Here is a 111,758-nt window from a genome sequence, read left to right as displayed (position 1 = left end):
CAAGCTAGTGATGGAAGCAAGGACGGAAGGAATTTCACTCAACGCATTGATAAACCAGAAGCTTGCCTCCGCCTAGACCGCCCCAACATGCAATCGATGGGCACGGGAGTGCATAATTGATTGCATGACTCGACTTTTTGGAACCGATGGCGTTCGCGGCCTCGCGAACAAGAAGCTGACCCCAATTCTGGCCTTGCAACTAGGCCAGGCCGCTGCAGAGGTATTTACCGCCAAGCGCGAATCCTATGAGCGCCAGCCGCTGGCCATTATTGGCCGCGACCCGCGTGTTTCTGGCGAGATGCTGGATGCAGCGATTGCGTCCGGGCTGGCTTCCCGCGGCGTGGACGTGGTGCGCGTGGGCGTGCTGCCGACGCCGGCGATTGCCTACTTGACGGATGATTATGGCGCGGATCTCGGCGTGATGATTTCCGCTTCCCACAACCCGATGCCAGACAACGGCATCAAGTTCTTCTCCGCAGGCGGTAAGAAGCTGCCGGACGAGGTAGAAGATCAGATTCAGGCCACCATGGAAAACCTCACCGAGGATGGCCCGACTGGCACCAAGCTGGGCCGCATCATCTCGGAGGCCCCAGACGGACGTGAGCGCTACCTCAACCACTTGAAGGAAGTGGTCTCCACCGACCTCAGCGGCATCAAGGTGGTCGTAGACACCGCCAATGGTGCGGCCTCCAAGGTTGCTCCGATCGCCTACGAGGCGGCTGGTGCAGAGGTTATTGCTATCCACAACAAGCCGAATGCCTTCAATATCAATGAGGACTGCGGTTCGACACACATTGAAAAGGCACAGGCAGCCGTCGTCGAGCATGGCGCCGATCTGGGCCTGGCCCACGATGGCGACGCAGACCGTTGCCTGGCTGTGGATGCCGAGGGCAATGTTGTGGACGGTGACCAGATTATGGCACTGCTGGCCGTAGGCATGAAGGAAGATAATGACCTGCGCTACAACACTCTGGTAGCAACCGTCATGTCTAACCTGGGCCTGAAGCTAGCCATGCAGGAACAAGGCATCGAGGTGCGCCACACCGCAGTAGGCGACCGCTACGTACTGGAAGAGCTTAACCGCGGCGATTTCTCCTTGGGTGGCGAGCAGTCTGGTCACGTCGTGCTGCCAGATGATTGTACGACTGGCGACGGCACGCTTACTGGCCTGTCCATCATGGCGCGCATGGCCAAGTCCGGAAAGTCCCTAAAGGAATTGGCATCGGTAATGACCGTGCTGCCACAGGTGCTCATTAACGTGCCGGTTTCTGATAAGGGCGTCATCATGGACGCCCCCGAGGTACAAGAAGCCATTGCTCAGGCCGAGGAAGAACTCGGCGAAACCGGCCGTGTTCTGTTGCGCCCCTCCGGCACTGAGGAGGTTTTCCGCGTCATGGTGGAGTCCGCCGATAAGGAGCAGGCACGCAAGGTTGCCGGGAGGCTTTCCGCCATCGTTTCCTCTGTCTAGCGCAACCGCCGGGTGCGGAAGAATTTTTGGCATCCTAGGGAACCATTTGGTGCAATCCTCAGTCCAATGAAGGTGAGAACTTTTACCGCATATGGATTTGGGGGAATACACCAGTGTCTGAGGTTTTTCTTCGCCCCTCGGAGGCGATGTCCGCACTACGGCAGGTCGTAGCCGATAACGACGAACAACGCGATGCCCACCAGGCCGAGGTGCCGGATTTTCCGGTGGCCGCGGCTGGACGCAACTTTGGCGGCCACGGTGAGCGCATTCGTGATGTCTTGGCGCGCATCCATGAGCGCGGCGGTCGGAGGTTGGATAATCTATCCGCCACCGCCCATGCCGCTCATGAACAGGTGCGCGCCTTTGCTGATTTTGATGAGTCCTTCGGCAGCTCCTTTGCGCGCGGCGGGGAGGCGGACAGCAAGTGAGTACGCTGACAAAATCCCTGCTGGGGGACTATTCCAACGCGATTTCCCAATTCCAGTTCGCATGCTTGGGAAGCTACTCGGGCCCCAGCATGCCGATGAACCTACTGGGGGAGCTAGTCGGTGCGGTGGACGGCATCGCACCCGAAAACCTGGTGAAAAACACCGTTGCGGCCGTAGGCGGTAACCGCCCGAAGGGAGGCGGTGCTGGATTAGCGGGCTATTTGCAGCAAGATGATTCCGAGGTTGCTCAAGGCGCTATGCGCGAGCACCTGTGCGGCGTGCAGGAAGATTTCGACATTGACCGCCAGGATGCTGCCCATCTCACCAGTTCGGCGGAGCAGTGCTCGGGAGCTATTGCCGACGTCGTCGATGTCTCCGACACCGCCCTTACTGAGCTCATCTCTGCGGTCATCCCACTGCTGAATATCTTGTCCATGGTGGCCACCAAGCACCCGCTGGCCAGGTTTATCATCCCGATTCTTTCCACCATCGGCGGGCGCGTTATCGAAGAGACGAATCACAATATCGCTAGCACCTGCCGCGACCGCGATGATGCGATTGAGTCCTGCTATAACGAATTTGAATCGCGCTGCGAATGCGTCTGTGAGCGCCCAATGCCGGAAGAATGCCCGACGCCGGCTAAACCTACAGATAATGCCTGTCCCGAACCGGTAGAACAATGCCCGGAGACTCCTACTCCCACTAAGCCGATGCCGAAAGAAGAATGCCCACCTCCGCCGTCGCAGCCAGCCGAGCCGGCCCAGGTGGAGTGTCCGCCAGAGCCAACGCCTATGCCGGAGCCCGACTCAAAGCAAGAATCCAGCCAGACCACTTCCACGCCGCCACAGCCGACGCCTCCTTCGCCACCACCAGTTCCGCCAAGGGAATGCCCCGAGCCCGAGCCGGAGCAATCATCCAAGACGGAAGTGCACACGGAGACCACCGCAGAACACGGCGCGGGCTGCCACTGCAATGAATGCACCGAGCAATCATTTACCGAGCGTCCATCGCAGTCCCAGCGCGAAGTAGAGATCACCAGGCCGGCACAGGCGGAGATCATTCCGCCGCAGGAGCCGCCAGAACAGCCACAGCAAGAAGAAGAGCCGTGCCCGGAACCTGAACCTCAGCCAGAGCCGAAACCTAAGCCAGACATGGATACAGAACCCGCTTCTGAATCGGGCGCAAGCGAGGAAACGCTCTGCCCTGAAAATACCGCGGAAAGTACCGAAGAATGTGTGGAAACGCCCCAGACCAGCACGGATGGCTGTGAAATTGAATCCTCCTGCAGTGGCAGTCTCGGCCTGGTAGGGGCCGGAATTGCTTTGGTAGGCGTGGGCCTCATTGTGGAAGGCGCCGCGCAGTGCCTGGAGCACATGTCCGAGGCGGATTGCCCAGTGCAAGAGCCCGAACCCGAGCCATGCCCCGAACCCGAGCCAGAACCAGAACCTGATCCCTGCCCGGAACCTGAGCCCGAACCCGAACCCGAGCCATGCCCCGAACCCGAGCCAGCTGGTGATGATGGCGTTATGGTGCCACCTCCTGAGCTGTCTCAGGTAGAGGAGCCAACGCCGCCACCAGAGAAGGTGGCACACCTCCAGGCGGCCGGTCCAGCAGAGGCACCGTCACCAGCCCCGGCTCCTGAACCAGCACCGGCACCGGAACCGGCCCCGGCACCGCAGCCGGCTCCAGAAGAAGCACCGGCACCGGACCCAGCGCCGCAGCAGGAGGCGGCACCCGCGCCAGAAGAACCAACCATTAAGGCACGAAAGGCAGGTCAGTGGTAATGAATAACGACTTCGCAGAATTTGCGCAGGGCTTTCGGGAAAGGACGGCTAAACGCCTGCTGGAATTTGAAAAAACGCTGGCGAAAGCGCAAGACGAGCTAGAAAAGTCCGCGGATAAAGCCATGCAGGAGGCGCGAAGGGAGAAGGGGCAGGTGGGGCGTCGGCAAGCGGCGGCGATGCCAAGGCCACGATATGGAGCTGCCCCGGCGCGCTCACGGAACGCGTCGGGGCAGGTGCAATCTGTGCTGCGGCGGGGTTAATACCTTAGGCGTCGCGGGTGACGCCGGCGCGCTCGGCCAAGTCCTCGCCTACGAGGCTTTGGACCTTCTTGGCGCTCGCCTTTGGATCCGCAAAGGCGTCATAGGTGGAATCGCCATTGAGGGTGGCCAGCAGGAAGCCGGTGACCAAGCCGCGGGCGATTTCGGTGGGGCCGGATTGGAAGGCGGCGGTGCCGATGGCCAGCTTGCGCAGGCGATCTTCGGTAAAGCCGGCGTGGCTGCCCTTATCGATGGCGCGGAAGCAGACCGGGCCATTCCAGTTATGGGCCAGCTTGGCGGGGTTGCCGGCATTGAAAATGTCTTCCTGGCCGGCGCCAATGACCAAGCCCGGGGTAGTAATGCGGCGGGCTGCCTGCACCGCAGATGGCGCGGTGACGGAAGGGTAAATGGCGGCGACGGCGGCGACCTTCTGGTTATCTAAGGCGCCGAGCACGGCTGTGCCACCGCCCATGCCGTGGCCAATCATGCCGAGCTTGCCCGGGGAGACCGTAATATTGCCAGCGCCAAGCTTTACCCCAGCGGCAATCTGCAGCGCGGATTCCATATCCGCGGCCAAGTTGCGGTGGTTGGGGAAGGGGCCGGTTTCGGAATCGGGGGCTACCACGACGATGCCCCAGCTGGCCAGGTGGCGCAGGGTGGCGTGGTAATCCTTAATCTTGTGCATCCAGTCATGGCCAAAGGCCACGGCGGGCAGGCTTTGGCCCTCCGCGGGGGTATAAACCTTGCCGGTGATTCCGGCATAGTCAAGGTCGCCAACCAAAACTCGGTTGCGACCGCGCTTCGACAACGTTGCTAGATGTTTATTCAAATTCGCAGACACGCATTCCAGGATAGATGAAGATCACCTGTCAGGCGGGAAAGGGTGCGGGTTTATCTGAGAAATGTCTGCGCAGTATGCAGCCGAGCCACGGGTGTGGTGGAAAGGCTTTCCTAAGCCCCTCCTAACTTGCGCGCCTGTGCGCAGGGGAGTGCAATGTGTGGGCAACTACATACTCTATTTTCTGGGAAGGCGGGCTGCGGTACATGACTACCGGCGTCGTTGATGTGGAAGAACTTTCTACTCGTTATGGGATGGAGGTAAAGACCGAGGTCATTGACCGCGTGGCACATGCCTCCGATGCCTCGCATTACCTGTACACCCCCAAGGCAGTCATCGAGGCCCGCTCGGCTGAGCACGTGGCCGCCATCTTCCGCGCGGGCCGGCAGCAGAATGTTCCGGTCACCCTGCGCTCCGGCGGTACCTCCCTTGCCGGCCAGGCTTCTGGCGATGGCTACCTAGTGGATGTGCGCAAGCACTTCCGCGGCATCGAGGTGCTGGATGAGGGCAAGCGCGTGCGCGTCCAGCCCGGCGCGACGGTGCGCCAGGTCAACGCCCGCCTGGGCCTGCGCAATCGCAAGCTTGGCCCGGATCCGGCCAGTGAATCTGCCTGCACCATCGGTGGCGTGGTGGCCAATAACTCCTCCGGTATGGCCTGCGGTACCGAGCTCAATACGTATAACACTCTGGAATCGCTAACGTTTGTGCTGCCTACCGGCACCGTGATCAATACCGCCGATCCGGATGCGGACCGGCAGTTCCAAGAGCAGGAACCGGAGCTGGTGGAAACACTCACCCGCCTGCAGCGCCGCGTGCGCGATAACCAGGAGTCCGTGGATATTATCCGCCGCCACTTCCAGCTGAAAAACACGATGGGCTATGGACTCAATTCCTTCCTAGATTTTGATAGCCCGGTCAAGCTCTTTGAGCACCTGCTCATCGGCTCGGAGGGAACCCTGGCCTTCATCGCTGAGGCGGTATTCCGCACCGTGCCCATTTCCAAGCTGACCACCACCACGGTGGCTGTATTTGATGACCTCACCGCTGCCACCAAGTCCCTGCCGGCCCTGCTAGATACCGGGGCGGCCACCCTGGAGCTGATGGACTCTGCCTCGATCCGCGTAGGCCAAGGCTTTGACAAGATCCCGCAGGCCATCACCGGTTTCGATGTGGATAAGCAGGCCGCGCTGCTCATTGAGTACCACGCCGACGCGGAAGAAGAACTGCGGGAGAAGGAGGGCAAGGGCTCGCAGCTTCTGCGCGAGCTGCCGCTGCAATCGCCAGCCGCCTTCTCGGCCGATACCGCTTCGCGCAATACCGCATGGAGCTTCCGCAAGGGCCTGTATGCCCAGGTAGCTGAGGCGCGCCCGTCCGGTACAACCGCGCTTTTGGAAGACATCGTCGTGCCCGTGGGGGATTTGGCTGATACCTGCTCTTCCCTGCAGGAACTCTTTGCCCGCTATGGCTATGACGACGCCGTAATCTTCGGCCACGCCAAGGACGGCAATATCCACTTCCTGCTCACGGACCGCTTTGAAGGCGATGACGCCATCGGCCGGTATAACGACTTCAACGAGGGCATGGTGGACGTGGTTATCTCGGCCGAGGGCAACCTCAAGGCCGAGCACGGCACCGGCCGCGCCATGGCGCCATATGTACGCCGCCAGTATGGCGACGAACTCTACGCGGTCATGCAAGAACTCAAGCGGGCCTGCGATCCCACCAATACGATGAACCCGGGCGTCATCTTGGACGATGACCCCGATGCGCACATCAAAAACATCAAGCTCAACCCCACCGTGGAAGAGGAAGTGGACCGCTGCGTGGAGTGCGGCTACTGCGAGCCGGTCTGCCCATCGCGCGATCTCACCCTTACCCCACGCCAACGCATCGTCGTGCGCCGCGCCCGCAAGCGCGCGGAAGAAGCCGGCGATAGCCAGCTAGTAGCCGAGCTGGATGAGGCCTATGAATACATGGGCATCGAGACCTGCGCGGTGGATTCCATGTGCCGCACCGCCTGCCCGGTAGGTATCGATACCGGCAAGTTCATCAAGCGCCTGCGCCGCGAGGAGGCCCAACCAGCGCAGCAGAAGCTGTGGGGCGCTGCCGCCAAGAATTGGCAGGTCGTTAGCCAAGGAGCCGGGCTGGCGCTGACCGGCGCGCACCTACTGCCCACTGAGCTGGTCAAGAAGGTCACCGACGTGGGCCGCAGCCTCATCGGCACCGATAACTTGCCGCAGTACCAGCCGGAGCTGGGCAAGGGCGGCAAGTCCCGTGGCCGCTTGGCCGGGCGCGTGGGTGACCGCTACGCGCAGACCACCGGAATTTACCTGCCTGCCTGCGTGAACACCATGTTTGGCCCGCAGGGTGGTGGCAAGGGCACTACCGATTCCTTCGTGGCTCTCTTGGAGCGCGCCGGGGTAGCGCTGGAGGTTCCGGAGGGCATCGACAAGCTCTGCTGTGGCACCCCATGGGCGTCTAAGGGCATGCAGGCCGGCCACGATGCGATGGAGCAGCGCGTGCGCGATATCGTCATGGAGGCCACCGATGGTGCGCGCCTGCCGGTCATCGTGGACGCCAGCAGCTGCACCGCCGGGTTTAAGGACATGCTGGAGTCCGTGGGCATTACCGTTCTTGATGCCATTAGCTTTACGGCCGATACCCTCCTGCCGCAGCTTGCGGTCAAGAACCCCGCGGCTTCCGTGACCGTGCACCCCACCTGCTCTGCCTTCCAGCTGGGCATGATGGAAGACGTGGAGAAGGTAGCCCGCGCCGCCGCGGCCGAGGTACACATTCCCACTGACTGGAATTGCTGCGGCTATGCCGGCGATCGCGGCATGCTGCATCCGGAGCTAACCGACGCCGCAACGCGCGCCGAAGCCGCGCAAGTCAAGGAAATCGGGGCGCAGTATCACGCCTCGACCAACCGCACCTGCGAGCTCGGCCTGACCCGTGCTACCGGCGAGGATTATCACCACATTCTGGAACTTTTGGAGCAGGCGACGCGCTAGTTTTCCCAGCGCACTAGCGGGTGGGGCACTATGCCCCGCTTGCCGACGCCCCGCCCGCCTAGAGGTTTCTTCCCCGTGCTGTAAAATCAGCAACCATGTGTGGAATTGTTGGATATATTGGTCACGCTGGTGGTGACCGTGATTACTTCGCCCTCGACGTAGTCTTGGAAGGGCTGCGCCGTTTGGAATACCGCGGCTATGACTCCGCTGGCGTAGCAATGTACGCCGATGGGGACATCAGCTGGCGCAAGAAGGCCGGTAAGGTCGCTGCGCTGGATGCTGAGATTGAGGCCCGCCCGTTGCCAGACTCTGTGCTGGGCATTGGCCATACCCGCTGGGCTACCCATGGTGGCCCTACCGACCTGAATGCGCACCCGCACGTGGTCGATGGCGGCAAGCTGGCCGTGGTGCACAACGGCATCATTGAGAACTTCGCCGAGCTCAAGTCCGAGCTTTTGAACAAGGGCTACAACTTCGTTTCCGAGACCGACACTGAGGTTGCCGCTACGTTGCTGGGCGATGTCTTCCACAACGAGGCCGCTGGTGACCTCACCAAGGCGATGCAGCTGACCTGCTCCCGCCTGGAGGGCGCATTCACCCTGCTGGCCATCCACGCCGAGCAGGCCGATCGCATTGTTGCCGCGCGCCGTGACTCGCCGCTGGTTATCGGCCTGGGCGAGGGCGAGAACTTCCTCGGCTCCGACGTATCCGGCTTCATCGATTACACCAAGTCCGCCGTGGAGATGGACAACGACCAGGTCGTGACCATCACCGCCGACGAGGTAGAAATCACCGATTATGCGGGCAACCCTGCACAGGGCAAGCCTTTTGAAATCAAGTGGGATGCCGCCGCTGCCGAAAAGGGTGGCTTCGATTCCTTCATGGAAAAGGAAATCCACGACCAGCCCGCCGCTGTGCGCGATACCCTGCTCGGCCGCTTCGATGAACAGGGCCAGCTGACCCTCGATGATCTGCGCATCGATGAGACCGTTTTGAAGTCCATCGACAAGATCATCGTCATCGCTTGCGGTACCGCCGCCTACGCCGGCCACGTGGCACGCTATGCCATCGAGCACTGGTGCCGCATTCCTACCGAGGTCGAGCTCGCCCACGAGTTCCGTTACCGCGATCCGATCGTGAACGAAAAGACCTTGGTCGTCGCACTGTCCCAGTCCGGCGAGACCATGGATACTCTGATGGCCGTGCGCCACGCCCGCCAGCAGGGCGCCAAGGTTATTGCCATCTGCAATACCCAGGGCTCGTCCATCCCGCGCGAATCCGATGCCGCGCTCTACACCCACGCCGGTCCGGAAATCGCTGTGGCCTCCACCAAGGCCTTCCTGGCACAGATCACCGCCACCTACCTGCTTGGCCTCTACCTGGCCCAGCTGCGCGGCAACATGTTCGCCGATGAAATCCAGAGCGTTCTGGCTGAGCTGCGCCACATGCCGGACAAGGTCCAAAACGTCATCGACGAAGAGGACCAGGTGGCCAACCTGGCCAACTCCATGAAGGATGCGGAATCCGTGCTCTTCTTGGGCCGCCACGTTGGCTTCCCTGTAGCTCTTGAAGGTGCGCTCAAGCTCAAGGAGATCGCCTACCTGCACGCCGAGGGCTTTGCCGCCGGCGAGCTCAAGCACGGCCCGATTGCACTGATTGAGGAAGGCCAGCCGGTCTTCGTCATCGTGCCGTCCCCGCGCGGCCGCGACTCCCTGCACTCCAAGGTTGTCTCCAATATCCAGGAGATCCGCGCCCGCGGTGCCATCACCATCGTGATTGCGGAAGAGGGCGATACCGCCGTCGAGGATTACGCTAACCACGTCATCCGCATCCCGAAGGCGCCGACCCTGATGCAGCCGCTGCTGGCCACCGTGCCGCTGCAGATCTTTGCCGCCCATGTAGCAAAGTCCAAGGGTTTCGACGTGGACCAGCCGCGTAACCTGGCCAAGTCCGTGACCGTGGAGTAATCCACGCCGAACGGTACTAGTTAAGCCCCCCTTACTTGCCGCGTTTCTTGCGTGGGAGGTAAGGGGGTTTTGGCATTTCATTGAAGCTTGAATCTGTTATGCTATTGGGAGCAATTGTTGTCGGTGAAAGGAGTAGGCAGTGCTCATCCGTCGTGTTTTTGCGTAAAACACTAAAGGAAGAACGGATTTAAGCATGCCTATTTTATTGAACGACCTTTCCCTAGTATGGCCCGATGGCACAACCTGCTTCAGTGGCCTAAACGGTGCCTTTTCTGGCCCTTTAACTGCGCTGATTGGGGATAATGGTGCAGGAAAGACAACTCTGTTAAACGTCATCCTTGGCAAAATCTTGCCTACTGCTGGAACGGTGGAAAAGCCGGAATCGATAGCGTACCTGCCACAAGACCTTGCTTGGAATGAAAATGATGTAGTAGCAGACATCTTCGGTGTCACCCAAGTGCTCACGGCGATTTCCGCAGTCGAAGCCGGTGAGTATGAACCAGAACTCTATGAGTTAATTGGGGAGCAATGGGACGTCGGTGAGCGCATTGCCGCTGCCCTTTCCGCCGCCGGATTGGATATCCCGTTGGACCACCCTATCAAAAGCCTCTCTGGAGGTGAAGCGGTCCGCGTCGCTTTGGTAGCGGTGTTCTTGTCCGAGCCGGATTTCATTATCCTCGATGAACCGACCAATAACCTCGACGGAACTGCTAAGAAGCATCTGAAAGATATGTTGGTAAATGCCGCGGCGCCGGTGCTAGTGGTAAGCCATGACAAAGACCTGTTGGATGTAGTTTCCGAGGTAGCGGAATTAAGGGATGGGAACCTACGCTTCTTCCAAGGCAACTATTCCGACTACCTAGCCACGATTAATGCAGAACAGGAAGTAGCTCAAAAAGCAGTATCTACCGCCAAGGCGACTTATAAGCAGCAACTCCGCGAACAACAAGCAATGCAAACACGAATTGCGCGTGATGCGCGCCGTGGAAAGAAGTTCGCGGAGTCGAAGCGCAAACCAGGCATGACGATGAAGCTTGATAAGCAGCGATCCGAAAAGACGGCATCACGCAGAGCGCAAATCCATTCAGGCGCAGTTGAAGCGGCCCAACGCTCTTTAGCTCGAGCTGAGCGAAACATACGAGATGATGATTCGGTCTATATCGAGCTGCCACAAACTGAGCTGCCGGAAGGAAAGCGGGTTATTTCGATTCCTGGGCTGACGATTGTCGGCCCAGAACGGGTGCGCTTGTCAGGACCAAATGGAAGTGGCAAGACCACGCTCTTAAACCGAATTAACTCCGGTGAGGCGGGCTACGTGATCGGCAGCTCGGGGTATTTGCGTCAACGAATTGGTTTAGATCCTTCTCTAAGCGTATGGGACGTGGTTACCAACGCGAATCCACGAGAGGATCCGCAGTTCATCCGTGATCAGCTAGCTCAGTTGTTGTTTCAATCTGACTCGGTTCATGCGTTGACAGGGACCCTCTCGGGAGGCGAAAGATTTAGGGCGGAATTCGCCAGAGTGCTCTTAGCGGATCCGGCGCCGCAATTGCTAATGCTCGATGAGCCGACTAACAACATCGATATTTCAACTGTTGATTGGTTGGTCTCAGTCTTGGAAAACTATCGGGGCGCATTGCTAGTGGTGAGCCATGATGAAGATTTCTGCTCGCGGATCAAACTTACGAGGCAAGTTTCTATAGAGGACATTGGATGAGCCGACTCCAAGGTGGAGGTATCGCGAGTCAGTGCGCCACACCCCGCCCGAATTCTGCACATCGGTGAGCAGTGGCACAATGGTGGGCATGCTGAAAACCACGATTGATCTCTCCGCCATTGCGCACAACGTCCGCCTCATCAAGGAAAAGGTGGGTCCGGAGGTCAAGCTGATGTGCGTGGTCAAGGCCGATGCCTACGGGCACGGCGCGGCCAAGGTTGTGCCGGTGATGACGCGCGCCGGCGCGGATTGCTTTGGCGTGGCCACCTTGCGGGAGGCGGTGGACCTGCGCCGCGCGGGCGTGGATGCGCCCATCGTGGCGTGGATTTGGCAAACAGATGAAATCCTCGAAGAAGCCTTGGCCAATGGAATCGAGGTAGCGGTCAACTCCCTTGAGCAGGCGCATAAGCTGGTCAAGGCCGATTTTCCTGCCGAGGTATACGTCAAGGTGGAAACCGGCATGCACCGCTCCGGTGTGGACGAAGGGGATTGGGCAGAGACCTTTAAGGTGTTGCGCGATGCCCCACACATCAAGGTGCTCGGGCTCATGTCCCACTTTGCGTGCGCCGATGAGCCGGATAATCCGCACAATGACGCGCAAGAGGAGGCGTTCCGCACGGCCCTGCAACTCGCGCGTGAGATTGGTTTGGAATGCCCAATCAATCACCTGGCCAATTCGCCCGCAGTGCTGACGCGTCCTTCCTCCTATTTCGAGCAGGTGCGCGTAGGCGCCGCTTGCTATGGCTTGGAGCCCATTGAAGGACGCGAACACGGCTTGCGCCCGGCCATGACCTGGTCCGGGCAGATTTTTAACGTCAAGCCCATTAAACCGGGGGAGGGCACGTGCTACGGATTGACCTGGAAGGCGGATAAGTCGGGATTTTTGGCCACAGTGGACTGTGGTTATGCCGATGGCCTGCCGCGTGGCTATCAGGGCGACCTGCACGTGGGCATTGGTGGGCACCTCTACCCGCAGGTAGGAAGAATCTGCATGGATCAGATTGTGGTGGACTTAGGTGAGAACCCGCATGGCGTGGACACGGGGCAAGACGCCGTGATCTTTGGCAACGGGGGAGTATCGGCCACGGATCTCGCCGCGGCAGCAGGCACCATTAACTATGAGGTGGTGTGCCTGCCCGATGGCCGCACCGAACGCGAATATATAGGAGAAGAAAATGCGCAATAGCTTTCCCGAATCCGGCAGCCGCGACCTATCCACGGTGGAAGACACCTATGCCTTTGGTGAAGAGCTAGGTGCGGCGCTTGAAGCCGGCGATGTAGTGATCCTGGATGGGCCGTTGGGGGCTGGAAAGACGACGCTGACGCAGGGCGTCGCCAAGGGCATGCAGGTTAAAGGCCGCGTTACCTCGCCAACCTTCGTTATCGCCCGCGTGCACCGCTCTACTGTGGGTGGGCCAGACCTTGTGCACGTGGATGCCTACCGCCTGCTCGATGAAGGCGGTGCTAATTCCGGGGACCCGCTAGGGGAGCTCGACGCGCTGGATCTGGACACGGAGCTAGAGGACGCCGTGGTTATTGCCGAATGGGGCGGGGGACTCGTGGAACAGATTGCGGAGCGCTACCTATTTATCAGCATCGACCGTGAGCCGGTGGACTATGCCGGCGCAGAAGAGGATGTTCGCCGCTTCACATGGTCTTGGAAAAGTGGTGCATAGTACATCGTTCCGCCTTATAGGGGGTTAAGTGATGAATATCCCAGAAAGCAAACTTGATCCGGGTATAACCACTACGTAATTCTATTAAGGTGTTGAATTTTCTCGCCTCAAGTCCTTTGCTATCTCTCTTCGTCATCATGGCGGTGGGTCTAGCGATTGGCAAGATCAAGATCTTCGGCATCTCTCTCGGTGCCGCGGCTGCGATGTTTGTGGCACTGGGTCTATCTACTGCTAATCCGGATATCCAAATTCCGCCGCTGGTCTATCAATTTGGCCTGGCGATCTTCGTTTATGCCATTGGCCTTAGCTTCGGGCCTTCCTTCGTCCGCGAGTTTAAAACCCGCGGCTGGAAGCTCACCGTCTTCATGCTGGGCATGTTGGTTGTTTTGGTCGCCGTTGGCTATGGCCTCATCCGTGGCTTTGGCCTGAGCGTGCCAGAAGCCGTCGGCATGTTCGCCGGTTCGCTCTCCTCCACGCCGGGTATGGCTGCCGTGGTGGAAATGGTGGGCGATTCCACCCCGGTCGTCGGTTACTCCTTGGCCTACCCAGGCGCGGTTATTGGCGCGATTCTCGTCGCCGCCATTGGCGCCAAGGTTGTCAAAGCCAACCATGAGGAAGATGCCCGCGCAGAGGGCATGATTCCCGCCGAGCTCGTAGCCAAAGGCGTGCGCCTGACCAAGAACTTCAATGACACCGCTGGTCATATCTACCGCGTTACTGGCCAGACCGTTGTGGCTACTCGTATCATCTCTGACGAGGAGCGCCACCGCCTCGCCGTCCCAGAAATGCCACTGTGCGAGGGTGAAGCATATCTGCTCAACGGCTCCGAAGAGGCCGTCGATAAGGCCATTGAGGTCTTGGGTGAAGAACACCCAGTGGAGCTGACCGAGGACGCTGGGCTTAAATACACCCGCGTTACCGTGTCCAACCCGGAGATTGCCGGTAAATCCGTCCGCGAGATCAAGGCCCTCGACCACGGCTTTATCATCGCTCGTATCCGTAAGGGCGATAAGGACCTCGTGCCGCACCCGGACACTGTGCTCAACTACTCCGACCGCGTTCGCGTGGTGACTAGCCCGAGCCGCTTGCCATACGTGCGCAAGTACCTCGGTGACTCTGAGGCCGCGTTGGGTAATGCGGACCTGCTGTCCATGGCCATCGGCCTGTCCTTGGGTATGCTGCTCGGCCTCATTCCGATTCCGATGCCGGGCGGTTCCACCCTGCAGCTGGGCTTCGGTGGCGGGCCCGTGGTCGTCGGCCTGCTCTTGGGCTACCTTAACCGTACCGGCCCGTTGAACTGGCAGATGCCATTCCACACCCGTGAGACCTTGTCCAATATGGGCCTTACCTTGTTCCTGGCCGGCGTGGGCACCTCGGCCGGCGCCTCCTTCCGCGATGCCCTGACGGATCCGTCCTCCCTGACCATCATGGGCGTGGGCCTTATCATCACCTTGGTCTCCGCCATCTTGATCGGCGTCATCGGCATGCTGGTGCTCAAGCTGAAGTGGGACGAGGCTATGGGCTGTGCGGCCGGCATGACCACCAACCCGGCAGTCTTTGCCTATATTCGTGACCAAACCGGCACCGAGCTAGCCGGCCGCGGATGGGCCACGGTCTATCCCACCACAATTATCGGCAAGATTATTGCCTCGCAGGTGTTGCTCTTGCTGTTGCTATAGCGGCAATATCGCGCGTTAATTACTCACCCACAGGGTCGCCCGCCTACACTGGCAGGCACTACCCTGTGGGTTTTGTGTTGCGGTGAACCAGGTAGCATCGGTTGCCAGAACTACCGCCGCCCGCCTGAAACTTAAACATTTTTCAAGGAGCCATACTCACCCCATGACTAAATTCGCTCGCAACCTCACCGCCGCCATCATCGCCATCTTTATCGTTGTCATGATGGTTCTTCTTGCCTCCTCCACGCTGCGCGAGGAAAACCACTTGGAGGGAAACCTCACCTCCACGCTGTCCAAGGCGCCAAATAACTTGGAGGTCATGACCGTCATGCCCACCGATGTCTATGGCGAGGAGTACCCCGCCATTGGTTTCATCTGCCCGGGCATGCGCGAAGATAAGGTTAAAGAGGCACAGATCGATACCGAGAACATCACCTTTGAAGGTGGTGCGGTGCCGGAAGGCAAGAGCTACGCGGTAGCCATTTCCCAGAGCGCTAAGCCCTTCATCGAAGAGCTGGATCCGGAAAAGGTCGAGGTGTGCGAGATGATTGACATGCAGATCAAGGCCATGGAGCAGCAGGGCCAGAGCCTTGATGGCGGCGTGCCCATGATCCAGGGCACCCAGCCGCTGGGCTTCCAGCGCGAGGATGGCACCTGGAAGATGGTTGCCTAATGCGCGTCCTCGCGATCGACACGGCCACCACCGCCCTGATTACCGGGGTAGTGGATACCGTCACCGGGCAGACCACCGAGCGCGTGTTGGAGGATACCCGCGCGCATAATGAGCTGCTCATTCCTACCATCACCGAGGTCCTCGCAGAGGCGGGCATGGAGTATTCCGACCTCGATGCGGTGGTCACCGGCGTGGGCCCGGGTCCATTTACCGGGTTGCGCGTGGGTATGGCGACGGCCTCCGCGCTTGCCGACGCCCTTTCTATCCCCCTCCACGGCATCTGCACCCACGATGCCATCGCGGCCGCAGCCGAGCTCGACGTAGATCCTGTCGCCGCGGCCGAGGAAGCGACCGCCTTGGTAGCTACTGACGCCCGCCGCAAAGAGATCTACTGGGCCACTTACCGCGCTACCGACTCCGGTGTGCAGCGCATTTCTGGCCCCGCGGTGACGAAACCGGCCGAACTCGAGGTGGAACTTGCGTCCACCGCCGAGGTCATCATCCCGGACCGCCTTGCTGAGCAACTCCCCGAGAAGCTCGCCGCCCTGCCGCACCGCGCGGCCCATCCGAGTGCGACGGCCCTCGTTGCCGCGGCCGACCTCGAGGCAGAACCGGCTCCCGTCGTGCCGCTGTACCTACGCCGCCCGGATGCGGTCCCGCCGAAGCAGCAACAGCTTTCTGCCGCCATCCCGAAGGTCGAGCTGTGAAGCTACGCGAGCTAACCCCGGCCGATGCACCTCGGTGCGCCGAGCTGGAAGAGGTCCTTTTCCCAGGCGAAACTCCGTGGTCCAGCCGGATCTTCCGGGAAGAAATGGCCCAGCCCTTCAACTTCTATTTCGGGGTGGAAGGCGCGATCGAGGAACCGGAGCCCGTAAAGCTTTTGGGCTATGCGGGCATCGGCATGATGGGCCCAGCCGCGGACCCGGAGTTTGAAATCCACACCATCGGCGTCGACCCCGCCGCACAGCGCCGCGGCATCGCGCGGATGATGATGGACAATATCTGCCATATCGCGGATCTCAAGGATGCCCCGGTCTTCCTCGAGGTTCGCGTGGGCAATGATCCCGCTATTGGCCTGTATGAGCGCTACGGCTTTGCCAAGCAGGGGATCCGCAAGAACTATTACCAACCTTCCGGGGCGGATGCGCACGTGATGGTGCGCCCGCGCCAGTCCGAGCGCCCAGAAGATTAAGGAGCAGTCATGAAGATCATGGGCATCGAGTCCTCCTGCGATGAAACCGGCGTGGGCATCGTCGATCTGCGCGAGGACGGTCACATGGACATCATCGCTAACGCCGTTGCTTCCTCCATGGAGCAGCACGCGCGTTTCGGTGGCGTCGTCCCGGAAATCGCCTCCCGTGCCCACCTTGAGGCCATGCCGCAGGTGATGCAGTCGGCGCTGAATGAGGCGGGCATCGAAAAGCCGGATGCCATCGCCGCCACCGTGGGGCCGGGTCTAGCCGGTGCTTTGCTGGTGGGAGCCTCGGCCGCCAAGGCCTATGCCGCGGCTTGGGGTGTGCCTTTCTACGGCGTCAATCACCTAGGTGGCCACGTTGCTGTGGCCAACCTGGAAGGCGAAGAGCTGCCGCACTCGGTGGCCCTCTTGGTCTCGGGCGGGCATACGCAGCTGTTGGAAGTAGAGGCCGTCGGCAAGCCCATGCGCGAGCTTGGCTCTACGCTTGACGACGCCGCCGGTGAAGCCTACGACAAAGTCTCCCGCCTCCTCGGTTTGGGCTACCCGGGCGGCCCGGTGATCGATAAGCTCGCTGCCCGCGGCGAAGCCACCATCGATTTCCCGCGCGGCATGTCTCGCGCCGAGGATCTGCGCGGCCCGCACCGCCACGACTTCTCCTTCTCCGGGCTCAAGACTTCCGTAGCCCGCTACGTGGAGCGCGCCGAAAAGGCAGGGGAGATCATCAGCGTGGAAGATGTCTGCGCCAGCTTCCAAGAAGCCGTGGCCGATGTCCTGACAGCCAAGGCCGTGCGTGCCTGCGAGGACACCGGCGCCCGGGTGCTGCTATTGGGAGGCGGCGTGGCCGCTAATTCCCGCCTGCGCGAGCTGGCCGCCGAGCGCTGCGCCGCCGCTGGAGTAGAGCTGCGCGTTCCGCGCTTTTCCCTGTGCACCGATAACGGCGTGATGATCGCGGCCATCGGCGCGCAACTCATCCACGAAGGCGCCCAGCCCTCTGGCCTCGGCGTAGGCACCGATACCCAGCTGGATGTAGAAGAGCCGCAGTTAACCTAAAGTTCTTCTCGCTCGCGCTGCAGGCGGGGCAGGGGGCCGGTACTCTAAAGAGCGTTCATGCCCTCTTGGCTTTCTGAAGGAGCTTTCTCTCATGACCGTCGGTTTCCTTGTCAACCCTGATCTCACCCGCCGCAAGCTCGAGTTCGAGCTGGAGCACGCCAACCAGTTCCTGGGCGGCACCACCGAGGACCGCGTCTCCGTTGTTTTCCAGGAAGACGGCACCACCTACGCCGCGCTCTACAATCCCGAAGCCAAGGCCGAAGGCGCCGAGCCGAACCCGGTAGCCTCCCTGGCGCGCAACGCGGCTGCCACCGGCAATGCCGCCTTCCTGCAGGACCCCATCCGCTCCATCTGCGGCCCGGTCATTTTCGTTGACGCCGAGGGCGAAGACACCACTATCGATGCCGTCATCGAATCCGTGGAACAGGGCATTCGCGCAGTGAAGAACTACCGCGAAGACAATCCGGACGAGTACACCCTCTGGCGCGCGGCCGTTATCAACTCCGATAAGAGCCTTTAAGCCAAGCCCTCACAGGTAGGGTTCAAGCGCTTTTCGCGCGCCCGTAATACGGTGTTCACATTCTTATGGTGTTCTAGGGAGCCGTACCGCTTCTTCTAAGACTCCAAAGGTGAAAACTGTATGCTCCGTTCGTCGCGTTTCGTCGCCTCCTTCGCCACCGCCCTCGCCGTGGGTGGCGCTGCCGCCGTCGTGCCCGCCACCCCGGCGCTGGCCGCTGACTCGCCCATCTACCGCACCATCCTGCAGCCGGGCGAGGATGAATCCCAGGTCATGGTCACCTGGCGCACGAAGTCCAAGGCAGACGAGGTCCTCGAGATCACCGGCCCAGAAGGCACCACCACCTTCCAGGCCGACGAGCGCGATTATGGCGCATTGCTGTACAAGTCCCAGTTCGCCACCGCTACCAACCTGCAGCCGGATACCGAGTACTCCTACCGCGTCGGCTCCGAAGAAGGCGGCTGGTCCGAGCCAGAGACCTTCAACACTGGCTCCAATGGCGATGACTGGTCCTTCCTTACCGTCGCTGACCCGCAGATCGGCGTGGACCTCAAGGTGGATGACCAGGCTGAACAGTGGCGCAAGACCATCGGCCACGCGGCCTCCCACGTGCCGAATGCCAGCATGATCTGGTCGCTGGGTGACCAGGTGGAGGGTTGGGGTGCGCAGGTACCGCAGTACGATGCATACTTCTCCGCCCCGGAGATTCGTCACATCCCCACCAACACGGTCCCGGGCAATCACGAGACTTATAACCTCACCATGAAGCATCATGATGAGCATTTCTCCAACCCGCACCAGGCGGACGATATCCGCGACCACTACTTCGAACGCAATAACGTGCTCTTCATCGGCCTAGACTCCAATGCTTCTTCCGACGCCGATATCGCCCGCCACGAGCAGTTCCTGCGCGAGGCCATCGAATCCCGCGGCGCGGATAATGACTGGATCGTCGTTGGTATGCACCACGGCCCGTACTCCCAGGGCTCGCATCACTTTGATAAGGACGTCACCAACCTGCGCGAGAAGCTCACCCCGGTGCTGTCTGAACTCAATGTCGATGCCGTGCTCTCCGGCCACGACCACATCTACACCCGCAGCCACTTGATGAAGAACAATAAGCCGGTCCTGCCGGAAGAAAAACCGCAGCGCGGCGACGTTCTCGAGCCCAAGGATGGCGAGGCGCTGTACCTGACCACCACCACCGCGGGCGGCGGCAAGTACTACGACTTCACCGACGTGAATAACAAAAAGCACAAGGGCGCGCGCATGGAGACCATCGATCCAAAGCTTGCCCACGAATCCACCGCCATGTGGCGCCAGGACTACACCGAGGACTACATGCGCGTGGACGTCTCCGATAACAAGCTCACCTTTACCACCTTCAACGAAGGCGATAACACGCTGGTGGACAAGGTTTCCCTCAAGAAGAAGGACCGCGGGGCTGCGCCTGCCGACGACGCCACCAACCCCGCCGACTCCACCGAGTCCACCGACCCAGACACCCCAGAGGCGCCTAAGGATCCGGAGGGCGGCAGCTCCCTGAGTTCCAGCGATATTTTCGGCGGGCTCAGCTCGAAGAAGTAACTAGCATCGCGCCTGGGTGTGGCGGGTGTGGCTAGCGCTCCGTATGGCGCAGCCACGCCAATACGGCCTTGACCCGCCGGTTGGAATCCTCGGGCCGAAACCCGAGCTTCATAAACACATTGGAGACATGCTTGCTTACCGCTCCGGCGGTAAGAACGAGCGTGTCTTCAATTTCTTTATTGCTCAATCCTTGAGCCATCAGCCCCAGCACCTCCCGCTCGCGGGTGGTGAGCTGGGCTAAACCAGTACGCCGCGCCGACAGTAACGCTGTGACCACCTCGGGGTCCACCACGGTGCCGCCGCGGGCGACCTCGTCTAGCGTGCGCACGAATTCTTCCACGTCAGAAACGCGTTCCTTAAGCAGATACCCGAATCCGCCGTGTTCCAAGAGACGGTCGAGGTAGCTTGCCGCTACGTATTGGCTCAACACCACCACCGGTTGGGTGGGATTGGCCGCTCGCAGGTCGTGCACGGCGCGCAGGCCATCGTCGGTCATGGACGGTGGCATGCGCACATCGCTGATAATCAGGTCAAAATCTTCCTGCCGGGCAATAGCGCGCAGTTCTTCGGCATCCGCGGCCGCCGTAACGCTATGCCCCAAGGCGCTAAGTAGCTGCTCGAGCCCCGCGCGCAGCAGCGCGGAATCTTCCGCCAGTAGTAGTTTCATTCCGCCTCCTTTAGCGGTAATTCGACCTGCAGCCGGCCACCGAGTTCACCCGCAGCCGCGTCATGAGCTGCGGCAAAGCTCACCGTGCCGCCCAGTGCGGCGGCGCGTTCGCGCAGCCCGGCGAGACCGGTGCCCGTCCCAGCTAGCTCCTTGTCCGTGGGGTCGAGGTCAGCTCCGGGGCCGGGGCAGGGACCCGTGCCATTATCAACGATGCCTAGGCGCAACGTCTGCCCGAAAGCAACCGTTACTATCGCCTGGGTAGCCGCGCCGTGCTTGGAAGCATTAGTAAGCGCCTCGGCCACCGCGTGGTAAGCCAGCAGGGCAGTGGTTTCATCCACTGAGCGTTCGGCGCCTTCGACGTGTAGTTCGGTCTCCAGCCCGGAGTGGGCGAGGAGTTCGTCGAGGGCGGGGATTAATCCGGCGTCGAAAAGCACCTGCGGGGCAATGCCGCGCACCGTCGCCCGCAGGGAGGCCAAGGCCAATGAGGCATTATGTTCCGCATCGGCCAGGGCCGGTTGTGCCTCGGGAGGGGCCTGCAATTTCGCCGCGGCCAAGTTGAGCTTGAGCGCGGTGAGGTACTGCTGTGGACCATCGTGCAGTTCGCGCTCGATGCGGCGGCGCTCGCCGGAGAAGGCATCGATAAGCGTGGAACGCGAGGCCGCCAACTCCTCGGCCGAAGGGCTCAACGCCAGCCGGGTTAGCGAGGTAGAGGCCAAGACCAACAAGCGGTTGAGCCCCACCAATAAAGCCACCAGCAACGCCGCGGTGAGCCAGCAGGTAAAGAAAATCAGCGGCCGGTTGGAGGTAGACCACTCGCCAAAGGAGAATTCGGTCTTTGGCACGAATGGCGCAATGACCAGCACACCCGCTGTAAAGCCCAAGGCTGTCCACGCGGCAAAGCAGGCAGCCGAAAGCAATAGCTGCACAATAAGGTGATAAAATTGCTGCCAATCAAACCAGCGGCCCGCACGCCGGGGTGGGATCTCCACGCCCATCCACTGCGCACCCAACCGGCCGACAAATTCCGCGGCGCGTCCCACCAACGGAATCCACGGCAGCATCAGCACCGAAACCACCAACGCCGGGATAAATAGCGCGCCAAGGACGAGGCTCCACGCGCAGGCTTTGAGGGTTCGCATAACCCATGAGCCTAGCCGCCTTACCCAGTGAGGGGCAGTAGAGCTAGCTCTACCATTTTCTGGGCGGCCCACTCCATGTCTTTCTTCTGCGCGGCCGAGTGGAATCAAAGGCATGTTAAAAGCAGATAACCTCAGCAAGCGCTACGGCCGCCGCACCGTGCTCAATCGCGTGAATGTGTCCATCGCCCCAGGCGAATTCGTCGCCATCATGGGGCCTTCCGGCAGCGGGAAAACCACGCTGTTGAACCTGCTATCCGGGCTAGATAAGCCCACCTCCGGCCGAGTCAACGCGCCGGGGCGCAAGCAGCGTGCATTTGTATTCCAAGACTATAATCTCCTGGAATCCCTCAACGCGCAGCGCAATGCCACCTTGACCGCGCGCTTTTCCGGCCGGCGCCCTACACGCGGCCAGGTGGCAGAGGTCTTTGATTCGCTTGGCCTTGCTGGTTTAGAGCGCCGCCTACCCGCACAGCTTTCTGGCGGGCAGCAGCAACGCGTGGCCGTCGCCCGGGCACTGCTGGCTCAGGCGCCCTATATCTTCGCTGACGAGCCTACGGGCGCGCTTGACGACGCCACCGCATCCACCGTCCTTTCCCACCTGCGCGCCGCCGCCCGCGATGGCGCCAGTGTGGTCATGGTGACTCACTCTCACCTCGCCGCTGAGGCGGCCGACCGGATCATTTCCTTAGAGGAGGTGGCCCATGCTGGTGTGGCTTAAGGACTTACAGTCCAATTGGCTATCGTGGCTGGCCGTGGCGCTGACCCTGGTGGTGTCTTCCACCTCGTGCACCCTGGCGCTGGCCATGCTGGTGGCTTCCTCCGGGGCCGAAGAAGACCCCGCCGGCCCGCTGGGTGGCACGGTGTTGGGAATGGCCCTGTGCGTGGTGGTATTGGTGACGCTATCGCAGATGCGCCTTATCATTGCCGAGCGCGAGCCGGTCTACCGCTCCTGGCGCATGGTGGGCATGCCCGGCTGGATGATCCTCGCTTTTATCCTGGGCCAAGTCGCAGTGGTCAGCGCGGGCGCCGGGCTACTCGGCGTGCTGCCTGCCCGCCCGCTGCTTGCCCCGTGCGTGCGCGCCCTGCGCAGCGATGGCATCCCCATGCCGGACATTGACATCACCGGCCAGGTCGTAGTCATTGCGGTAGCCGTCTGCACGTCCGCGGCGCTAGTCGGTGCGCTGCCTCCGCTGCGCCGCGTATTCCGGCCGCGCGCCGCCGCACACCCGGCGTGGCTCACGGTGAAATTCCTGCTTGCAGCCGCGGCCATTGGCGGCACAACATACGGGTGCCTGCAGATTGATGACCCTGGAGACCTGCTCTCGGCCGAGATGGGCTTGGTCATCCTCGTCGCTCTCGTCTTACCTTGGCTCATGCCCGGTATCGACCAATGGACCCGTCCGGCCGGTATCGCTGGGGCCAACGTGCGCGTGCGTCGGTACTTTTCCACCCCACACATCGTGCCGTGGGTGCTCATCGGCGGCTTTATTGTCGCCGTCGGCTCGGGCCTGCGCTTTGCAAACGACGCAGGCGCCGGCGGCACCTTGTCCTCGTGGCAGGTCTTCGTCGCCCTTTTAGGGCCTGTCTTTGCTCCCAGCATCGTGGGCGCTGTGCTTACCTCGCTGCTGATGCACGGGCGCATCGCGGCCGATATCCGCGGCCTTACCCTAGCCGGCGCCACCCCCTCGGCCTGGGCCCGCGTGCAAGTGGGGGAGGCGGCGTGCCTCACCCTGACCGCGGCCGGCGTGGTCTGGGCGCTGTGCTTGGCGACGCTCCTCCCACTCCACCACCTGCTCACCCCGCAGGCTTCCTTTGGCCGAACGCTGATAGAGGAGTTGTGGTGGCCGTCCTTCGCCGTAATCTTTGGTGCCATGTTTATCGCACTGGGCGTCGTCAAGCTGGCGCTTGCCGGATTCGTGCGCGCCGGGCAACGGGAGCGCTGAGGGGATCGCTGAGGGCGTAAAAATGTGGGCCGAGCCATTGTTGAGGGTTAGCAGTCACGAGGGTAGAGTGCTAATCAGGTTGTTTGACCCACAGTTGTTCACCCGCGACGACGGCTGTGCTGGACATCCACAACCGGCACGCGCGCGCCATACCGGTGCGCATACGAACACTACGGAGGAAACATCATGGCAAACATCAAGCCTCTCGAGGACCGCGTCCTCGTACAGATCGTAGAAGCTGAAACCACCACCGCTTCCGGCCTGGTCATCCCAGATTCCGCCAAGGAAAAGCCACAGGAAGCCACCGTCGTTGCAGTAGGCCCAGGCCGCACCAACGACAAGGGTGAGGCCACCCCGGTAGGCGTCAACGAAGGCGATACCGTGGTCTTTTCCAAGTACGGCGGCACCGAGCTGAAGTACAACGGCGAGGAGTACCTGCTGCTGTCCTCCCGTGACCTGCTCGCCGTCATCGAGAAGTAGGCCCACTTATGGCAAAGCTCATTGCATTCGACCAAGAAGCCCGCGAGGGAATCCAGCGCGGCGTCGATACGCTGGCTGATGCCGTCAAGGTCACCCTCGGCCCGCGCGGCCGCAACGTCGTGCTGTCCAAGGCCTTCGGTGGCCCCACCGTCACCAATGACGGCGTGACCATCGCCCGCGATATCGACATCGAGGAGCCCTTCGAAAACCTCGGCGCGCAGCTGGTCAAGTCCGTTGCTGTCAAGACTAATGACACCGCAGGTGACGGCACCACCACCGCTACCTTGCTGGCCCAGGCGCTCATCTTCGAAGGCCTGCGCAACGTCGCGGCCGGCGCCAACCCAGTCGAGCTTAACCGCGGCATCGCAGCAGCGGCCGAAAAGGCCGTCGAGGAGCTCAAGGCCCGCGCCACCGCGGTCAACTCCTCCTCTGAAATCGCGCAGGTAGCTACCGTCTCCTCCCGCGACCCGGAGGTTGGCGAGATGGTTGCCGGTGCCATGGACAAGGTGGGCAAGGACGGTGTGGTCACCGTCGAGGAATCCCAGACCATCGACTCCGCAGTTGACGTCACCGAGGGCATTTCCTTTGACAAGGGCTACCTTTCCCCGTACTTCGCTACGGAAGAAGAGACCTACCACGCCGTGCTGGACGACGCCGCAGTATTGCTCGTCCGCAACAAGATCTCCTCCCTGCCGGACTTCCTGCCGCTGCTGGAGAAGATCGCCGAGACCAACCGCCCGACCCTCATCATTGCGGAAGACGTCGAGGGCGAGCCGCTGCAGGCGCTCGTCGTCAACTCCATCCGCAAGGTGCTCAAGGTCGCTGCCGTTAAGGCCCCGTACTTTGGCGAGCGCCGCAAGGGATTCATGGATGACCTGGCCGTCGTTACCGGTGCCACCGTCATCGACCCAGAGGTGGGCGTCAACCTCAACGAGGCTGGCCTCGACGTGCTCGGTTCCGCTCGCCGCGTGACCATCACCAAGGATGACACCGTCATCGTCGATGGCGGCGGCACCGCTGAAGCAGTAGAGGAGCGCCGCGAGCATATTCGCCGCGACATCGAGCGCACCGATTCCACCTGGGATAAGGAAAAGCTCGAGGAGCGCCTGGCTAAGCTCTCCGGCGGCGTGGCCGTCATCCGCGTCGGTGCGGCTACCGAGACCGAGGTCAACGAGCGCAAGCTGCGCGTCGAAGACGCCATCAACGCGGCCCGCGCGGCCGTCGAAGAGGGCGTCATCGCCGGCGGCGGCTCCGTGCTGGTCCAGATTTCCAAGGAACTCGAGTCCTTCGCCGAGGGCTTTGAGGGTGAGGCTAAGGTCGGCGTTCTCGCCGTCGCCCGCGCCCTGACCCGCCCGGCGTTCTGGATCGCCGAAAACGCTGGCCTCGACGGCGCCGTCGTCGTCTCCCGCGTCGCCGAGATGTCCAACGGTGAGGGCTTCAACGCCAATACTCTCGAGTACGGCAACCTCATTGATAACGGCATTATCGACCCGGTGAAGGTCACCCACTCCGCCGTGGTCAACGCCACCTCCGTGGCCCGCATGGTTCTTACCACCGAGGCCTCCGTGGTGGAAAAGCCACAGGAAGAACAGCCTGCTGACGCCGGCCACGGCCACCAGCACTAAACCTTCCCAACATCGCCCGCCCCGCTTGCCGCGCGGCGGGTTTTGTTGTGCCTAGACTAGGCCCGTGGAATACATCAAGGTCACCGGCGCACGCGAAAACAACCTGCGCGATATCTCTCTGTCCATCCCCAAGCGCCAGTTCACCGTCTTTACCGGTGTATCCGGCTCCGGCAAATCCTCCCTGGTCTTCGACACCATTGCAGCGGAGTCCCAGCGGCTTATCAACGAGACCTATCCCGGCTTCGTGCAGGGGTTTATGCCTGCGTTGGCCCGGCCGGACGTCGATAAGCTAGAGCATCTTACGGCCGCCATCGTGGTGGGCCAGGAGCCCATGGCAGCCTCCTCGCGCTCCACCTTTGGCACCGCCACCGATATCACTGCCATGTTGCGCGTGCTGTACTCGCGTATGGCCACCCCGCGCGCCGGCGGCCCGGCGGCCTACTCCTTTAATGTGCCCTCCGCTTCCGGCCAGGGCGCCATCGAGGTCAACGGCACCAAGGAGGTGCGCCGTTTCGAGCGCACCGGCGGCATGTGCCCCGAATGCGAGGGCACCGGCCGCGTCTCCGATATTGATCTGTCGTGCCTAGTCGATGAGGAGCTTTCGCTTGCCGACGGCGCCATTATCTACCCCGGCATGAAGCCCGACTCTTGGATGTGGCGTGCCTACGCCGAATCCGGCCTCTACCCGGCCGACATTCCCGTCCGCGAGTTTACGGCTGAGCAAAAAGAGGCCCTCTACTATACCGAGACCAAAACCAAGGTCGGCGGGGTCAACATGAGCTACATGGGCCTGGCCACGCGCCTGCGCAAAAACGTGCTCAGCAAACCGGTAGAAAGCCTGCAAAAGCACATGCGGGCCTTTGTCGAGCGCGCCGTCGTCTTCGTCGCCTGCCCCGACTGCCATGGCACGCGCCTGGCCCGACACGCCCGCGAATCCTATATCGAGGACGCTTCCATCGCGGACCTGTGCGAGATGGAGCTTACTGACCTGCGCGGCTGGCTCGTGGACGTTTCCCTGCCGGCCGCGCAGCCCCTGCTCGATTCCATTGCCGCGGCCGTGGACAATGCCATCGAGCTCGGCCTGGGCTACCTCACCCTCGCCCGCGCGGCCGGTACGCTTTCTGGCGGCGAGGCCCAGCGCACCCGCATGGTTCGCCACTTGGGCTCCGCGCTTTCCGACGTCACCTATGTCTTCGACGAGCCCACCGCCGGCCTGCACCCGAGCGACTGCGAGCGTATTAATAGCCTCTTGCTGCGGCTGCGCGATAAGGGCAATACCGTGCTCGTGGTAGAGCACAATCCTTCTAACATCGTGGCGGCCGATAACGTGGTGGATCTTGGCCCTGGCGCCGGCCGGGACGGCGGCCGCATTACCTTCAGCGGCACCCCCGCCCAGCTGCGCGCGGCCGATACCACCACGGCCCGGCATATGTCGGGGCCCGTTACGTTAAAGGACAACGTGCGTACACCTACCGGGACTTTCGCGGTCCGCGGCGCCCAACGCAATAACCTGCGCGGAATCGACGTCGATTTTCCCGAAGGCGTCTTGATCGTCATCACCGGCGTCGCCGGTTCCGGCAAATCCTCGCTCACGGCCGAGATCCCGGCCGCGGTAGGGGAGCGCTTGCTCAGCATCGGCCAAGCCCCCATCAAAGGCTCGCGCCGCTCCAATCCCGCGACCTACACCGGCGCTCTCGACCCCATCCGCAAGACCTTCGCCAAAGCCAATGGCGTAAAGCCCGCCCTCTTTTCCGCCAATTCCGAAGGCGCGTGCCCCAAGTGCAACGGTGCGGGCGTGGTCTACGTGGAGCTGGGCGTGATGAGCGGGGTAGACGTCACGTGCGAGATCTGCCAAGGCCGCCGCTTTTCGGCCGATGTGCTGGCCTATACCTTGGGCGGGCGCACCATTGCGGATGTCTTCGAGCTCTCGGCCGCCCAAGCCGCGGATTTCCTGCGGGAGGTCAAAGTCCCGGCCGCGGCGAAAATCTGCGATACCTTGTGCACCGTCGGCCTGGGGTATCTCACCCTAGGCCAGCCGCTGTCCACCTTGTCCGGCGGCGAGCGCCAGCGCCTCAAGCTCGCAGCGCACCTGAGCGATAAGAAGTCCACCGCTGATGTACTGGTTCTCGATGAGCCCACGACCGGCCTGCACCCGGCAGATACCGCCCGGATTCTGACGCTGCTGGATGAGCTGGTGGACTCCGGGCACACCGTCATCTGCATCGACCACAATCTGGCCGTTCTCGCGCATGCGGATCACGCCATCGACTTGGGCCCCGGCGCCGGTTCGGCCGGCGGCCAGCTGGTCTTTAGCGGCACCCCGGCCGACCTAGCCGAGCAGCAAGACTCGGTGACGGGGCGCTTTCTTGCCGACGCCCTCGTCTCCCCCTAACCTTCTGCCTTAAGCGTTGACCGGCGCGGCGGCGCGGCGGCGCTGGCGCAGCGCAACGACGCGCTCGGATTCGCTCATTCCGCCCCAGACGCCGTAGGGCTCGGCGGATTGCAGGGCATGCTCGCGGCACAGATCAATGACCGGGCAGGAATTGCAGATGGCCTTGGCGCGGTTCTCGCGCTGGGCGCGGGCACGGCCACGCTCGCCATCTGGGTGATAAAACACGTCCGAGTTTTCTCCGCGGCAGGCGCCTTGTAGCTGCCAATCCCACAGGTCAGCGGTGGGACCGGGAAGCAAATGAGGCTGAGACACGTTACTTAGCTCCTTTGTAAGGGCGAGAATTCTTGTGTTGCTTCCGCAGCGTTACGGAAAGCAACCTCACGTAGTGTTTCGCGCGTGGGTTAACGATGGGTTACCTATTTTTGACTTTTAGGTATTCTTCCCTTGATCTCCCCTCCGGTACCACGGTTTACCAGCGGAAACGACAAAGGTTAACGGTTTGTGAATTTTCTTCCGCTCGGGTTGCGCACGCGCTGGGGCCGCGCGTTGCCTTTGCATAATCTTCCCGTGTGCCAATATGGTTAGTTACCGGTCTAAAACATGTCAGAGGGTGCATACGTGAGTGATAAGGAACAGGAGCTAGCGGATCTCGTCCCGCATGCCGTCGACGGCAGCCGTCGAGCGCTGCAAAAAGTCCTGCGGCTCATTCACCCGCAGGTGCTGCGCTACTGCCGCGCCCGCATCGGTGGCGGCCGTCAACCCACCGCGGAGGATGTAGCCCAAGAGATCTGTCTTGCAGTGGCCACCTCTATTGGCTCCTACGAGGACAAGGGCCGTCCGTTTATGGCCTATGTCTACGGCATTGCGTTCAACAAGGTCACCGATGCCCACCGCGCCATGGGGCGCGATAAGTCCACCCCTACCGAAGAAATTCCAGAAGACTCCGCGCGTGACGCCACCCCTGAAGAGTGGGCATTGGAGGCCGACGGTAGTAACAGAATGCGCGCCTTGCTCGATACGTTAAGTGACAAGGCGAAAAACATCGTTATTCTGCGCGTGTTCAACGGTTTGTCGGCAGAAGAAACCGCGGAAATTGTGGGTTCCACCCCAGGTGCGGTTCGTGTCGCACAACACCGAGCACTCGCTCAATTGCGAAAGACCCTCCAAGCCGCCCAGGAAACTGCGCGCTAAGGGCCTAGCGGCCGACTCTTACAGCAGATATTTCATATCAGAAAGGAAGGGGGAGAGACACCATCATGGCACCGAAGCATCACGGCGATAATGACGGCCTTGCAGACCAGCTCCAGCCCTTGGTAGATGATGATGCATTCCTCACCGAGCTTTCGAAGGGGACTAACCCTTCCGACAGCCAGGACGACCTGGCGGAGCTGCTGCTGGAGTTAAAGGGGGACGTCGATAAGCAGATGCCTCCAGCCCCGCTGGTAGAAGGCGCCGACGCTGAGCCTGAGGTCATCGACCTAGGCCAGGCCCGCAAGCGCCGCCGCGGCGGCCCGTTCGTACATGGACTCATCGGTGCGGCGGCCGCAACCCTAGTTATCGCTGGAGCCGGTGGTGCGATGTTGCACGCCGGAACCCTTGATAAGGGCGATAAGACCCGCAACGTGGAGCTGGCCGGCACGTTGGAAGAGATGGAATCTCGCGCGGCCGAAGGCGATATTGAAGGCGCTCGCGAACTGATGAAGGACGCCCGCGCCAAGCTGGATGAGGCCGAAGGCAAAGAAGAAAAGGCCATCGCCGCCAACCGCGAGGCGGAACAAAAGCGCTCTGCGCAACCGAAGCCCACCCCGCACACCGTGACGGAGACCACCACCGAAACCGTTGCGGAAGAGGCTTCGCAACCGGAACAGCAGCCGGAGCAGGTCACCGTGACCGAAACTCAATACGCCACCGAAACCGTGGTGGTCACGGAACAAGGACAGCCAAACCCGCAGCCCAACCCCAACGTTGAGGACGCGCCGACGACCACCATCGAGTTGGGTCAGCAGCAGTAGAAGCTAGCGGCCCTCTAGGCCATCCAAGTAACCCAAGGCGTAGTCCCAAGGCACGTAGCGGGAGGGATCTGGCTCGGCTCCTGGCTCATGCACCGGTGCTAGCTCGCCTTCAAGGGTGGCGCGCATATTGGCGGCCATAATGTCCCACTCATAAAAGTGGTTTTCCTGGCAATCCTCGCACAAGAAGAAGATGCCGTCGATGCCGCGCGGGCCGAGGATGGACGCAAATTTCTGCACCAGCGCGAGGTCGTGAATGATGGCGATCCGGTCGTCGTCGGTAAGCGGCATGACCTGCTCGTCCTCCTCCAGGAAGGAGGCGGGGTCATTCGGATCATCGGCGAAAGGATCGCGGGGCATATTGGCGAAGAAGTTCACGCCTGCGAGCCTATTGAACTTACCCTCCCGAGGCAATTTACCCCCTGCCCAAATGGTGTCGTCGGCCGGCAACGCACTACAGTTGGGTTAGCCGCTAAACCTGTTAAGGAGAGACCTCGATGAGCGAGAACCGTATTCATACTGGTGGAGATGACCCGAACAAGGTAGCCCTGCGCGGCCTGACCTTTGATGATGTGCTCCTTTTGCCCGCCGAATCCAATATCGTGCCCTCCGAGGTCGATACTGGCGCGCAATTTACCCGCAATATCCGCCTCGGCGTTCCGCTTGCCTCGGCCGCCATGGATACCGTGACTGAGGCCCGCATGGCCATTGCCATGGCCCGCCAGGGTGGTATCGGCGTGCTGCACCGCAACCTGTCCACCGAGGACCAGGCCGAGCAGGTAGAGATTGTGAAGCGCTCCGAGTCCGGCATGGTCACCGACCCCATCACTGCCCGCCCGGATATGACCATCGGGGAAGTAGACGCGTTGTGCGCCCGCTTCCGCATCTCTGGCCTGCCGGTGGTAGACGAGGATGGCACCCTGGTGGGCATTTGCACCAACCGCGATATGCGCTTCGAGCCTGACTTTGACCGCAAGGTCAGCGAGGTCATGACGGCCATGCCTCTCGTCGTTGCGCGCGAGGGCGTATCCAAGAAGGAAGCCCTCGAACTGCTCTCGGCCAATAAGGTGGAAAAGCTGCCCATCGTCGATGCGAACAATAAGCTCACCGGTCTGATTACCGTCAAGGACTTTGTCAAGACCGAGCAGTACCCTAACGCGTCCAAGGACTCGGCCGGGCGACTGTTGGTTGCGGCCGGCATCGGTACCGGCGAAGAGTCCTACCAGCGCGCCGCCGCGCTTGTCGACGCCGGCGTGGACGCCCTCGTCGTCGACTCCGCCCACGCCCACAACAACCGCGTGCTGGAAATGGTCTCCCGCGTGCAGAAGGATTTCGGCTCCAAGGTCGATGTCATCGGCGGTAACCTCGCCACCCGCGAGGCCGCCCAGGCAATGATCGATGCCGGCGCCGACGCTATCAAGGTCGGCATCGGCCCGGGCTCCATTTGCACCACCCGCGTCGTCGCCGGTGTGGGCGCGCCGCAGATTACGGCCCTGATGGAGGCCGCCGCAGTAGCTGGCCCGGCCGGTGTGCCGGTTATCGGCGATGGTGGCATGCAGTACTCCGGCGACGTCGCCAAGGCCCTGGCGGCCGGCGCCGATACCGTCATGCTGGGCTCCATGTTTGCCGGCACCACCGAAGCCCCCGGCGATATCGTGGTCTACCAGGGCAAGCAGTACAAGCGCTACCGCGGCATGGGCTCCATGGGCGCCATGCAGGGCCGTGGCCTCTCTGGTGAGAAGCGTTCCTATTCCAAGGACCGCTACTTCCAGGCCGATGTCCGCAGCGAAGACAAGCTGGTTCCGGAAGGCGTCGAGGGTCGCGTGCCCTTCCGTGGCGATATCGATGCCATCGTGCACCAGATTATTGGCGGTCTGCGCGCTTCCATGGGCTATACGGGCTCCGCCACCCTGGCCGAGCTAAAGACCAAGCGCTTCGTCCAAATTACCGCCGCGGGCCTGAAGGAATCCCACCCGCACCACCTGCAGCAAATCGCAGAAGCACCAAACTACCGCTAGGAATATCATGCGTGAATACGCCGAAATTGGCATCGGCCGCGAGGCCCGCCGCACCTTTGATCTAGAGCAACTATCCATCGTGCCGCAGCGCCGCACCCGTTCCTCCAAGGACGTGGACACCACCTGGCACATCGACGCCTATACCTTCGACATCCCCTTCGTGTCCCACCCCACCGATGCGCTCGCCACCCCTGAGTTCATCATCGAGATGGGCAAGCAAGGTGGCCTCGGCGTCATCAATGCCGAGGGCCTGTGGGGCCGCCACAAGGACCTCGAGGGAGCTTTAGCCCGCATTTACTCGCAGCCGGGTGATAACTCCATCATCCAAGAATTGCACGCTGCACCGCTTGACGACGCCCTCCTTACCGAACGCATCTCCCAAGTCCGCGACTCCGGAGTTACCGTCGCTGTGCGCGTTTCTCCGCAGAATGCGCGAGAGATGGCCCCAAAGGTCATCGCGGCCGGTGCAGAATTGCTATTTATCCAGGGCACCTTGGTGTCGGCCGAGCACGTGGCTACCGGCGGTGAACCGCTGAACCTCAAGGAGTTCATTGGCTCCCTTGACGTTCCCGTCATCGCCGGCGGAGTTACCGACTACACCACTGCGCTACACCTGATGCGCACCGGTGCGGCCGGCGTCATCGTTGGCGCAGGCGTGACCACTAACGCCGAGACCGTAGGCATCGACTCGGCCATGGGCACCGCGATTGCCGACGCCGCCGCAGCCCGCCGCGACTACCTCGACGAGACCGGCGGCCGCTATGTACACATCATCGCCGATACCGAGTTTGAAAACTCCGGCAATATTGCCAAGGCTTTTGCCTGCGGCGCTGACGGTGTTGCTCTCGGCCCACTGCTTGCCCAGGCCCGCGAGGCCGGCGGCAAGGGCTGGTACTGGCCTGCCACGGCCGGCCACCCGCGTTTCCCACGCGGCTTCGTTCAGTTCTCCGGGGCCGATACCGACTTGGACGTCGATTTCCTCACCACCGGTACCCCGGCCGAAGCCACAGAAGAATCGGCCGCCCCGTCGCTGGAAACCGTGCTGCACGGTCCCTCCAGCGAGCCCTTTGGCCGCACCAACCTGGTCGGCGCGCTGCGCCGTTCCATGGCCAAGTGTGGCTACACCGACCTGAAGTCCTTCCAGAAGGTCGAACTCGCCGTTCGCTACTAATCCGCGCGAGAGTCCTGACGCGGCTGTGCCTTCTTGGCGCAGCCGCGTTTCTTTGTCTCAGGGCTTCCTTCGTCGCCGAACAGATACCAGTTGGCGAGGTAGGAGAGTGGTTTAGGAAACCAATTGCCAGCCGCCCTCACGCCTCCACGTGGTCTTGTCCGTCGTTGGCCGCCATTGCCCTGAGTTGTGGACTGGGCACACGCGTACTCCCGAGGGATTGAGCTCTACAACCTTCTCTTCGCCGCTCGCGCGTAGAACCACCGAATTTTGCGCTACTTCTGGATGCCCCACGCGCTCTGCCTGCTGCGTGCCGCACAATGGAACCCACTCATCCCACTCGCTTCCAAAGATTTCCGCGGCCGGAAGTGTTACCTGTTGCGGGCCTTGTTCATCCAGCGCAGACGCCACCTCGGCCGTAGTTGGGGTGGCGTCACAACCGCACAACAACAGGCTCGCGGCGAGCACAATAGCCAAGCGCTTCATAAGCTATCAGTTTAGTGGGTTAGACTATGGGGCGTGACTAAGCCAAATACTACCCCGCGCCCCGTCCTCGTTGTGGACTTTGGCGCTCAGTACGCGCAGCTTATTGCCCGCCGCGTGCGCGAGGCCAAGATTTACTCCGAGGTTGTCCCCAACTCCGCTTCTGTAGAGGAAATCAAAGCTAAAGACCCCGCCGCGCTTATTCTGACGGGCGGTCCGTCTTCCGTTTATGCCGACGGCGCCCCGGCCCTGAAGCCGGAGCTGCTTGAGCTCGGCATTCCCGTCTTCGGCATCTGCTACGGCTTCCAGGCCATGAACCATGCGCTTGGTGGCACCGTGTCGTCGACTGGCGAGCGTGAGTACGGCCGTACCGATATGAATGTTAAGGGCGGCGTACTTCACGAAGGCCTGGAGGCTACCCACAAGGTGTGGATGTCTCACGGCGATGCCGTATCTGCCGCTCCTGAAGGTTTTGAGGTTACGGCCACGTCGGCCGGTGCTCCGGTTGCAGCGATGGAGTGCCTAGACAAGAAGATGGCTGGCGTGCAGTACCACCCTGAGGTACAGCACTCGCCGCACGGCCAGGAGGTGCTTACCCGCTTCCTTACTGAGGTTGCTGGCCTAGAGCAGAACTGGACGGCCGATAATATCGCCGAGCAGCTCATCGCGGATGTCCGCGCGCAGGTGGGCGAGGAAGGCCGCGCTATTTGCGCCCTGTCCGGCGGTGTAGATTCCGCTGTAGCGGCCGCACTGGTGCAGCGTGCCATTGGAGATCGCCTCACCTGTGTCTTTGTTGACCACGGCTTGCTGCGTGCCGGCGAGCGCGAGCAGGTAGAAAAGGACTTTGTCGCCTCCACCGGCGCGAAGCTGGTGACTGCGGATGAGCGCGCTGCCTTCCTGGAAAAGCTGGCAGGAGTTAGCGACCCAGAAGCCAAGCGCAAGGCCATCGGCGCGGAGTTTATCCGTTCCTTTGAGCGCGCGGTTGCAGGCGTGCTTGACGACGCCCCCGCAGGCTCCACCATCGACTACCTCGTCCAAGGCACTCTGTACCCGGACGTTGTCGAGTCTGGCGGCGGCGATGGCACGGCGAATATTAAGTCTCACCACAATGTCGGCGGTCTGCCAGATGACGTGGAGTTCAAGCTGGTCGAGCCGCTGCGCCTGCTGTTTAAGGACGAGGTTCGCGCCGTCGGCCGCGAGCTGGGCTTGCCAGAAGAGATCGTTAGCCGCCAGCCATTCCCTGGCCCGGGCTTGGGTATCCGCATCATCGGTGAGGTAACCGAGGAGCGCTTGGAGACGCTACGCGAGGCAGACCTTATTGCTCGCACCGAGCTGACCAATGCCGGCCTAGATGACCAGATTTGGCAGTGCCCGGTAGTACTGCTGGCCGATGTCCGCTCCGTTGGCGTGCAGGGCGACGGCCGTACCTATGGCCACCCGATTGTGCTGCGCCCGGTGTCCTCGGAAGACGCCATGACCGCAGACTGGACCCGTTTGCCTTACGAGGTGCTGGAGAAGATTTCTACCCGCATCACCAACGAGGTGAAGGACGTCAACCGCGTGGTCTTGGACTGCACCTCCAAGCCACCGGGAACCATCGAGTGGGAGTAAAACGGCATGCGTAGAAGGCGCTCAGTCTAGTGCTGAGCGCCTTTTCGCTCGTTTTGGCGCCGGCGCTTACTCGCGTGGGGTAAACGGTGGCCGCCACACAATGCGCCCGCCCACCCGCTCGAGGCGGCCGCGTCGAGGTGGGGCGTTGGGGTCATCGTCGTTGACGCCATTATGGTAAGCGCAGCACATGACCAGGTTTTTCATATTCGTCTCCCCGCCATTGCTCCACGCTTTAAGGTGGTGGACTTGGGAGAGGTCGGCCGGCTGGTTGCAGCCCGGCCAGGCGCAGCGTGGGTTTTCTGCGGCGGCCATAATGCGCTGCTTGTCATTGGCCACGCGCGCCGTGCGGTAGAGATTGACTGGACCTTCTTCGGGGTGCACGAGCGTGACGTAGCCGGTTTCTTTGTCGCCAGCAAAGCCGACGTCGTTGAGCACGCGGCGCAGATATTCGGTGCCGGTGATGGTGGCGCCATTGGTCAGATCGAGCTCGATATCATTGCCGCGGCCGTCGCGGATGCGGATGAATTTGTCTAACGGCACGATGGCATTGGTCACCACTTCTGCCCGCGCGGCCGCAGCTTGGTCAAAGAAGATCTTTTCTACCGCCTCGAGCGATTGCTTTCCGGTCGCGGCCAGTGCGGCGTTGAGATCCGCGATGAAACTAGAGGTTCCGGTGATGGCAAGCGTCCAGAAGTCATTGGGGCGTCGGTAAGTGCGCACGCCTGGGGCTACGGTGTTGTCCTTCATTTCGCGCAAGCGCCGTCGGGCGTGTTTAAGGATGTGGCTCATTGAGCTGGTCATCGCGCAGCATTCCGCGCGCAGCTGCCAGGCCTGCTTTTTGCTGGGCGCGCGGTTAACAATGCGTTCTAGGGCGGTAAGGGTGGCGATGGAGTGGGTGTTGCGGCGGGCGTCGGCAATAGCGCGGCGCTGCAGGCGCGTAAATTTGGTGCGGCCGAAGTAGCTTTCGCACAAAAGCAGCAGATCGGCGGCGATGGCATCGGGCGCGCCGCGGTCCATGAGCTCGGACCCGGACATGCCTTGGCACCCGGCGATGATATCCATGCCAGGGCCCAAGGCGGTGAGGTAGGTCTCGAGTGCGTTCATGCCTGCAACGCTACGGCGCGCACCTACACCAGCGCACGGCCGGCGCAACCGCTACGGCCGATTCTGTGGATAACCCGGCCCGCATACCCGCCATGGGTCGGAAAAGCTGTGGATAACCCCGAAAAGTGTCGTTTAGATTAGGCAAACGCGAGCCGGCGCGTGCCATCTACATGGGGGAAGACGAAAAAGCTCAGCCCAAAGACCACTAGCCACACCAGCCCGGCGCCCCACGCAGGCAGGGCCACGATGGGCGCGAGCATCACCATAAGCCACAGAATCATCAGTGGCACGAGCTGTGCGATGGTAGGAACTAGAGCGACATTGCGCTTGTCGGCATAAGCGCGCATCGCACGGCGGTAGGGGTGGGCAAAGACGAGGACGAAGGCCGCCACGAGGCATACGAGCGCCCCAACCAGTGCGGCAAAGATATGCGCGCGGCTAGCCAAGAGTGCCACGGCTGCACCGATGAGGATGGACGAGCCCAAGCGCACCCATGGCGGAGTAGGGATGGGGGTGGTGTGCTCGCGCATGGCGCCGTAGGCAGCGTTGAAGTTCATGCCGCTAAGGCTACCATTCGAACATACACTTGCATGTGTCCGGGTGAGGGTTCATACTATTCGGGTGAGTCAAACGAGCGTTCGCCTAGAGAAAGCGGTGGCCGGGCTAAGTAGGTCGGACCGCGTGGCGATGCTGCGTACCCGCATGCGCGCTATGGAGCGCGGCCCGGAAGAAGAGCTGGTAGATACGCTCCCTGGCCTGGCGCGCTTGCTTCCCGCAGGTGGGCTGGCGCGCCGGCAGGTGGTGCACTGTGTGAACTGCCCGGCGCTGGTGGTGGAGCTTATCTGTCATCTCACCGCCCGCGGCGGGTATGTGGGAGTGGTGGGGTGGCCGGATTTGCTACTCGCACAAGTGGCCGAGGAGGGTGCTATCGAACGCGTGGTAACCGTGCCGGATCCGGGCCTGGATTCCTGGATGGTGGCGGGAGTATTGGCGGAAGGGTTGGACCTCGTCATCCACCATGGGCCGCCCGGCGAGGTAAGCCCCACCAAGGCTCGGCCGGTGCTGGCAAAAGTGCGCGGCGGGCGCGCGGCGGTGCTTACGGTGGGCACGCGCCTGCCCGGCACGGCGGTGGGGATAGGGGCGCGGGTGAGTGCCTATCGGGGCGTCGGCAAGGGCAGCGGGCGCATTCGCGGCGTGGACATGGACGTGGAGGTGACCTCGAAGCAGGGGGCCTCGCGCGGGGTGCTCACGGTGGGTGAGCGCCGCCGGTTGGAGGCCGTATGAGGGTAGCGGCCGTGTGGTTTCCGGATTGGCCCATCCAGGCCGCCGGCGGGCAGAGCCCTATGGTTATTGCGCGCAATCACTCGGTGGCGGTGTGCGATAGGAGGGCGCGCCGGGCGGGTGTTCGGCGCGGGATGCGCCTGCGCCAGGCCCAAGCGCTGTGCCCCGAGGCCGCAGTGGTGGAGGCCAATCCGGACCGGGATGGCGCGGCGTTTGCGGAGGTCGCGGCCGGCTTAGATGCGGTGGCGTCCTCGGTGGAGGTGTTGCGCCCAGGCCTGGCGATTGTGGATGCGGGCGCGGCTCTGCACTACCACGGGGAGAAAGCACTAGAGATGCTTGTCGACGCCTCTTCGTACGCCGGCTTCGACTCCACCCTCGGCGTTGCCGATGAGATTGCCACGGCCGTTATCGCAGCCCGGCACCGTGGTGTGGGCGCAGTGGTGCCGGAGGGCGGCTCGCGGGAGTTTTTGGCCACCCAGCCCGTAGGTGTGCTGGCGGCCGATGAGGCCTTGGGCTTTGAGGCGGGGTTTATCGCACAGCTGGACAAGCTAGGCGTGCGGCGTCTGGGCGACTTAGCCGCGCTGCCGTTTAAGCAGGTAGCCATCCGGTTTGGCGAGCCTGGCCGGCGCGCCCACGAACTGGCCCAGGCCCGTGCGGATAGGCGCGTGGCCCCAGAGCTGGCGCGCCCGGATCTGGCGGTGGAAATGGAAGAGCGCATCGAGCGCGTGGACGCGGCGGCCTTCGCGGCCCGCCAACTCGCGGCCCGGCTGCATGCCCGCTTGGAAGAGGCCGGCAAGGTGTGCCTGCGGCTGCGCGTGGTGGCGGAGTTTGGCACCGGTGAGGAGCTGGCGCGGGTATGGCGCACGCAGGAGGCGCTGACGGAGCAGGCCACCGCGGACCGTGTACGCTGGCAGCTCGATGGTTGGCTTACGCGCGCTACTGGTGAGGGCGCGGCCATTAGCCGCCTGGCGCTGGAGCCGGTGGAGGTTGCCGCCCCGTCCGCCACCGGCCTGTGGGGCGGGGAAGGATCGCAGGAGCAGGTCAAGCGCGTGATTGCCCGCGTGCAATCGCAGCTGGGGGTGGACCGCGTGCTGCAGCCGCGGGCGGTGGGCGGCCGTGGGGTAGCTGAGCGCATCGAGTACGTGCCCTATGGCGAGCAGCGCGATGCCCCGCCGGACGGCGAGTGGCCCGGCCGCATTCCCGCGCCCCTGCCCGCGCGGCTGGGCGGTGGGCCGAATCACCCGGCCGCGCGCATTCGGCTTATCGACGCCGCCGGGCGCCCCGTCTTCGTCACCGCCGAGGCCCTCCTGTCTGGGGCGCCGGTGGCCTTGAGCTGGGGTGCGCATCGTTTCCGCGTGCTGGGCTGGGCCGGGCCGTGGCCGGTGGATACGCAGTGGTGGACCGATACCCCGCAGCATGTGGCGCGCCTGCAGGCGGTGGGGCAAGCCGAGCACGAAGAGCATCAGCGGGCCTGGCTCTTGGTATGGTCCGGCGGCCGCTGGCGAGTTGAGGCGACCTATTAATCGCGAATATCGACCACGAGGCGGGTGGGGTTATCGAGAACCTGCACGGAATAAGGTTTGCGAGAGGTCATGCCGATGACAAATTGGCAGCGGCCCTCGTAGGTACCGCCATTGACCACCTGGGTGACGACTCCCTCTACGGGGGCATCCACCACGCCGATGTGGGGATCGTCCTTCCCCGCCTCGAAGGGGTAGACCACGCCGTCGATATTGACATTGAGTGCGGTCTCGCCGGAGTGGTCAATAGTCTTGCCAGAACCCTGCTGCGTGGGCGTGTCGGCATAGTCTACGAACCAGCCGGGAGAGCCGCTGCCGTCGAGTTCAAAGACAACGCGTTCAAAACCCTCGTGCTGGCCGATGCGCACGTTAGTCACCGTGAGCTCGGAGGGGGCCTGCGGCCGGAGGGTTTTCATTTCCATATTGGCCTGGCCTAGTGGATTGAGCCGGGAGTTATCCGCAGATGCAGCCATGGTGGTGCGGTCCGTCTCTTGGGCGGCGCAGCCGCTGAGGGAAGCAGCGACGAGGAGTGTTGCGGCGAGACGGACTTTTAGCATGCCCCCTAGGTTATAGTTTCGGCCGTGAACTGTATAGCCGAGGGGGTATTTCGTGGCCGAATTGTGGCCAAGGGTGTGAGCTGAAATGCAGAAAGGTTAGGCTTAGGTATATGACCGAGTTCTGTTCAGATATCCAGGTAGAGCCGCTGCCAGGCACGGCGAAGAAGGAATCCGTCTATGTGCTTTTTGAGTGGCCGGGCGGATGGTCGCGAGACGTGCTCGATGGCGATACCTTTGGGCCGGAGCTCACGGCGCAGCTCAAGGCCAAGCTGAAGGGCGTGGCGGGGCTGCAGCTTATCCGCCGACCGGGCCGCGACGGCCGCCAGGTAGGCAAGATGCACCGCTGCTACCTGGTGTGGGCCGAGCGGGGAGTGATGGAACTCGTGCTGCTGACGGGGCCGGAGAAAATCCTCGATCTGGATCTGACAGGACCTAGACGCAATGGAGGCGGCGCAGTGGAAACACCGCTGGTTTTGGTGTGTACGCACGCGAAGCGCGATACCTGCTGTGCGGTCAAGGGGCGGCCGTTGGCCGCGGAGCTGGTGGAGGATTACCCGGATATGGTCTGGGAGACCTCGCACACGAAGGGACACCGGTTCGCGCCATCGGTCATGCTCATGCCGTGGGGCTATTCCTTTGGACGAATGAATAAAGAAGCCGCCGCGCAGATGATTGCGGCGGCGGCGCGGGGAAAGTATTTTTACCCGGTAAATCGCGGGCGCGGTATTTTCGGCCCGCGCGGCCAGGTGGCGGAGTTGGCGGTGGCCCGAGCGCTTATCGACGCCGGCGAGGAGCTCTCCTACGGCCAGCTCACCGCCACTGATAGCGGCGAGGTCAGCCACATTGACGGCCGGCGCTGGCGCGTGACGCTCGAGGAGCGCGAGGTAGAAGGTGTGGTTTCTTCGTGTGGTGACGCCCCGAAGACGGGCCAAGCCATCGTAGCGACCGGCGTGGAGCCGGTCGCGGGGAGGGGCGGCGTCGGCAAGCGGGGGCTAGCGGCGCATGACCTTGGAAGAAAGCCAGTTGCCGAGGAACTGGGCGGCCTGCACCAGCACGATGATGATGAGCGTAGCCACGACGGTGACTTCCCACTCGAAGGCGCGGTAGCCGTAGACGATGGCAAAGTCGCCCAAGCCGCCGCCGCCGACGTAGCCGGCCATAGCGGACATGTCCACGATGGCGATGAACAGGAAGGTGTAGCCCAGGATCAGCGGGCCGAGGGCCTCCGGAACGATGACGGAGGTAATGATCTTCCACGGCGAGGCACCCATGGAGCGGGCGGCCTCGATAACACCGGGATCGATGGCCACGAGGTTTTGCTCCACCACGCGGGCCACGGAGAAGGTTGCGGCGATCACCATGACGAAGGTGGCCGGGCCGCGGCCGATGGAGCCGCCCATTACAGCGACGGTCAACGGCTGGGCAAAGGCCAGCAAAATGATGAACGGGATGGGACGGACGAAGTTCACCAGCAGGTTGACAATGACGTAGACAAACCGGTTCTGCAGGATGCCGCCTGTGCGGGTGGTGTAGAGCAGCATGCCCAGGCCAAGGCCGAGGATGCCGGAGATGATGAGGGTGGTCGAGACCATGATGAGGGTATCGACGATGGCCTCGGCTAGTGAAGGGCCGAGGCGGTCCCAGTTGGCTTGGGCGAGGTTGGTGACGGTCATCGTGCAATCTCCTCAATCTGGGTGGTGGTAGAAAGCGTGCGGTAGAACTCTTCGATGGCGTTATTATCGCCGCTAAGCCGCACGGTCAGCTTGCCAAAGGAATGCTGCTGCAACGTGGTGATACCGCCGTGGACAACGGCGATGGACACGCCGGCCTCCTTGAGCCGAGCGGCGGCGGTGAAGAAGCCGGATTCCTCGGTGAGGTTGATGGTAAACAGGCGGCCTTCGTGCGCAAGCAGGTCGTCGGTTTCGACGACGTCGGGTTCGTTGCGCAGCGAGGTGGCCACGAACTTGGCGGCCACGGAGGTCTGCGGGTTGGAGAAGACCTCGTAGACGCTGCCTTGCTCTACTACGCGGCCGTTTTCCATCACGGCGACCTTATCGGCGATGGAGCGAACGACTTCCATCTCGTGGGTAATAACCACGATGGTGATGCCGAATTCCTTGTTCACCCGGCGCAGCAGGTCGAGGACTTCCTGCGTGGTGGTGGGGTCGAGGGCGGAAGTGGCTTCGTCGGCAAGCAGCAGCGAAGGATTGGTGGCCAGCGCACGGGCAATGCCAACGCGCTGCTTCTGGCCGCCGGAAAGCTGCTCCGGGTAGCTCTTGCCTTTGTCTCCCAGACCGACGAAGTCCAGCAGTTCTTGCACGCGCTGGGCGCGCTCCTGCTTGCCGACGCCCTGCAGCTGCAGCGGGTATTCAATATTGCCGGCCGCGGTGCGCGAGCTCATCAGGTTGAACTGCTGGAAGATCATACCGATATTGCGGCGAATGCCACGCAGCTTCCGCTCGGACATGCCAACGATATTGGTCTCGTCGAGCAACAGCTCGCCGGCGGACGGGGTGTCCAAGCCGTTGATCATGCGCACGAGGGTGGACTTGCCGGCGCCGGAATAGCCAATGATGCCGACGATTTCGCCAGGCTCGATGGTCATGGAGACATGGTCGAGCGCCTTAATTCGCGCCTTTTTCTGCTTAAAGATCTTGGTGATCTCGCGGAACTCAATGCGGGTGCCGCGGTGGGTGGAATCTGCCACGTGTTTGCGTCCTTAGCTAGGAAAGTGCCAAACCCCGCCGGGGTCTCCGGCGGGGTAAAAGCAAGGGTGATTAGTCCAGATCTGCTTCGAGCTTATCCAGGATCTTCTGCAGATCCTCCTGGCTGCGCTCCACCTCGACGGAGGTGCCGGCAGAGTCTTCGTCAACGCCCTCCTGGACGGCGTCGCTGTGCCATAGCTCGGCGAGCTTCTTGATGTCCTCGTTATCGGCATCTTCCTCGCGAACGGCGAAGACATTGATGTACGGCTCTGCCTCTTCAGAGTTCGGGTCGTCCTGGAAGATGGCGGTGGCTGGGTCGATGCCGGCGCGCTCCAGGAAGGAGTTATTGATAATCGCCGGGGTGCCCTCGCCGTGTGCGGACGTGGTCTGTGCCGCGTCTACCGGGGTGACCTTGACCTTGGACTTCTTCTCATCGATGTCCAGGGGGGTGGGCTCCAGGTTGTCCTTGTCCTTGAGGGTGAGAAGGCCGGCCTGGACCAGCACGTTGATGGCGCGAGCCTGGTTGGTGGAGTCATTCGGGATGGCGACCTCTTCGCCCTCGATGCCGTCGAGGGAGTCGTGGTCCTTCCAGAACAGTGCCAGCGGCACGATCTCGGTAGCCACGATAGGCACCAGGTTGGTGCCATTGCCGTGGTTATACTCCGCCAAGAACTTCAGGTGCTGGAAGTTATTGGTGTCCAGCTCGCCCTGGTCCAGGGCCTGGTTCGGGGTGTTGTAATCCGCGAAAGGCTGGATATCGATGTCATAGCCCGCGTTCTTTGCTTCCTGCTCGAACGCTACCCAAGCCTTCTTTGCGTCATCGGTGGTGCCGACTTTGATGGTCTTGGAGTCATCGGAGTCGGAAGAGCATGCCACCAGGCTGGTGGCGGCGATGGACACGGCGGCGGTAGCAGCTACTACGCGACGGATCTGCATGGGGAATCCCCTTCTTGTAGGAGTTGAAATAATTTGTCTGTGTAGCAACTTAGCAATCAGCGAACCGCTTTGTCTATTGTGGGCATCACGTCCCACCGGCTTGTCTAGAACAATGATTCGACATTACGCTTGCTGGAGTGGAATTTAATGGCGGAAGGGCATTGTCATGGTCGCGGGTGGAGCGCATCCTCTCTGGCCGCGAATCTGCTGCGCCCGTGCCGATGGATCACCTTCCCGGACCAACGGCTCCTGCCCAGCACGGCCATTCCACCGTGCCCTTTGCGGAGCTGCATGCGGTAAGTTCCTATAGCTTTCTTGACGGCGCCGCTGAGCCGGAGGAACTGGTAGCACGGGCTGCGGAGCTGGGCCTTGAGGGGTTGGCCATCGTGGACCGCGATGGTTTTTATGGGCTCATGAAATTCGCCGAAGCCGCTGCTAAAGCCGGTCTTCCGGCCGTATATGGTGCGGAGCTATCGCTCGCGGAGGCCCCGGTGACCGTGCTGGCACGCACCCCGGAGGGCTATCGCCGCCTGTCGTGCCTCATTGCGCGCGCCCGGATGGAAGCGGGGGAGAAGGATCGCGTAGCTTATCCGCCCTTGGATGAGGTGGCACGCGAACTGGAAGGGGAGTGCTTCTTCCTAGTGGGGCCGGAAGCGTTAGCAGAAATCGATAATCTGCTCGAAAGAATAAAAATAGACAGCATAGTTCTCGAATATTCGTGCAGCATGTCCCCCGAGGATGCGGATCAACACCGTTTCCTGGATAAATACAATAACCTGCGGGCCATCGCAACCGCACGGCCCGCGGCCGCGACCCGCGACCAAGCTCGGCTTGCTGCTGCCAAGCGTGCCCTGGCCCGGCGCGAATCCCTCGCGGCCGCCGCGCCGCACGCCCACCCCATGGGTGCTGGCTGGCTGCGATCCGGCGAGCAGATGGCGCAACTCTTGCCGGATCGGCCGGAGCTCATCGCCGAAACCGTGGCGCTCGCCCGCGAGTGTTCCTTTACCTGGGATGCGCTTGCCCCGAACCTGCCGCACTTTCCCGTTCCGGAGGGGCATACCGAGATGAGCTGGCTAGAACGCGAGGTGTGGCGCCGTGCCAAGGACCGCTATGCCTCGCGCCCAGCCGAGATTAAGCAGGCGGCGAAGAAGCAGATTAAGCATGAGCTGGGCGTCATCAAGCAGCTAGGCTTTCCGGGCTACTTCCTAATCGTGTGCGACCTGGTGGATTTTTGCCGGCGTGAGAATATTTTGTGCCAGGGGCGAGGTTCGGCCGCTAACTCCGCCGTGTGCTTCGCGCTGGGCATTACCAACGCTGAGCCTATTTCCGCGCAGCTGCTCTTCGAGCGTTTTCTTTCCCCGGACCGCGATGGCCCGCCCGATATTGATATCGATATCGAGTCCGGCCGCCGTGAGGAGGTAATCCAGTATGTCTATCGCACTCACGGCCGTGATCGAGCCGCGCAGGTGGCCAATGTCATTACCTATCGCCGCAAGGGGGCTACCCGCGATGCCGCCCGCGCGCTAGGTTACCCGCAGGGATCGGCCGATGCGTGGTCGAAGGGTGCCTCCGAACCGCCTGCTGAGGTCTCATCTTTGGCCGAGCAATTCCTCGGACAGCCCCGCCACCTAGGAATCCACTCCGGCGGCATGGTGCTGTGTGATCGGCCCATCGCGGACGTCGTGCCGATGGAATGGGCGCGCATGGAAAACCGTTCCGTGCTGCAATGGGATAAGGACGATTGTGCGGCCGCCGGCCTAGTGAAATTCGACCTTTTGGGCCTTGGCATGTTGGAGGCGCTGCACCACATGATTGACGCCGTGCGCGCCACCACCGGCCGCGAGGTGCACTTGTGGGAGCTCGACCTCGCCGAGCCGGAAGTCTATGACATGCTCTGCCGCGCCGATGCGGTGGGCGTCTTCCAAGTGGAATCCCGCGCGCAGCTAGCCACGTTGCCGCGCCTGAAGCCGCGCCGTTTCTTTGACCTAGTGGTCGAAGTCGCGCTCATTCGCCCCGGCCCCATCCAGGGCGGGTCCGTGCACCCTTACCTGCGTCGTCGCGATGGCCTAGAGGAGGTAACCTATGACCATCCCGTGCTGGAAAAATCCCTGGGGAAGACCCTGGGCATTCCGCTCTTCCAGGAGCAACTGATGCAGATCGCGGTCGACGCCGCCGGGTTCTCCGGCGCCGAGGCCGATGATCTGCGCCGCGCCATGGGCTCGAAGCGATCCCCGGAAAAGATGGACGCGCTGCGCAGTCGTTTCTATGCGGGTTTGCACGAAACCAATGGCATCGAGGGCGATGTGGCCGATAAGCTCTGGACCAAAATCGTGGCCTTCGCCGCCTATGGCTTCCCCGAATCGCACTCGCAGTCCTTTGCCTCGCTGGTGTATTTTTCCGCGTGGTTTAAATACCACTACCCGGCGGAGTTTTGCGTGGGCCTGCTGCGCGCACAGCCGATGGGTTTCTATTCCCCGCAGTCACTCATCCAGGATGCCCGGCGCCATGGCGTGCGGGTGCTGCCGGTAAGTATTAATGACTCCGGCGCCCAGGCTCGCGCGACGGGACCTGCCGAGATTCGCTTGGGCCTTAACCTCATCAAAGGGCTGGGGGAGTCCGCCGCCGAGCGTGTGGAGGCGGCCGCGCCTTTTGCTAGCGTGTCCGATCTTTCGCGCCGGGCGGACCTCAGCGTGGAGCAGGTGGAGGCGCTGGCCACGGCCGGGGCGTTGGAGTGCCTTGGGCTGGACCGTCGCCAAGCGTTGTGGCAGGCCGGAGTTGCCGCCACCGAGCGCGAGGGCATGCTGCCCGGCACCTCCGCCCTGGCCTCGCCGCACCTGCCCGGCATGTCTGCTTTTGAGCTTATGGCTACCGACGTCGCCGCCACCGGCGTGACCTATAACCAGCAGCCGATGGAGCTGGTGCGTGCCTCGCTTGCCGACGTCCTCCCTGCCTCCCAGCTCCCCCATGTCCCCGATGGCACCCGCGTGCGCATCGCCGGCATTATCACTCACCGCCAGCGCCCGCGTACAGCGTCTGGCCTGACCTTTTTGGGTGTGGAGGATGAAACCGGCCTGATGAATGTGATGGTTTCACCCGGATTGTGGTCGCGGCATAAAGTTCTGGCCCGCACCGCCCGTGCGATGATCATCCGCGGCATCGTGCAAAATGCCACTGGTGCGGTGAGCGTGGTCGCGGATAAGCTAGAGCCGCTGGACTTTGGCGAATTCCTCTCCCGCGGCTCCCGCGACTTCCGCTAGTTGCCGCCGCTGCGCAGCTCGTCCGCGTTAAGTTTATTGGCCAATTCCTTGGCTACCGCAAATGGGATCCATAGCAGCTGGATGTAGATGAGCTTGGCAAAGAAGATGGCGATATTAGTCCCAGAGGTCGCTGCCTCCGCTGTGACCTGCTCTGTGCCGAAGACTTGCAGGCCAAATGCGGTGGCACCAGCGACAAGGAAGAGCACTATTGCTGTAATTAAAGCGGTCTTGAGACCCTTCTCGCGGGCGTCGGTATGCAGACGCAGCTCGTATTCATCCATCTTTGTGGTGGGAACGTCGAGGTGCCGGATGGACTGACGCAACCACGTGGTGCAGATAGTCGCCGCAATGCCGGCAATTGGCCATAGCAAGTTAGACAAGCCGAGCGCGAAGAAGTGTAGGGCCGCCGCCATGATGGCCAGGCCGAGAAAAATATCGCCGGCCAGGACAAGGCGCTTGCGGCGAGAAACGGAGGCGGGAATCGTGTTAGCCATTAGGAATTCTTCCTGTAGATTTCAGTGGACATGGGGGAAAATTCCTGGCGAGAAAAAATAGCCTCCACGGGGAGGTCAAAAACCTCACAAACGCGGAAGGCTAAGTCCAGGCTGGGGGAGTGGTCGCCGCGCTCAAGTGCACCGACGGTCTGGGGGTTGACATCGATGGCCTCGGCCAACTGCGCGCGCGACATGTCCCGCTCGGCGCGCAGCACACGAACCCGGTTATAAATGGGTGCGGAGGGCTTCTTCTTTGGGGACATAAATCAAAGTATTGCATAAACCCAACACGCTGGCAAGGGTCGTTACTCGACGCCGAAGATATCTCCCGGCTGGCAGTCCAGTGCCGCGCACAGTGCTGCCAGGGTGCTAAAGCGTACGGCTTTGGCGCGATTATTCTTCAATACGGAGAGGTTAACTGGGGTGATTCCTACTTCTCTAGCGAGCGCCGCGCCGGTAATGTCGCGCTCTTGCATAATCCGGTCGAGGTGGCAGACTACTTGGGATTCTTGTGTCTCAGACAAGGCCGTCGACCTCCTCTTCTAGCTTGCAGCCGCGCTTGATGGCGGTCGAGAAGAGCTGCAAGGTACAGACGAAGAGGTAGGGCAGGGCGAGCTCGCCAAGGGACGTTCCGTCCTGGCTGGCCCACCAGTCGATTCCTAGCTGTGAGGAAGCCCAGTTGTTGCCCATTCCTTCGAGTGGGAAGCGTCCAATAAACCAGACGAGAATCCCGATGGTCATTCCATTGAGGAAGCGAATATTTTTCGTAGTGAAGACCTGCCCGCGAAGCATTGGCTTGACCAAACGGTAGGCAAAGAACGCGATAATTAAGATGGCCGCAATCTTGGCGACGAGCGCCGCAGTGAGCATCCAGAATGGCCCGCCGTCGAGGTTGTGTTTGCTTAGGCCTTCTGGGATGGCTGCGCTCAGTGCGGTGGAAAAGCGTCCGGTGGCAAGCTCACGCAGGTAGGTAGGGCCGAGGATGACGATGGTAAGGAGGCAGATGCCGGCCGCTGTGTTAATTTCGCGGCGCTCGGCCTTGGAGGTGGGTTGTGGGGTGGTCATGACAATCCTTTCCGCCGATTGTTTATCGACTCTCGATGTTGTCGTAATTCGATAATATCGATTAACGATAAGTGAGGCAAGGGTATGGCCCGATTGATACTGTCAATAACTATGAGCGAAGAAATGAATCCCGTCTCGCCACGCCTGGTGACCTCGCGTTATATCCACCACCTGAGCTGGATGATTGTCCTCGCGGCGGCCGCCGGTGCGGCAGGTTTCTGGTGGACCCCGTGGTTCTACTGGGCGGCCGGGCTTTTCGTCGCCCTTTTCTTCTGGCTGCTCTGGCTCATCCCCGCCCAGGTGCGCAACATGGGCTGGCTCGAGACCGACGATGAGCTGCTTATCACTCGCGGCAAGCTCTGGCATTCCTTCACCGTCGTGCCCTACGGCCGCATCCAATTCGTGGACGTGACCTCCGGGCCCATCGACCGCGCCCTCGGGCTAAAAAAGCTGCAGCTCCACACGGCCTCGGCCAGCACGGACGCCACCATTAAGGGCTTGGAAGCCCCGCTTGCCGACGCCCTCCGTACCCGCCTTGCCCACCAAGCCCGCGAACGGATGAGCGGCCTATGAGCGACCAGTCCAGCACCCAACCAAGCTTCCGCCGCGTCCACCGCCTCACCCCGCTGCTGCGCCTATGGTCAGTGATCCTGGCCCTCATCGCGGCCTTCGCCCTCAACGTCAACCTGGAAGCCCTACGCGATATCTTTGCCTTCATCACTGACGAGCACCGCGGTGAGGCCCTGCGCGATACCGCCTTTGCGATCGCCGGGTTCGTTGCGGTCTGCGCGGTCGTGTGGCTCGCCTCCGGCCTATGGTGGCGCCGCATGGGCTACCAACTCGGCGGGGACGAGCTCTCCCTGCGCCGCGGACTCTTTTCCACCCAACTGCGCACCGCGCGCTATGACCGCACCCAGGCCGTCGACGTCGTCGAACCCGTCATCGCACGCCTTTTCCGGCTAGCGGCCGTGCGCGTGGAAACCGCCGGCGGCCAATCATCCGTCATCGAAATCGCGTACCTCAAAAAGGCTGACGCCGAAGCCCTGCGCGAGGACATCCTCGCCCGCGTCCACGGCGCTCCTGCACCGGCCGCCACCTCCGCCGACACTGACACGACCGCCGTCGACGCAACCAGCGCCCACACGCCCGCCGCACCGGCCGAAGAACCGGCCCTCGTGCCCGAAATCCCCATTGCCCGCTCCCTTATGGCGGCCGCGCTGCGCACCTCCACGCTTTTCCTCGTCGGCTTCCTCATCGTCGTCGTGGTCACCCGGCTGCCGCTGTCGACCGCGCTGCCCATCCTCGTCGGCGCGATCCCCAACGCCTGGAACGTGCTCGATTCCTCCTGGCGCTACACCGCCCGCACCGACGGCGAGGTCCTCAACATCACCTACGGCCTGGCCGATCGCCGCCGCCAAAGCATCCGCCTCGACCGCATCCACGCCGTGCAAATTACCCAGCCCTTCCTCTGGCGGCCGCTGGGCTGGTACGAGGTGAGGGTGTCGGTGGCGGGGTATGGGGCGTCGGCAAGCGGCAAGGCTTCTGGCTCCACTCGCATCCTGCCGGTGGGCACCCTCGCCCAAGCCCGGCAATTCCTCCCGGCCGACGCCGCACCCACCTACGCCTCGCCGGCCCGCGCCAAGTGGGTCTCCCCGCTGGACTACCGCCAGCAAACCGTCGCGCTCACCGGCGACTACGTCATCGTGCGCAACGGCCGGCTCAACCGCCGCGTCAAGGCCATCCACACCTCCCATATCCAGGAGCTAACCTACCGCCGCGGGCCGATTTCCCAGGCGCTCGGCCTAGCCACCGTCAACCTCGACCTAGTTCAAGGGCCCGTGCGCATGGCCGCGCGCAACCTCACGCTTGCCGACGCCACCGCACTCCTTGCCCGCCTGCGCTCCCGCCAACTGCCAGGGCTTAAACCGCCCCGTTAAAGCCCAGCTGGCGCCACGCCTCGAATACGGCCGTCGACGCCGAATTCGACAGGTTCATCGAGCGCCTGGCCGGCACCATCGGAATGCGCACGCGGTCCGTCACGCGCGGATGGTTAATATGCTCCTCCGGCAGGCCAGTCGGCTCCGTGCCGAAGAGAAGGACATCGCCTTCCTGGTATTCGATATCCGTAAACCACTTATCCGTATGCGTGGTAAACGCGAAGACGCGCGCCCCCGGCAGCGCATCCATGCAGGCCTGAAAATCCTTGTGAATCTGCACATCGGCCAGATCGTGATAATCCAGTCCGGCGCGCTTTAAGTGCTTATCGTCGAAATTGAAACCCAGCGGCTCAATCAGGTGCAGGCTCGCGCCCGTCACCGCGGCCGTGCGGATGGCGTTGCCCGTATTAGTAGGAATGACCGGGTTATCAAAGACAATGTGCAGCTGGCTCATGCCTTCAGTCTAGGATGGTGGCTATGAGCGCTACCAAACTAGATGGCACACTGTACCGCGACGAGATTTTCGCCGACCTCGCCCAGCGCGTGGCCGCACTGAAGGACAAGGGGATTACGCCCGGCCTCGCCACCGTCTTGGTCGGCGAAGACCCTGGCTCCCAGTCCTATGTGAAGATGAAGCACCGCGACTGCGAAAAACTCGGCATCAATTCCATCCGCAAGGACCTGCCGGCCGACATCACGCAGGAAGAACTCGAGGCCGTTATCGATGAGCTCAACGCCGATGACGCCTGCACCGGCTACATCGTCCAGCTCCCGCTGCCCAAGCACTTGGATGAAAACGCCATCCTCGAGCGCATCGACCCCGAAAAGGACGCCGACGGCCTGCACCCGGTCAACCTGGGCAAGCTGGTGCTCAACGAGGACGCGCCCCTGCCCTGTACCCCGAACGGCTGCCTGCACCTGCTGCGCCGCTTCGGCGTTGAGCTTGACGGCGCCAAGACCGTGGTCATCGGCCGCGGCGTGACCGTGGGCCGTCCCATCGGCCTGATGCTTACCCGCCGTAGCGAGAACTCCACCGTCACCCTCTGCCACACCGGTACCAAGGACCTGGCCGCCGAGACCCGCGAGGCCGACATCGTCATCGCCGCCGCCGGCCAGCCCCACATGCTCACTGCGGACATGATTAAGGAAGGCGCCGCGCTTCTCGACGTCGGAGTCTCCCGCGTCGACGGCAAGCTCACCGGTGACATCCACCCAGACTGCTGGGACAAGGCCGGATTCGTCTCGCCGAACCCGGGCGGCGTCGGCCCGCTGACCCGTGCCTTCTTGGTGCGCAATATCGTCGAGCGCGCGGAAAAGTTGGCGTGAATCTAGATAACCCGCACGACGCCGAGCTCGCGCCCTCCCCGCTGCCGCCCGCCGCGCAGTGGGCGGCTATCGGCATCTTCGTGGCCGGTGTGGTCGTCTCCGGCGGTTACGCGGTCTTCGAGTACTGGCGCCGAGCCACGTTCCTCCTTGGACTCGCTCTGCTGTGGCTCACTGTGGTACGCCTGACTTGTGATTCCAGCCGCGTTGGCGTGCTGGCAGTGCGTTCGCGTCGCTTCGATGCCTGCTTTACCGGCCTACTCGGCGCCGTGATGGCCTTTCTGGCCTTCTCCGTGGATTCGCTCGGCAGCTAGTTATCCACAGTCTTTTGTAGAGCTTTCACCTATCTCGGCCTTAGAGGGTGTCGTTCGGGAGATTATCCACAGGCTGCCGCCCGTCACCGCGCGCCGAGTTGCGCGGCCGGTTTAGGCTCAGGGCCATGATTTCGACCTACCTGACAGCCGTGAATTCCCCGATGGTGCTCATCGAGGAGTGCGTTGGGCTGTCGGTAGAAAAGCTCGTCGATAAGGGCTTTAGCGATCGCGAGGCCGCCGAGTTTGCCCGCCTTGCCGACACCTACTTCGGCCGCACTTCCTTTCGCGCCAAGCAGCGCGCCGCCCGCCGCACCACACTGCCGCTTGACGCGCTAAAAATCATCGAGCACTATGCCCAGAAGATGAAAACCCAGCGCGCGGCCTGGGCGCTGCGCGAGGAACTATGCGCTCTGCGCGTTGCTACCAGCGAGATTGAAAAGCGCGCCCGCCGCCTGGTGCGCGAGGAGCGCACCACCAAGCGCTCTGAGGGCGTGCGCCTGATCCGCCGCCGCGATGACCTGTGGACGCTGACCATTACCGCCGAGTCCGAACTGGTGGCAGAGATTAATCACCATGTCTCCACCGTCGCCGATGCCCGCCGCGTCTTTTCCCAGGGTGCCGCCGCCTCCACAATCACCACCAACGTGGTCCTCACCCTCAATGAGATGGTCAAGGTCATCCACGGCGAGGACGTCACCTTGCAGCTGACCAATGGCGCGCAGATTACCGGTGCAGACCTTGTTCGCCGCGCGCTTTCCGACGTCGGCCTTATCACCCTCATCCATCCTGTCACCGGCCCCGTAAACCTCTATCAAGCACGGCGCTTAGCAACATGGAAGCAACGCCAGATGGCGATGGCGGAAACCCCTGTGTGCCCGTGGCCCGATTGCCATACGCCAGCGGATGAATGCCAAGTCCACCACCTCACCCCGTGGCTGCTCGGTGGGGACACGAATCCCGAGAACCTCACCATGGCCTGCAAGTATCACAACGGGGTCAATGATGATGACCCTAATGCGCCGCCACGCCGCGGTCGGCTCGAGCGCCGCCCCGGCGAAGGTATCGTCTGGCGCCCACCCTGGGCCACACCGCCCGAAGACGGCTGAGCCCCGTCCCGCCGCGTCAAGCCATAACCCCAGCGCAGCGTGCCGCACCGCTTATAGCTAGTGCGCGCTGCGCAGCTTCGGCGATCGTAGATGCAGTGAGCCTTTAAATCGAGTACTCGGTGGGATCGCCCGCCGCAGAATCGATGCTCGGGTCCGGTTGGGAAAGGGTGAGGAAGTTGCGCAAGATGCGATCCATCTGGCGTGACTCGGTAAGAAAAGCGTCGTGGCCTACCGGGGAGACAACCTTCGCCATCGCCAGCAGGTTGCCGAGGTTGCGCGAGATGTGTTCCTGCTGGTGGTACGGGTACAAGATGTCCGTGTCAACGCCGACGACCATGGTCGGTACCTCGGATGAGCCCAGCGCGCGGTTAAGGCCGCCGCGGCCGCGGCCGATATCGTGGCGGTTGAGCGCCTCGGTGAGGGTGACGTAGGAGCCGGCATCGAAGCGATCGGCCAGCTTGGTGCCCTGATAGTCCAGGTAGGAGTTGACGGCAAAGCGCTCATTGCGGCGGCGGTAGGACCCGAGCGGGTCCTCGCCGGCTTGGGCTTGGACGCCGAAGCGCTCGTCGATTTCCTGCTCGCCGCGATACGTCAGGTGTGCAATGCGACGCGCGGCCGCCAGCCCCTCGCGCGGGCGCTGCGCAGAGGCGTAGTAGTCGCCGCCATGCCAGAAAGAATCTTGCTCGATGGCTGCGATCTGCGCCGACTGGATGCCAATCTGCCAGGCGGAAGCGCGGGCCGATACGGCAATGACGCAGGCCGCATCAACGGCCTCGGGGTGCATCAGCGTCCACTCCAGCGTGCGCGCGCCGCCCATCGAACCGCCAATGATGGCGTGGACGTGGGTGATGCCGAGCTCGCGGAGCGCGGCACGCTCGGCCGAGACAAGGTCGCGCACCGAAAGCGCGGGGAAGCGCGAGCCCCAGGCGCGGCCGTCGTCTGGGTGCGGGGAGGCGGGGCCGGTGGAGCCGGCGCATCCGCCCAGCGCATTGGTGGCGATAACGCACCACTTCGTCGTGTCTAGCGCCTTGCCAGGGCCAACCAGATCGGCCCACCATTCGGCTACATTCGAATCACCGGTCAGGGCGTGTTCGATCACAATGACGTTATTGCGGCCGTGAGGATCGCCGAGGAGGCGGCCGAAGCGGTGGTAGGCAATGTGGGCGTCGGCAAGCGTGGCGCCGGCTTCGGTGTGAAAGTTGCCGATGCTAACTAGCTTCATGCCAACGCGTTAAAACCCAGGTCGAGATCCGCGATGATGTCATCGATGTGCTCGATGCCCACGGATAGGCGGATGGTGGACTGGGTGATGCCGGCCGCTGCCAGTGCAGGCTCGTCGGACTGCGAGTGCGTGGTGGTCGCCGGGTGCACGGCCAGGGAGCGGGTATCGCCGATATTGGCGAGGTTGGAGTGGAGCTTGAGGGCGTCGATAAACGCCCAGGCTTCTTCGCGGCCGCCATCGATATCGAAAGAGAACACGGAACCGGTATAGGCATAGCCGAGCTTTTCCTTGGTGGCCTTGTACGGCGAAGAATCCAGGCCGGCGTAGTTGACCTTGGTGACCTTGGCGTGGCCTTCCAGGTATTCGGCGACGGCCTGGGCGTTGGCATTGTGCTTTTCGACGCGCAGCCCCACCGTCTCTATTCCGTTCAGCGTCAGCCAGGCGTTGAAGGGGGAGATGGCGGCGCCGGTATCGCGCAGCAGGCCGGCGCGGGCCTTGAGCGCGAAGGCTGGGGCGCCGAGATCGGCGTATTTCAGGCCGTGGTAGGCCTCATCTGGAGTGACGAAGTAGGGGAAGACGGGCTCGCCGTTGCGGGTGACGGTCCAGTCGAAGGAGCCGCCGTCGATAATCGCGCCGGCCATGGCTGAGCCATTGCCGGTGTAGAACTTGGTGGTGGAGACCACGACGATATCCGCGCCGAGGTCCAGCGGCCGGGCGAGGGCGGCGGTGGCGATGGTGTTGTCCACGATGAGCGGAACCTGGTTATTGTGGGCGACCTCGGCGATGGCCGGGATATCGAGGACATCGGCCACGGGGTTGCCGAAGGTCTCGCCGTAGAAGGCCTTGGTATTCGGCTGGACGGCATCCTGCCAGGATTGCGGGTCATCCGGGTTCTCGACGAGGGTGACGTCGATGCCTAGGCGCTTGAGCGTGACGGTAAAGAGGGTGGAGGTGCCACCGTAGAGGCGCGGGGAAGTCACGATGTGGTCGCCGGCCGAGGCGAGGTTCAAAATGGCCGCGGTTTCGGCGGCCTGGCCGGAAGCGAAGGCAACGGCCGCGACACCGCCCTCGAGGGAAGCGAGGCGTTCTTCCAGCGCGTCCTGGGTGGGGTTGGTCAGGCGGGTGTAAATGGGGCCGGCGTCGGAAAGATTGAAGCGGTTGGCCGCGTGCTCGGCGTCGTTAAAGACGTAGGAAGTGGTCTGGTAAATCGGCACGTTGCGGGCGTTGTGGTGCCCGTCGAGGTTTTGGCCCGCGTGTACGGAGCGGGTAGCGAAGGACCAGTCGGAATTGGAGTTATCGTATTTCGTCGTCATGCTTGGCAAGACTAGACCAAGCGGTATGTCTTGCGAACGGGTTTGGTGAAACCCGCTGGCAGGAGCGAGAATAAAAATAGACCAAGCGGTCAGTTGGGTTAGGGGTGGGGGTGGTGATTTTTGTGGCTATCGGTGGGGTGGTGGCTCTCGTTGTTGCCGCGGGAGATTCGTGTAATGAGTGCAACGACGCCGACGGCCACGACGATGAAAAGAAGAATGAGTGCGAGTTCCCAGATGTCAATAGACATGTATTACCTTTCTTTTATGGCCTTTGAGGTGACGGTATCACTCGCGTAAGGCGGCCGCGACCGCGGTGAGGCTCGTGCGCAGCTCGGTGTCGCTGAGGTGGCCGAAGCCGAGTACGACGCCATCTTCGGCGTCGGCGCCGCCCCAATAGTCGCGCAGCGGGGTGAGCTTAATGCCGCGGGCGGCGGCGCGGGGGACCACGGCTGGGTCGCACAGCAATACCGCGTGAAGGCCACCGTGGATGGGGAGGAGTTGCGCGCCATCGATGGTGCCGAGCGTTTCGGCTACGAGGTTGCGGCGGCGTTTGTAGGTGCGGCGCATGCGGCCGGTGTGGCGTCGTAAAGCGCCGCTTGAAAGGTAGTGGGCGAGCGCGGCCTGGGGAATGGAACCGACGGGTTGGCCGAAGACCTCGCGCACGTGGTCCACGGCCGGGCGCAGGCGCGGTGGAACGACGAGGTAGCCGCAGGCAATCGAGGGGGAGATGACCGAGGAGAAGGTACCCAGCAGCACGGTGTGCTCCGGGGCGAGTGCGGCCAGGGCGGGCAGCGGCTGGCCGACGTAGCGCAGTTCGGAGTCGAAGTCATCCTCGATAAGCAGGGCGTCGTGTGTGCGGGCCCATTCGACGAGTTCGGCGCGCCGGGCTGCGGGCAGCGAGCCGCCGTAGGGGTATTGGTGGCTGGGGGTGACGATGAGGGCGTCGAGATCGGCCGTGGGGACGGTGACGCCTTCGGGGCCGGTGGGGATTTCCACCAACGTGTGGCCGAGGGCGTGGGGCACCCGGCGCAGGCTGGGGTAGCCGGGGGATTCCACGCCCACGCGCAGCTGGCGGCCCAGGGCGCGCAGGAGCACGGAGAGGCCGTCGCGGGCGCCGGCCGTGATCAGCACGCAGGCCGGGTCCACGGTGAGCCCGCGCATGTGGCGCAGGTGGGCGGCGACCTCGCGGGGCAGATCGCCGGAAGGGTCGACGGCCGCTGCACGCCACGCGGCCCTCCATTCAGGGGTGAGGATGCCGGCGGTGTCGGGCAGGCCGGGGGTCAGTGGCACGAGTTCGGGCTCGGCGGCCGGTGCGGGGGCCTGCTCCGGCCGTGGGGCACGCGCGTGGGGGAGCAGCGGGTTGATGACGGTGCCGGAACCAACCTCGGCGGTGAGGTAGCCCTCGGCCGTGAGTTGGTCGTAGGCGGTGACCACGCTGCCTCGGGAAATGCCGAGCTGCGAAGCCAAGTGGCGGGTCGAAGGAACGCGTTCGCCGGGCAGGAGGACGCCGGCAGCGACCTGGGCGCGTAGGGCGGCGGCGATTTGCACGGGCAGCGGCCGCGTATCAGAAGGATCGAGGCGAAGAGGCACGGGCCCATCATAAGTGGTCTAATCCAACACGCTGAAAATGGCTCTTGTCTTGTACCACTTGTGTGGGCCACTATGGCACCTATGACTGAACAGGTAAATGAACAAGGACGCGCTACCACGCGCGTGAAGCGAGGACTGGCCGATATGTTGAAGGGCGGCGTCATCATGGACGTCGTCACGCCGGAGCAGGCGCGCATTGCGGAGGACGCGGGCGCGTCGGCCGTGATGGCGCTGGAGCGCGTGCCGGCCGATATCCGCGCGCAGGGCGGCGTGGCCCGCATGTCTGACCCGGAGCTTATCGAGGGCATCGTCGAGGCCGTCGACATCCCCGTCATGGCCAAGGCCCGTATCGGCCACTTTGTGGAGGCGCAGATCCTGGGCGAGCTGGGTGTGGACTTTATCGACGAGTCCGAGGTGCTCAGCCCGGCCGATTACGTCAACCACATCAATAAGTGGGATTTCGACGTGCCGTTCGTGTGCGGTGCGACCAACCTGGGCGAGGCGCTGCGCCGTATCACCGAGGGCGCGGCCATGATTCGCTCCAAGGGCGAGGCCGGCACCGGCGATGTCTCCGAGGCCGTGAAGCACCTGCGCACCATTAAGGCCGAGATCGCGCGCCTGCGCCACCTGGATCGAGACGAGCTTTATGTCGCGGCCAAGGAGCTGCAGGCGCCGTACGATTTGGTCGCAGAGGTTGCGGAGACCGGCAAGCTCCCGGTTGTGCTCTTCGTTGCCGGTGGCGTGGCCACGCCTGCCGACGCCGCCCTCGTCCGCCAGATGGGCGCCGAAGGCGTCTTCGTGGGCTCCGGCATCTTCAAGTCCGGCAATCCAGCAGCGCGCGCGGAGGCCATCGTGAAGGCCGCTACGCTTTACGACGACCCCGCAGAACTCGCCAAGCTTTCCCGCGGCCTCGGCGAGGCCATGGTGGGCATTAACGTCAACGACGTGCCCGCACCGCACCGCCTGGCCGAGCGCGGATGGTAGCCACCATTGGGGTGCTGGCGCTGCAGGGCGGCGTCGAGGAGCACCTGCGCATTCTCGATAGCCTCGGTGTGGCTACTCGCCGGGTGCGGGTGCCGCGCGACCTGGAAGGGCTCGACGGGCTGGTGATTCCGGGCGGCGAGTCGAGTGTCATCGACAAGCTGGCGCGCAGCTTCGGGCTGGCCGAGCCGCTGCGCGACGCCGCGGCTGCAGGCCTGCCGGTGCTCGCGACCTGCGCTGGGCTCATCTACTGCGCCCGCGAGCTCGATAACCCCGCGCCGGGGCAGCAAACCCTGGGGCTGCTGGACGTGACTGTACGCCGCAATGCCTTTGGCAACCAGCGCTTTTCCGAGGAACGTACCGTGCCGGTCGCGATGGGGGAGGACACGCTCGACATTGAGGCGAGCTTTATCCGTGCGCCCATCGTTACCCGCGTTGGCGACGGCGTCGAGATCATCGCGACGGTGCCGAGAGAAGGCGGTGACGCGGTGGTCGGCGTGCGACAGGGCCGCGTGACGGCGCTGAGCTTCCACCCAGAAGAAAATGGCGACGCTCGCGTGCACGCCGCCTGGCTCGATAGTTTCTAAATCTGCGCGCACGCTAAAGCCGCCCCGCAGCGAAGCAATGAACGCTGCGGGGCGGCTTTTACCTGGGAAGAATTACTTCTTCAGGCCGTCGATGATCTCGTTGAACTTTGCTACTGGGCGCATGACGGCAGAGGTCTTCTCGTCATTTGGCCAGTAGTAGCCGCCGAGGTCGGCGGGGTTGCCCTGGGCGTCGACAAGCGCCTGGGCAATCTCGTCTGCCTGGGAGGACAGCTGGGAGGCTACGTCCTTGAAGGCGGCGGCGAGATCGGCATCATCAGTCTGGTTAGCCAGCTCTTCGGCCCAGAAGGTGGCTAGGAAGAAGTGGGAACCGCGGTTGTCGATTTCGCCCACCTTGCGGGACGGGGACTTGCCCTCATTGAGCAGGCGCTCGGTGGCCTTGTCCAAGGTAGCGGCCAAGACGCCGGCCTTCTCGTTGCCGTTGGTCTGCTTCTCGTGGCGGAAGGACTCAGCCAGGGCCAGGAACTCGCCGAGGGAATCCCAGCGCAGGTGGTTTTCTTCTTCTACCTGCTGGACGTGCTTCGGGGCGGAGCCACCGGCACCGGTCTCGAAGAGGCCGCCACCGGCCATGAGTGGAACCACAGACAGCATCTTGGCGGAAGTGCCCAGCTCGAGGATGGGGAAGAGGTCCGTGTTGTAGTCACGCAGTACGTTGCCGGTAACAGAGATGGTGTCCTCGCCGCGGCGGATGCGTTCGATGGAGGTCTTGGTAGCGGTGACCGGATCCTCGATGGAGATGTCTAGGCCCTCGGTGTCGTGGTCCTTAAGGTACTTCTCCACCAGGGACTTGATATTGCGGTCGTGGCCGCGCTCCGGGTCGAGCCAGAAGATGGTCTTCATGCCGGACAGGCGAGCGCGGTTGACGGCGAGCTTGACCCAGTCCTGGATCGGGGCGTCCTTGGTCTGGCAGGCGCGCCAGATATCGCCTTCCTCCACGTCGTGGGAGATGAGAACCTCGCCCTGGGAGTTGCGAACCTCAACGGTGCCCGCAGCCGGGATCTTGAAGGTCTTGTTGTGGGAGCCGTACTCCTCGGCCTTCTGTGCCATGAGGCCAACGTTCGGCACGGTACCCATGGTGGTCGGGTCGAAGGCGCCGTTTTCCTTGCAGTCCTCGATAACAGCCTGGTAGACGCCGGCGTAGGAGGAATCCGGGATGACGGCGAGGGTGTCCTGCTCCTCGTCGTTCTTATTCCACATGTGGCCGGAGGTGCGGATCATGGCAGGCATGGAGGCGTCAATAATGACGTCGGAAGGCACGTGCAGATTGGTGATGCCCTTGTGGGAGTTGACCATGGCGAGGTCGGGGCCGTCGGAAAGCGCGGCGTCGAAAGCGGCCTTGATTTCTTCGCCGTTGTCCAGGTTCTTCAAGCCCTCGTAGATAGCGCCCAGGCCGTTCTCGCCGTTGAGGCCGGCTGCCAGCAGCTCCTCGCCGTACTTGTCATATACATCGGCGAAGAAGGCGCGGACGACGTGGCCAAAGAGGATGGGGTCAGAGACCTTCATCATGGTCGCCTTCAGGTGGGTGGAGAAGAGTACGCCCTCTTCCTTGGCGCGCTTGACCTGTGCGAGGAGGAACTCATCCAGGGCCTTGGCGGACATGAAGGTGCCGTCGATGACCTCACCCTTGAGAACCGGCAGCTCCGGCAGCAGGGTCTGCTCGCCATCGGCGGTCTTGAGGACGATGGACAGGGTGTCCTCGTTCTCCAGAATGACGGACTTCTCATTGTGGCGGAAGTCGTTGTCTGCCATGGTGGCAACGTTGGTCTTGGAGTCCTTGGACCACTCGCCCATGCGGTGCGGGTGCTTCTTTACAAAGTTCTTCACGGCCTCCGGCGCGCGGCGGTCGGAGTTGCCCTCACGCAGCACCGGGTTAACAGCGGAGCCCTTAACGGAATCGTAGCGGGCCGCGATGTCCTTTTCTTCCTCGGTGGAAGGATTATCCGGGTAATCAGGCAGGTCGTAGCCGGCGGCCTGCAGCTCGGCGATGGCCTTCTTCAGCTGCACCAGGGAAGCGGAAATATTCGGCAGCTTGATGATATTTGCTTCCGGAGTCTTGGCCATCTTGCCCAGTTCTGCCAGGGCGTCTTCGACCTTCTGTTCCTCGGTGAGGCGCTCTGGGAACTGCGCGGCGATGCGGGCGGCCAGCGAGATATCGCGGGTTTCCACGTCGATGCCAGCGGTGGAAGCGAAGGCCTCCACGATGGGCTTGAGGGAGTAGGTCGCCAGCAGCGGCGCCTCATCGGTACGGGTCCACGTAATCTTTGCCATGATTCTCCTAATTAACGTTGGAAAATTGTTCAAGTGCCCAGATTACCGATTTTGTGGGCCGCATGTGGGCCAGTTTGCGGAAAGTGATCCCCCATTTGCCGCCCCTTGAAAAGGGTTGCGTGGCCGCTGTCACCCATGCGCGGGAGGGGTGGAGATATTCACGAGCCCCCGCTACGGGCATGCTGTAGGCGTGCACTGGGTGTACCCTCACTCTCCATGAAAATCATCGATGAGCTAAGCCCGCGCAGCGCACACGAACACCGCATTCGCCGCCGTCCGCTGCCGTTGCAAACGGAGATTACCGCCCGCCGCCGCGCCATCGTCATGGTGGCCATGGCCCTGGGCGCGTTTGCCATCGGCACGACGGAATTTGTGTCCATGGGCCTGCTGCCGCTCATCGCGGATGATTTTGGTATTTCGGAAGAAAACGCCTCCACGCTCATCACCATCTATGCGATGGGCGTGGTGGTAGGCGCCCCGCTGATTGCGGCTTTTACTGGCAAGCTCCCGCGCCGCCGCCTGATCTTGCTGCTCATCGGCTTCCTCGTGGTGGGTAACCTCCTTTCGGTCTTGGCGCCGAATTACGCCATTCTTATGATTGCGCGCTTCATCGCGGGCATGCCGCACGGCGCTTATTTCTCCGTGGCCAACCTTTCTGCCGCATCCATGGCGCCCCCAGGCGGCCGCGGCAAGGCCATGGCTTATGTGGGCATGGGCCTGGCCATCGCCACGGTTATTGGTGTACCGGCCGCCCAAGCCCTCGGCTCCGCACTGGGCTGGCAGGCGGCCTACCTGGTGGTCGTGGCCTTGGGCATCGTCACCGCCATTGCGTTGTTCTTCCTGATGCCGCACATGACGGAGATGAAACAGACCGATATCCGCACGGAGTTTGGGGCGTTCAAAAATAGTCAGGTGTGGTTCACCGTCATCATGGGCGTGGTGGGCTTTGGCGGCATGTTCTCCGTCTATACCTATATTTCTTGGACCATGACCGAGGTCGCCGGCATGGACCAGAACCTCATATGGGTCGTGCTCATGGCCTATGGCATCGGCATGACCATCGGCAATGCCTTCGGCGGCTGGTTGGCGGACCGCAACCTGGAGTTCGGCATCATCTTTGCCTTGGCCTGCCTGATTGTGATTTTGACCGCCTTTTATTTCCTCTCCGGACACGCCATCCTAGCCACGATTTGCTTTGGCTGCGTGGCCTTTATGGGTTCCACGCTGGTGCCTTCTTTGCAGCTGCGGTTGGTGCATGTGGCTGGCGACGCCCAGACTTTGGCCGCAGCTCTCAACCAGTCCGCGCTCAACATTGCGAATGCGGCCGGTGCGACCATTGGCGGCGCCGTCGTGGGTGCCGGCTTGGGCTACTCCGCCCCGGCGCTGGCCGGTGCGGCCCTAGCGGCTGCGGGTTGCCTGGTGTGGGCTGCGACGATGTGGGATAAAAAGCGCCTTGCTCGCCGCGTCTAGGCGGACCGATATGCTGTTGGCATGACCCTTACCATCGCGAGCGTAAACGTCAATGGAATCCGCGCTGCGTGCAAGCAGCGCAATGAAAATAACCCTGGAATGAATGCTTGGCTAGAGGAGACTCCGGCCGAAATCGTGCTCATGCAGGAGGTGCGCGCAACCCCGGAGCAGGCCGAAAAGGCCTTGGCACCAGCCCTAGAGGCGGGCTGGCATTTGGCTCTTGCCGACGCCGCCGCAAAGGGCCGCGCCGGCGTGGGTATCCTGTCTCGCACTCCGCTTGCCGACGTCGAAGTGGGCTTCGGCTCCTTTACCGACGCCGGCCGCTGGATTGCCGCCACCACCCGCGATATTCGCGTCGCCTCTCTGTACCTGCCCTCTGGCGATACCGGTTCGCCGAAGCTGGATGAAAAGTACCGCTTCTTGGACGAGTTCCAAGAGGTGCTAGCGGAGAACGCCGCGCGGACGAACTCCGATGGCAGCCCGGCCGACATGGTGATCGGCGGCGATTGGAATATCTGCCACCGCGCCCAGGACCTGAAGAATAATAAGGCGAATGAAAAGAAGGCTGGCCACCTGCCGGAAGAACGCGCCTTTATGGACCACGTCTTTGGTGCGTTCCCGGATGCTGAGCCGCAGGAAAAGAAGAACCTGGGGCAGTGGCAGGGAGTGGTGGAGTACGCCGGCGGCGAGCCGTGGGCCCCAACCACAAAGCCGCAGTGGTTTGACGTAGCCCGCCGCCTCCATCCGGATGAAGACGGTCCGTATACCTGGTGGACCTACCGCGGCCAGGCCTTTAATAACAACGCCGGGTGGCGCATCGATTATCAGGCGGCTACCCGTCCTATGCTGGAGCGCGCGCAGCGCACCTGGGTGGATAAGGCTCCTACCGTGGAGCAGCGCTGGTCCGACCATTCCCCACTATTGGTGGAGTACAGCTGATGACGCCACTATTTAGCGTCCTTTACGTAGTCGGCATTACGGCCGAGTCCATGACCGCCGCCTTGTCCGCCGGCCGTCAAAAGCTCGATCTTTTCGGCGTCACCATGATTGCTTCCATGACTGCGCTAGGCGGCGGTACGGTGCGCGATATGATCCTCGATGACCCTCCATTTACCTGGGTAGAACACCCCATCTACTTGGTAATCGTCATCGTGGCGGCCGTGGTGACGGTGGGCATGTCCTTCCTCATGCACTACTTCCGCCACCTCTTCCTCATCTTGGATGCGCTGGGCCTCGCGGTCTTTTCGGTGCTCGGCACCCAAATCGCGGTCCACTTGGGGCACGGGTTCATTATTGTCTCGGTCTCTGCGGTGATTTCCGGCGTCTTTGGCGGCGTGCTGCGTGACCTGCTTTCGGATCGTATCCCGCTGGTGTTTTCCGGCGAGTATTATGCCGCCATCTCGCTGCTGGCCGCGGCGCTTTTTATGGCGCTCTACCACGGCGGTCTGGCCGAAGAACCGGCCGCTATCATTACCGCCTCCGTGTGCTTTATCGCCCGCTTGGCCGCGATCTACTTCAAGAAGGGATTGCCCGTCTTTGAGTATCGCGATGCCGAGCAGCAGATGGATCCGCGCCTGCGTTTGTCCGCGCGCATCGTGCGCGATGGCGCCCGCAAGGCCAAGCGCAAGGCGGGCGCGGCCACGCGCTATGCCAGCCCCATCACGCGCCCGCTGACCCGGCCGCTGAGCCGTCCACTGGGGCGCACGTTTAAGAACAAGTCACGAGAGTTTTCTAACGCGGCGGAGGGCACCGACTACAGCGATATTTCGAGCAATCGCATCGCGCGTAGCCCGAAGCGGCAGTCGATTACCCGGCCGAGTGGCCGGCACTCGCCAGGAGCGAGGGGAGTAGACGTGGAGCAGCAGTGGAGCTTTAATAAGGGGGACGTCGGCAAGCGTAAAGCCCCCAAGCACAAGCAGTAGTGCTACTATGGGTAGGTCAAAAAAATCAGTAATCTGCAACGGAGAAAGTTCATGGCTCGCGCAATTATTTCCTTCGTCCTCGGCGCTGTAATCCTCGGCCTGAGCATCTGGTGGTGGACCGTTGTTGGTCCGTCCTTCGCTTTCCTCGGCCCTATCGTGCTCATGGGCGTGGGCGGCGCGCTGATGGTATCCGGTTGGGCCATCCTGATGGACGTGGTTAGCCCCACCTCCCGCAAGCTCTAAAATCCTTGCGCCGCATTCCCTCTGTCCCTCGGGCAGGGGGAATTTTTCGATCCGGTAGGGGAAATGCTGGGGGAAGGATGTGAACCGCGCGCTGTAGCTAGGGGGTAGGATAAAGCACCATGACTGCAGACAATTCCACCGTTTCCCGCGTCCTGTCCGGTATCCAACCCACCGCTGATTCCTATCACCTGGGTAATTACCTGGGAGCGCTCAAGCAGTGGATTGACCTGCAGGACGGCTATGATGCCTTCTACTTCATCCCTGACCTGCACGCGATAACCGTAGAGCAAAACCCGGAGGAGCTGCGCAACCGCACCATCGCAGGTGCCGCACAGCTCATCGCCCTGGGCATTGATCCGGAAAAATCCACGCTCTTCGTGCAGTCGCACGTGCCCGCCCACGCGGAGCTGACCTGGGTTTTGCAGTGCCTCACCGGCTTTGGCGAGGCCTCCCGTATGACCCAGTTCAAGGATAAGTCCGCCAAGCAGGGCTCGGATCGCACCTCCGTGGGCCTATTTACCTACCCGATCCTCATGGCCGCAGATATTTTGCTGTACTCGCCGGATTATGTGCCGGTGGGTGAGGACCAGCGCCAGCACCTGGAGCTGACCCGCAACTTGGCCGAGCGCTTCAACAATAAGTACGGCGAGACCTTCAAGGTACCGGAGCCGTTCATCCCGGAGGGTGCGGCCAAGATTTATGACCTGCAGGAGCCGACCTCCAAGATGTCCAAGTCTGGCGCCAACCCCAAGGGTTTGGTCAATCTCTTGGACGCACCGAAGACCTCAGCCAAGCGCATTAAATCCGCCGTGACGGATGACTTGGGCTCGGTGGCCTTTGACCGCGAAAATCAGCCGGGCGTGTCCAACCTATTGGTCATCCAGTCCGCGCTGACCGGTGAATCTATCGATTCCCTAGTGGAGAAGTACGCCGACCAAGGCTATGGCCACCTCAAGGTCGATACCGCAGATGCGCTGCAGGAATTTACCACTCCGCTCAAGGCGCGCTTTGATGAGCTGATGGCGGACCGCGGCGAGCTCGAGCGCATCCTGGCTCAGGGTGCGGAGACGGCGCAGGAGATTGCCCAGCCGCTTGTCGACGACGTCTATAAGAAAGTCGGCTTCCTTCCTCGCCTGCGCAAGTAGCATGGGGGCTGCTTCCCCCGTGCTCCACCCCACAAAGGGACAACAGGGCATTTGCCAGTTACTCTAGGTGGGATAAAAATTTTGTGAGCAAGAAGGGAAGCACGTGCCAACCACCACGCAATCCTCCTCGAAGAAGACGGACCACTACGGCATCGAACGCGCCAATGCCGACGATCCCGGTGCGGTAGATAAGATTCGCTCCAAGTCCAGGTTCGTTGATCACCTCATGCGCATGAACGAGCGCTACGGTGCCGAAGGCGGCAACCAGTTTGCCGCCGGCATCACCTATTATTCGGTGCTCTCCATCTTCCCGCTTGCCATGCTGATCGTGGCCACCGTCGCCGCCGTCTTGGCTAACCGCGAGGACCTGCTCAATGATCTGCAATCCCATATCACCAGTTCTATCGATGGCGATATGGGCGATACGGTTAACAAAATCCTCGATACCGCCATTGACCAACGCGGCGCCATGTTCGGTATCGGTGGTTTGACCACCCTGTGGTCCGGCCTGGGATGGATGAATAACCTGCGCATCGGTATCTCGGCGATGTGGGGTATCGATGCCAACGAGGGCGGTTCCTTCTTGAAGAAGAAGTTGTCTGACCTGGTGGGCCTCATTGGCCTTATCGTGGCGTTCCTCATCGCCTTTGGCGTGACCGCCGCCGGTTCCTCCGGCCTCACCCAAAAGATTTTTGAGCGCGTAGGAATCGAGTCCTTCTCGGGCATGGACTTGGTGATTTTCTTTGTCGGCTTGGCTGTGGGCCTCGTGGCGAACTTCATCGTTATGTGGTGGCTGATTATGATCCTGCCGCGCACCAAGGTGCCGAAGAAGTCTGGCCTTATCGGCGCGGCCATCGGCGCTGTAGCCTTTGAGGTGCTCAAGCAGCTGTCTACAATCATTATGTCTTCTGCTACCGGCAGCCCGGCCGGCGCGGTCTTTGGTCCGGTCATCGTGCTCATGGTGGTCATGTACCTAATTTGGCGCGTGGTGCTGTATATCTCCGCGTGGACCGCCACCACTAAGGAATCCCTGAAGTACACCCACCCGCCAGTCCCAGAACCAGCCGTTATCCGCGTGCGCAATGAGATCAAGGAGGGCGCGCCTGCTGGTGCGACCTTCGGCGTCGGTGCCGCATTGGGCGCTGCGGCCGTGGGCGCGTGGAGCCTGTTGCGGCGAAAGTAAATCTCCCCCTTAGGGGTGAGGACGCCCCTGCCATTGGGCTTTAAAATAGACATTATGAACGCCAATGACATCGCACCGAATCTTTATGAGGAGTGGGGACTAGACCGCCGCGACGGCGCACACGAGCTTTTAGTCTTGTTGGAGTCCAAGGATCTGCAGCTCCAGCAGCAAGGCCAAGACGCCGAGGAGCCGCGGCGCGCGCAATTGCGCATCGCCGCCAGCGTTGTGGGTTCTGCCGCGAAGAGGGCGGAATACGATAAGGCGTGTGAGGCAGGGTTGCGCCCCACCTGGGGTGATTTAGGGCAGTTGGGTGCAGTAGGCCAGTGGAACCCGCGGCCGCAGCAACCGCAGCAGCAGGTTCAGTTTTCCCAGTTCGGTCAGGCCGCGGGGCCAGGGCCCCAAGTTAAGCAGGAGCCACAATTTGCGCAGACCGCTAGCCCCTATGGGTCACCGTATTCGCGCAATCCCTTCGCCCCTCAGTCCAATCCGTTCCCACCAGCAGCGGCGGTGAACGCGGCTGTCCCCGCGCCGTTGGTACAACAATCAGTGGCTGAAATTAGTCAGCGCGCTGGTCAAGATGCGCGCATCGGAATGGCCATTTTGGACCTATTCTTTTTCTCACTCATCAGCGGTAGCTTCGGCGGCGCGCTGCTTTCTGGTGGCGTGGATGAGCTCTCGACGTTTATCGGTGGCGTCATCATCTTGCTGCTCTACGTTTTGGGCACCGAGTGTTGGCTTGGTGCCAGCCCGGCCAAGCTGCTGATGGGCTATACGGTGCGCGATGTCGATACCAAAGAGCGGCTTAGCCTCACCCAGTCCGCAAAGCGCCAGTGGTGGCGCCTCGTTAATGTCGTGCCGGGCCCCGGTACTTTTGCCAGCTGGGTGGGCGCCGGTGTGCACACCTTCACCATTTCGGAGAAGAATAACCGGCGCGGCTCCCACGATGAGTGGGCTAACGCCGAAGTAGTGAAAAGGCACCCACGCAAATAGCCAGCAACACTACGGCGCCGGCGATAACCCAGCCGAGCCACCCCTGCACCCCGGCCAAGGAGGAGTTGGCCGATTGTGCCTGGGCATCGGGGGCCGGGGTGGCAGCAGGGGAGGCAGGGGAGTCGGCGTGGGAATGGGCGTCGGCGTCGGCAAGCAACTGCCCTACACCATCACCGGGATGCACCTTATAGGCCTCGTGCAGCAGTTTCTGAGCCTGCTCCCACGCGCGCGGGCCGTGCTCCACGGTGGTATCGAGCAGCACCGCTTGCAGCCGCCGGCCATGGCGGTCGAGCGCACCGACGAAGGTATGGTGCGCATCATCGGTAAAACCCGTCTTGCCACCAATACCGTCCGGATCGTTGAGGAAAAGCCCGTTATCGTTTCCTAGTTGGTAGCCTTCATAATCTCCCCAGCCCGGAAAATCTACGGAGTCCGTATCCACAATGCGCGCGAACGTCGGGTTATGGAAGGCCGCGCGGTAAATGCGGGAAATATCCTCGGCCGAGGTAGACATCCCCGGGGCGTCGAGCCCGGAGTAGCTGGCCGCGTACGTGGAATTCGTACCGATTTCAGCCGCCTTCTCGTTAACCTTGCGCAAAGTGGCCTCGTCGCCGCCCAATTCCTGCGCCAGCGCATGCGCAGCGTCGTTGCCCGAAGCCATGAGCAAGCCCTGCAAAAGCTGCTCCACCGTGTACGTGCCGCCTGGGCCGATGCCCACCGCGGAACCATCGATTTGCGCCGATTCTTCGCCCACCTCGACCTTCTGGTGCAGGTCCAACTCGTCGATGACCACGAGCGCTAGCAGCGCCTTAATGATGGAGGCCGGCCGGTACCGGCCGTTAGGGTCCTTCATCGCGACGATCTCGCCGGTGTCGATATCGGAGACCATCCAGGCTGCGGCCACCACATCCTTATCCACTTTGAATCCTTCAGGCAGGGTGGTGCCGCAGGGCTCATCGCTGTCCACCGGAGGCAACGGGGTGGGGGAGGCCTGCCCAGGAGCGAGGCGCTCCGAGGTGGTGGTCGCCTTTTCCGGGCGTTCGGAGTGCGGGCATTTATCGGTATCCGGGGCGGCGGTACGCGTGGTGGTCGGAGTTTCCGGCTCTTCTGCCAGAGCGAGCGGTGCGCCGCTGAGCAGGACGGCAACGAGAGAACTAGCGATAATTCTTTTCATGACATGACACATCTTAGGCCCGTGCCTACGATGGGACGCATGCATGACGCGCCTTTGATTAGCCCTGAAAACAAGGACTCCGCCGCCGACGTGGTGGCCAAGCTGCCTAAGGTCTCCCTCTTTGAGACCATTAACTCAACGGCCGCTACGCCAGAGGAACTTACCGCGACCATCCGCGAGCGCTACGAGGCCCTGGCCGCAGACGGCGTGGTCTACGCGGAATTGCACCTGGATCCAGCAGCGATTGGCCTAGACGCTGCCGCGGTCGTCGAAGCTGCCGGTGCAGCCCGCATTCCTTCCCTCGACTCCCGCCTCGTTCTCGCCGGCACGGACCCCGAGGCAGCAGTGCCTGACGACGCCCCCGTGGTGGGCTATAACCTGCCGCAGGACCAGGCGAGCGCGGCCGCAGACTTCCGCGCCGCTTATCTGCCCACCCAGATCCTGGTGGGAGAGGACTTCGCGGAAGTTGAGCGCGCCGCCCAAGCCGGCGTGAACCGCCTTATCCACCCGGTAAACATGATCGATGACTTTACTGCGAATATCGAAGGCATCGTGCCCGGTAAGGCCTCTGGCTACATCCGCGACCGCCATATCCCCCTGGTCTTTACCCCACTGGAGGAGGCCGAGGAGCTGACCGACCACCCACTGCCACTGCTGCAGCAGCTGGGCTTTACCTGCGCGATTTCCTCAGGCGAGACTACCTTGACTAAGCAGTTCCTCGCGCTGAGTGAGACCTTTGGCTATGGGCTAGAGGAATTTTTCGATCTCACCGTCAAAGCGGTGGAGAATTCCTTCGCTGACCAGGAATTACGGCAGCATCTGCTAGAAACGGTTATCCTGCCAGCATACGAGGAACTTTCAGACCCCGAGCTGGCAGGCCCAGACACTGAAGAGTCTTTGGCAGACGCCGCTGAAGAAACTACTGACTAAAGGAGAATTACATGCCTTCCGTACTTTTTGTTGTTACCGCCGCTGAGGAATGGACCCTGGCCGATGGCACCAAGCGCCCGACCGGTTATTGGGCCGAGGAGCTTATTGCCCCGCACCGCGTCTTCCAAGGCGCAGGCTGGGATATTCACTTCGCCACCCCGGGTGCGAAGGCTCCCGTGGTAGATGAGTACAGCCTTGAGGTACTGCCCGATAACGTGCGCATGGCGCAGGAGAATTACTTGGCGGAGTTGGGCGTGGCGCTGGAGAACCCGATGAACCTGGCCGATGTCAATGAGGAAGACTATGACCTCATTTTCTACCCAGGCGGCCATGGCCCGATGGAGGATCTGGCCTATGACCAGGATTCCGCGAAGCTGCTGCAGGCTCGCATGGATTCCGGCCGCGCGCTCGGCCTCGTTTGCCACGCCCCGGCAGCGATGCTGGCAGTGGATAACGAGAACTGGCCGTTCAAGCGCTACAAGATGACCGCCTTTAGCAATGCCGAGGAAGGCGAGGAGATGGTCGCTGCCGCTAAGTGGGCGCTGGAGACCCGCCTGCGCGAGCTCGGCGCGGATTACCAGGAAACCGATCCGATGTCCCCGAACGTCATCGTGGATCGCAACCTGTACACCGGCCAGAACCCGGCTTCCTCTGAGCCGCTGGCACAGCGTATCCTGCGCGATTTCTAAATGCGCGTTTCGCGAGTTCTCAAGGCCGGGGCTGCCCTGACCGGTGTGGTCGGGGTAGCGGGCATGGCGGCGTATGCACTCAGCCGCCGGCCGTACCTGCGCGAGGTGGCACCGGGTCTGCGCAGCCCGATTTTGTACCTTCCTATGCACCTGCTTGCCGACGCCACCTTTGCCCGCGCCAGCCGCTTCTTTGCCAGCATCGATTTCTCCCGTCCGGTGCGGCACGCGGTGGATATTACGGAGTTTTCCGCTTCCTTCGACGGCCACGCCTTTAGCGCCCGCGTGCTTACCCCACGCGGCGATGCTCAGGGCACAGCCACCGCTGGGCCGCGCCCTGTGGTGGTGTGGACGCACGGCGGCGGCCATCTTATCGGTGGCCCGGCCATGTATGACCCGCAAAATGCCCGCATGGCGTCCGAGCTCGGTGCCATCGTGGTGGCCCCGCGCTACCACAAATCCACCCAGGAGCCGTTCCCCGCGGACCATGATGAGTGCTACGCCGCGCTGCGCTGGGTGCAAGAAAACGGCGATAAGCTGGGCGTGGATACCTCGCGCATCGCGGTCGCCGGCGATAGCGCCGGTGGTGGCTTGGCCGCGGGCTTGGTTCAGCGGGCCTTTGATGAGGGACATCCGGTCCGCGCGCTCGGCTTGGTCTATCCCATGCTGGATCACCGCACGACGGATAAGTCCGGTGCGGTGGGCCAATTCATCTGGACGGCGGGCCCGAACCGCGGCGCGTGGTCGATGTACCTGGGAGATGACCATCTGGATGTTGACCTGCCGCCCTATGCTTCGCCGGCCACGCGCAGTGATCTTTCCGGCCTGCCGCCAACGTGGATCGGGGTTGGTGGCATCGACCTTTTCTGCGATGAATCCGTGGCCTTTGCCCAAGCCCTCGACGCCGCCGGTGTAGACACCACCCTCGACGTGTGGGCCGGCGCCTATCACGGCTTCGACCAGATTAAACCCAAGGCGCCACAATCGCGCGAGCTTATCGACGCCCTCATTGACCACCTCCGCCGCCACCTCTAAAGTCACGTACTAGGGGAGGACGATCGATGAAATACAACACGCACGTGTCGTGGGTCGTATTTTTCGTCAGCCTGATTGTTCTCGGCCTGATATTGGGCGGGGTCTTTGGGATAGGTACCCTGGGCCGCTCCATTGTTGGCCTCAGCGCCTTTGTCGTGTGGCTGATTTTCGATAAATACATGCGCGACCGGACCCGGAGCCGACGCCACGAGGAAGAAGCAGCGGGCGATTAAACGCAAAAGCCGCCCCGTCTCCGTCCAGCTGCTGTGCAGTGGGGGCAGAGGCTAGGGCGGCGGATGCCACGCGCGGACCGGGCCGCGCGAACCGTACGGGTTTAGAACTTGGAGAAGCGCTTGATGAGCATATCTTCCAAGCCCTTCCAGGACTCAGCGTGCTCGTTGTACGGCTTAGAAGGAACGTAGCCGGCGTGCTCGGTGGAGCCGAGCATGTAGCCCAAGTAGTCCTGCAGGCGCGGGTGAGCCAGCATATAGGAGTTAATGGAATCGTCGCCGGCCCAGTCGGCGGCATCGGCGCATACCTCATAGCAGCGCGCCATCTGATCGGAATCGACGGCCTCTGGGCCCTTTTCGATATCACGCACGATGCCGTTGAAGGAGTACTGATTATCCGGGTGGACCTGAACTTCTAGCTCGCCGGCATTAGCGGCGGCGACAACCTCTTCCCAGGTGGATACGCGGGCTAGGTCGTGGTCATCGTTGTCAATGATCCAGCGCACCAGGGTCTTCGGGGAGTCGAAGGTGAAGATCTCGCCCCACTTGCCCAAGAAGATGGGCTTGCCGTCCAGGTAGGTGCGCAGGGTGTAGACGGACTTGGACTGCGCGGTGATCTTGATGGGATCGATGCCGGCGGCGGCCCACGGGGAATTATCGTACGGGTCAGCGGCCTCGGCGGCGGCCTTGCGCTTCTCCTCGGCTTCCTTGGCCGCTGCAGCGGAGGCGGCAGCAGAAGAAGAGATGCGCTCCTTAGCATCGGAGACCTTGGCCGCATCAAAGTCATCGCTGGAGACCACGCGGACGTGCTCATCCAGGTCCTCGATGACCTTCTTCCAGTTGCCGGCGATGACGTGGCCCACGCCGGACCACTCGCTCATGCCCTGTTCGCCGGAGTAGTGGTCGGCGCCGCGGGAGACATTGCGCAGGATGGAGTGGGAGGCGAAGAAGATGGTGGTGTGCTCTGCACCAGCGACGTCGGCAAGCGCGGAGGCCATCTCCAGGCTGCGGGCCACCGTGGATACGTTCTGGTGGCCCGGGCGACCAGCCAGTGCCTCCGGCATGCCGATGAGGTCATACTCATCGCGCTTAGCCGGGGTGACGCGGTCCGCATCGCGGCCGGCAAACTGGTTCCACTGCGGGTGGTCCAGCAAATCGTGCTTGGTGCCAGACTCCACGAAGCACAGCAGCTCGGCGGGTGAGTTAAAGGCTAGGACGGCCTCGTCGTCGCCCAAAAAGGCCTGCCACTCGGAGCCATGTTGGCGCCACTTGGGTGCCCAGAGGGTATAAAAATCGCCCTCGGTCAGCGAGAGCTTTACAGGTACAATTGCGCGGGTGCTCATGGCGTTTTAGTCTACCCAACGCCCTAAGCAGTGCGCGAGAGCGCACCGGCCTTAGGCTGTGGGGCGCCAAAAGCCTTTGAATTGCATGCCCATATTCGTGGTGCGCAGTGGGTTGGTTTGCACCGGATCACCGGCCTCCACGATTTCGCCATTGCCGGAATACATTGCCACGTGCCCATCCCATACCACCAGGTCACCAGGCTGGAGTTGGTCTGCGCTGACTTGCTGGCCCACCGCTTGTTGATCCGCGGTGCGGGGTAAGTCCACCCCGGCCTGCGAATAGGCCCATTGGGTAAGTCCCGAACAATCAAACCCGCCATTTCCGGTACCGCCCCATACATAGGGCTGGCCCACTTGGCTCTTCGCGGCGGCGACGGCAGCCTGACCGGCGGCCGAACCTCCTTCGGCCGAGGGCTCTGGTGTGGGCGAGGCAGAGTGAGCCTCATTCGCCGTGGCATCGGCTCCAGCGCCTACCGCGGATTGTTCCGGAAGGGCAGTGGGATTTTGGGAGATGGTGGGGTGTACGGGGGCGTCGGCAAGCGCGGAGCGCACCGGCCGCTGCGCTACCGGATGCAAAGACTGAGCGGCCGCGCTGAGATCACCCATCAAGCGCTGCACGCGAGCAGTAGCCATGCCCAGGTGCTGGGAGACAAGCGCACGCAGCTTGGCCATAGCCGCGGCGCGCGCGGACGGGTCCAAGGAGAGGAAGCCCAGCGCGGTGGGCAGGGCCCGGCGCACTAGCTGTGTGGCGATACCCACCAGGTCCCGGATGGTGCCCGCCACTAAGGTGCGGGCCTGTCCGAGCGCGGCAGAAATGGTTGCATTATCGAGATCGATACTTTTTGCCGATTCGAGTAGGGGAGCGGGATTGCCGTGGGCGATAGCGGCCAAAGGCTCGGCGGCGGAAAGATCCGGCACACGAGGAAGCTCAACTTCCGGAAGCTGCGCCGGTTGCATGGTGGCAATCTGCTTAAGCGCGGTATCGAGCATCTACATCGCCGCCCCAAGGTGCTGGCCTAGCGAGGCATCGGTGTCTTCTGCCTCGCGCGACATCTGGAAACCGGAGTGGGCAACCTGCCCCATATCGTTGCGCAGCACGCTCATGCGCGCGCCCACATTATCGAGCGCGGCATGCACCGCCTCGTTGAAAGCGGTGAATGCGGAATCTTCAGGCAAAACGGGATGGGGCGGATTCTCCCCTTGGGACTGGGCGTGCAGGTCGCGGGCGAGGTGGCGGGCATAGTCAGTATCGATCGTGAAAGGTCTCATGCCCTATTGGACTGCCCGATGGCCCATTTGGTTCCCAAAAAGTTTAAAGTGGTGGTCATGGACATCCACGTAGTAGACCACCCGCTTGCCGCCTCCCGCCTTACCCTCATGCGCGATGCGCGCAGCGATAACTCCGCTTTCCGCGCCGCCCTGAAAGACTTGGGCGCCATGCTTGTCTATGAAGCATCCCGCAACCTTGCCGTGGAGAACTTCGACTGCGCCACCCCGGTTTCTACCGCACAGGGCACCCGCCTGCAGGACCCGCCTATCATCGTGCCGATCATCCGCGCCGGGCTGGGCATGGTGGACCCGGCCCTGTCCATGATTCCGGATGCGCAGGTGGGCTTTATCGGTATGGCGCGCAACGAAGAGACGCATGAGCCGGTGCCGTACCTGGAGGCATTGCCGGAGGACCTGACCGGCCGCACGGTGTTCGTGGTGGATCCAATGCTGGCCACCGGTGGTTCCCTGCTGCACGCATTGCGCCTGCTTGCCGATCGTGGCGCCACCGATATCACCGCCATCTGCATGGTCTCGGCGCAGCCGGGTGTGGATGCGCTGGCTGAATCCGATCTGCCGGTGCGCCTAGTTACCGCCGCTATCGATCCTTCGCTCAACGAGGATGCTTATATCGTGCCGGGCTTGGGCGATGCCGGCGACCGCCTCTACGGTCCGCGCAATATCGACCTTTAAGGTAATCTTCTCCCTGGAAAGGCGACCGCACTTTCCAGGGGGAGAATATGAGTTTCATTCATCTAATGTGGTCGAGCTACGGCCACGGATTTTCGCAACAATTGCGGCGGGTGCGACAGCGTCGGGGGATTTCGCAGCAGGCGCTGGCGGAGATTTCTGGGGTCTCTCGCAGCCAAATTTCTAATCTGGAGCGCAACGAAAATGGCGTGCACGCCATGGCCGATCCGCAGCTGTCTACGGTATATAAGCTGGCCTTGGCTCTAGAAATCCCGCCGGCGGTACTGCTGCCGGCCGGCGGGGACGTGGTGGAAGGGCACTTGGCTGATTCCGCGGTGGTCGTCGCCGAGGACGTCGCGCCTTTCCCGCGGGGATACGTGGACCGGCGTAGGTTTGCTGCCACGTGGAATGGCGCCTTGAGCTAGCGCACCCCGCATTACCACCTGAGTTACTGAACCACATGGTCTAGTTGTAGACTTTGCACCCAGACGTATTTCAACGACAGGGAAGGCACGCGGATGATCTCGGAATTCATCAACGAGTGGTTCAATGCCCACCGTGCGGAGGTCATCGCGTGGCGGCGCCATATCCACCGCCACCCGGAAACCGCGAACCAAGAGGTGGAAACCACCAACTTCCTAGCCACCGTCTTGCAGGACTATGGTCTGGAGCCACAGCGCTTCCCACAGACCGGTCTCATGGTCGACATCGGCCCCGATACGGAGCTAGGCCGGCTGGCCTTCCGCGCCGATATCGATGCCCTGCCAGTCACCGAGGTCACCGGCCTGGAATATACCTCCGAGGTTCCCGGCAAGATGCATGCTTGCGGCCACGATGTGCATACGACCGTGGCGCTGGGCCTGGCCTGCGCATTGGCGGATTTTCAGCGCGTCCACGACCTGCCGCTGGGTATTCGAGTCATCTTCCAACCGGCCGAGGAAGTATGGGTCGGCGGCGCAACCGACGTTATCGAATGGGGCGCGCTGGAAGGTGTGCATTCCATTTTTGCCATCCACGCCGAGCCCAAGCTGCGCGTGGGGCGCATCGGTATCCGCGCCGGGGCTATCACTTCTGCTACCGACGTGGTGGAGCTCAATATCAAGGGCCCAGGCGGGCATACCTCCCGGCCGCACCTGTCGGCCGACGTTGTGTATGCCCTAGGAAAGGTCATTACCGAACTGCCCGCGCTGCTCTCGCGCCGCGTTGACCCGCGTACCGGCACCGTTTTGGTCTTTGGCCAGGTCAATTCTGGCTATGCGCCCAATGCCATTCCGGAGACTGGCAGCCTAACCGGCACCATGCGCACGGCCGATATTGGCATCTGGCGCGATATGCAAAGCCTCTTTACCGAGCTGGTGGATCAAATCCTTGCGCCGGTAGGCGTAGAGCACGAGCTGACCTATAACCGGGGTGTTCCGCCGGTGCTTAACGACGACGTCGCCACCGCCCTGCTTGCCTCCGCCGCCCAATCCATCGACCCGCAGGCCGTCGTACAGGCCCCGCAGTCCTCCGGCGGCGAGGACTTTTCTTGGTACCTAGAAAAGGTCCCCGGTTCCATGGCGCGGCTTGGCTGCTGGTCCGGCGAAGGCGAGCAGCATGACCTGCACATGGGCGATCTTATCGTCGACGAGCGGGCCATAGGCGTGGGCATCAAACTCTTCGGCGCCGTGGTTGAGCAGTTCATAGGGGAGAACGCGGAGACAGACTAACGCGCTGAAAGGTTCTACACGTTAAACTCGTAGGCGACTTTTAAAGTGGAGCCGATAAAGGAGCAAGTGCGTGTTGAACCAGACCAAGCGAATCGTCATCATCGGCGGTGGCCCAGCAGGCTATGAGGCCGCGTTGGCAGGCGCCAAATATGGTGCAGAAATCACCATTATTGAAGACCAAGGCATGGGCGGTAATAGCGTTATCTTGGACTGCGTTCCTTCCAAGTCCTTTATCGCCGGCGCCAATATTAAGACCGACCTGCGCCGCGCCGAGGATATGAAGCTCAACGAGGGCATTGGCCAAGCCGACCTATCGCTCACCGCGCTAAATAAGCGTGTGCTGGACCTGGCAAGCAACCAGTCCTCCGATATCCGCGCCACGGTGGAATCCCTAGGCGCTCGCGTTATCGATGGCCGTGGTTACTTCCCAGAGGATCAGGAAGCCGATGCCTTCGGCGGCCACAAGGTTACCGCCGTATTTAACGAGGACGGCCACGAGGAAACCATCGACGCTGACCTCGTCCTGGTAGCTACCGGCGCGACCCCACGCATTCTGCCGGGCGCGCAGCCAGACGGCGAGCGCATCCTCACCTGGCAGCAGGTATACAACCTCACCGAGCTTCCTGAGCACCTCATCGTCGTCGGCTCTGGCGTGACCGGCGCCGAGTTCGTCTCCGCCTTCGCTGAGCTGGGCGTGAAGGTCACCATGGTTGCCTCCCGTGACCGCATCTTGCCGCATGACGACGCCGACGCGGCCGACGTCCTCGAGACCGTGCTGAGCGAGCGCGGTGTGGAACTGGAAAAGAATTGCCGCGTGGAAACCGTTAACCGCACCGAGGACGGCAACGTCCTGGTCACCACGCAGGACGGCCGCGAAATCACCGGCTCCCACGTCATTATGTCCATCGGCTCCATCCCGAATACCCAGGACCTCAAGCTGGAGAATGTCGGCGTAGAAACCGCCAAGTCCGGCCACATTCAGGTCGACCGCGTCTCCCGCACCAATATCGCCGGCATCTACGCCGCGGGCGACTGCTCCGACCTTTTCCCGCTGGCTTCCGTCGCCGCAATGCAGGGCCGCGTGGCCATGTACCACGCCTTGGGTGAGGGCGTGTCCCCGCTGCGCCTGAAGACCGTGGCCAACGCCGTCTTCACGCGCCCAGAGATCGCAGCCGTAGGCTTTACCCAGGCAGAAATCGAGGCCGGTGAGGTCGCCGCCCGCACCATCACCATGCCGCTGAACACCAACCCGCGTGCGAAGATGCGCTCGCTGCAGCACGGCTTTGTCAAGCTCTTCTGCCGCGCCACCTCCGGACGAGTTATTGGCGGCGTCATCGTCGCGCCGACCGCCTCCGAGCTCATCCTGCCTATCGCCATGGCCGTAACCAACCAGCTCACAGTGAACCAGCTGGCCGACTCCTTCGCCGTATACCCGTCCCTGTCGGGCACCATCACCGAGGCTGCGCGACGCCTCGTTGCCCACGACGATCTGGAGTAAACCACACCGTCTCCGCCTCAAGCACAGAGGCAGCGTATGACAAGAATTTCCCCGGCTCCAGAGACTGCAGTCTTCTTGGAGGCGGGGGAATCGGTGCATTTAACACCGGGGCAGGTTAAGGCTGGATGCGCCGCGCAATGAAGTGGATGCCAGCCGAGCAAATGACGATGCTTAAGCCCGTGAAGAAGAATAGGCCGGGCCAGGGGGCGCCAATTCTCATTTCCCCGAAAGCCTCGATAAGGGTAATCAGGAGACCATTTGCTAGAGCAAGGCCCACAATAATGCCGATGATGAACAGAATCCGCGCTAGGAGGGAGCTTTGATTGGCGCTACTTACCACCGACCCTATGAGCGCGCCAATATATCCGACCAGCAGGTGACCGCAGGCGAAGCTGCCGTACGTGGCTATGTAGCTAAGAATGGGACGTGTGCCGAATACGCTGGAGGTAACAACCCAGGAAGGAAAAATATCGTCCCCGCCCTGCCGTGCGATGTAATAGATAGCCCAGGCTACAGCACCGAAACTAAGTGAGCCTAACCACAATGTTGCATGCATGCTGGCGAGCCATTTGCGAGGTCTTATTCCTAAACCGCGCAAAGCACGATACTCGGTTGCAGCGAAAGCGCAGTAGATTCCCCAGAGAAGGATCGCTACAAAGTCCCAGTAAAACCCTGCTGGACCCACTGCCGAGGAGTCATTCCTCAATAAGTAGGGCAGGGCCCACAGCAACACGACGATGATGCTTATGACGATGAGCGCCTTGGTGGCGTTGAGATTAAAGGTCTTGAGTGTCTGCATGGCTAGGACTCCTCTTGTGGGGTGCGGGCGGATTCGTGGGCGCGGGAGACAAGGGAATCAATGAGTTGGCCGTCGTCGAGGTAGGAGACGGTGACCTGGGCGGCGGCTGCGGTATCGGCAGGGAACGGGGCCGGGCACCAGGCGTGCACCTTGGATGTGGAGCCAAGGGAGGAATGGTGGAGGGGGAGGGCGTCGGCAAGCGCGAGTGCTTGCTCCACGTCTTTGGTGCTGCCGCTAAGCACGGGGTAGTGCGGCCGTTGGGATTCCAGGTCGGTGGGTTTATTGACCGTGCCGTCGTGCACGGTAATGACGTGGTCAACCAGACCGACGAGGTCCTCGGCGCGGTGAGAAGAAAGCACCAGCAGCCAGTCCGGGGTGCCGGAGGCGTGGGCGATAATGAGCTCGCGCAAGCGCGTGCGCGTCGGCGCGTCCAGGCCGTTGAAAGGCTCATCGAGGAGGGTGACCGGCGTGCGCGCAGCCAGGGCAGTGGCACAGGCAACCAGTTGGCGCTGGCCGGTGCTCAAGGTGCGGTTCTTGTTGCGCTTATCGACGCCCACCTTATCCAACAACTCCCCCGCATACCCCACGTCGAATCCCTCGCGCACGTGCTGTGCAGCGCGCAGGTGCTGGGCCACGGTGGAACCGGCGAGCAAGATATCGGCGCCGGTGCGCGCAATCGCCACCTGCGAGCTATCGATGCTGCCCTTTGCGGGCAGGAACCCGGCCACTGTGCGCAGGAGTGTGGTCTTGCCCGCGCCATTGGGCCCGATTAGCCCATACATGCCGGCGGTGAGCTCCAGGTGTGGCACGTGCAGGCGGCGCTTGCAGCTGACATTGTGCATCTTAAGGTGCGTCATGATGGTCTCCTTCGGCTTCGATGAGGTCGGCGATATCGCTGGCGCTTAAGCCCAGCGCGGCTCCTTCTTTGAGAAGCGGAACGATGAAGTCTTCCCTAAGGGCTTCTTGGCGTTGGTGGCGGACCTTGTTGCGCGCGCTTTCGCGCACGAACATGCCCAAACCGCGCCGCTTTTCCAGCAGGCCTTCCTCGAAGAGGACGGTTAGTGCCTTTGCGGAGGTAGTTGGGTTAACGGAGTGGAAAGCCGAAAGCTCATTGGTGCTGGGGGCGCGTTCGCCCTCGGCGAGCTCACCGGAAATAATCATGTCCCTGATCCCTCCTGCTAGTTGCTGATAAATGGGCCGGGTATCGCTCATGGTGCGGCCTCTCGTACATGCGGCATGTGATTCCTTCCGTGGTGTATGGGTTTACCACCTATGTGGGTAACCATATAACGAAGGGAGACCCACCGTCAATGAGACTTGTGACCGCGGACCGAGTGGAGAGGTGATTAGTGCCGGTGAAGGTGTTTTTGTTGAATGAATGCTCCGAATAGGGTGCCCGCTAGGACTGAAATGATGGTGAAGCCCATTGCTGTCCAATCGACTGCGAACAGGAAGCCATCACCGAGCAAGAAGCTATATGCTGCTAACGGGGCGAGACCGCTGAAGACTCCGATGAGCAGGGAACTTAGGCAGATAATCGCTATGGCCCAAGAAAGCGATTTGAGGCTCCAATCACGGCGCAGACCCAAGTGGAAAAAGGTGGTGTGCAGTGTGTTCATACTGGTATTTAGTCCACGCGCAATCACAAAGGATATAGCGATTGCAGAAAGCAGAGCTGCTGTAAGGCTGATGTAGAACGATAAGGGGGTCTCGCTTTCATAGCCTTTGGAAAGCTGGATATCCTCAGGTGGTATACCAAGATAATTAGCGATTTCTGGCACTCGTTCTGCCTTTTGGGCGGATAATCCGTCGAATATCCATAGGGTTGAAGTGCTAGGAATTTCAAGACTTTGTGCGGTGCTGTTTAGCACCACACCGCCAACTTGTTTCTCCCAGTAGTTTCCAAAAGAACCCTCTTGGGCATCGAGCGTGTGCGATTTTTCGTTTGAATCGGTGATCTGTGTGTGAGAGTCATCTATAAGTTTCTTGTCGCGGACAAGGACACCACCGGCTTCAAGGGTTTGCCTTTCGTCGGAGGTTAGCGTTTCGTCGGTAAGCCTTTCCCAACTCTTGGCATCCTGCACGGAAAGAATGCCAAAAGTTCCCGATACATCAGGAGTCATCGGCAACCCTGCGGAAAGCTGCTGTGCAGAAATGGGTTCGGGCAAGTCACCTTGGGATACTAATGAATTCTGTGCAGCTTCTCTCGCAGAATCCATTTCATTTGGCAGGGTCAAGATTGCTTGGTCGGGCGCGACAATTGGTGCGTAGGATTCAGCTTCTGAGGCGGTCATACTAGCGGCCAGGTTGCTGCTGAAGATTGCTATCCCTGCTGTACTGGACAATAGGACTACTCCAATTAGCGGAAGAAAACGGTGCGAACTTAGAAAGCGACGGGCCAGGTGACTCGGTGACGTTGGGGAATCGCTTTTAATAGAAATAGTTACAGCGAGCGTCAACGCTATCGCGAGCGCTAACGTAGGGATTGGAGCAAGAGTTGTGAAAATTTCCGGGCCGACTACCCCAGCGAACAATACGGTTGCTAGTGCTATGGCGCACAGTGCCGGGATAGCCCCGGCTGAAGCTCGCTTCCATTTAGCAGAAAGTTGATGTTCCGCAAGGTTGGGTTTTTGGAACCGGATCGGTAATGCAGTTGTCAGTGCGCTGAAGATCGGGGGAAGTAAGGCGGATGCTAAAAGCAACCCGCACCATTTCCAGGGGAGGACGAAATCTCGGCCAGGCACGGACCCCAACTCTGCTAGATGGGTTTTAAAGAGGTGAGGAAAAAGCGTACCGGTGACAATAGCGCACACTGAAATTGAAAGGACTAGAAAAAGGATCTGTACGTGGAAGATAGCCCACAACTTCTTCCTGGATATTCCGAGTTGATGTAGAGCGGTGGCTGGGGCTTCGAGCGCGCGCCTTTGCATGGCAGTTAGGAAGGCTGAGAAAAATAGAGGTAAGAGAAACGCAAAAATTCCGAAGAAAAACGAGTATTCATCAAGAAGGCTTTTGGGAGGCTGATTCTCCAGCGATTGCCTTGAGAGGTAGGACAGTTTCACTGCTTCTCTGGCGCTGAACTCGGCATTGTCTACGTGAGCAATGCGATCCATTGTCTTTTCTAGTTCTTCTTGGTCCGAAGACTGGTTATCTAAAAGCATTGGGCGCGCCCCAGCACTAGATGGGGATGAAGGAGTGGTGCTGAGATCCCATGTGCCAGGCGCTGCGTACACGGCGGTTGCGGTCGGCACATATTTACTGGTAACGGTGCCGACCACGTTAATCTCCAGGTTGCTACTAAAGGCACTGACCCCTGATTCCTCGGAAAGACCGCTAGCTGTGGTTGCGATAATTTCCCCCGGAGAGGTTGGCCACCGACCTGATTCCAAAGTTAAACCGTAGCTGGGCCCTTGGCTTTCCCAATCACCCTCCGAATATGTCATTCGGTGATCGGGGTCAGTATCCACGTAGAAGTCTTGCGATACAAGTTCACGGGAGAACCGCTTGGGATCTGACGGTGCGGATAGGCAATCGTCGATATTGTCGCCTAAGGAAAGTGAACAGGGCGCGTCTGCTCGCTGGTGGTTATCGCCTAGGTTCGATGCGACGTGTTGTTCGGCGGACATTGTCATAAGCATCGCACTCGTGGCTGTAGCGGCAAGGAGGAGAATGCTGAGAGCAGCTAGTGCGTACATGAGACGCACTTTGGGCTGTCCTTTAATGATTTTGGATAGAAGTTGGCTAACCAAGTGACTCCTCCGCCTCCTCTGCATTGTGTAGAAGGCCGTCGATCAAGGTGAAAGATCGGGTGCAATAGTCCAGAACGATCGGGTCATGGGAAGCAGTGATGATGGTTGTTCCCTGACTGGCGAGTTTTCTAAACAGTGCAAAAACGCTTCGCGAGTTTTGTTGATCCAAAGCGGCAGAAGGCTCGTCTGCTAGTAGGATCGACCGGTTTCCGCTCAACGCACGGGCAATACCGACCCGCTGGCATTGGCCGCGGGACAATTCGTCGGGATATCGGGTCTCTAGTCCCTCGAGACCTACTTGTTCTAAGAGGGATTCAGCCGCCGTTCGAGAATCTACAGGCTTGTATCCTGCTGCTGATAGGACGAGTTGCACGTTTTCGGCGGCGGTCAGCTCAGGAATGATGAGATCGGATTGGTGGACAATGCCAATAATCTCCCTGCGCAGACGAAGCAATTCCTTTTCAGAAGCGGTATCTACTTTGACCCCGCTAACCGTGACTGAGCCCGAGTCGATGGAGATTAAGCCGGAAAGCATGTCCAAAAAAGTGGTTTTCCCTGAACCGCTTTTGCCGGAGATTGCAATGAAGTCTCCCTGTGCGGCTTTTAATGAAACTCCCTTGAGTGCGTGAGTCGCCTTAGGGCCAACGCCGAGTGTTTTATGAACTTGGTGAATGTGAATTTGGGTCATTTAGTTCTGAAATATTGAAGCTGGGAAGAAAGATGATTGTCATCCTTCTTCCCAGTTAACGGATGTCTACTTAGCAGCCCCGATTAGTGCGCCACGAGGTAAGGGTGTCGTTGCTCCACCAGCCCACATAATTGTTATTGGAGAATGGCGTCATGGTGTGCCACTTGCCGCCGCCGTTGGCGTGCTGGTACCAGGCAGCATGGCCTCCAGTGTTATTGATCCACGATGACATCTTGTCATTGGCGTTGCGCGAAACGTTCATGATTCCGATTCCGGGGCCACGGGAACCTAGGAAACCGCCGAAGTTCGCTTCGTTGAAAATGCACACTAGGCCTCCACCGCATTCACCTGCGGAGGCACTGGCTGCTGGTACGGCGATTCCGCTCAGTGCTGCGATGGCTACGCTGGCTGTAGCGAGTTCTTTATTGTCATTTTCTCTCCTTGTTAGAGATTGGCGGAACGTGCGCTGGGTGCGCAAAACGAAAGTAACACCTTGCATATAAATATGCATTAATTAAAGAAAAATTAGTATGAAGTGAAAATGAACACTTAGTGAATCCAAGGGTGTCCCCGCTGCATATTTTGCTGAGGCGAAAATTTGCAAGATTTACAGACCGGCTAACCCTGTTATTACTGGTCGGGCTGCAGAAACCTCCCATTCAGCGGTTTAACCGCTGGGTGGTGTGGCAAACTCCGCTTGAAAATGGGCAGACAAGGAAGGTTTCGATCTCTAAACTGAGATACGGATCACCCGAGTGGAGACGTTGTATCTCAGCGCCTTCCGAGTTGAAAGGAACACCGAAGTGGCTAATCCCGCGCTTCCATCGTTCAAAAAGATTCTGGTAGCCAACCGCGGCGAAATCGCCGTGCGTGCATTCCGTGCTGCCTTTGAGACCGGGGCAAAGACCGTCGCGGTCTATCCTCGCGAAGACCGAAACTCCTTCCACCGCGCCTTCGCGGATGAGGCCGTCCGCATCGGCGCCGAGGGGCAGCCGGTCAAGGCATACTTGGACATTGATGAGATTATCCGCGCCGCCAAGAAGGCCGAAGCGGATGCCATTTACCCCGGCTACGGATTCCTTTCGGAGCGCGCGGATCTTGCTCGTGCGTGCGAGGACAATGGCATTAAGTTCATTGGTCCGACCCCAAGCACGTTGGACCTCACCGGTGATAAGGCGGCTGCGGTTAGTGCGGCAAAGGAAGCCGGGCTGCCGACGTTGCAGGACTCGGAGCCATCGACGGACGTCGATAAGCTGGTGGAATACTCCAAGGACTTTAACTTCCCCGTATTCGTTAAGGCTGTCGCCGGTGGCGGCGGGCGCGGCATGCGCTTCGTGGAATCCGAGGATCAGCTGCGCGAAAAGGCGGCCGAGGCTTCGCGCGAGGCGGAGGCGGCGTTCGGAGACGGCAGCGTGTACCTGGAGACCGCAGTCATCAAACCGCAGCACATCGAGGTGCAGATTCTCGCCGATAGCCAGGGCAATGTGGTGCACCTCTTCGAGCGTGACTGCTCGGTGCAGCGCCGTCACCAGAAGGTAGTAGAGATTGCGCCGGCGCCGTCGCTGGATTCCGAGCTGCGTGACCGCATCTGCCAGGATGCGGTGAAGTTCTGCGAGCACATCAATTACGAGGGTGCGGGCACCGTGGAATTCCTCGTCGATGAGCGCGGCAATCACGTCTTCATCGAGATGAACCCGCGTGTGCAGGTGGAGCACACCGTGACTGAGGAAATCACCGGCGTAGACATCGTCAAGGCCCAGATGAATATCGCGGCCGGCGCATCGCTGGAAGATATTCACCTCGCCCAAGACAAGATTTCCATCACCGGTTCTGCCCTGCAGTGCCGCATCACCACCGAGGACCCGAATAACGGCTTCCGTCCCGATACCGGCACGCTGACCGCGTATCGTTCGCCGGGCGGCGCCGGCGTGCGCCTAGACGGTGCAACTTCCGTGGGCGCAGAGGTTTCGCCCAACTTCGACTCTCTGCTGGTGAAGATGACCTGCCGCGGAGCCACTTTCGAACAGGCTGTGCAGCGCGCCCAGCGTGCGCTCAACGAGTTCACCGTCTCCGGCGTGGCCACCAATATCGGCTTCCTGCGCGCCCTGCTGCGCGAGCCGGACTTTACTCAGACCCGCGTGGACACCGGATTCATCAACGCACACCCGCACCTGCTCAAGGCTCCGCCCGCAGTCGACGAATCTGGTCGCATCCTCGAATACATCGCGGAGACCACCGTTAATAAGCCCAACGGTAAGCGCCCGACGGCTCTGCGCCCATTTGATAAGCTCCCCGAGCTAGACCTTTCCGAGCCGCTCCCACGCGGTTCCCGCGATGATCTTCTCGAGTTTGGCCCGCAGAAGTGGGCAGAAAAGATCCGCAATCAGAATGCGCTGATGGTTACGGATACCACCTTCCGTGACGCCCACCAGTCCCTGTTGGCCACCCGCGTTCGTGGCACTGCTTTGGTTTCTGCGGCCGAGGCCGTAGCGCGCATGACTCCGAACCTCTTCTCCGTTGAGGCTTGGGGCGGTGCGACTTATGACGTCGCCATGCGCTTCCTCCACGAGGATCCGTGGGTCCGCTTGGACTTGCTGCGTGAGGCCATGCCGAACCAGAACATCCAGATGCTCCTGCGCGGCCGCAATACCGTGGGCTATACCCCGTACCCAGATTCGGTCTGCCGTGGCTTTGTCCAGGAAGCAGCCAAGTCCGGCGTGGACGTCTTTCGCATCTTCGACGCACTTAACGACGTCTCTCAGATGCGCCCCGCCATCGATGCCGTACTCGAGACCAATACCACCGTTGCTGAGGTGGCCATGGCGTACTCCGGTGACCTTGCCTCGCCGAAGGAGAACTTGTACACGCTGGATTACTACCTCAAGCTGGCCGAACAGATTGTGGAATCTGGCGCCCATATCCTCGCCATCAAGGATATGGCGGGTCTGCTTCGCCCTGAGGCTGCTTCCAAGCTGGTCATGGCGCTACGCAAGGAATTCGATCTGCCGGTGCACGTGCACACGCACGATACCGCCGGTGGACAGATGGCGACCTACTATGCGGCCGCCCTGTCTGGCGCAGACATTGTCGATGGCGCCTCCGCACCATTAGCCGGTACTACTTCGCAGCCATCGCTGTCGGCTCTTATTGCGGCTTTCTCCCAGTCCAAGCGCGATACCGGCATCGACCTGCAGGCCGTATCGGATCTCGAGCCCTACTGGGAGGCCGTGCGCCAGCTCTATGCCCCGTTTGAGAACGGTATCCCTGGCCCGACCGGTCGCGTTTACAAGCACGAAATTCCAGGCGGTCAGCTGTCCAACCTGCGTGCCCAAGCTGTCGCCCTTGGCTTGGCAGACCGCTTCGAGATCATTGAGGACACCTATGCTGCGGTCAACGAGATGCTCGGCCGCCCAACCAAGGTCACCCCGTCCTCCAAGGTTGTAGGCGATCTCGCCCTTCACCTTGTGGGTGCGGGCGTAGACCCTGATGACTTCGCTGCCAACCCGACCAAGTTCGATATTCCGGATTCGGTCAACCAGTTCCTCCGCGGCCAGCTCGGTACTCCTCCGGGCGGTTGGCCAGAGCTGCGCGATAAGGTGCTCGATGGCCGCGAGGAAACCGGCGCCAAGGTGAGCGAGGTTCCTGCGGAAGAACAGCCGCATCTGGAATCCGATAGCTCGGATGAGCGCCGCGCCAGCCTGAACCGCCTGCTATTCCCCAAGCAGTTCGAGGAATTCAATGAGTTCCGCCGCAAGTACGGCAACACTGAGGCATTGACGGATACCACCTTCTTCTACGGTCTTACCGAAGGCGAAGAAAAGGTCGTCCACTACTTCCCAGAGGACTCCACCGATCGCGCCGACCTCAAGCAGGTCGTGGTGCGCCTCGACGCCGTGGGTGAGCCGGACGAAAAGGGCATGCGTAACGTGGTTCTCAACGTCAACGGCCAGATTCGCCCGATGAAGGTGCGCGACGAGAACGCCGAATCCACGGTCGCTACCGTAGAAAAGGCCGACCCCTCCAACGAGGGACACGTCGCCGCACCATTCGCCGGCGTGGTCAACCCCACCGCCAAGCCTGGCGACGAGGTTAAGGCTGGCGACCAGATCGCCGTCATCGAAGCAATGAAGATGGAAGCCTCCATCTCCGCCACTAAGGATGGCGTGGTCGAGCGCGTGGCCATCGGCCAGGCCACCAAGGTGGAAGGCGGCGACCTTATCGCCGTCATCAACTAACTGACGCACGCCAGCGCCCCGCTTCCTACGCGCAATCCTCTAGGAAGCGGGGCGCTGTGCTGTCTGCAGGCGGCTTTCGCGACTTTCGTCCATATAAACCACCGATTTCGTCGACGGTTTTGGTGGTTTATATGGACGAAAATCGTGATACAGCGTGGAGGGCTAAAATTTTCAGCCTAGTAGGAAAGGTAGCGCTATTGAGCCGACTAGAACCAGAAGCGTGATGACGAGGAATGCCTTGGCCTGCCAGCGGGCGAAATTAAACGACATGCCTGTGCCGAAGCGCTTATCCACTAGTACCGCAGGATCCTCGGGGTTGTAGTACATCACGCCCCATTTATAGAGGTGGTCATTGTCCGGTGATTCATTGTCTTCATCGGGAAAGCGGATTCCACGCAGTTGCTCGGATAATTGAGATTGTTTGTAGAGAAGAAACGCAACCAGTCCGATGCTGCCACCGATGGTAATAACCAACATCGTGATAATGGCGGCTCCATTGAACCGTTGAAATTGCGGTACAGGGCCGGTTACTTGCATGAAGGCCATGCCCACACACATGAGCAGGGTGAAGACTCCCATACCGGTATTCGTGAAGGCGAGGTTGGCCTCGTTGCGCAGTCGAGCTTTAATGCTGCGTTCTGAACGTGGGAATACCTCACTATGTGCGATACAAGAGCAGATGACGGCGAAAAGCAAGAGCATTCCTAAGGCGATGAATGAGATAGAAAAAACGCTGCCGATACTCTTTTCGCTCCAATTATCCGCCTCCATGGAAGAATTCCAGTGCACTGGAACGGGGTCAGGAATATCGGACCAGTGGGAAGCGACGATGATGGCACCGGCCGCGATACACAACAGCGAGGCGAGCATTGTTATCCACGGAAAAGTCGGCGTGGGGATGCCTGCGAATTCGGGTGTGCCATTGGCGTTGGTGGAAACACGAGCAGCGATGGTGGTTTCAACCTCGTCGAACCAACCGCCGGCCTTTTTCGCGGCGATGATGCGGCGGCGTTGAGAGATGTAGGCCCACAAGCCGCCGAGCGTCACCAAGAGGGACGGTACGGCGGCGAGGAGTGGCAATTTCCAGGCAAAGAGGGACAGAATTGTTGCCGCGACGCCGCAACCCCAAGTACGTACCTTGTATCCAGCAAGAGCAGAGGTAACTGCACTATCGGAAAGGTAGTCCTTTGGCACGCGCACACCGAGCGGTGTGCCGGGCGAGGAAAGGGAGGGAGCTTTGGCCATAATCCAAGTAATTGCGAGAGTTGTGACGGCCATTAAGAGGGCGAAAATCATGACGATACTTCCAAGTGTTTAAGAGTGGAGCTGAGGTGGGTGTGGAGCTCATCTGGGCTAAAGCCTTGGGCACGGGCGAGCGCAACTACTCGGCCTAATTGCTCAGCTAGTTGTCTTTCTTGAGCCTCGGTGTGAGCGCCGGGTCTGACGATGGAGCCGGAGCGGCCGGCGGTTTCAATGAGGCCGTCAGAGACCAAGAGGTCGTACGCCTTTTTTACGGTGGCTGGGTTGATGCCTATGTCTTTGGCGACGCGGCGGACAGGGTCTAGCTTGTCGCCATCAGAGAGCTGGCCGCGAGCTATGGCCAGTACTAATTCATCGTGGATTTGTTGGAAGACGGGGACATCTGAATCGGGGTTGAGGTTAATGAACATCTGTCACCTCCAATCTTTATTCTGTATTACTTATAGTAACACAAACTGTGTTATGTGAAGTAATACAGAATAAAGCTCAAAAGAAATCCCCAGGTATGTGCAACTTATTGAAGTGGCGTACCTGGGGAAAGCGCAGGGCGACTAAAAGAAGAGGACCACAGCTACGGCCGCAATGCCGTAGCCGCCGCGCAGGAAGTAACCGAAGACTTCGGGGGAGAACGAAGCACCGAAGCCACCGGTGTCGATGATGTTCATGGTGGCCACTCGCGCTGGGCGGGAGCGCTTGAAGGAGGCGTAGGTAAGTCCTAAACAGCACGCGGCGAGTACGAGTACCGGCAGCTTCCACACGGCGGCGATGAAGGCGGTACCGAGAACGGCGGCACCGGCTGTCGCGGTCAAGGGAAGTCCCCAGTCGGGCCAGGTTCCGTCGATGATGCGGCCAAAGGATGCGGCGCGGCCGGTGGCGGCGCCGACGATGGTCCATGCGGCAGCGAATCCTATGAGCGCCAGGCTGCCGAGCTGTGGGACAAGGCCTAGGGTGAGGCCGATGACAGCTACCGCGCCGAGCGGGATGTACCAGCGGCGGTATAGGCGCCGGATAAAGAGATAGCTGGGCGACGTCGTGGCGCGCGAGCTGGGGCGCAGGCGCGCCGACTGGGAAGCAATGGCATCGGCAGAAACCTCAGAATCCAAAAGCCCAAAGGAAGACGAGCCGACGGCACGGGTGCGGCCCGCGCGAAGAAGCGAGGCGAGGTCGAAGGAACGCCAGCCGAGCGCTATGCGCAGCAAGGGGAGGGCCATCGCCGCATAGAGCGGAAGGCGCAGCGACGTGCACAGGGCTAGGCCGAGGAGGCTCACGCCGGCGAGCTGGGCAATGGACAGCTTATCGACGCCCCGCATACGCCCCCGCGGCCTATCCACATAGACCCACCGGCTGAGCGAAAGGCTGCGCAGCGGATAGAGCGCTTCAAGAAGAACGATGAGGGCGAGGGAGCCGACCCCAGCGCCGATGGTCGCGGTGGCGGGCAGGGCCGCGGCTGTGCGCTGCGCGAGCGAGGGCAAAACCTCGGCGGCATTCTGCCAAGCGTAAACACTGACGCTCGCGATGAGCGCCGCTATAAAGGCGTAATAGAGGGCTGAGGAGGCTGTGGACAGAAGCTTCATGAAATTTCCACCACCTCGTCGCAGGCATCGAAGATGGCCGGGGAGTGGGAGGCCAGCACTACACAACGGCCCTCGGCGGCGAGGTGGCGCAGCTCCTCGGCCAAGAAGGCGGTCCAGGTGTGGTCAAGGTGGCGCTCGGGTTCGTCGATAAGCAGAGCCTTGGCCGGCTGATAGAGCTGGGCGGCGAGGTAAACGCGCTGGCGCTGGCCAGAAGAAAGGTCGCTGACTGCGGAGTTTAGGATGGCGTCATCGAGGGCCCACAGCTCATGGACCTCGGCAAAGTCTACGCCGGAGCGGCGCGAAAGCAGGGTGAAGTGTTCGCCGACGGTGAGGTCGGGCAAGAAGACCGGGTCCGCGACTGCGATGACGGAGCCGGCGGCCTCTGCGCTGCCGGGCCCGGTGCCGTCGATGGTAACGGTGCCCTCGAGTGGGGCAATCTCGCCGCTCAACGTCTGCAGCAGCGTAGATTTACCCGCACCATTGGGGCCCTTCAAGCCGTATACGCGACCGGCGTCGAAGGTGCGATTCAGGCGCCCTAAAGCGGTGGAATGTCCATAAGTTGCATCTATTTTCAGCATCGTAGCTAGGTTAGCAGGAGGGCGGCCGGACCTAGGGCGAGCTAGAAGCGGCGGAAGAACTTACCGGGGTCGAGCTCTTCAAATCCGGGCAAGGGCTCAGCGGAAGAGATGCCGGGGGCAGTCTGCTCGGCCGCGAGGCCGATGGCGTTGGCAATAAGCAACTCGCGGGCGGCGGGGTCATCGCTGGAGACGATGAGCTCGGGAATGTCTTCGGGGTCGAAGGGGGTAAGCCAGGTGGCGTCGTCAAGCGGGTGCGCCGAGGGATCGCCCAAGAAAGCTGGGCCTTTGTCGGCGGCGGGATAGTAGCGCAGGAGCGCGGCGCCGCGGGGAGCAACAGTGGGGTCCTCGTTGGCGGCCATGGGCAGGGCGATAACCCCGCCGTCCACAATGGGGGACCAGTCCGCGATAGAAGAAGGGAAGAGGCCCGCAAGATAGTCGCGGTCCTCTTCCTTGGCCAAGCGCACGCCGAGAGAAGAATCAGTCATTCTTCCAAGGCTAGCGGGGTAGGCTACTTGATTTCCAGCAGTACGCTGCCCTTGGTGGTAGCAGCGCCTGCCTCCACGGCCAAGCCGGTAACGGTGCCGGCCTTATGTGCCTTGACGGGGTTTTCCATCTTCATGGCCTCGAGCACGAGGAGGACCTCGCCCTCGGTGACCTCTTGACCTTCTTCGACGTTGACCTTGATGACCGTGCCCTGCATTGGGGAGGTAACGGCATCGCCGGATACAGCGGCCTTGGCGCCAGAGCCCTTGCGCTTCTTCTTTTTGCGTGGGGTGCCGGTGGCGCCGAAGGAGGCGGGGAGGGCGACCTCGATGCGGCGGCCGTCGATTTCCACGGTGTGTACCTGGGACGGCTCTGCCTCTGCAGCCTCGGCATCGGTGGAGTCATCGTGGGCGGGCAGCTGGTTATCCCATTCCTCTTCGATCCACTTGGTGTAGACGTCGAAGTTGCCGTCTTCTGCGGTGAAAGCTGGATCAGCAACGATAGCCTGGTCAAACGGGATAACGGTGGGCAGGCCCTCCACCGTGTACTCGGACAGGGCGCGGGCGGAGCGACGCAGCGCGGTCTCGCGGTCTGGGCCCCAGACGATGAGCTTGGCCAGCATGGAATCGAATTGGCCGCCAATGACGGAGCCCTGGACGACGCCGGAATCAACGCGCACGCCCGGACCCGACGGCTCGGAGTACTTCACGATGGTGCCAGGGGCTGGCATGAAGTTCGCCGCGGCATCCTCGCCGTTGATGCGGAACTCGAAGGCGTGGCCGCGCGGGGTGGGGTCTTCCTTCAGAGAGAGCTCGTGGCCCTCAGCGATGCGGAACTGCTCGCGCACGAGATCGAGGCCGGTGGTTTCCTCGGAAACTGGGTGCTCCACCTGCAGGCGGGTATTGACCTCTAGGAAGGAAATGAGGCCATCGGCGCCCACCAGGTATTCCACGGTGCCTGCGCCGTAGTAGCCGGCCTCGCGGCAGATGCGCTTGGCGGACTCGTGGATGGAGGCGCGCTGCTCATCAGTGAGGAAAGGAGCCGGGGCTTCTTCGACCAGCTTTTGGAAGCGGCGCTGCAGGGAGCAATCGCGCGTGCCGACGACGACTACGTTGCCGTGCTTATCCGCCAGCACCTGGGCCTCGACGTGGCGGGCTCGGTCCAGGTAACGCTCTACGAAGCACTCGCCGCGACCGAAGGCGGAAGTCGCCTCACGGGTGGCGGATTCAAAGAGCTCGGGGATTTCCTCTGCGGAGTAGGCCACCTTCATGCCGCGGCCGCCGCCGCCAAAGGCAGCCTTGATGGCTACGGGCAGGCCGTATTCCATGGCGAAGGACTGCACCTCATCGGCGCCGGCTACCGGATCTTTGGTGCCTGGGGCCATGGGGGCTTCGGCGCGCTCGGCGATGTGCCGCGCGGTAACCTTATCTCCCAAGTCACGGATGGACTCGGGGGAGGGGCCAATCCAAGTCAGGCCGGCATCGATGACGGCCTGGGCAAAGTCGGCGTTTTCAGACAAGAAGCCATAGCCGGGGTGGATAGCATCGGCGCCGGACTTTTCTGCGGCGTCCAGAATCTTGTCAAAGACGAGGTATGACTCTGCAGAAGTGGTGCCGCCGAGGGCAAAGGCTTCGTCGGCAAGCGAGGCAAAAGGTGCCTGGGCGTCTGGCTCGGCGTAGACGGCGACGGAGGCAATGCCAGCGTCGCGGGCCGCGCGGATCACGCGAACGGCGATCTCACCGCGGTTCGCCACGAGAACCTTAGAGATCTTTTTGGTTTCTACTGCCACGGCAGCAACCTCCTGAACACATTAGGTTGAATACGCAATCTATTCTTGCACACAAAAGCATGAGTTAATTTTCACGCACGCGAGTGGGGATGTTTTTGAACAAAAATAAACCCACATCCTGCCGGATATGGGTTTATGTGGCGAAACCGAAAAGTTAACGCTCAATCGGCATTTTCACCATATTGCCCCACTCAGACCACGAACCATCGTAGACCTGCGTCTTTGTGAATCCCAAAAGATGCGTCAACACAAACCAGGTGTGTGCGGCCTGTGCGCCCACGTGGGAGTAGAGAATCGTTGCAGATTCAGGCTCCAACATTCCGTAATTAACCTTGAGCTCCTCGGCCGAGCGGAAGCAGGAGTTGGGATAGTTGGAACGGTCCCACTCGAGGTTGATGGCGCCCGGGATGTGGCCGTGGCGCATGGTGGTTCCGTAGGCGGAATCGCCATTGGGATCGTGCTCGGTGGCCTCGCCCGCAAACTCCTCTGGGGAGCGGGTATCCACGAGCGCTCCTTCGGACTCGCGCACTTGGTCTACGAAGGCACGCAGGACGGAATCATCGCGGCTTACCTCGGGGTATTCGGATACGGGGAAGTCCGGCACCATGAAGGAAGTATCGCGTTCCTCGGCCATCCAGGCATTGCGGCCACCATCGAGCAGGCGAACATCCTTGTGGCCAAAGAGGGTAAATACCCACAGGGCGTAGGCGGCCCACCAATTGGACTTATCGCCATAAAGGACGATCGTATCGTCGGCATTAATGCCCTTGTCTCGCATCAAGGCAGTGAACTCTTTGCCATCGATGAAATCGCGAGTAAGTGGGCTCAGTAGCTCCGTGCGGAAGTTGATGCGGGTGGCGGTGGGGATATGGCCAATGTCATAGAGGAGCGAGTCTTCATCGACCTCGATGACGCGCAGGCCCTTGATGCCTAGGCGTGCGGACAGCCACGGTGCAGACACGAGGCGCTCGGGGTGTGCGTATTCCTGAAATGGGGGATAGGGATCAACGTCAGCCACTGTCCGCCTGCCTTTCCTATAAGGGTTAGTAATTTGCTCCCACCACTTTAACCCGAATTTTCCCGTGGTGATCACTCGGGGATCATTCCTGTGGTGTGCGATACAGGGCTCGGCCGGGGAAATAGGGGCGCCGGCCGGCGGGGTTAGGCGGAGGGGGCAGTTGGCCGGGCGGGGGAGGAAAAGCTGGGATAAACTACGGATATGGTGCGACAACGTGCTATGAACACCACCTAAGAAGGGAATTGCTAGTGCACAATGCAATCGTTGTATTTGAGGTAGAGGGCGGCTCCGATAAAGGCGCAGATGGTCACCGTAAGGACACCATGCCGATCGTCGACGCGATCAAGGAACAAGGCTGGAATGCGGAGGTTATCTACTTCCACCCAGACAAGGCGGAGGAAATCTACGCCCAGGTTTCTGAAAACTTTGATGCGTATATCTCTCGTGTGAACCCAGGCAATATCCCCGGCGGCGAGAAGGGCTACTTCGAATTGCTCACCAAGCTGGCAGACGCCGGCCTGGTAGGCATGTCCACTCCGGCAGACATGATGGCCTACGGCGCCAAAGATGCACTGGTCAAGCTCAATGACACCCCGCTGGTGCCGGACGATACCGTCGCGTACTACGAGGTAGAAGAGCTGCATAATACTTTCCCCACCTCGCTGTCTTATGGTGAGCGGGTGCTCAAGCAAAACCGCGGTTCCACCGGTGAGGGCATCTGGCGCGTGCGCCTCGCGGACCAGGAGCTTGCCCAGGCCGTGGAACCGGGCACCGCGCTCCCGCTCGATACCGCCCTGAAGTGCACCGAAGCAGTAGATAACCAGACCCACGACTACAAGCTGGGCGCCTTCATGGACTTCTGTGACCAGTACATTGAGGGCGATAACGGCATGCTGGTGGACATGCGCTTTATGCCGCGCATTGTGGAGGGCGAAATCCGCATTCTCCTCGTGGGTGACGAGCCGGTATTCATCGTGCACAAGAAGCCAGCGGAAGGCGGCGACAACTTCTCTGCCACGCTCTTCTCCGGCGCAAAGTACACCTACGATAAGCCGGAATCTTGGCCGGAGTTGCTCGAGATGTTCGAGAAGGCTCGCCCCGTTATCGCAGAGAAGCTCGGCGATACCAAGGACGTTCCGCTGATTTGGACCGCGGACTTCATGCTTGACGATGCCCCCGATGGCACCGACACCTATGTCCTCGGCGAGATCAACTGCTCCTGTGTTGGCTTCACTTCCGAGCTAGACATGGGCATCCAAGAAAAGGTTGCCGCCGAGGCAATTCGTCGCGTTCAGGACGCGAACGCCTAGCGCACGCTGTATTCTGCCAAGTGGCCCCACGGGTGACCGTGGGGCATTTTCCTACCATCCCCCTAAAGCATTTTCTAAGGACCAGATTATGGCTGATAATGATTTCAACTCCGACGGGTTTCCGAAGGATTTTTCTCCGCGCGATTTTTCTGAAACCCCGCGTCACCGCGCCGAGGACGCTGCGAAAAGCGCCGAAGGCGCCGGTGCCTCCGAGGTGAATGAGACTAAGGAATTCGGCTCTACCGATGCCAAGGAGACGAAGTCTTTCGGCCACACCGATAAGCCTGGTGAGCCTGGAAATTCGAGTAACCTTTCCTCCCCGAAGCCGAGCGCGGAGGGCAACTCCTCTGACTTCTGGGCCTCCTCGAAGTCCTCCACCCCAAGCGGGGGCGCTGCCTCCCGTGCGCATAATCCATTTACGGATTCGGCATCGTCGGACGCTGCTGCGAACGGCGATCAATTCGGCTCCGCCCAGTCCGCTAACGATCGGCCGGTTTTCGGCGGCTATACCCAGCAGCAGGGCACGAGCCAGGGATTCGGACAGTTCCCGCAAGCAGGCGATGCCACTGCCGATTCCGGCCAGACTCTCGGTAATAAGAAGAGCCAGATGAGTGACACCCTCAAGGGCTTGGGAAAGAAAGACGGCCTATTGGGCGGGCTCTTTGAGTTCGAGTTCAAGCACTTCCTGACACTTACCCACGTGAAGGAAATCTACAAGGTTGCCATGATCCTTGGTGGCATCATGTGGATCCTTCACCTCCTCGGTGCCTTCTTGTTCGCCACCGGCATGGGCATTTATGGCATTAGGGAAGATTCCGCGTCCGCCATCTTCGGAAGCATCTTTGCGTTCATCTTCCTGGCGGTACTGAGCACTGTCATTTACTACGCAATCATGGTCGCCATCAGGCTATTCCTGGAAGCCATGGTGGCTAACGTGCGCATCGCCCAAAACACCGGCGATATCCTGGACAAGATGGACTAGCGCTGTAATGAGCTGCTTGCGCAATTAAGCGAGCAAAGGCGAGCGCCCCGGCGGGATTCCGCTGGGGCGCATTGTATTGCAGGCCCAGGCGATTAAATTCCGGCCGAAAAGCTAGTCGTAGGTGCCCAGCTGGTAGCTGGGAAGGTCAACCCACATCTTGTTGAATTCCGCGACTTCACCGGATACCGGTTCGAGGGAATCGCCCTGTGCCCGCAAGCGCACAGTGTGGTGGGCGGTAATGCCCTCTGCGGTGGTGCGGCTGCGCTCTCCCCACGTGAAATCGACCTCGTTGTCTGAGACCGGGGTGATGCTCTCTACCTTGTGGAAGATGGACATGTCCTTGGCCGGAGCGCCATTGACGTAAAAGGCTATGCCATCAGCAATCGAAGCGCCGGTGCCCGCCGGACCGTTCAAGTCACCCATTGAGCCGCGGAAGATGATCCAGCTGATCGTGGCGCACGGGTCATAGGAGTTGTCGATATCGGCGATCCAGTAATTGAAATCACTGCCATCATCGGCGGGCATGCGCCCGGGAGCCGTGCCAGAGGCGTAGACCTTGCGCGGATCGTTGGGCAGCTCCGTGCACTCGGCGTCCTCGCTCTTTTCCTGCTGCTGCGTGGTCGCTTCATCGCCCCCGTCGGTGGACTCGGACGGGGAGGGTGCTGCTGCGGAAGCCGCATCGTCTCCGCTGGAGGATTCATCCTCGGCAGGTGCTTGGCTGGAAAAGACCGGCTCTGGGGAGGAAGAAGAATCCTCCTGAGCACCGCAGGCGCTGAGCGCGAGCGGCACGGCAGCGGTGAGCAATACGGCGGCGGAGAAGCGGCGTAGGCAGCGCGGTGTCACGGCAGGCATGCGGGAACTCCAGGATTAGTCGAGGAGGGTGGCGACGGAGTCCGGGTCGGCGTCGGAAAGCATCTGGCGAATGCGGTCGTACTCGTCGTCTTCGCCGATGGCCTTGGCTGCGTGGCCGAGCGCGGCGATGGCGCGCAGGACACCCTGGTTCGGTTCATGGGAGAAGGGGATAGGGCCCCAACCCTTCCAACCATTGCCACGCAGGCGGTCGAGGCTGCGGTGGTAGCCCGTGCGCGCGTAAGCGTAGGCGGTGATGAAAGCGGCCGGCTCGGAGCCTTCCTGCTCCTTGAGCTCCTGCCTCCGCTAGGAGTGCCCACAGCAGCGGGGAATCGGGGTGGGCAACAATGCCGGCGGCGAGATCCGAGGTGGACTCTGCGCCGGGATCGGCCGGCAGCTCAATGGGTTTCGGGGCAAGCATGTCTTTCATTTCCATGCCACCCCACTGTAGCGACGCCGGCGCGCTGCTACCAGAAATCGGAGACGTTCAGATCAAAGGCATAGAGCGCGCGACGCACCACCGGCAGCGATAGCCCGATAACGGAGGAAGGATCGCCTTCGATGCGGTCAATGAACCAGCCGCCCATAGCTTCCAAGGTAAAGGCACCGGCGCAGTGGAGAGGCTCGCCGGAGTGGGCATAGGCTGCGATATCGGCCTTGCTGGCCTGGGCAAAGTGCACCGTGGTGGTGGACGTTTCCACATGGCGCTTATCGCCAAAGATAAGGCAGTGGCCGGTCAGCAGCTCGGCTGTGCGGCCGGCTTGCTGGTGCCAGCGCTCAATGGTGGCTTCCTCAGTAAGGGGCTTGCCTTGTAGCTCGCCGTCGAGCAGCAGCATGGAATCGCCGCCGATGACGGGCTCGGTGGGGTAGCGTTCGGCCACCTTTTCAGCCTTGGCGGTGGCGAGGGCCGCCACGATATCGGCCGGCGGGTGGCCCGCGAGCGAGGCTTCGAGGGAGCGCTCGTCAATATCGGCCGGCTCCAAACGGGCTCCACGCCCGCGCCGCGCAGGATAGACGCGCGCGAGGGTGATTGGGAGGCGAGGATAAGCCGCATTAGAAGTACCGTACGGTATGGAAGGCGGAGGGGTTGTAGACGCGCTGCGCGCCATAGCGCTCGAAGCGCTCGGCCGGGTTGCCCCATTCATTGCGTTCTCCGGTGGAGCCCGAGTGCTTGGCGCTCATCTGCGCCAATACGGCGCGCAGGGCCGCGAGCTCATCCTCGGTGGGATTGCCCTTGACTACCTTGATTTCCGGCGTAGACATTTCCCCTCCTAAACGGTTCCGTGCTTCTTCGGTACCTGGGCCACGGCCTTGCGCTCTAGCAGGCGCAGGCCTTCTACCAGGTAGTGGCGGGTTGCAGTTGGCTCGATAACATTATCGGCCAGCCCGCGCTCTGCTGCGGCATACGGGTGCAAGAAGAGCTCGTCCATCTCCTCTTCCTTGTCCTCCGAGCCATAAATGGCCAGGGAAGCTTGGGAGGCCTGGGTGACGGCAATTTCCGCGGTGGGCCATGCGTAGACCAGGTCCGCGCCGAGGTCCTTGGCGCCCATAAATGCGTAGGCCGGGCCAATGGCCTTGCGGGTGATCACAGTGAGCTTGCCGACGCTCGCTTCAGCCTGCGCATAGGCAAACTTCGACGCTCTGCGCAGCAGGCCGGCCTTTTCCTCTTCCGGGGTAGGCACAAAGCCTGGGGAGTCCACGAATTCCACGATGGGAGTATTGAAGGCATCACAGGTACGCACGAAGCGTGCGGCCTTTTCTGCCGCGGCGGAGTCCAAGGCGCCGGCCAGCGCCAGCGGCTGGTTGGCAACGATGCCGACGGCGCGGCCATCGATGTAGGCAAAACCGGTAAGGATGTTTTGTGCGGCCTCGGCGGAAAGCTCGAAGAAGGAGCCTTCATCGACGACAGCCTTGATGACCTCGCTCATGTCATAGGCCTGCGCGGCGGTATCCGGGATGACGCTATTGAGATCAAAGTCCGCGACGCTACCGGCATCCACGCGCGGCGCCGCGGCGCGGTTATTGGCGGGGAAGTAGGCCAAAACATCGCGCACGAGGGACAGAGCCTGCTTGTCGTCGCTGGCCACCAGGTGAGCAGTGCCAGACTCTGCGTGGGCTGCGGCGCCGCCAAAGGTCTCTGGCTCAGCGCCGGCCACGTGGCTGGCGGCCTGGTGGAGGGCGGTGCCCTGGGTGACTACGAGGACATCGGCAAACGTCGGCGCGAACGCCGCAATGCCGCTGGTATTGCCCGCGACAACGGAAATCTGCGGGATAAGGCCCGAAGCCTGGGAGACACGCGCCATGAGGCGGGCGTATCCGGCCATGGTGACGATGCCCTCTTGCACACGCGGGCCGGTGGATTCATAGATGCCGATGATGGGCACGCCGGTCTTGATGGCGAGGTCATATACCTTGGTGAGCTTTTCGGCATAAACCTCACCCATCGTGCCGTCGAAGATTTCGCCGTCCTGGCTAAAGACGCAGACGCGGCGGCCGTCGATAGTGCCGTAGCCGGTCACTACGCCATCAGTATAGGGGCGGTCATGCTCGCGACCGAAGTCGGTAGAGCGGTGGCGGGCTAGCGCGTCCGTTTCCACGAAGGAGCCCTCATCGAGCAGCTGCGTCACGCGGGTGCGGGCGGCCGGCTCGCCTTCTCCCAGCGGCGCGCGGGACTCGGCGAGCTTGGCGTCCAGGTCCTCGATCTTGCCGGCGGTGGTTTTCAGGTCAGTCATAGGCCCCCACACTACTAGCGCACCCCTCACAATGCGGAATGGAACGCTGCGGGGACGCGGTGCGGAAAATGATTGGGTGGCAAATGCCACTACAGTGTGGGCAGTGCATGGAACCTGGGAATTTCTTGGGTGGCATTAGGTTGAAGGGCCCTAATCTGGGGGTGGTGTCTCCTGTAAACATTTAACGGTGCCGGGCAGGTAAGCGCCCATTATTGCACCTCAAGGCAGGTAAAAGTAGTAGGAAGAATTTCATTCAACTATTGATGTGCGTCCTTTAAGCCCTTATGATTGCCTGAGTCTTCATGAATGTTTCCCCTGATTTTTAACGATCTATTAAGGACGGTCTTCTGGTGATTAAAAAGGGACTGCGTTTGCTCGCACCGCTCGCCGTAGCGGCTCTCTTCACGCCAGTGGCACACGCGGGAGATGTTCCCCCGATGCCGCAGGCATATCCCATTTCCAACCTCTACAAGAGCTGCAGTGCTTCCGGCGATAACGCAGAGCGTGAATGGCGCTTTGCAGAAACCGGCCGCCGCTACATGAGCGACGGCACCCTGCAGTTTAAAACACCACCAACCAAGAAGTGCCCTACACCGCCGAGGTAGAAACTGGTACCAATCACGAGATTGAAGCCAATTCCAAGGCCAAGCTGCCTTCCGGTTGGGACACCACCGCTAAGTCCGATATCGGTCTGAAGATGACCAACGGCTGGCGCGATAAAGAAACCTTCGGCCCTGTGAAGCTGAAGCCGGGTGAGTCCTTCCGCGTCGAATACGGCGTCATTGAAAAGGACTTCATCTCCATGTTCGTAGGCTGCAACGATGACCGCTTGGAAAACATCCCAGGCTCTAACGTCATCCGCGGTAAGGGCCCGGCCGAGCGCTACGCCTTCGCCTACATCATCAAGGCGGACGGCTCCGTATCCGATTTGGCCATGGAAATTCCATCCCGTTCCCCGGGTGCAAACTCCAAGCCGATCGAGGGCAACTACACCTCCGTATCTGGCCCGAGCCTAGAGAAGATTGCCGATCCGAAGAAGGATGAAATCATGCAGCCTTCTGCAGATCTGCAGCGCGATCCCTCCTGGCCTAAGGAAGGCGATAAGTGTGAAGCCGGCGATACCTCCTGGTACCCGCTGGACATCACCGCGGTAAAGCCGACCTACCGGAAGGCTGGTTACTCCACGGACTTCCTCAATTGGTCCAAGGGCGACTACGAGTTCGCACCGGTAACCGACTTCGTCGTTGGCGCCGAGCACGCCCCGTACACCAACTGGCGGGGCAACCGCGGCGATATTCCGAAGGGCTGGCTGGAGTCCGTCGGTGCCGTAAAGCGCGCCTACATGCCGGTCGGCACCGAGCTTAAGCACGTCGACCTCAAGCCAGGCGAGCGTGTGCGTGTGGAGTATGGCACCACCATGACCCGCATCAACTACCGCGAGATTCACTGCGGCAAGAGCGGAAACTACGACCTCACCTCTAACTACAAGCAGACCTCCGCCCCGAGCGGCTTCTGGGCAGAGGCCAAGATCACCGATAAGGCCGGCAACACCCGCACCGAGGACGTCACTCCGGACGAATTCCGCGACCTGCCGGTTCCTACCCAGACCATCTACTAAACACCACCCTCATCTACGCAAGGAGAAAATTCCATGTTCAAGTCCAAGATTGCTTCTACCACCGCGGCTCTTGCCGTTGCTTCCGGCCTCATCTTCGCTCCGGCCGCTAACGCCCTGCCGCAGCGCGACCTCGGCCCGGCCAACCCGACCACCATCGGTGAGCGTTGCTCCAACCCGGGCGACACCGGCCAGACCGTTGACATCAAGCGCACCTACTTCGATGGCTCCGCCGGTTCCTGGACCGTGTCCAACTACAACGATGAGCCGTTGCCGGTAACCCGTTCCATCACCGAGACCAAGACCAAGACCTGGAATGTGTCCGCAGGCATTGACTTCAAGCTGATGGACCTCATCAACTTCACCTTCTCCTCCAGCTACACCGATAGCCAGTCCTACGAGGTAGGCGAGCAGGTAGGTCCGTACAACATCGCTCCGGGCAAGACCGCCGTCCTGCGCGCCGGCTGGGTTGTCTCTGACTTTGAGGGCCAGAAGACCGTGTGCGGCTCCGACCACAAGTGGCAGGCCAACGGCGGCACCTTCACCGCCACCCTGCCGAAGGAGCGCCACATCGAGGTCTCCACCCGCGATAACAACGATTGGGGCTAAACGTGAGCAAGACGTCCATCGCTAGCGCCCTCGCGGCGCTGAGCCTGGTGGCCGCTCCTGTTGCCCACGCCGCTGATTTCGGTGGGGACTTTGAGCTGCCCCAGCGCTGGAACGACGACTACAAGCCAGGCACGCATTGCTCGACGCCAGGTGAAAACGGCACCTACGTCACCGCAAAGCGCCGCTGGTTCAAGCAGACCGACGCTACCAGCGTGGCAAACCGCAACGCCGAGGAAGTACCGGTCAAGCACACCGTTACCCAGGCTCGCACGCAGACCATCGAGGTCTCCGGGTCCGTTGAGGGCACCGGTGAGCTAGCCAAGGTGCTGACCAAGACCTATGGCTTCAACTACGTCAGCGAGCAGCACTGGAAGCTAAACCAGGTGGTTGGCCCGTACACCCTGCCTGCGAACTCGCAGGGCAAGCTGGTGTGGGGCTTTACCATGCTCGACACCGATGGTCAGGACGTGCGCTGTAACGCTGACCAGCAGTGGGAAGCGCAGGGCAAGCCGTACTCGGCCACCGTACCGGAAGCGCGCTACTCCGAGCTGCGCCTCGAAGACGCCCCTGAGTGGAACTAACTCCACTGCGTAAGTAGAGCGCCCCGTCGGTCCACAAGGACCGACGGGCGCTCTACTACGCAGTGGAGTAGTTCCACTCAGGGGCGTCTTCGAGGCGCAGCTCGGAGTAGCGCGCTTCCGGTCGGTACGGTGGCCGAGTACGGCTTGCCCTGCGCTTCCCACTGCTGGTCAGCGTTACAGCGCACGTCCTGACCATCGGTGTCGAGCATGGTAAAGCCCCACACCAGCTTGCCCTGCGAGTTCGCAGGCAGGGTGTACGGGCCAACACCTGGTTTAGCTTCCAGTGCTGCTCGCTGACGTAGTTGAAGCCATAGGTCTTGGTCAGCACCTTGGCTAGCTCACCGGTGCCCTCAACGGACCGGAGACCTCGATGGTCTGCGTGCGAGCCTGGGTAACGGTGTGCTTGACCGGTACTTCCTCGGCGTTGCGGTTGCACGTGGTAGCGTCGGTTGCTTGAACCAGCGGCGCTTTGCGGTGACGTAGGTGCCGTTTCACCTGGCGTCGAGCAATGCGTGCCTGGCTTGTAGTCGTCGTTCCAGCGCTGGGGCAGCTCAAAGTCCCACCGAAATCAGCGGCGTGGGCAACAGGAGCGGCCACCAGGCTCAGCGCCGCGAGGGCGCTAGCGATGGACGTCTTGCTCACGTTTAGCCCCAATCGTTGTTATCGCGGGTGGAGACCTCGAGTGGCGCTCCTTCGGCAGGGTGGCGGTTGAAGGTGCCGCCGTTGGCCTGCCACTTGTGGTCGGAGCCGCACACGGTCTTCGGGCCCTCAAAGTCAGAGACAACCCAGCCGGCGCGCAGGACGGCGGTCTTGCCCGGAGCGAGTTGTACGGACCTACCTGCTCGCTACCTCGTAGGACTGGCTATCGGTGTAGCTGGAGGAGAAGGTGAAGTTGATGAGGTCCATCAGCTTGAAGTCAATGCCTGCGGACACATTCCAGGTCTTGGTCTTGGTCTCGGTGATGGAACGGGTTACCGGCAACGGCTCATCGTTGTAGTGGACACGGTCCAGGAACCGGCGGAGCCATCGAAGTAGGTGCGCTTGATGTCAACGGTCTGGCCGGTGTCGCCCGGGTTGGAGCAACGCTCACCGATGGTGGTCGGGTTGGCCGGGCCGAGGTCGCGCTGCGGCAGGGCGTTAGCGGCCGGAGCGAAGATGAGGCCGGAAGCACGGCAAGAGCCGCGGTGGTAGAAGCAATCTTGGACTTGAACATGGAATTTTCTCCTTGCGTAGATGAGGGTGGTGTTTAGTAGATGGTCTGGGTAGGAACCGGCAGTCGCGGAATTCGTCCGGAGTGACGTCCTCGGTGCGGGTGTTGCCGGCCTTATCGGTGATCTTGGCCTCTGCCCAGAAGCCGCTCGGGGCGGAGGTCTGCTTGTAGTTAGAGGTGAGGTCGTAGTTTCCGCTCTTGCCGCAGTGAATCTCGCGGTAGTTGCGGGTCATGGTGGTGCCATACTCCACACGCACACGCTCGCCTGGCTTGAGGTCGACGTGCTTAAGCTCGGTGCGACCGGCATGTAGGCGCGCTTTACGGCACCGACGGACTCCAGCCAGCCCTTCGGAATATCGCCGCGGTTGCCCCGCCAGTTGGGTGTACGGGGCGTGCTCGGCGCCAACGACGAAGTCGGTTTACCGGTGCGAACTCGTAGTCGCCCTTGGACAATTGAGGAAGTCCGTGGAGTAACCAGCTTCCGGTTAGGTCGGCTTACCGCGGTGATGTCCAGCGGGTACCAGGAGGTATCGCCGGCTTCACACTTATCGCCTTCCTTAGGCCAGGAGGGATCGCGCTGCAGATCTGCAGAAGGCTGCATGATTTCATCCTTCTTCGGATCGGCAATCTTCTCTAGGCTCGGGCCAGATACGGAGGTGTAGTTGCCCTCGATCGGCTTGGAGTTTGCACCGGGGAACGGGATGGAATTTCCATGGCCAAATCGGATACGGAGCCGTCCGCCTTGATGATGTAGGCGAAGGCGTAGCGCTCGGCCGGGCCCTTACCGCGGATGACGTTAGAGCCTGGGATGTTTTCCAAGCGGTCATCGTTGCAGCCTACGAACATGGAGATGAAGTCCTTTTCAATGACGCCGTATTCGACGCGGAAGACTCACCGGCTTCAGCTTCACAGGGCCGAAGGTTTCTTTATCGCGCCAGCCGTTGGTCATCTTCAGACGATATCGGACTTAGCGGGGTGTCCCAACCGGAAGGCAGCTTGGCTTGGAATTGGCTTCAATCTCGTGATTGGTACCAGTTTCTACCTCGGCGGTGTAGGGCACTTCTTGGTTGTTGGTGTTTTTAAACTGCAGGGTGCCGTCGCTCATGTAGCGGCGGCCGGTTTCTGCAAAGCGCCATTCACGCTCTGCGTTATCGCCGGAAGCACTGCAGCTCTTGTAGAGGTTGGAAATGGGATATGCCTGCGGCATCGGGGGGAACATCTCCCGCGTGTGCCACTGGCGTGAAGAGAGCCGCTACGGCGAGCGGTGCGAGCAAACGCAGTCCCTTTTTAATCACCAGAGACCGTCCTTAATAGATCGTAAAAATCAGGGGAAACATTCATGAAGACTCAGGCAATCATAAGGGCTTAAAGGACGCACATCAATAGTTGAATGAAATTCTTCCTACTACTTTACCTGCCTTGAGGTGCAATAATGGGCGCTTACCTGCCCGGCACCGTTAAATGTTTACAGGAGACACCACCCCAGATTAGGGCCCTTCAACCTAATGCCACCCAGAAATTCCCAGGTTCCATGCACTGCCCACACTGTAGTGGCATTGCCACCCAATCATTTTCCGCACCGCGTCCCCGCAGCGTTCCATTCCGCATGTGAGGGGTGCGCTAGTAGTGGGGGGCCTATGACTGACCTGAAAACCACCGCCGGCAAGATCGAGGACCTGGACGCCAAGCTCGCCGAGTCCCGCGCGCCGCTGGGAGAAGGCGAGCCGGCCGCCCGCACCCGCGTGACGCAGCTGCTCGATGAGGGCTCCTTCGTGGAAACGGACGCGCTAGCCGCCACCGCTCTACCGACTTCGGTCGCGAGCATGACCGCCCCTATACTGATGGCGTAGTGACCGGCTACGGCACTATCGACGGCCGCCGCGTCTGCGTCTTTAGCCAGGGACGGCGAAATCTTCGACGGCACGATGGGTGAGGTTTATGCCGAAAAAGCTCACAAGGTATATGACTCGCCATCAAGACCGGCGTGCCATCATCGGCATCTATGAATCCACCGGCCCGCGTGTGCAAGAGGGCATCGTCACCATGGCCGGATACGCCCGCCTCATGGCGCGTGTCTCCCAGGCTTCGGGCCTTATCCGCAGATTTCCGTTGTCGCGGGCAATACCAGCGGCATTGCGGCGTTCGCGCCGACGTTTGCCGATGTCCTCGTAGTCACCCAGGGCACCGCCCTCCACCAGGCCGCCAGCCACGTGGCCGGCGCTGAGCCAGAGACCTTTGGCGGCGCCGCAGCCCACGCAGAGTCTGGCATGCTCACCTGGTGGCCAGCGACGACAAGCAGGCTCTGTCCCTCGTGCGCGATGTTTTGGCCTACTTCCCGCCAATAACCGCGCCGCGGCGCCGCGCGGGATGCCGGTAGCGTCGCGGACTTTGATCTCAAATAGCGTCATCCCGGATACCGCCGCGCAGGCCTATGACATGAGCGAGGTCATCAAGGCTGTCGTCGATGAAGGCTCCTTCTTCGAGCTTTCCGCCGAGGCCGCACAAAACATCCTTACCGGTTTTGCCTACATCGATGGCCGCGCCGTCGGCATCGTTGCCAACCAGCCGCTGGCGCTGGCCGGCGCCTTGGACTCCGCCGCGGCAGAAAAGGCCGCACGCTTCGTGCGTACTGTGATGCCTTCAATACTCCCATCGTGGAATTCGTGGACTCCCCAGGCTTTGTGCCTACCCGGAAGAGGAAAAGGCCGGCCTGCTGCGCAGAGCGTCGAAGTTTGCCTATGCGCAGGCTGAAGCGAGCGTCGGCAAGCTCACTGTGATCACCCGCAAGGCCATTGGCCGGCCTACGCATTTATGGGCGCCAAGGACCTCGGCGCGGACCTGGTCTACGCATGGCCCACCGCGGAAATTGCCGTCACCCAGGCCTCCCAAGCTTCCCTGGCCATTTATGGCTCGGAGGACAAGGAAGAGGAGATGGACGAGCTCTTCTTGCACCGTATGCCGCAGCAGAGCGCGGCTGGCCGATAATGTTATCGAGCCAACTGCAACCCGCCACTACCTGGTAGAAGGCCTGCGCCTGCTAGAGCGCAAGGCCGTGGCCAGGTACCGAAGAAGCACGGAACCGTTTAGGAGGGGAAATGTCTACGCCGGAAATCAAGGTAGTCAAGGGCAATCCCACCGAGGATGAGCTCGCGGCCCTGCGCGCCGTATTGGCGCAGATGAGCGCCAAGCACTCGGGCTCCACCGGAGAACGCAATGAATGGGGCAACCCGGCCGAGCGCTTCGAGCGCTATGGCGCGCAGCGCGTCTACAACCCTCCGCCTTCCATACCGTACGGTACTTCTAATGCGGCTTATCCTCGCCTCCCAATCACCCTCGCGCGCGTCTATCCTGCGCGGCGCGGGCGTGGAGCCCGTTTTGGAGCCGGCCGATATTGACGAGCGCTCCCTCGAAGCCTCGCTCGCGGGCCACCCGCGGCCGATATCGTGGCGGCCCTCGCCACCGCCAAGGCTGAAAAGGTGGCCGAACGCTACCCCACCGAGCCCGTCATCGGCGGCGATTCCATGCTGCTGCTCGACGGCGAGCTACAAGGCAAGCCCCTTACTGAGGAAGCCACCATTGAGCGCTGGCACCAGCAAGCCGGCCGCACAGCCGAGCTGCTGACCGGCACTGCCTTATCTTTGGCGATAAGCGCCATGTGGAAACGTCCACACACACGGTGCACTTTGCCCAGGCCAGCAAGGCCGATATCGCAGCCTATGCCACTCGGCGAGCCTCTCCACTGCGCCGGTGCCTTACCTTGGAAGCTATGGGCGGCTGGTTCATTGACCGCATCGAAGGCGATCCTTCCTCCGTTATCGGGCTATCGCTGCCGGTGGTGCGTCGCGCGCTCTATGCCTTTGATCTGAACGTCCGATTTCTGGTAGCAGCGCGCCGGCGTCGCTACAGTGGGGTGGCATGGAAATGAAAGACATGCTTGCCCCGAAACCCATTGAGCTGCCGGCCGATCCCGGCGCAGAGTCCACCTCGGATCTCGCCGCCGGCATTGTTGCCCACCCCGATTCCCCGCTGCTGTGGGCACTCCTAGCGGAGCAGGAGCTCAGGAGCAGGAAGGCTCCGAGCCGGCCGCTTTCATCACCGCCTACGCTTACGCGCGCACGGGCTACCACCGCAGCCTCGACCGCCTGCGTGGCAATGGTTGGAAGGGTTGGGGCCCTATCCCCTTCTCCCATGAACCGAACCAGGGTGTCCTGCGCGCCATCGCCGCGCTCGGCCACGCAGCCAAGGCCATCGGCGAAGACGACGAGTACGACCGCATTCGCCAGATGCTTTCCGACGCCGACCCGGACTCCGTCGCCACCCTCCTCGACTAATCCTGGAGTTCCCGCATGCCTGCCGTGACACCGCGCTGCCTACGCCGCTTCTCCGCCGCCGTATTGCTCACCGCTGCCGTGCCGCTCGCGCTCAGCGCCTGCGGTGCTCAGGAGGATTCTTCTTCCTCCCCAGAGCCGGTCTTTTCCAGCCAAGCACCTGCCGAGGATGAATCCTCCAGCGGAGACGATGCGGCTTCCGCAGCAGCACCCTCCCCGTCCGAGTCCACCGACGGGGGCGATGAAGCGACCACGCAGCAGCAGGAAAAGAGCGAGGACGCCGAGTGCACGGAGCTGCCCAACGATCCGCGCAAGGTCTACGCCTCTGGCACGGCTCCCGGGCGCATGCCCGCCGATGATGGCAGTGATTTCAATTACTGGATCGCCGATATCGACAACTCCTATGACCCGTGCGCCACGATCAGCTGGATCATCTTCCGCGGCTCAATGGGTGACTTGAACGGTCCGGCGGGCACCGGCGCTTCGATTGCTGATGGCATAGCCTTTTACGTCAATGGCGCTCCGGCAAGGACATGTCCATCTTCCACAAGGTAGAGAGCATCACCCCGGTCTCAGACAACGAGGTCGATTTCACGTGGGGAGAGCGCAGCCGCACCACCGCAGAGGGCATTACCGCCCAACACGTGCGCTTGCGGGCACAGGGCGATTCCCTCGAACCGGTATCCGGTGAAGTCGCGGAATTCAACAAGATGTGGGTTGACCTTCCCAGCTACCAGCTGGGCACCTACGACTAGCTTTCGGCCGGAATTTAATCGCCGGGCCTGCAATACAATGCGCCCCAGCGGAATCCCGCCGGGGCGCTCGCCTTTGCTCGCTTAATTGGCAAGCAGTCATTACAGCGCTAGTCCATCTTGTCCAGGATATCGCCGGTGTTTTGGGCGATGCGCACGTTAGCCACCATGGCTTCCAGGAATAGCCTGATGGCGACCATGATTGCGTAGTAAATGACAGTGCTCAGTACCGCCAGGAAGATGAACGCAAAGATGCTTCCGAAGATGGCGGACGCGGAATCTTCCCTAATGCCATAAATGCCCATGCCGGTGGCGAACAAGAAGGCACCGAGGAGGTGAAGGATCCACATGATGCCACAAGGATCATGGCAACCTTGTAGATTTCTTCACGTGGGTAAGTGTCAGGAAGTGCTTGAACTCGAACTCAAAGAGCCCGCCCAATAGGCCGTCTTTCTTTCCCAAGCCCTTGAGGGTGTCACTCATCTGGCTCTTCTTATTACGAGAGTCTGGCCGGAATCGGCAGTGGCATCGCCTGCTTGCGGGAACTGTCCGAATCCCTGGCTCGTGCCCTGCTGCTGGGTATAGCCGCCGAAAACCGGCCGATCGTTAGCGGACTGGGCGGAGCCGAATTGATCGCCGTTCGCAGCAGCGTCCGACGATGCCGAATCCGTAAATGGATTATGCGCACGGGAGGCAGCGCCCCCGCTTGGGGTGGAGGACTTCGAGGGAGGCCCAGAAGTCAGAGGAGTTGCCCTCCGCGCTCGGCTTCGGGGAGGAAGGTTACTCGAATTTCCAGGCTCACCAGGCTTATCGGTGTGGCCGAAAGACTTCGTCTCCTTGGCATCGGTAGAGCCGAATTCCTTAGTCTCATTCACCTCGGAGCACCGGCGCCTTCGGCGCTTTTCGCAGCGTCCTCGGCGCGGTGACGCGGGGTTTCAGAAAAATCGCGCGGAGAAAAATCCTTCGGAAACCCGTCGGAGTTGAAATCATTATCAGCCATAATTGGTCCTTAGAAAATGCTTAGGGGGATGGTAGGAAAATGCCCCACGGTCACCCGTGGGGCCACTTGGCAGAATACAGCGTGCGCTAGGCGTTCGCGTCCTGAACGCGACGAATTGCCTCGGCGGCAACCTTTTCTTGGATGCCCATGTCTAGCTCGGGAAGTGAAGCCAACACAGGAGCAGTGATCTCGCCGAGGACATAGGTGTCGGTGCCAGGGGGCATCGTCAAGCATGAAGTCCGCGGTCCAAATCAGCGGAACGTTTGGTATCGCCGAGCTTCTCTGCGATAACGGGGCGAGCCTTCTCGAAATCTCGAGCAACTCCGGCCAAGATTCCGGCTTATCGTAGGTGTACTTTGCGCCGGAGAAGAGCGTGGCAGAGAAGTTGTCGCCGCCTTCCGCTGGCTTCTTGTGCACGATGAATACCGGCTCGTCACCCACGAGGAGAATGCGGATTTCGCCCTCCACAAGGCGCGGCATAAAGCGCATGTCCACCAGCATGCCGTTATCGCCCTCAATGTACTGGTCACAGAAGTCCATGAAGGCGCCCAGCTTGTAGTCGTGGGTCTGGTTATCTACTGCTTCGGTGCACTTCAGGGCGTATCGAGCGGGAGCGCCGGTGCCCGGTTCCACGGCCTGGGCAAGCTCCTGGTCGCGAGGCGCACGCGCCAGATGCCCTCACCGGTGGAACCGCGGTTTTGCTTGAGCACCGCTCACCATAAGACAGCGAGGTGGGAAAGTATTATGCAGCTCTTCTACCTCGTAGTACGCGACGGTATCGTCCGGCACCAGGGGTGTCATTGAGCTTGACCAGTGCATCTTTGGCGCCGTAGGCCATCATGTCTCCGGAGTGGACATGCCTACCAGGCGGCGTCTGCCAGCTTGGTGAGCAATTCGAAGTAGCCCTTCTCGCCGCGGGGGATATTGCCTGGGTTCACACGAGAGATATACGCATCAAAGTTTTCAGAAACTGGGCGTAATTTCCTCCGCCTTGTCTGGGTTGGAAGTAGATAACCTCCGCATTCCAGCCTTGTTCCTTGATCGCGTCGACGATCGGCATGGTGTCCTTACGGTGACCATCTGCGCCTTTATCGGAGCCGCCCTCTACCTCAAATACAACGATTGCATTGTGCACTAGCA

At 61.5% G+C, this 111,758-nt stretch carries 107 protein-coding genes and 11 pseudogenes (1 of these 118 running past the window's edge); 66 read left to right on the top strand and 52 right to left on the bottom strand.

The window, feature by feature from the left end:
- The 5 genes from I6J28_RS00570 to I6J28_RS00550 form a co-directional block, all read left to right on the top strand.
- On the top strand, positions 1 to 76 hold the 3' end of the coding sequence (locus I6J28_RS00570; RefSeq protein WP_005322743.1) for a type II toxin-antitoxin system HicB family antitoxin. It extends 251 nt beyond the left edge of the window; only the last 76 of its 327 coding nucleotides appear in the window; its start codon lies off the left edge, out of view; the stop codon is at positions 74 to 76.
- A gap of 48 nt (positions 77 to 124) precedes the next feature.
- Positions 125 to 1,468, top strand: a complete 1,344-nt coding sequence (gene glmM, locus I6J28_RS00565; RefSeq protein WP_204610197.1) for a phosphoglucosamine mutase — start codon at positions 125 to 127, stop codon at positions 1,466 to 1,468.
- Between the two features lie 146 nt (positions 1,469 to 1,614).
- Positions 1,615 to 1,896, top strand: coding sequence for a hypothetical protein (locus I6J28_RS00560; protein ID WP_204610196.1), 282 nt, complete (start codon positions 1,615 to 1,617; stop codon positions 1,894 to 1,896).
- On the top strand, positions 1,893 to 3,680 hold the full coding sequence (locus I6J28_RS00555; protein ID WP_204610195.1) for a hypothetical protein: 1,788 nt from the start codon (positions 1,893 to 1,895) through the stop codon (positions 3,678 to 3,680). Before I6J28_RS00560 ends, I6J28_RS00555 begins: the two co-directional genes overlap by 4 nt.
- Positions 3,680 to 3,940: a hypothetical protein gene (locus tag I6J28_RS00550; RefSeq protein ID WP_204610194.1), complete on the top strand. Its 261-nt coding sequence runs from the start codon at positions 3,680 to 3,682 to the stop codon at positions 3,938 to 3,940. The genes I6J28_RS00555 and I6J28_RS00550 overlap by 1 nt, the downstream gene beginning before the upstream one ends.
- 4 nt (positions 3,941 to 3,944) lie before the next feature.
- Here the strand turns inward: I6J28_RS00550 and I6J28_RS00545 are convergent, their stop codons facing one another.
- On the bottom strand, positions 3,945 to 4,778 hold the full coding sequence (locus I6J28_RS00545) for a dienelactone hydrolase family protein (RefSeq protein ID WP_204610193.1): 834 nt from the start codon (positions 4,776 to 4,778) through the stop codon (positions 3,945 to 3,947).
- 203 nt (positions 4,779 to 4,981) lie between these two features.
- Between I6J28_RS00545 and I6J28_RS00540 the strand changes: the two genes are divergently transcribed.
- The 12 genes from I6J28_RS00540 to I6J28_RS00485 all read left to right on the top strand — a co-directional run bounded on the left by I6J28_RS00540 (position 4,982) and on the right by I6J28_RS00485 (position 19,847).
- Positions 4,982 to 7,786 carry an FAD-binding and (Fe-S)-binding domain-containing protein gene (locus tag I6J28_RS00540; RefSeq protein WP_204610191.1) on the top strand — a complete coding sequence of 935 codons (2,805 nt, stop codon included), beginning with the start codon at positions 4,982 to 4,984 and terminating at the stop codon, positions 7,784 to 7,786.
- 95 nt (positions 7,787 to 7,881) lie between these two features.
- Entirely contained in the window at positions 7,882 to 9,753 is a 1,872-nt protein-coding gene (gene glmS / locus I6J28_RS00535) for a glutamine--fructose-6-phosphate transaminase (isomerizing) (protein WP_204610189.1), read from the top strand.
- 193 nt (positions 9,754 to 9,946) lie between these two features.
- Positions 9,947 to 11,470, top strand: coding sequence for an ABC-F family ATP-binding cassette domain-containing protein (locus tag I6J28_RS00530; protein WP_204610188.1), 1,524 nt, complete (start codon positions 9,947 to 9,949; stop codon positions 11,468 to 11,470).
- 82 nt (positions 11,471 to 11,552) lie between these two features.
- Positions 11,553 to 12,656, top strand: coding sequence for an alanine racemase (gene alr / locus I6J28_RS00525; RefSeq protein WP_204611370.1), 1,104 nt, complete (start codon positions 11,553 to 11,555; stop codon positions 12,654 to 12,656).
- Positions 12,646 to 13,146, top strand: coding sequence for a tRNA (adenosine(37)-N6)-threonylcarbamoyltransferase complex ATPase subunit type 1 TsaE (gene tsaE / locus I6J28_RS00520; protein WP_204610187.1), 501 nt, complete (start codon positions 12,646 to 12,648; stop codon positions 13,144 to 13,146). Before alr ends, tsaE begins: the two co-directional genes overlap by 11 nt.
- An 89-nt stretch (positions 13,147 to 13,235) precedes the next feature.
- Entirely contained in the window at positions 13,236 to 14,825 is a 1,590-nt protein-coding gene (locus tag I6J28_RS00515; protein ID WP_204610186.1) for an aspartate:alanine exchanger family transporter, read from the top strand.
- Between the two features lie 163 nt (positions 14,826 to 14,988).
- Positions 14,989 to 15,498 carry a hypothetical protein gene (locus tag I6J28_RS00510; protein WP_204610185.1) on the top strand — a complete coding sequence of 170 codons (510 nt, stop codon included), beginning with the start codon at positions 14,989 to 14,991 and terminating at the stop codon, positions 15,496 to 15,498.
- The gene (tsaB, locus tag I6J28_RS00505; protein ID WP_204610184.1) at positions 15,498 to 16,205 is read left to right on the top strand and encodes a tRNA (adenosine(37)-N6)-threonylcarbamoyltransferase complex dimerization subunit type 1 TsaB; all 708 of its coding nucleotides are present in this window, start codon (positions 15,498 to 15,500) and stop codon (positions 16,203 to 16,205) included. The genes I6J28_RS00510 and tsaB overlap by 1 nt, the downstream gene beginning before the upstream one ends.
- A complete protein-coding gene (gene rimI / locus I6J28_RS00500; RefSeq protein ID WP_204610183.1) occupies positions 16,202 to 16,690 on the top strand; it encodes a ribosomal protein S18-alanine N-acetyltransferase in 489 nt (162 codons plus the stop codon). Before tsaB ends, rimI begins: the two co-directional genes overlap by 4 nt.
- Before the next feature lie 9 nt (positions 16,691 to 16,699).
- Positions 16,700 to 17,743, top strand: a complete 1,044-nt coding sequence (tsaD, locus tag I6J28_RS00495; protein ID WP_204610182.1) for a tRNA (adenosine(37)-N6)-threonylcarbamoyltransferase complex transferase subunit TsaD — start codon at positions 16,700 to 16,702, stop codon at positions 17,741 to 17,743.
- 91 nt (positions 17,744 to 17,834) lie between these two features.
- Entirely contained in the window at positions 17,835 to 18,263 is a 429-nt protein-coding gene (locus I6J28_RS00490) for a hypothetical protein (protein ID WP_204610180.1), read from the top strand.
- 120 nt (positions 18,264 to 18,383) lie between these two features.
- On the top strand, positions 18,384 to 19,847 hold the full coding sequence (locus tag I6J28_RS00485; protein WP_204610179.1) for a purple acid phosphatase family protein: 1,464 nt from the start codon (positions 18,384 to 18,386) through the stop codon (positions 19,845 to 19,847).
- A gap of 31 nt (positions 19,848 to 19,878) precedes the next feature.
- On the opposite strand, the gene I6J28_RS00480 is transcribed toward I6J28_RS00485, so the two are convergent.
- Positions 19,879 to 20,514, bottom strand: a complete 636-nt coding sequence (locus I6J28_RS00480; RefSeq protein WP_204610178.1) for a response regulator — start codon at positions 20,512 to 20,514, stop codon at positions 19,879 to 19,881.
- Positions 20,511 to 21,653, bottom strand: coding sequence for a sensor histidine kinase (locus tag I6J28_RS00475; RefSeq protein WP_204610177.1), 1,143 nt, complete (start codon positions 21,651 to 21,653; stop codon positions 20,511 to 20,513). Before I6J28_RS00475 ends, I6J28_RS00480 begins: the two co-directional genes overlap by 4 nt.
- A 112-nt stretch (positions 21,654 to 21,765) precedes the next feature.
- On the opposite strand from I6J28_RS00475, the gene I6J28_RS00470 reads away from it, so the two are divergent.
- The 5 genes from I6J28_RS00470 (at position 21,766) to I6J28_RS00450 (ending at position 28,093) form a co-directional block, all read left to right on the top strand.
- Positions 21,766 to 22,371: an ABC transporter ATP-binding protein gene (locus I6J28_RS00470; RefSeq protein ID WP_204610176.1), complete on the top strand. Its 606-nt coding sequence runs from the start codon at positions 21,766 to 21,768 to the stop codon at positions 22,369 to 22,371.
- On the top strand, positions 22,355 to 23,596 hold the full coding sequence (locus I6J28_RS00465; RefSeq protein ID WP_204610175.1) for an FtsX-like permease family protein: 1,242 nt from the start codon (positions 22,355 to 22,357) through the stop codon (positions 23,594 to 23,596). Before I6J28_RS00470 ends, I6J28_RS00465 begins: the two co-directional genes overlap by 17 nt.
- A gap of 186 nt (positions 23,597 to 23,782) precedes the next feature.
- Positions 23,783 to 24,076: a co-chaperone GroES gene (gene groES / locus I6J28_RS00460; protein ID WP_204610153.1), complete on the top strand. Its 294-nt coding sequence runs from the start codon at positions 23,783 to 23,785 to the stop codon at positions 24,074 to 24,076.
- Between the two features lie 8 nt (positions 24,077 to 24,084).
- The gene (gene groL / locus I6J28_RS00455; RefSeq protein WP_204610151.1) at positions 24,085 to 25,701 is read left to right on the top strand and encodes a chaperonin GroEL; all 1,617 of its coding nucleotides are present in this window, start codon (positions 24,085 to 24,087) and stop codon (positions 25,699 to 25,701) included.
- A 64-nt stretch (positions 25,702 to 25,765) separates the two neighbouring features.
- A complete protein-coding gene (locus tag I6J28_RS00450; protein ID WP_204610149.1) occupies positions 25,766 to 28,093 on the top strand; it encodes an AAA family ATPase in 2,328 nt (775 codons plus the stop codon).
- A gap of 9 nt (positions 28,094 to 28,102) precedes the next feature.
- Here the strand turns inward: I6J28_RS00450 and I6J28_RS00445 are convergent, their stop codons facing one another.
- Positions 28,103 to 28,405: a WhiB family transcriptional regulator gene (locus I6J28_RS00445; RefSeq protein ID WP_005326832.1), complete on the bottom strand. Its 303-nt coding sequence runs from the start codon at positions 28,403 to 28,405 to the stop codon at positions 28,103 to 28,105.
- A gap of 306 nt (positions 28,406 to 28,711) precedes the next feature.
- Here I6J28_RS00445 and I6J28_RS00440 point away from each other — a divergent pair, with 306 nt between their 5' ends.
- Both I6J28_RS00440 and I6J28_RS00435 read left to right on the top strand, forming a co-directional pair.
- The gene (locus I6J28_RS00440) at positions 28,712 to 29,284 is read left to right on the top strand and encodes a sigma-70 family RNA polymerase sigma factor (protein ID WP_204610147.1); all 573 of its coding nucleotides are present in this window, start codon (positions 28,712 to 28,714) and stop codon (positions 29,282 to 29,284) included.
- Positions 29,285 to 29,349: 65 nt separating this feature from the next.
- Entirely contained in the window at positions 29,350 to 30,105 is a 756-nt protein-coding gene (locus tag I6J28_RS00435) for a hypothetical protein (RefSeq protein WP_204610145.1), read from the top strand.
- Between the two features lie 3 nt (positions 30,106 to 30,108).
- On the opposite strand, the gene I6J28_RS00430 is transcribed toward I6J28_RS00435, so the two are convergent.
- Entirely contained in the window at positions 30,109 to 30,480 is a 372-nt protein-coding gene (locus tag I6J28_RS00430) for a DUF5319 domain-containing protein (protein ID WP_005326826.1), read from the bottom strand.
- Positions 30,481 to 30,599: 119 nt separating this feature from the next.
- On the opposite strand from I6J28_RS00430, the gene guaB reads away from it, so the two are divergent.
- Positions 30,600 to 32,120 carry an IMP dehydrogenase gene (gene guaB / locus I6J28_RS00425; RefSeq protein ID WP_204610143.1) on the top strand — a complete coding sequence of 507 codons (1,521 nt, stop codon included), beginning with the start codon at positions 30,600 to 30,602 and terminating at the stop codon, positions 32,118 to 32,120.
- 7 nt (positions 32,121 to 32,127) lie between these two features.
- Positions 32,128 to 33,291, top strand: a complete 1,164-nt coding sequence (locus I6J28_RS00420) for a GuaB3 family IMP dehydrogenase-related protein (protein ID WP_005322688.1) — start codon at positions 32,128 to 32,130, stop codon at positions 33,289 to 33,291.
- 111 nt (positions 33,292 to 33,402) lie between these two features.
- Here I6J28_RS00420 and I6J28_RS00415 read toward each other — a convergent pair whose 3' ends face one another.
- A complete protein-coding gene (locus tag I6J28_RS00415) occupies positions 33,403 to 33,774 on the bottom strand; it encodes a hypothetical protein (RefSeq protein WP_204610142.1) in 372 nt (123 codons plus the stop codon).
- 33 nt (positions 33,775 to 33,807) lie between these two features.
- On the opposite strand from I6J28_RS00415, the gene guaA reads away from it, so the two are divergent.
- Positions 33,808 to 35,382 carry a glutamine-hydrolyzing GMP synthase gene (guaA, locus tag I6J28_RS00410; RefSeq protein ID WP_204610141.1) on the top strand — a complete coding sequence of 525 codons (1,575 nt, stop codon included), beginning with the start codon at positions 33,808 to 33,810 and terminating at the stop codon, positions 35,380 to 35,382.
- A gap of 66 nt (positions 35,383 to 35,448) precedes the next feature.
- Here the strand turns inward: guaA and I6J28_RS00405 are convergent, their stop codons facing one another.
- Both I6J28_RS00405 and I6J28_RS00400 read right to left on the bottom strand, forming a co-directional pair.
- A complete protein-coding gene (locus tag I6J28_RS00405; RefSeq protein ID WP_204610140.1) occupies positions 35,449 to 36,486 on the bottom strand; it encodes an HNH endonuclease signature motif containing protein in 1,038 nt (345 codons plus the stop codon).
- 137 nt (positions 36,487 to 36,623) lie between these two features.
- On the bottom strand, positions 36,624 to 37,043 hold the full coding sequence (locus I6J28_RS00400; protein ID WP_005322680.1) for a hypothetical protein: 420 nt from the start codon (positions 37,041 to 37,043) through the stop codon (positions 36,624 to 36,626).
- A gap of 130 nt (positions 37,044 to 37,173) precedes the next feature.
- Here I6J28_RS00400 and I6J28_RS00395 point away from each other — a divergent pair, with 130 nt between their 5' ends.
- Both I6J28_RS00395 and I6J28_RS00390 read left to right on the top strand, forming a co-directional pair.
- On the top strand, positions 37,174 to 37,770 hold the full coding sequence (locus I6J28_RS00395) for a hypothetical protein (protein WP_204611368.1): 597 nt from the start codon (positions 37,174 to 37,176) through the stop codon (positions 37,768 to 37,770).
- Entirely contained in the window at positions 37,767 to 39,290 is a 1,524-nt protein-coding gene (locus I6J28_RS00390) for a Y-family DNA polymerase (RefSeq protein WP_204610139.1), read from the top strand. The genes I6J28_RS00395 and I6J28_RS00390 overlap by 4 nt, the downstream gene beginning before the upstream one ends.
- Here the strand turns inward: I6J28_RS00390 and I6J28_RS00385 are convergent.
- A complete protein-coding gene (locus tag I6J28_RS00385) occupies positions 39,287 to 39,844 on the bottom strand; it encodes an AMIN-like domain-containing (lipo)protein (RefSeq protein ID WP_023020638.1) in 558 nt (185 codons plus the stop codon). The two genes, I6J28_RS00390 and I6J28_RS00385, sit on opposite strands and share 4 nt — an antisense overlap.
- 110 nt (positions 39,845 to 39,954) lie before the next feature.
- Here I6J28_RS00385 and I6J28_RS00380 point away from each other — a divergent pair.
- Positions 39,955 to 40,809 (top strand): annotated as a pseudogene (locus I6J28_RS00380) (sucrase ferredoxin); the annotation flags it as partial.
- 27 nt (positions 40,810 to 40,836) lie between these two features.
- Here the strand turns inward: I6J28_RS00380 and I6J28_RS00375 are convergent.
- The 3 genes from I6J28_RS00375 to I6J28_RS00365 all read right to left on the bottom strand — a co-directional run bounded on the left by I6J28_RS00375 (position 40,837) and on the right by I6J28_RS00365 (position 43,485).
- The gene (locus tag I6J28_RS00375) at positions 40,837 to 41,517 is read right to left on the bottom strand and encodes a methionine ABC transporter permease (RefSeq protein WP_204610138.1); all 681 of its coding nucleotides are present in this window, start codon (positions 41,515 to 41,517) and stop codon (positions 40,837 to 40,839) included.
- Entirely contained in the window at positions 41,514 to 42,551 is a 1,038-nt protein-coding gene (locus I6J28_RS00370) for a methionine ABC transporter ATP-binding protein (RefSeq protein ID WP_204610137.1), read from the bottom strand. The genes I6J28_RS00375 and I6J28_RS00370 overlap by 4 nt, the downstream gene beginning before the upstream one ends.
- A gap of 70 nt (positions 42,552 to 42,621) precedes the next feature.
- On the bottom strand, positions 42,622 to 43,485 hold the full coding sequence (locus I6J28_RS00365) for a MetQ/NlpA family ABC transporter substrate-binding protein (protein ID WP_204610135.1): 864 nt from the start codon (positions 43,483 to 43,485) through the stop codon (positions 42,622 to 42,624).
- 137 nt (positions 43,486 to 43,622) lie between these two features.
- On the opposite strand from I6J28_RS00365, the gene I6J28_RS00360 reads away from it, so the two are divergent.
- Positions 43,623 to 46,742, top strand: a complete 3,120-nt coding sequence (locus I6J28_RS00360; protein ID WP_204610133.1) for an error-prone DNA polymerase — start codon at positions 43,623 to 43,625, stop codon at positions 46,740 to 46,742.
- On the opposite strand, the gene I6J28_RS00355 is transcribed toward I6J28_RS00360, so the two are convergent.
- From I6J28_RS00355 to I6J28_RS00340, 4 genes are read right to left on the bottom strand one after another with little or no spacing between them, the layout of a single operon-like run.
- Positions 46,739 to 47,236, bottom strand: a complete 498-nt coding sequence (locus tag I6J28_RS00355) for a hypothetical protein (RefSeq protein WP_204610131.1) — start codon at positions 47,234 to 47,236, stop codon at positions 46,739 to 46,741. The genes I6J28_RS00360 and I6J28_RS00355 overlap by 4 nt on opposite strands.
- Positions 47,236 to 47,499 carry a helix-turn-helix transcriptional regulator gene (locus tag I6J28_RS00350; protein WP_023020645.1) on the bottom strand — a complete coding sequence of 88 codons (264 nt, stop codon included), beginning with the start codon at positions 47,497 to 47,499 and terminating at the stop codon, positions 47,236 to 47,238. Before I6J28_RS00350 ends, I6J28_RS00355 begins: the two co-directional genes overlap by 1 nt.
- 42 nt (positions 47,500 to 47,541) lie before the next feature.
- Positions 47,542 to 47,760, bottom strand: coding sequence for a helix-turn-helix domain-containing protein (locus I6J28_RS00345; protein WP_275431217.1), 219 nt, complete (start codon positions 47,758 to 47,760; stop codon positions 47,542 to 47,544).
- Positions 47,753 to 48,301: a hypothetical protein gene (locus I6J28_RS00340; protein ID WP_239454632.1), complete on the bottom strand. Its 549-nt coding sequence runs from the start codon at positions 48,299 to 48,301 to the stop codon at positions 47,753 to 47,755. Before I6J28_RS00340 ends, I6J28_RS00345 begins: the two co-directional genes overlap by 8 nt.
- Positions 48,302 to 48,412: 111 nt before the next feature.
- Between I6J28_RS00340 and I6J28_RS00335 the strand changes: the two genes are divergently transcribed.
- Complete coding sequence (locus I6J28_RS00335) at positions 48,413 to 48,874, top strand: PH domain-containing protein (RefSeq protein ID WP_179387420.1); 462 nt, start codon at positions 48,413 to 48,415, stop codon at positions 48,872 to 48,874.
- A complete protein-coding gene (locus tag I6J28_RS00330; protein WP_204610130.1) occupies positions 48,871 to 50,238 on the top strand; it encodes a PH domain-containing protein in 1,368 nt (455 codons plus the stop codon). Before I6J28_RS00335 ends, I6J28_RS00330 begins: the two co-directional genes overlap by 4 nt.
- Here the strand turns inward: I6J28_RS00330 and I6J28_RS00325 are convergent.
- Positions 50,222 to 50,692, bottom strand: coding sequence for a tRNA (cytidine(34)-2'-O)-methyltransferase (locus I6J28_RS00325; protein ID WP_005322648.1), 471 nt, complete (start codon positions 50,690 to 50,692; stop codon positions 50,222 to 50,224). The genes I6J28_RS00330 and I6J28_RS00325 overlap by 17 nt on opposite strands.
- Before the next feature lie 23 nt (positions 50,693 to 50,715).
- Here I6J28_RS00325 and I6J28_RS00320 point away from each other — a divergent pair, with 23 nt between their 5' ends.
- The 3 genes from I6J28_RS00320 (at position 50,716) to I6J28_RS00310 (ending at position 52,981) form a co-directional block, all read left to right on the top strand.
- A complete protein-coding gene (locus I6J28_RS00320) occupies positions 50,716 to 51,564 on the top strand; it encodes a bifunctional methylenetetrahydrofolate dehydrogenase/methenyltetrahydrofolate cyclohydrolase (RefSeq protein WP_150850691.1) in 849 nt (282 codons plus the stop codon).
- Positions 51,561 to 51,875, top strand: coding sequence for a DUF3017 domain-containing protein (locus I6J28_RS00315; RefSeq protein ID WP_204610126.1), 315 nt, complete (start codon positions 51,561 to 51,563; stop codon positions 51,873 to 51,875). Before I6J28_RS00320 ends, I6J28_RS00315 begins: the two co-directional genes overlap by 4 nt.
- A gap of 125 nt (positions 51,876 to 52,000) precedes the next feature.
- On the top strand, positions 52,001 to 52,981 hold the full coding sequence (locus I6J28_RS00310; RefSeq protein ID WP_204610124.1) for an HNH endonuclease signature motif containing protein: 981 nt from the start codon (positions 52,001 to 52,003) through the stop codon (positions 52,979 to 52,981).
- Between the two features lie 103 nt (positions 52,982 to 53,084).
- Here I6J28_RS00310 and metX read toward each other — a convergent pair whose 3' ends face one another.
- The 4 genes from metX to I6J28_RS00290 all read right to left on the bottom strand — a co-directional run bounded on the left by metX (position 53,085) and on the right by I6J28_RS00290 (position 57,106).
- The gene (metX, locus tag I6J28_RS00305) at positions 53,085 to 54,203 is read right to left on the bottom strand and encodes a homoserine O-acetyltransferase MetX (RefSeq protein WP_204610122.1); all 1,119 of its coding nucleotides are present in this window, start codon (positions 54,201 to 54,203) and stop codon (positions 53,085 to 53,087) included.
- Entirely contained in the window at positions 54,200 to 55,516 is a 1,317-nt protein-coding gene (locus I6J28_RS00300; RefSeq protein ID WP_204610120.1) for an O-acetylhomoserine/O-acetylserine sulfhydrylase, read from the bottom strand. Before I6J28_RS00300 ends, metX begins: the two co-directional genes overlap by 4 nt.
- A 98-nt stretch (positions 55,517 to 55,614) precedes the next feature.
- Positions 55,615 to 55,764 carry a hypothetical protein gene (locus tag I6J28_RS00295; RefSeq protein ID WP_204610118.1) on the bottom strand — a complete coding sequence of 50 codons (150 nt, stop codon included), beginning with the start codon at positions 55,762 to 55,764 and terminating at the stop codon, positions 55,615 to 55,617.
- A 37-nt stretch (positions 55,765 to 55,801) separates the two neighbouring features.
- The gene (locus I6J28_RS00290; protein ID WP_204610116.1) at positions 55,802 to 57,106 is read right to left on the bottom strand and encodes a PLP-dependent aminotransferase family protein; all 1,305 of its coding nucleotides are present in this window, start codon (positions 57,104 to 57,106) and stop codon (positions 55,802 to 55,804) included.
- A gap of 81 nt (positions 57,107 to 57,187) precedes the next feature.
- Here I6J28_RS00290 and pdxS point away from each other — a divergent pair, with 81 nt between their 5' ends.
- Both pdxS and pdxT read left to right on the top strand, forming a co-directional pair.
- Positions 57,188 to 58,090, top strand: coding sequence for a pyridoxal 5'-phosphate synthase lyase subunit PdxS (gene pdxS, locus I6J28_RS00285; protein WP_040424867.1), 903 nt, complete (start codon positions 57,188 to 57,190; stop codon positions 58,088 to 58,090).
- On the top strand, positions 58,084 to 58,674 hold the full coding sequence (pdxT, locus tag I6J28_RS00280; protein ID WP_204610114.1) for a pyridoxal 5'-phosphate synthase glutaminase subunit PdxT: 591 nt from the start codon (positions 58,084 to 58,086) through the stop codon (positions 58,672 to 58,674). The genes pdxS and pdxT overlap by 7 nt, the downstream gene beginning before the upstream one ends.
- Positions 58,675 to 58,746: 72 nt before the next feature.
- On the opposite strand, the gene I6J28_RS00275 is transcribed toward pdxT, so the two are convergent.
- Positions 58,747 to 60,960, bottom strand: coding sequence for an NADP-dependent isocitrate dehydrogenase (locus I6J28_RS00275; protein ID WP_204610112.1), 2,214 nt, complete (start codon positions 60,958 to 60,960; stop codon positions 58,747 to 58,749).
- A gap of 216 nt (positions 60,961 to 61,176) precedes the next feature.
- Here I6J28_RS00275 and I6J28_RS00270 point away from each other — a divergent pair, with 216 nt between their 5' ends.
- From I6J28_RS00270 to I6J28_RS00240, 7 genes are all read left to right on the top strand, one after another.
- On the top strand, positions 61,177 to 62,430 hold the full coding sequence (locus I6J28_RS00270) for an MFS transporter (RefSeq protein ID WP_204610110.1): 1,254 nt from the start codon (positions 61,177 to 61,179) through the stop codon (positions 62,428 to 62,430).
- 21 nt (positions 62,431 to 62,451) lie between these two features.
- A complete protein-coding gene (locus tag I6J28_RS00265; RefSeq protein WP_204610108.1) occupies positions 62,452 to 63,369 on the top strand; it encodes an exodeoxyribonuclease III in 918 nt (305 codons plus the stop codon).
- Positions 63,369 to 64,352 (top strand): trimeric intracellular cation channel family protein, encoded by a 984-nt coding sequence (locus I6J28_RS00260; RefSeq protein WP_204610106.1) that lies wholly within the window; start codon positions 63,369 to 63,371, stop codon positions 64,350 to 64,352. The genes I6J28_RS00265 and I6J28_RS00260 overlap by 1 nt, the downstream gene beginning before the upstream one ends.
- A 51-nt stretch (positions 64,353 to 64,403) precedes the next feature.
- The gene (locus tag I6J28_RS00255; protein WP_005322618.1) at positions 64,404 to 64,595 is read left to right on the top strand and encodes a hypothetical protein; all 192 of its coding nucleotides are present in this window, start codon (positions 64,404 to 64,406) and stop codon (positions 64,593 to 64,595) included.
- Positions 64,596 to 64,714: 119 nt separating this feature from the next.
- Positions 64,715 to 65,740 carry a tryptophan--tRNA ligase gene (gene trpS, locus I6J28_RS00250; protein WP_204610104.1) on the top strand — a complete coding sequence of 342 codons (1,026 nt, stop codon included), beginning with the start codon at positions 64,715 to 64,717 and terminating at the stop codon, positions 65,738 to 65,740.
- Positions 65,741 to 65,843: 103 nt separating this feature from the next.
- On the top strand, positions 65,844 to 66,923 hold the full coding sequence (locus I6J28_RS00245) for a YhjD/YihY/BrkB family envelope integrity protein (RefSeq protein WP_204610103.1): 1,080 nt from the start codon (positions 65,844 to 65,846) through the stop codon (positions 66,921 to 66,923).
- Between the two features lie 54 nt (positions 66,924 to 66,977).
- Positions 66,978 to 67,913, top strand: coding sequence for an RDD family protein (locus tag I6J28_RS00240; protein ID WP_204610102.1), 936 nt, complete (start codon positions 66,978 to 66,980; stop codon positions 67,911 to 67,913).
- Here the strand turns inward: I6J28_RS00240 and I6J28_RS00235 are convergent.
- Positions 67,876 to 69,087, bottom strand: coding sequence for a D-alanyl-D-alanine carboxypeptidase family protein (locus I6J28_RS00235; RefSeq protein WP_204610101.1), 1,212 nt, complete (start codon positions 69,085 to 69,087; stop codon positions 67,876 to 67,878). The two genes, I6J28_RS00240 and I6J28_RS00235, sit on opposite strands and share 38 nt — an antisense overlap.
- Before the next feature lie 39 nt (positions 69,088 to 69,126).
- Here I6J28_RS00235 and I6J28_RS00230 point away from each other — a divergent pair, with 39 nt between their 5' ends.
- Genes I6J28_RS00230 through I6J28_RS00215 form a run of 4 tightly spaced genes read left to right on the top strand, consistent with a single transcriptional unit; the run spans position 69,127 to position 71,971 of the window.
- Positions 69,127 to 70,017 (top strand): adenosine deaminase, encoded by an 891-nt coding sequence (locus I6J28_RS00230; RefSeq protein ID WP_239454631.1) that lies wholly within the window; start codon positions 69,127 to 69,129, stop codon positions 70,015 to 70,017.
- An 11-nt stretch (positions 70,018 to 70,028) separates the two neighbouring features.
- On the top strand, positions 70,029 to 70,706 hold the full coding sequence (locus I6J28_RS00225) for a type 1 glutamine amidotransferase domain-containing protein (RefSeq protein ID WP_204610099.1): 678 nt from the start codon (positions 70,029 to 70,031) through the stop codon (positions 70,704 to 70,706).
- Positions 70,707 to 71,738, top strand: a complete 1,032-nt coding sequence (locus I6J28_RS00220) for an alpha/beta hydrolase (protein ID WP_204610098.1) — start codon at positions 70,707 to 70,709, stop codon at positions 71,736 to 71,738.
- A 26-nt stretch (positions 71,739 to 71,764) separates the two neighbouring features.
- Positions 71,765 to 71,971, top strand: coding sequence for a hypothetical protein (locus I6J28_RS00215; protein ID WP_204610097.1), 207 nt, complete (start codon positions 71,765 to 71,767; stop codon positions 71,969 to 71,971).
- Between the two features lie 101 nt (positions 71,972 to 72,072).
- Here I6J28_RS00215 and I6J28_RS00210 read toward each other — a convergent pair whose 3' ends face one another.
- Genes I6J28_RS00210 through I6J28_RS00200 form a run of 3 tightly spaced genes read right to left on the bottom strand, consistent with a single transcriptional unit; the run spans position 72,073 to position 74,580 of the window.
- The gene (locus I6J28_RS00210; protein WP_204610095.1) at positions 72,073 to 73,311 is read right to left on the bottom strand and encodes a hypothetical protein; all 1,239 of its coding nucleotides are present in this window, start codon (positions 73,309 to 73,311) and stop codon (positions 72,073 to 72,075) included.
- A 51-nt stretch (positions 73,312 to 73,362) separates the two neighbouring features.
- Positions 73,363 to 74,301 (bottom strand): C40 family peptidase, encoded by a 939-nt coding sequence (locus I6J28_RS00205; RefSeq protein ID WP_204610093.1) that lies wholly within the window; start codon positions 74,299 to 74,301, stop codon positions 73,363 to 73,365.
- Positions 74,302 to 74,580, bottom strand: coding sequence for a hypothetical protein (locus I6J28_RS00200; RefSeq protein WP_005322591.1), 279 nt, complete (start codon positions 74,578 to 74,580; stop codon positions 74,302 to 74,304). It lies immediately after the preceding gene.
- A 57-nt stretch (positions 74,581 to 74,637) separates the two neighbouring features.
- On the opposite strand from I6J28_RS00200, the gene upp reads away from it, so the two are divergent.
- The 4 genes from upp to I6J28_RS00180 all read left to right on the top strand — a co-directional run bounded on the left by upp (position 74,638) and on the right by I6J28_RS00180 (position 78,477).
- Positions 74,638 to 75,273, top strand: coding sequence for a uracil phosphoribosyltransferase (upp, locus tag I6J28_RS00195; protein WP_204610091.1), 636 nt, complete (start codon positions 74,638 to 74,640; stop codon positions 75,271 to 75,273).
- A gap of 110 nt (positions 75,274 to 75,383) precedes the next feature.
- Positions 75,384 to 75,695: a helix-turn-helix domain-containing protein gene (locus I6J28_RS00190; RefSeq protein WP_430516383.1), complete on the top strand. Its 312-nt coding sequence runs from the start codon at positions 75,384 to 75,386 to the stop codon at positions 75,693 to 75,695.
- 93 nt (positions 75,696 to 75,788) lie between these two features.
- Positions 75,789 to 76,979 carry a M20 family metallopeptidase gene (locus tag I6J28_RS00185; RefSeq protein ID WP_204610087.1) on the top strand — a complete coding sequence of 397 codons (1,191 nt, stop codon included), beginning with the start codon at positions 75,789 to 75,791 and terminating at the stop codon, positions 76,977 to 76,979.
- A gap of 70 nt (positions 76,980 to 77,049) precedes the next feature.
- On the top strand, positions 77,050 to 78,477 hold the full coding sequence (locus I6J28_RS00180; protein ID WP_204610085.1) for an NAD(P)H-quinone dehydrogenase: 1,428 nt from the start codon (positions 77,050 to 77,052) through the stop codon (positions 78,475 to 78,477).
- Positions 78,478 to 78,592: 115 nt separating this feature from the next.
- Here the strand turns inward: I6J28_RS00180 and I6J28_RS00175 are convergent, their stop codons facing one another.
- The 6 genes from I6J28_RS00175 to I6J28_RS00150 form a co-directional block, all read right to left on the bottom strand.
- Entirely contained in the window at positions 78,593 to 79,276 is a 684-nt protein-coding gene (locus I6J28_RS00175; protein ID WP_204610084.1) for a transglycosylase, read from the bottom strand.
- Between the two features lie 2 nt (positions 79,277 to 79,278).
- Positions 79,279 to 80,133: an ATP-binding cassette domain-containing protein gene (locus I6J28_RS00170; RefSeq protein ID WP_204610083.1), complete on the bottom strand. Its 855-nt coding sequence runs from the start codon at positions 80,131 to 80,133 to the stop codon at positions 79,279 to 79,281.
- Positions 80,120 to 80,488 carry a GntR family transcriptional regulator gene (locus I6J28_RS00165; RefSeq protein ID WP_204610063.1) on the bottom strand — a complete coding sequence of 123 codons (369 nt, stop codon included), beginning with the start codon at positions 80,486 to 80,488 and terminating at the stop codon, positions 80,120 to 80,122. Before I6J28_RS00165 ends, I6J28_RS00170 begins: the two co-directional genes overlap by 14 nt.
- A 134-nt stretch (positions 80,489 to 80,622) precedes the next feature.
- On the bottom strand, positions 80,623 to 82,971 hold the full coding sequence (locus I6J28_RS00160; protein ID WP_204610078.1) for a hypothetical protein: 2,349 nt from the start codon (positions 82,969 to 82,971) through the stop codon (positions 80,623 to 80,625).
- Between the two features lie 46 nt (positions 82,972 to 83,017).
- Positions 83,018 to 83,713, bottom strand: coding sequence for an ABC transporter ATP-binding protein (locus I6J28_RS00155; RefSeq protein WP_204610076.1), 696 nt, complete (start codon positions 83,711 to 83,713; stop codon positions 83,018 to 83,020).
- Between the two features lie 70 nt (positions 83,714 to 83,783).
- Positions 83,784 to 84,191 carry a peptidase inhibitor family I36 protein gene (locus I6J28_RS00150; RefSeq protein WP_204610074.1) on the bottom strand — a complete coding sequence of 136 codons (408 nt, stop codon included), beginning with the start codon at positions 84,189 to 84,191 and terminating at the stop codon, positions 83,784 to 83,786.
- 325 nt (positions 84,192 to 84,516) lie between these two features.
- On the opposite strand from I6J28_RS00150, the gene I6J28_RS00145 reads away from it, so the two are divergent.
- On the top strand, positions 84,517 to 87,948 hold the full coding sequence (locus I6J28_RS00145) for a pyruvate carboxylase (protein ID WP_204610072.1): 3,432 nt from the start codon (positions 84,517 to 84,519) through the stop codon (positions 87,946 to 87,948).
- A 171-nt stretch (positions 87,949 to 88,119) separates the two neighbouring features.
- On the opposite strand, the gene I6J28_RS00140 is transcribed toward I6J28_RS00145, so the two are convergent.
- The 7 genes from I6J28_RS00140 to I6J28_RS00110 all read right to left on the bottom strand — a co-directional run bounded on the left by I6J28_RS00140 (position 88,120) and on the right by I6J28_RS00110 (position 94,650).
- Complete coding sequence (locus I6J28_RS00140) at positions 88,120 to 89,226, bottom strand: DUF1648 domain-containing protein (protein ID WP_239454630.1); 1,107 nt, start codon at positions 89,224 to 89,226, stop codon at positions 88,120 to 88,122.
- A 14-nt stretch (positions 89,227 to 89,240) separates the two neighbouring features.
- Positions 89,241 to 89,618 carry a GntR family transcriptional regulator gene (locus I6J28_RS00135; RefSeq protein WP_204610055.1) on the bottom strand — a complete coding sequence of 126 codons (378 nt, stop codon included), beginning with the start codon at positions 89,616 to 89,618 and terminating at the stop codon, positions 89,241 to 89,243.
- A gap of 141 nt (positions 89,619 to 89,759) precedes the next feature.
- Complete coding sequence (locus I6J28_RS00130) at positions 89,760 to 90,782, bottom strand: ABC transporter permease (protein ID WP_204610054.1); 1,023 nt, start codon at positions 90,780 to 90,782, stop codon at positions 89,760 to 89,762.
- Positions 90,779 to 91,360 (bottom strand): ABC transporter ATP-binding protein, encoded by a 582-nt coding sequence (locus I6J28_RS00125; protein WP_204610053.1) that lies wholly within the window; start codon positions 91,358 to 91,360, stop codon positions 90,779 to 90,781. Before I6J28_RS00125 ends, I6J28_RS00130 begins: the two co-directional genes overlap by 4 nt.
- A 41-nt stretch (positions 91,361 to 91,401) precedes the next feature.
- The gene (locus tag I6J28_RS00120) at positions 91,402 to 91,845 is read right to left on the bottom strand and encodes a hypothetical protein (protein ID WP_204610052.1); all 444 of its coding nucleotides are present in this window, start codon (positions 91,843 to 91,845) and stop codon (positions 91,402 to 91,404) included.
- A 23-nt stretch (positions 91,846 to 91,868) separates the two neighbouring features.
- Positions 91,869 to 93,632 (bottom strand): acetyl/propionyl/methylcrotonyl-CoA carboxylase subunit alpha, encoded by a 1,764-nt coding sequence (locus tag I6J28_RS00115; RefSeq protein ID WP_204610051.1) that lies wholly within the window; start codon positions 93,630 to 93,632, stop codon positions 91,869 to 91,871.
- Positions 93,633 to 93,786: 154 nt separating this feature from the next.
- On the bottom strand, positions 93,787 to 94,650 hold the full coding sequence (locus tag I6J28_RS00110; protein ID WP_005322559.1) for a sulfurtransferase: 864 nt from the start codon (positions 94,648 to 94,650) through the stop codon (positions 93,787 to 93,789).
- A gap of 248 nt (positions 94,651 to 94,898) precedes the next feature.
- Here I6J28_RS00110 and I6J28_RS00105 point away from each other — a divergent pair, with 248 nt between their 5' ends.
- Together I6J28_RS00105 and I6J28_RS00100 are read left to right on the top strand one after the other, a co-directional pair.
- On the top strand, positions 94,899 to 95,960 hold the full coding sequence (locus tag I6J28_RS00105) for a Cj0069 family protein (protein WP_204610050.1): 1,062 nt from the start codon (positions 94,899 to 94,901) through the stop codon (positions 95,958 to 95,960).
- 88 nt (positions 95,961 to 96,048) lie between these two features.
- Entirely contained in the window at positions 96,049 to 96,942 is an 894-nt protein-coding gene (locus tag I6J28_RS00100) for a DUF4282 domain-containing protein (protein ID WP_204610049.1), read from the top strand.
- A 111-nt stretch (positions 96,943 to 97,053) separates the two neighbouring features.
- Here the strand turns inward: I6J28_RS00100 and I6J28_RS00095 are convergent, their stop codons facing one another.
- The 5 genes and pseudogenes from I6J28_RS00095 to I6J28_RS00075 form a co-directional block, all read right to left on the bottom strand.
- On the bottom strand, positions 97,054 to 97,794 hold the full coding sequence (locus I6J28_RS00095) for a hypothetical protein (protein WP_204610047.1): 741 nt from the start codon (positions 97,792 to 97,794) through the stop codon (positions 97,054 to 97,056).
- A 15-nt stretch (positions 97,795 to 97,809) separates the two neighbouring features.
- Positions 97,810 to 98,227 (bottom strand): annotated as a pseudogene (locus I6J28_RS00090) (DUF3151 domain-containing protein).
- A gap of 31 nt (positions 98,228 to 98,258) precedes the next feature.
- Positions 98,259 to 98,845: pseudogene (locus I6J28_RS00085) on the bottom strand (Maf family protein).
- The gene (locus tag I6J28_RS00080; RefSeq protein ID WP_204610041.1) at positions 98,845 to 99,054 is read right to left on the bottom strand and encodes an acyl-CoA carboxylase subunit epsilon; all 210 of its coding nucleotides are present in this window, start codon (positions 99,052 to 99,054) and stop codon (positions 98,845 to 98,847) included. Before I6J28_RS00080 ends, I6J28_RS00085 begins: the two are co-directional and overlap by 1 nt.
- 8 nt (positions 99,055 to 99,062) lie before the next feature.
- A complete protein-coding gene (locus tag I6J28_RS00075) occupies positions 99,063 to 100,523 on the bottom strand; it encodes an acyl-CoA carboxylase subunit beta (RefSeq protein ID WP_204610038.1) in 1,461 nt (486 codons plus the stop codon).
- A gap of 350 nt (positions 100,524 to 100,873) precedes the next feature.
- On the opposite strand from I6J28_RS00075, the pseudogene I6J28_RS00070 reads away from it, so the two are divergent.
- The 3 genes and pseudogenes from I6J28_RS00070 to I6J28_RS00060 all read left to right on the top strand — a co-directional run bounded on the left by I6J28_RS00070 (position 100,874) and on the right by I6J28_RS00060 (position 103,328).
- Positions 100,874 to 102,141 (top strand): annotated as a pseudogene (locus I6J28_RS00070) (hypothetical protein).
- A gap of 33 nt (positions 102,142 to 102,174) precedes the next feature.
- Positions 102,175 to 102,747 (top strand): hypothetical protein, encoded by a 573-nt coding sequence (locus tag I6J28_RS00065; RefSeq protein ID WP_198492602.1) that lies wholly within the window; start codon positions 102,175 to 102,177, stop codon positions 102,745 to 102,747.
- A gap of 2 nt (positions 102,748 to 102,749) precedes the next feature.
- Positions 102,750 to 103,328: a hypothetical protein gene (locus I6J28_RS00060; protein WP_204610035.1), complete on the top strand. Its 579-nt coding sequence runs from the start codon at positions 102,750 to 102,752 to the stop codon at positions 103,326 to 103,328.
- 55 nt (positions 103,329 to 103,383) lie between these two features.
- Here I6J28_RS00060 and I6J28_RS00055 read toward each other — a convergent pair.
- The 3 pseudogenes from I6J28_RS00055 to I6J28_RS11965 form a co-directional block, all read right to left on the bottom strand.
- Positions 103,384 to 103,970: pseudogene (locus tag I6J28_RS00055) on the bottom strand (hypothetical protein).
- Positions 103,971 to 103,972: 2 nt separating this feature from the next.
- A pseudogene (locus I6J28_RS00050) lies at positions 103,973 to 104,541 on the bottom strand (hypothetical protein).
- Positions 104,542 to 104,574: 33 nt separating this feature from the next.
- Positions 104,575 to 105,833: pseudogene (locus I6J28_RS11965) on the bottom strand (hypothetical protein).
- A 342-nt stretch (positions 105,834 to 106,175) separates the two neighbouring features.
- Here I6J28_RS11965 and I6J28_RS11960 point away from each other — a divergent pair.
- The 7 genes and pseudogenes from I6J28_RS11960 to I6J28_RS11645 all read left to right on the top strand — a co-directional run bounded on the left by I6J28_RS11960 (position 106,176) and on the right by I6J28_RS11645 (position 109,621).
- Positions 106,176 to 107,625 (top strand): annotated as a pseudogene (locus tag I6J28_RS11960) (acyl-CoA carboxylase subunit beta).
- Between the two features lie 8 nt (positions 107,626 to 107,633).
- Positions 107,634 to 107,933 carry an acyl-CoA carboxylase subunit epsilon gene (locus I6J28_RS00035; RefSeq protein ID WP_239454622.1) on the top strand — a complete coding sequence of 100 codons (300 nt, stop codon included), beginning with the start codon at positions 107,634 to 107,636 and terminating at the stop codon, positions 107,931 to 107,933.
- Between the two features lie 48 nt (positions 107,934 to 107,981).
- A pseudogene (locus I6J28_RS11955) lies at positions 107,982 to 108,242 on the top strand (Maf family protein); the annotation flags it as partial.
- 62 nt (positions 108,243 to 108,304) lie between these two features.
- The gene (locus I6J28_RS11950) at positions 108,305 to 108,463 is read left to right on the top strand and encodes a hypothetical protein (RefSeq protein ID WP_430516382.1); all 159 of its coding nucleotides are present in this window, start codon (positions 108,305 to 108,307) and stop codon (positions 108,461 to 108,463) included.
- A pseudogene (locus I6J28_RS00025) lies at positions 108,454 to 108,869 on the top strand (DUF3151 domain-containing protein). Before I6J28_RS11950 ends, I6J28_RS00025 begins: the two are co-directional and overlap by 10 nt.
- 15 nt (positions 108,870 to 108,884) lie before the next feature.
- Entirely contained in the window at positions 108,885 to 109,421 is a 537-nt protein-coding gene (locus tag I6J28_RS00020) for a hypothetical protein (RefSeq protein ID WP_239454621.1), read from the top strand.
- Positions 109,400 to 109,621: a hypothetical protein gene (locus I6J28_RS11645; RefSeq protein ID WP_239454620.1), complete on the top strand. Its 222-nt coding sequence runs from the start codon at positions 109,400 to 109,402 to the stop codon at positions 109,619 to 109,621. Before I6J28_RS00020 ends, I6J28_RS11645 begins: the two co-directional genes overlap by 22 nt.
- Positions 109,622 to 109,728: 107 nt before the next feature.
- On the opposite strand, the gene I6J28_RS11640 is transcribed toward I6J28_RS11645, so the two are convergent.
- From I6J28_RS11640 to I6J28_RS11940, 5 genes and pseudogenes are all read right to left on the bottom strand, one after another.
- A complete protein-coding gene (locus I6J28_RS11640) occupies positions 109,729 to 109,968 on the bottom strand; it encodes a DUF4282 domain-containing protein (RefSeq protein WP_239454619.1) in 240 nt (79 codons plus the stop codon).
- A 129-nt stretch (positions 109,969 to 110,097) separates the two neighbouring features.
- On the bottom strand, positions 110,098 to 110,493 hold the full coding sequence (locus tag I6J28_RS11635) for a hypothetical protein (protein WP_239454618.1): 396 nt from the start codon (positions 110,491 to 110,493) through the stop codon (positions 110,098 to 110,100).
- A complete protein-coding gene (locus I6J28_RS11870; protein ID WP_275431216.1) occupies positions 110,490 to 110,618 on the bottom strand; it encodes a hypothetical protein in 129 nt (42 codons plus the stop codon). Before I6J28_RS11870 ends, I6J28_RS11635 begins: the two co-directional genes overlap by 4 nt.
- A 9-nt stretch (positions 110,619 to 110,627) precedes the next feature.
- Positions 110,628 to 111,251: a Cj0069 family protein gene (locus tag I6J28_RS11945; RefSeq protein ID WP_204610068.1), complete on the bottom strand. Its 624-nt coding sequence runs from the start codon at positions 111,249 to 111,251 to the stop codon at positions 110,628 to 110,630.
- A gap of 301 nt (positions 111,252 to 111,552) precedes the next feature.
- A pseudogene (locus I6J28_RS11940) lies at positions 111,553 to 111,758 on the bottom strand (hypothetical protein); the annotation flags it as partial.

The organism is Corynebacterium tuberculostearicum (assembly GCF_016894265.1).
GTDB lineage: Bacteria > Actinomycetota > Actinomycetes > Mycobacteriales > Mycobacteriaceae > Corynebacterium > Corynebacterium tuberculostearicum_D.
This window is presented reverse-complemented; position numbering and strand designations above follow the sequence as displayed.

What these genes read in the sequence shown, in the direction of transcription:
- pdxT (WP_204610114.1), top strand. Translation starts at nt 58,084, where the DNA reads ATGGTAGCCACCATTGGGGTGCTGGCGCTGCAGGGCGGCGTCGAGGAG.
- I6J28_RS00490 (WP_204610180.1), top strand. Translation starts at nt 17,835, where the DNA reads ATGACCGTCGGTTTCCTTGTCAACCCTGATCTCACCCGCCGCAAGCTC.
- I6J28_RS00160 (WP_204610078.1), bottom strand. Translation starts at nt 82,971, where the DNA reads ATGTACGCACTAGCTGCTCTCAGCATTCTCCTCCTTGCCGCTACAGCC.
- I6J28_RS00415 (WP_204610142.1), bottom strand. Translation starts at nt 33,774, where the DNA reads ATGAAGCGCTTGGCTATTGTGCTCGCCGCGAGCCTGTTGTTGTGCGGT.
- I6J28_RS00230 (WP_239454631.1), top strand. Translation starts at nt 69,127, where the DNA reads ATGCATGACGCGCCTTTGATTAGCCCTGAAAACAAGGACTCCGCCGCC.
- I6J28_RS00420 (WP_005322688.1), top strand. Translation starts at nt 32,128, where the DNA reads ATGCGTGAATACGCCGAAATTGGCATCGGCCGCGAGGCCCGCCGCACC.
- I6J28_RS00400 (WP_005322680.1), bottom strand. Translation starts at nt 37,043, where the DNA reads ATGAACTTCAACGCTGCCTACGGCGCCATGCGCGAGCACACCACCCCC.
- I6J28_RS11870 (WP_275431216.1), bottom strand. Translation starts at nt 110,618, where the DNA reads ATGGCTGATAATGATTTCAACTCCGACGGGTTTCCGAAGGATTTTTCT.
- upp (WP_204610091.1), top strand. Translation starts at nt 74,638, where the DNA reads ATGGACATCCACGTAGTAGACCACCCGCTTGCCGCCTCCCGCCTTACC.
- I6J28_RS00215 (WP_204610097.1), top strand. Translation starts at nt 71,765, where the DNA reads ATGAAATACAACACGCACGTGTCGTGGGTCGTATTTTTCGTCAGCCTG.
- I6J28_RS00210 (WP_204610095.1), bottom strand. Translation starts at nt 73,311, where the DNA reads ATGAGCACCCGCGCAATTGTACCTGTAAAGCTCTCGCTGACCGAGGGC.
- I6J28_RS00330 (WP_204610130.1), top strand. Translation starts at nt 48,871, where the DNA reads ATGAGCGACCAGTCCAGCACCCAACCAAGCTTCCGCCGCGTCCACCGC.
- groL (WP_204610151.1), top strand. Translation starts at nt 24,085, where the DNA reads ATGGCAAAGCTCATTGCATTCGACCAAGAAGCCCGCGAGGGAATCCAG.
- I6J28_RS11640 (WP_239454619.1), bottom strand. Translation starts at nt 109,968, where the DNA reads ATGTGGATCCTTCACCTCCTCGGTGCCTTCTTGTTCGCCACCGGCATG.
- I6J28_RS00155 (WP_204610076.1), bottom strand. Translation starts at nt 83,713, where the DNA reads ATGACCCAAATTCACATTCACCAAGTTCATAAAACACTCGGCGTTGGC.
- I6J28_RS00395 (WP_204611368.1), top strand. Translation starts at nt 37,174, where the DNA reads ATGCTGCGTACCCGCATGCGCGCTATGGAGCGCGGCCCGGAAGAAGAG.
- I6J28_RS00240 (WP_204610102.1), top strand. Translation starts at nt 66,978, where the DNA reads ATGAACGCCAATGACATCGCACCGAATCTTTATGAGGAGTGGGGACTA.
- I6J28_RS00355 (WP_204610131.1), bottom strand. Translation starts at nt 47,236, where the DNA reads ATGGCTAACACGATTCCCGCCTCCGTTTCTCGCCGCAAGCGCCTTGTC.
- I6J28_RS00375 (WP_204610138.1), bottom strand. Translation starts at nt 41,517, where the DNA reads ATGACCGTCACCAACCTCGCCCAAGCCAACTGGGACCGCCTCGGCCCT.
- I6J28_RS00480 (WP_204610178.1), bottom strand. Translation starts at nt 20,514, where the DNA reads ATGAAACTACTACTGGCGGAAGATTCCGCGCTGCTGCGCGCGGGGCTC.
- I6J28_RS00540 (WP_204610191.1), top strand. Translation starts at nt 4,982, where the DNA reads ATGACTACCGGCGTCGTTGATGTGGAAGAACTTTCTACTCGTTATGGG.
- I6J28_RS00270 (WP_204610110.1), top strand. Translation starts at nt 61,177, where the DNA reads ATGAAAATCATCGATGAGCTAAGCCCGCGCAGCGCACACGAACACCGC.
- I6J28_RS00340 (WP_239454632.1), bottom strand. Translation starts at nt 48,301, where the DNA reads ATGACCACCCCACAACCCACCTCCAAGGCCGAGCGCCGCGAAATTAAC.
- pdxS (WP_040424867.1), top strand. Translation starts at nt 57,188, where the DNA reads ATGACTGAACAGGTAAATGAACAAGGACGCGCTACCACGCGCGTGAAG.
- I6J28_RS00335 (WP_179387420.1), top strand. Translation starts at nt 48,413, where the DNA reads ATGAGCGAAGAAATGAATCCCGTCTCGCCACGCCTGGTGACCTCGCGT.
- I6J28_RS00365 (WP_204610135.1), bottom strand. Translation starts at nt 43,485, where the DNA reads ATGCAGATCCGTCGCGTAGTAGCTGCTACCGCCGCCGTGTCCATCGCC.
- I6J28_RS00255 (WP_005322618.1), top strand. Translation starts at nt 64,404, where the DNA reads ATGGCTCGCGCAATTATTTCCTTCGTCCTCGGCGCTGTAATCCTCGGC.
- I6J28_RS00295 (WP_204610118.1), bottom strand. Translation starts at nt 55,764, where the DNA reads ATGTCTATTGACATCTGGGAACTCGCACTCATTCTTCTTTTCATCGTC.
- I6J28_RS00185 (WP_204610087.1), top strand. Translation starts at nt 75,789, where the DNA reads ATGATCTCGGAATTCATCAACGAGTGGTTCAATGCCCACCGTGCGGAG.
- I6J28_RS00175 (WP_204610084.1), bottom strand. Translation starts at nt 79,276, where the DNA reads ATGCAGACACTCAAGACCTTTAATCTCAACGCCACCAAGGCGCTCATC.
- tsaB (WP_204610184.1), top strand. Translation starts at nt 15,498, where the DNA reads ATGCGCGTCCTCGCGATCGACACGGCCACCACCGCCCTGATTACCGGG.
- I6J28_RS00390 (WP_204610139.1), top strand. Translation starts at nt 37,767, where the DNA reads ATGAGGGTAGCGGCCGTGTGGTTTCCGGATTGGCCCATCCAGGCCGCC.
- I6J28_RS00075 (WP_204610038.1), bottom strand. Translation starts at nt 100,523, where the DNA reads ATGACTGACCTGAAAACCACCGCCGGCAAGATCGAGGACCTGGACGCC.
- I6J28_RS11645 (WP_239454620.1), top strand. Translation starts at nt 109,400, where the DNA reads ATGTCCATCTTCCACAAGGTAGAGAGCATCACCCCGGTCTCAGACAAC.
- glmS (WP_204610189.1), top strand. Translation starts at nt 7,882, where the DNA reads ATGTGTGGAATTGTTGGATATATTGGTCACGCTGGTGGTGACCGTGAT.
- trpS (WP_204610104.1), top strand. Translation starts at nt 64,715, where the DNA reads ATGACTGCAGACAATTCCACCGTTTCCCGCGTCCTGTCCGGTATCCAA.
- I6J28_RS00035 (WP_239454622.1), top strand. Translation starts at nt 107,634, where the DNA reads ATGTCTACGCCGGAAATCAAGGTAGTCAAGGGCAATCCCACCGAGGAT.
- I6J28_RS00510 (WP_204610185.1), top strand. Translation starts at nt 14,989, where the DNA reads ATGACTAAATTCGCTCGCAACCTCACCGCCGCCATCATCGCCATCTTT.
- I6J28_RS00265 (WP_204610108.1), top strand. Translation starts at nt 62,452, where the DNA reads ATGACCCTTACCATCGCGAGCGTAAACGTCAATGGAATCCGCGCTGCG.
- I6J28_RS00560 (WP_204610196.1), top strand. Translation starts at nt 1,615, where the DNA reads ATGTCCGCACTACGGCAGGTCGTAGCCGATAACGACGAACAACGCGAT.
- I6J28_RS00530 (WP_204610188.1), top strand. Translation starts at nt 9,947, where the DNA reads ATGCCTATTTTATTGAACGACCTTTCCCTAGTATGGCCCGATGGCACA.
- I6J28_RS00405 (WP_204610140.1), bottom strand. Translation starts at nt 36,486, where the DNA reads ATGAACGCACTCGAGACCTACCTCACCGCCTTGGGCCCTGGCATGGAT.
- I6J28_RS00135 (WP_204610055.1), bottom strand. Translation starts at nt 89,618, where the DNA reads ATGTTCATTAACCTCAACCCCGATTCAGATGTCCCCGTCTTCCAACAA.
- I6J28_RS00130 (WP_204610054.1), bottom strand. Translation starts at nt 90,782, where the DNA reads ATGAAGCTTCTGTCCACAGCCTCCTCAGCCCTCTATTACGCCTTTATA.
- I6J28_RS00435 (WP_204610145.1), top strand. Translation starts at nt 29,350, where the DNA reads ATGGCACCGAAGCATCACGGCGATAATGACGGCCTTGCAGACCAGCTC.
- I6J28_RS00470 (WP_204610176.1), top strand. Translation starts at nt 21,766, where the DNA reads ATGTTAAAAGCAGATAACCTCAGCAAGCGCTACGGCCGCCGCACCGTG.
- I6J28_RS00465 (WP_204610175.1), top strand. Translation starts at nt 22,355, where the DNA reads ATGCTGGTGTGGCTTAAGGACTTACAGTCCAATTGGCTATCGTGGCTG.
- I6J28_RS00325 (WP_005322648.1), bottom strand. Translation starts at nt 50,692, where the DNA reads ATGAGCCAGCTGCACATTGTCTTTGATAACCCGGTCATTCCTACTAAT.
- I6J28_RS00095 (WP_204610047.1), bottom strand. Translation starts at nt 97,794, where the DNA reads ATGCCTGCCGTGACACCGCGCTGCCTACGCCGCTTCTCCGCCGCCGTA.
- I6J28_RS00275 (WP_204610112.1), bottom strand. Translation starts at nt 60,960, where the DNA reads ATGGCAAAGATTACGTGGACCCGTACCGATGAGGCGCCGCTGCTGGCG.
- I6J28_RS00020 (WP_239454621.1), top strand. Translation starts at nt 108,885, where the DNA reads ATGCCTGCCGTGACACCGCGCTGCCTACGCCGCTTCTCCGCCGCCGTA.
- I6J28_RS00125 (WP_204610053.1), bottom strand. Translation starts at nt 91,360, where the DNA reads ATGCTGAAAATAGATGCAACTTATGGACATTCCACCGCTTTAGGGCGC.
- I6J28_RS00140 (WP_239454630.1), bottom strand. Translation starts at nt 89,226, where the DNA reads ATGGCCGTCACAACTCTCGCAATTACTTGGATTATGGCCAAAGCTCCC.
- I6J28_RS00100 (WP_204610049.1), top strand. Translation starts at nt 96,049, where the DNA reads ATGGCTGATAATGATTTCAACTCCGACGGGTTTCCGAAGGATTTTTCT.
- I6J28_RS00260 (WP_204610106.1), top strand. Translation starts at nt 63,369, where the DNA reads ATGACGCCACTATTTAGCGTCCTTTACGTAGTCGGCATTACGGCCGAG.
- I6J28_RS00385 (WP_023020638.1), bottom strand. Translation starts at nt 39,844, where the DNA reads ATGCTAAAAGTCCGTCTCGCCGCAACACTCCTCGTCGCTGCTTCCCTC.
- I6J28_RS00485 (WP_204610179.1), top strand. Translation starts at nt 18,384, where the DNA reads ATGCTCCGTTCGTCGCGTTTCGTCGCCTCCTTCGCCACCGCCCTCGCC.
- I6J28_RS00550 (WP_204610194.1), top strand. Translation starts at nt 3,680, where the DNA reads ATGAATAACGACTTCGCAGAATTTGCGCAGGGCTTTCGGGAAAGGACG.
- I6J28_RS00120 (WP_204610052.1), bottom strand. Translation starts at nt 91,845, where the DNA reads ATGACTGATTCTTCTCTCGGCGTGCGCTTGGCCAAGGAAGAGGACCGC.
- guaB (WP_204610143.1), top strand. Translation starts at nt 30,600, where the DNA reads ATGAGCGAGAACCGTATTCATACTGGTGGAGATGACCCGAACAAGGTA.
- I6J28_RS00475 (WP_204610177.1), bottom strand. Translation starts at nt 21,653, where the DNA reads ATGCGAACCCTCAAAGCCTGCGCGTGGAGCCTCGTCCTTGGCGCGCTA.
- I6J28_RS00310 (WP_204610124.1), top strand. Translation starts at nt 52,001, where the DNA reads ATGATTTCGACCTACCTGACAGCCGTGAATTCCCCGATGGTGCTCATC.
- I6J28_RS00225 (WP_204610099.1), top strand. Translation starts at nt 70,029, where the DNA reads ATGCCTTCCGTACTTTTTGTTGTTACCGCCGCTGAGGAATGGACCCTG.
- I6J28_RS00065 (WP_198492602.1), top strand. Translation starts at nt 102,175, where the DNA reads ATGTTCAAGTCCAAGATTGCTTCTACCACCGCGGCTCTTGCCGTTGCT.
- I6J28_RS00080 (WP_204610041.1), bottom strand. Translation starts at nt 99,054, where the DNA reads ATGTCTACGCCGGAAATCAAGGTAGTCAAGGGCAATCCCACCGAGGAT.
- I6J28_RS00320 (WP_150850691.1), top strand. Translation starts at nt 50,716, where the DNA reads ATGAGCGCTACCAAACTAGATGGCACACTGTACCGCGACGAGATTTTC.
- tsaE (WP_204610187.1), top strand. Translation starts at nt 12,646, where the DNA reads ATGCGCAATAGCTTTCCCGAATCCGGCAGCCGCGACCTATCCACGGTG.
- I6J28_RS00235 (WP_204610101.1), bottom strand. Translation starts at nt 69,087, where the DNA reads ATGAAAAGAATTATCGCTAGTTCTCTCGTTGCCGTCCTGCTCAGCGGC.
- metX (WP_204610122.1), bottom strand. Translation starts at nt 54,203, where the DNA reads ATGAAGCTAGTTAGCATCGGCAACTTTCACACCGAAGCCGGCGCCACG.
- glmM (WP_204610197.1), top strand. Translation starts at nt 125, where the DNA reads ATGACTCGACTTTTTGGAACCGATGGCGTTCGCGGCCTCGCGAACAAG.
- tsaD (WP_204610182.1), top strand. Translation starts at nt 16,700, where the DNA reads ATGAAGATCATGGGCATCGAGTCCTCCTGCGATGAAACCGGCGTGGGC.
- I6J28_RS00170 (WP_204610083.1), bottom strand. Translation starts at nt 80,133, where the DNA reads ATGACGCACCTTAAGATGCACAATGTCAGCTGCAAGCGCCGCCTGCAC.
- I6J28_RS00165 (WP_204610063.1), bottom strand. Translation starts at nt 80,488, where the DNA reads ATGAGCGATACCCGGCCCATTTATCAGCAACTAGCAGGAGGGATCAGG.
- I6J28_RS00205 (WP_204610093.1), bottom strand. Translation starts at nt 74,301, where the DNA reads ATGCTCGATACCGCGCTTAAGCAGATTGCCACCATGCAACCGGCGCAG.
- I6J28_RS00350 (WP_023020645.1), bottom strand. Translation starts at nt 47,499, where the DNA reads ATGTCCCCAAAGAAGAAGCCCTCCGCACCCATTTATAACCGGGTTCGT.
- I6J28_RS00200 (WP_005322591.1), bottom strand. Translation starts at nt 74,580, where the DNA reads ATGAGACCTTTCACGATCGATACTGACTATGCCCGCCACCTCGCCCGC.
- groES (WP_204610153.1), top strand. Translation starts at nt 23,783, where the DNA reads ATGGCAAACATCAAGCCTCTCGAGGACCGCGTCCTCGTACAGATCGTA.
- I6J28_RS00220 (WP_204610098.1), top strand. Translation starts at nt 70,707, where the DNA reads ATGCGCGTTTCGCGAGTTCTCAAGGCCGGGGCTGCCCTGACCGGTGTG.
- I6J28_RS00300 (WP_204610120.1), bottom strand. Translation starts at nt 55,516, where the DNA reads ATGACGACGAAATACGATAACTCCAATTCCGACTGGTCCTTCGCTACC.
- I6J28_RS11950 (WP_430516382.1), top strand. Translation starts at nt 108,305, where the DNA reads ATGGGCGGCTGGTTCATTGACCGCATCGAAGGCGATCCTTCCTCCGTT.